Genomic DNA, 93,024 nt, shown 5'->3' with positions numbered 1-93,024 from the left:
CCAATTTCCACCACATTCGCGACACGACCGCCAACGCGGGAACGACCTTCACCATAATCACCGGGGAGGAAGGTGGCAGCTACTATCCTATCGGCCAAACCATCTCCGCCGCCATCTCCGGCCCGGCGACGGAGGCCGATTGCCCGGACCCGATGGATTGCGGCGTTCCGGGGGCAAGCGTCGAGGCAATGACCTCCACCGGATCGGTCGCGAATGTAGAGGCGCTGGCCAGCGGCAAGGCGAATTCCGGTATCGTCCAGTCCGACGTCGCAACCTGGGCAGAAACGGGCACTGGGCTATGGGAGGGGCGGCAGGCTGTCACGAACCTTCGCGCCATCGCCACGCTGCACAGCGAAAGCATCCATCTTGTCACCCGCGCCGACAGCGGCATCCGCTCTCCCGCTGATCTGAAAGGCCGCCGTGTCTCGCCGGGCGAATCCGGCTCGGGAACGGCCTTCGACGCGCAACTGGTGCTTTCCGCATGGGATGTCCCGCGGGAGGAGGTCACACTCACGCCCATGGCCGCGCGGGATGCGGCCGCCCAACTGGCGGCCGGGGAACTTGACGCCTTCTTTTTCGTGGGCGGCTTTCCCGCGCCCTTCATCTCGGCACTGGCGGAAAAAACATCCCTGGCGCTCGTCCCGCTGGAAGGATTTCCGGCGGAGGCATTGGCCGTCGATCTCGGCTTTCTGGGAGAGGGGGTGATCCCGGGTGGCACCTATGCGGGTGTCGAGGAGGATACTCCCACCCTCGCCCTCGGCGCGGTCTGGGTCACGCGGGCCGAGGAGCCGGAGGAACTGGTCTATGCCCTGACCCGCGCGCTCTGGAACGACAGGACAAGGACCGCGCTGGACAAAGGGCCACCGCAGGGCGCGGACATCTCCATCGAAACCGCGCTCGACATGCTTCAGATCCCGCTTCACCCCGGAGCGGAGCGGTATTACCGGGAAGCGGGTCTGCTGGAATAGCGGCGGCCCGCTGCCTCTGCCGCGGAGGGGGAGAGCAAGGCGCCCCGGCAAGAGAAATGCACCGTTCCGACGATACGCTCTGCGGCGATCTAACAGGAGACCTGCAAAGGCTTCCAGTTCTACACTGGAACGGAAAATCTGACGAAATCCAGCCGGAGAGCTGAACATTCCATGTCATTCCGGTACCGATTTCTCCATTTTCAGCATATGGGTACGGCGCTCCTGACCTTTTCGGCAGCCTGCCAGGTCAGTAGAGTCGCCCCCCGAGAGGCAAGTCCTGATCCGGGGTGATCAGCACCACGCCACCCGCGCCATCGGGCACGCCCAGCACCAGAACCTCCGACATGACCTTGCCGATCTGGCGGGGTGGAAAGTTGACCACGGCCATCACCCTGCGGCCCAGCAGAGATTCCGGCGTATAGTGATCGGTAATCTGCGCGGATGATCGTTTCTCGCCGATCTCTGGCCCAAGATCGACCCAGAGTTTGATGGCAGGCTTGCGCGCCTCAGGGTAAGGCTCGGCTCGGACGATCCGGCCGACGCGGATATCCACCTTTGCGAAATCATCCCAGCCGATCTCCGGCGCCCTCCCGCCGCTCATCGGGACAGCTCGCGGGAGCGGTCGGCGGCGGCTTTCACTGCTCGGCGAAGGAGCGGCGGGAACCCGGCTTCCTCATCCATGAGCACCTGAAGCGCGGCAGCGGTAGTGCCGTTCGGGCTGGTGACATTGATGCGGAGCTGGGAGGGCGTCTCGCCACTTTCGATGGCCAGCGCACCCGCGCCCGCGACAGTCACCTTGGCAAGCCGCAGGGCAAGTTCGGACGGAAGACCCTCGGCCTCCCCCGCCGCCGCGAGCGCCTCGATCAGGTGGAAGACGTAGGCGGGGCCGGAACCGGAGACGGCGGTGACCGCATCCATCTGGCCCTCATCCTGCAGCCGCACGGTTTCGCCAACGGCGGAGAGCAGGCTTTCGGCCAGCGCAAGGTGGGTTTCCGTCGCCGCGCCATTGCCAATCAGCGCGGTGATCCCCCGCCCGATGGCGGCCGGTGTATTCGGCATCGCCCGGATGATCGGCGTTGCCGCGCCCAGCACACTTTCATAGTGGCTGATGGGCGTGCCCGCCGCGACGGAGACGAACAGTGTATCCCCTCCCCCAAGCGGCTTCAGGACCGGCAGTGCCTCCGCCATCATCTGCGGCTTTACGGCAATGAGCACGATGGCCGGCGCGGGCGGCAGGTCACTCCCCAGATGGACGCCCGTCTCCCTCAGCCAGTCGGAGGGGCGCGGGTCGATGACCGTTACCCCCGCCGGCGCCAACCCGCGGTCAAGCCAGCCCTCCAGCATCGCAGAACCCATCTTGCCGCATCCAAGCAGCACGAGGCCGCGCGCCGAAAGCTCATCCATCTTCATTCCGCCGTCTCCATCAGTCAGACGGCGCCGAGACTAGGCGCGACCGTAAGCCTCGGCAATAGCGACCTGCAGGGCCTCCTTCGCGCTGCGGCCTCCCCATCCCACAAGCTGGAACGCCGGATAGTAACGCTCCGCCGCCAGCACGGACGTGGCGATCATCCTGTCGATCTGTTCGGGCCCCGCCACCTGCCCGCCAGTCAGCACGAGCCCGTAGCGCCAGACCATCAGCCGCTGCTCCGCCCAATAGGCGAAGGCGCCTGTCCAGCACTGATCGTTCACCCGGTTCAGCAGATCGTGCAGATCCGCGGAGCGGCCTTCCGGGGGGTCCATCTCGAAGGTGCAGAGCAGACGCAGCACCTCATCCTGCGGGGACCAGGCCAGTGTGACCGAATAGCTCCGCCACTGCCCCTCCACCGTCATGGCGATCTGATCCTCCGCCACACGTTCGAAATCCCAGTCGCGATATTCGGCCAGTGTTTCCACGATGTCGATCGGGTGGATTTCCGTGCTGTCGATGAAGTCCTCGGATAGCGACATGGCCCGACCTCTCTTGAAATTGGCCTTGGGGAAGAGACCCCACAAGACGCTGGGTGTCCGACAAGAAGGAGCGGGGAAGCCTGCTCTTTCTACCAGATATGGTGCGGTCAATGACCCATTCTGTAAAGCGATATTTCGGTGACAGTCGTGGATGAACCGCAAAATCCTGTGGGTAAGGCTATGGATAGGCAGAGGTGGAGGAGGGGAGGAAAAATACCCCTCGACGGGTGCCGGAATCCGGCCAGATGCGAGGAATCGCTCATCAGAGCATGAGGCCGCCATGAAGCGGGATCGGAAGCGCCTGGGGGCTGAAAAAGCCGGGCACTGGCCCGGACCCGCGCTGCAAGGCCACAAACCGGTCCGGTCAGGCGCGAAGACCTGGGGTTCCTGGGACGCAACTCGACCCGAACCGTTGGGGGGACGATGCCCCCCGCACGCGGGCGTAGTGATACCCGGCACTGCCCTACTCATAGCAGCCCGCGATGTCCCCCGCGCGCGGGCTTAGTCCCGAAATGGGCCGGTGCCCATTCCCGCTTGCGCGATGTCCCCAGCGCACGCGGGCGTAGTTCAGAGGTAGAATGTGAGCTTGCCAAGCTGAATGTCGTGGGTTCGATTTGCCCGCTCCAGTTCAACTCGAATGCGTATTGCTATCAAAGCAATATAGCCTGTTGGGAACGGTTTCCGACATGCTGCATCTTGCAGCAGAGAGGTCGGTCACGCTTTGCCAGAAAGGAACGCCCCACAAAGTGGGGGCTGCCCGATCTCTAGTGTAGCAATGCAAGGGGATGCGCTATCGACGCGGCAAACCCCGTCGCGGGATCGCCAATCTGAAGCCTATGAAGATATCCCACATCGGCCATTCATTCGGCGATGGTGATGCCCGCAGCGACGGGCAGCCGATCAGTCTTCAAACAGAAGCACCGTTACGCGCCGCAGGTGCGTGACATACGCGTTCTTCAACGGCCCTCAAGGGCCGCGCTCAGGCGTCCGGCGTCCCTGCGCTCGGGGGCAGTTCCGGCTCCGCACGTTCGACTGCCTCCGCGAAGCGGGCCTCCAGGGCGTCGAGACGAGCCTTGAGTGTGGCGTTTTCCTCACGCGCCTTCTGCGCCATGGCGCGGACAGCGTCGAATTCCTCACGCGTCACGAGATCACGATCCGCAAGGAAACGATCGACCCAGCCCTTCATGGCTGTCTCGGCCTCCGACCGCGCGCCCTGCGCCACACCCATGGCGTTGGTCATGAGCTGCGACAGATCGTCAAAAATGCGGTTACGGGTTTGCATCCGGGCCTCCTTGGCAGGTTTCCCTTATATGGACGCGCGCAGGCCATGCACAAGCCATGCGCCGACGATAGCTCGCCAACCCCGCCGATCCTGCAGCGGAGCCGCGCATGTCGCGCACGCGTCACCTTGACTTGCCGCAGACAAGCGGGAAGGAAGGCCGTCATGCAGGCTGTGCTCCCCTTCCCCGACATTTCACCGGAGATCTTCTCCGTTACCATTGGCGGTTTCAGCTTCGCGCTGCGCTGGTACGCCCTTGCCTATATCGCAGGGCTCCTGATCGGATGGCGGATGATCGTCGCGCTGGTCCGCAGGCCGGCCCTCTGGCCCCATGATACCGCACCGATGACGGCGGAGCAGGTGGAGCGGCTGCTCACCTGGATCATCTTCGGCGTGCTGCTGGGCGGCCGGCTTGGCTTCGTGCTGTTCTACCAGCCGGGCTATTATCTGGCGCATCCGGCGGAGATCCTGCGCGTGTGGGAGGGGGGCATGTCCTTCCACGGCGGGCTGATCGGCGTGACACTGGCCGCGCTGCTGTTTGCGCTGAAGGAAAAGGTGCCGCCGCTGTCGCTCGGCGATGCGCTGGCCGTTGCCACACCACCGGGGCTGATGCTCGGGCGGATTGCCAACTTCATCAATGCGGAGCTGTGGGGCCGCCCCTCCGATCTGCCTTGGGCGGTGATCTTTCCCGGTGCCGCCGCGCAGGACTGCCCCGGCTGGAGCCTGCCCTGTGCCCGCCACCCCTCGCAGCTCTATGAGGCGCTGATGGAGGGCGCGATCCTTGGCGCGCTGCTGCTGTGGCTTGCCTGGCGCAAGGGCTGGCTCAAGGCGCCGGGACGGCTGATGGGCGTCTTTGCGATGGGCTACGGCATCGCACGGTTCATCGTGGAATTCGTCCGCGTGGCGGATCATCAGTTCATCGGCCCGGGCAACCCGCTGGGCCATGCGGTGCAGTTCGGCGGCGGCTGGGGACTTTCCATGGGTCAGCTTCTGTCGCTGCCGATGATCGCTCTCGGCCTGCTGCTCATCCTCCGGGCACGCACCCGGTGACGCCGCTCGGCCGGCGGATCGCGCTCAGGATCGCCCGGACGGGGCCGATCACGCTTGCCGACTACATGGCCGAATGCCTGCTCGACCCGCAATACGGCTATTATACCACCCGCGACCCGCTGGGCCGGGGCGGCGACTTCGTGACCGCGCCGGAGATCAGCCAGATGTTCGGAGAACTGCTGGGCCTGTGGCTGGCGCAGTGCTGGCTGGATCAGGGCGCGCCCGCTCCCTTCGTATTGGCGGAGCTCGGGCCGGGGCGCGGCACGCTTATGGCCGATGCCCTTCGCGCGACCCGGGGCGTGCCGGGCCTGCACGAGGCGATGCGCATCTGCCTGATGGAGGCATCTCCCACACTCCGCGCGGCCCAGGCGGCAGCGCTGGCCGGCTACGACCCCCAATGGCACGACAGCGTGACGACGCTTCCCGAACTGCCGCTCTTCCTGCTGGCCAACGAGTTCCTGGATGCTCTCCCAATCCGCCAGTTTCACCGCCACGCCGCGGGCTGGCAGGAGGTGATGGTGACGGAAGAGGACGGCCACCTCGCCTTTGCCCTCTCCCCGCCCATCCACGTCTCTCTGCTGGCTGACCGGATTGCGGATACGCGGCCCGGCGATATCATCGAACTCTGCCCGGCGCTCCGCACGGTCGTTGGAGAGGTCGGCGCGCGGTTGTCCCGGCATGGCGGCGCAGCGCTTTTCGTTGACTACGGCGGCTGGCATTCGCGAGGGGACACCCTGCAGGCCGTGCGGAACCACGGCTTCACCGACCCGCTCGCCGACCCCGGACTGGCAGACCTGACGGCACATGTGGATTTTGAGGCCGTGGCCCGCGCCGCGTCGCCCGCCCGTGCGACCGGAATGGTTGAACAAGGCGCGTTCCTCGAACGGCTCGGGCTTGCCGCGCGTGCCCGGCAACTCGCCCAAAGGATGAGCGGAGATGCCCTCCTCATCCACGAGGCTGCAACGGAGCGCTTGACCGCGGCCAATGCGATGGGAACTGTGTTCAAAGTTCTCGCCCTCTATCCCCAGACTGCCCCCCTGCCCCCCGGATTTGCCGAATGACGCTCGCCCCGATCACCTCTCCTGCCCTCGCTCCCCTCAGACACGGTTTCTTCACCCGGAAGGGGGGCGCGTCATCCGGCATCTTCCACGGGTTGAACTGCGGTCCCGGCTCCAGCGATCTGGCGGAGGTTGTCGCGATCAACCGGGCCCGCGCCGCCAAGGCTCTGGCGCTGCCGGCGCAATCGCTGGTGACGCTGGCGCAGGTGCATTCTCCCGATGTGGTCGTGCTGGATGCGCCGCCGGAGGCGCCGATCCGCGCCGATGGCATGGTGACCCGGACGCCGGGTCTCGCTCTCGGCATCCTGACCGCGGATTGTGAGCCGGTCCTGTTTGCGGACCGGCAGGCGGGCGTGATCGGCGCGGCCCACGCAGGTTGGCGGGGTGCGCTCGAAGGCGTGCTGGAAACGGTGCTCGACCGGATGGAAACGCTGGGCGCCCGGCGGGAGGATACGGTCGCCGTCATCGGCCCGACGATCAGCCAGCGCGCCTACGAGGTCGGTCCCGAGTTCTTCTACACTTTCACGGATGAGGACCGTACCTATTCCCGCTTTTTCTCCCAGGGAAAGGGCGACAGGATGATGTTCGACCTGCCCGGCTTCGGCCTCCACCGGCTCCGCGAGGCGGGAATCGGGGCGGCGGAATGGACAGGTCATTGCACCTATTCGGACCCGGAACGGTTCTTCTCCTACCGCCGTACCGTCCATGCGGGAGAGGCAGACTACGGCCGCCTCCTCTCCGCCATCCGGCTGTAGCCGGCTGCTGGAAAGATTCAGAAGGGCCGCGCCTATGCTCCGAAAACCGTAAAGTCGGTCCCGGACCGATCCAGAATACGTGGATTCTCAGCCGGATTTCGTCGTATCGCAAGCGATTTCCGCCCGAACCAGACCCAAACCCCTTTTTCAGCAGCCTGTTAACCGCTCCGCTGAATCACACGGGGCCGCGTCTGACGCAGTTCAGGCCAACCGCTTCAGCCGCTCCTCCAGCACCTCGAAAGGTACGCCAGGTTCGTCCTTGGCGCCCCTGATGACCAAGGATGTCTTGACGCTGGCCACGTTCGGCGCCGCGGTCAGATCACCGGTCAGGAAGCGCTGAAAGCTCGTCAGATCGGGAGCCACGCACTTCAGGATGAAGTCGATCTCACCGTTCAGCATATGGCATTCGCGCACCAGCGGCCAATCCTGGCACTGACGCTCGAAGGATTGCAGGTCCTTCTCCGCCTGACTCGTCAGGCGCACCATGGCGAAGACCTGCACCTCGAAACCAAGCATCTGCCCATCCACTTCCGCATGGTAGCCGCGGATGAAGCCCTGTTCCTCAAGCGAACGCACGCGGCGCAGGCAGGGCGGCGCAGAAATGCCGACACGGCGCGCAAGTTCCACGTTCGTCATCCGCCCGTCAGCCTGCAGCTCCGCGAGAATCATTCGGTCGATCTGGTCGAGTTTCTCGCCTGCCATTGGCGGCTCCGCTCCATCTGATGCGTAAAAGGGGAGGCCGGGGCAAGATTGTTGCCCGACGCCGGTGGGGATGTATTCCCCTATCGCGGGCAGGGCAAGCCTTCCGGGTAACGATCGCGCTGCGTCACTCTCCCGCCCGCACGGCGGCTTCCGTCGCGCGCCGGGAACGCTTATATGCCCTATCCGACAAAGATGGAGATCCCCATGGCCGCCACCCGTCACATCCGTGTCCTGATCGTCGGCTCCGGTCCGGCCGGCTATACCGCCGCGATCTATGCCGCGCGGGCGATGCTGGAACCTGTGGTGATCGAGGGGCTGCAACCCGGCGGCCAGCTCACCATCACCACGGATGTGGAGAACTGGCCCGGCGATACCGCCGTGATGGGGCCGGATCTCATGCTCCGCATGGCCGATCACGCGCGCGAGATGGGCGCGGAGGTGATCCCGGACATGGTGTCGCAACTCGACCTCCGCTCCCGTCCGTTCCGCGCGGAAACCGACAGCGGGCAGACCTTCACCGCAGACTCGGTGATCCTCGCCACAGGGGCGCAGGCGAAATGGCTCGGCCTGCCGTCGGAGGAGAAGTTCAAGGGCTTCGGCGTCTCCGCCTGCGCGACCTGCGATGGCTTCTTCTACCGCGGGAAGCATGTGGTGGTGATCGGCGGCGGCAATACCGCCGTAGAAGAGGCCCTGTTCCTGACGAATTTCGCCAGCAAGGTCACCCTCGTCCATCGCCGCGATTCGCTCCGGGCGGAGCGGATCATGCAGAACCGCCTTTTCGCCAACCCGAAGGTGGAGGTGCTCTGGAACCGTGAGGTGGAAGAGATCCTCGGCACCACGGACCCGCTGGGCGTGACCGGTGTCAGGCTGCGCGACGCGGTGACGGGGGAGGAGCAGACCGTGACCTGCGACGGCTTCTTCGTGGCGATCGGCCACCACCCCGCCTCCGAACTGGTGAAGGACCAGCTCCGCCTGCATTCCGGCGGCTATGTGTGGGTGGAGCCGGGCAGCACGCAGACCTCCATCCCCGGTGTCTTCGCCGCAGGCGACCTGACGGACCACACCTATCGGCAGGCCGTGACCTCGGCCGGCATGGGCTGCATGGCCGCGCTCGATGCGGAGCGCTGGCTCGCGCAGCAGGGCGAGGCGGAGCCGGTCACCCCGGACCTCGGGCTGGGAACCATCTCCAACGACATGCCCGCCGATGTAACGCAAGCAACGGGCAGAGTCGCGCGCCCCGCTGAGTAGGGGCCAGCGCAGGACGATCGTCCAAAAACAGCGTTGCGCATTTCGGGTTTTGAGAAAGTTTTTCTCCCAGCCCGGATGGAAAAGGCGGATCATCCGCCTTTTCGTAATCGCCCTGGCCTATCCATGCTTGATCGGAGAACCAGCACGGCTCTAAAGCCCCGGCACGCCGTGATTTCCCCGCGGCGAGGAAAGCCGAGGGACAGCATGAAAGATCTCGTCGCAGACGCCTCCGTCGCGCGCACTACCTACCAGGACAATCATTCGCCGATCCGGGAGCTTTACGCCGCTCCGGAGGATGTTCCGGCGTTGAAGGCCCATGCCGCAAGCCTTCTGTCTTGGGATCTGACGCCGCGACAACTCTGCGATCTGGAGCTTCTGATGAACGGTGGCTTCGCGCCGCTGGAGGGCTTTCTGGACCGCGCCGATTACGACAGCGTGGTAGAGACGATGCGGCTGGCCGATGGCCAGCTCTGGCCGATGCCGGTAACCTTGGATGTGTCTTCGGCCTTTGCGGAGCATATCGCGCAGGGAACGGAAATCGCGCTCCGTGATGCAGAGGGCGTGATCCTCGCCATTCTCAGGGTCAACGACAAATGGTCGCCTGACAAGGTGCGTGAGGCAGAGCATGTCTTCGGCGCGAACGATCCCTCGCACCCGGCTGTCGCCTATCTGCACGATATCGCGGGCGAGGTTTATCTTGGCGGGAGGATCATCGGTCTTCAGCCCCCCGCGCACTACGATTTCGAGGCGCGACGCAAGTCGCCCAACGACCTCCGCGCCCTGTTCAGGGAGCGTGGCTGGAATCGCGTCGTGGCCTTCCAGACGCGCAATCCGCTGCATCGCGCGCATCAGGAACTGACATTCCGCGCCGCGCGGGAAGCCGGGGCGAACTTGCTGATCCATCCTGTCGTCGGCATGACCAAACCGGGCGACATCGACCATTTCACGCGCGTGCGCTGCTACGAGGCGGTGCTGGACCAGTATCCGACGGAAAGCACGGAACTCAGCCTCCTGAACCTTGCCATGCGAATGGGTGGCCCGCGGGAGGCCGTGTGGCACGGCCTGATCCGCCGCAATCACGGCTGCACCCACTTCATCGTCGGCCGCGACCACGCAGGTCCTGGCAAGAACGGCAAGGGGGAGGATTTCTACGATCCCTATGCCGCACAGGACCTGTTCCGCACCCATGCGGAGGAGATCGGCGTGACGCTCGTCGATTTTCGCCAGATGGTATATGTGGCCGAGCGCGGCCAGTACGAGCCCCGTGACGAGGTTGAGGATGGCGCGACCATCCTCAACATCTCCGGGACCGAACTTCGCCGTCGCCTGCGCGAGGGTCAGGAGATACCGGACTGGTTCTCCTTCCCCTCCGTCGTGACGGAACTGCGCCGGACCTCTCCGCCCCGCTCCAAGCAGGGCTTCGTGGTGTTCATGACCGGGCTTTCCGGCTCGGGCAAATCGACCATCGCGAACGCGCTGCTCGTTAAGCTTATGGAGATCGGCGGGCGGCAGGTGACCCTGCTGGACGGCGACCTGGTGCGCAAGCATCTATCCTCTGAACTGGGCTTCTCGCGCGAACATCGCGATATCAACATTCGCCGCATCGGGTTTGTGGCCTCGGAAATCGCAAAAAACGGGGGTATCGCCGTCTGCGCCCCGATCGCCCCCTATGCGGCAACGCGGCAGGCCGTACGTGAGATGGTCGAATCGCATGGCGCTTTTCTGGAAGTCCATGTGGCAACCAGCCTGGAGGAATGCGAGCGGCGCGACCGAAAAGGGCTATACCAGTTGGCGAGAGCGGGAAAAATTGTCGAATTCACCGGTATTTCAGACCCCTACGAAGTACCGACGTCGCCAGATCTGAGCATTCAGACCGAAGGCCGCGACGTTGCTGAATGCGCATCCCAGATTCTCGAGAAGCTGACAGCGCTGGGTCTTATACGACCTTAACCACCCAGCAGTCGCAAATGCGCGGACAAGTTCCGGACGACGCCCGCCAGCGTCGTCCGTATTGTTTTAGCCATCAGGTGTTGCCCAGCGAACCCAATCTTATGAAATGCTCAAGACATTGCGCCCATAGTCCGTTTTCCGACGTCGTAACGGGAACCTCCTCCAGATCTCGGCGTTCCCCATGAAATCCAATGGCGTGACTGGCGCGTGGAAATCGAAAAATGTCGGATCGTGTGAACGGAGCGCTATGGGGTATTCGACTGAGAGAATCTCATGACCGCCGGCAGGCAAGCGGACGGCATCGATAAGGGGTCGCGATGAGCAGCGCGATTAGTGGCAAAATGCTGAGTGGGAAGAACATACTGATAGTGGAGGACGAAGCGATACTTGCGCTCGACCTTACTTTTGCGATGGAAGACATGGGGGCGAGCGTCATCGGACCCTGTCACCGCCTGCGACGTGCACTCGAAATGCTGGGCAAAGGGCAGATCGACGGTGCTATTCTCGATGTTGACCTGGCAGGAGAGGCCGTATTTCCTCTCGCCGACGATCTGGTGCTGCGGCACATTCCAATCGTGTTTCACACCGGTCGGCACAATTCAGGTGAATTGACGCGCCGCTACAAGGGCTCTGCCGTCTGCGCGAAACCTACGCAACCTGAGAGTGTCGCCCTCACCCTCGCTGCATTGATCGACAACGAAGTGGAAATCCCGCCCGGCTTTTCGGGACATTGAGGGGAAAATAGACAAACGGCCACCGAGTGCTTCCCGGGGCCGTTGTCATTGTTAGCCCTATCTTAGTGAACGCTCACGGGGGCTAGGTTATTTTCCCGTGCCAGCGCAAAGGCGATGCGGCGATCCCGCACAAGCGCGAGACGCTCGCCGTCCTCATCGTAAAGCGCATAAAGCTGTTTTGCGCCCAGCGCCTGTTCCTGGACGATTTCCGGCAGCTCGGACACTTCGACGGGGCGGACATAGACGATGCGTTCCGCGCCGGCCTGGGAAAGTTCAAATTCCGCGTCCATGATGTCCTCCTTCAACTCTTGTTGATTTCGATGGTCCGGACAACCGACTCCGGGCGGCTCCGCGCCAGGTCCAGATGCAACAGCCCGTTTTCCAGACTAGCACCCCGCACCTCCACGCCTTCGGCAAGGACAAAACTCCTCTGGAACTGTCGGGCGGCTATTCCACGATGGAGGAAGACGCGCTCGGCCTGCTCATCGGCCTGACGGCCCCGAATGACGAGCTGGCGGTCTTCCAACGTTATAGACAGATCCTCATCCCGGAAACCCGCCACAGCGAGCGTGATCCGGTAGGCGTTCTCACCCGATTGTTCGATATTATACGGCGGATAGCCGTCATTGCCGTTTTTCGCCGTCCGCTCCACCAGCCGTTCAAGCTGATCGAAGCCCAGAAGATAAGGGTGGGCAGCAAAAGTCAGTTTCGTCATCGTGGCAAGTCCTTGAAAAGCGACGTTGCTTGGAGTCCCGGAGATCGGCGACCCTCGAAGTTGAATATGGGGCGCTCTTTCTGCTCCCGCAAGTGCTGCGGCTTTGCCTTCATGCCTCCACCCCGCTATATTCGGCCTCCCAGGCCAGTCGCACGGATGTCAGGATGAACGCGCCGCAGGAATTCGAGACGGAAGAAGCCATGCGCATCAGGCTTGAACTGCTGAAGCGCGAGCACCGCGACCTGGACGCGGCGATCCTCGCGCTGGAGGAGACGGGCCGCAGCGATCAGCTTACCCTTCGTCGCCTCAAGAAGCAAAAATTGCTGCTGAAGGACCGCATTCAGCGCTATGAAGACATGCTTACCCCCGACATCATCGCCTGAAGCCCCCAGGTGAGGTTGCCCGCCGCCATGTGATGGCTATAGTCCCGCGCTATCAAACGGGAGATCGGGATGGACTTTCAGGTCGGCATCATCATGGGCAGCCAGTCGGACTGGCCGACGATGCGCGAAGCGGCGGCGGTGCTGGATGAACTCGGCGTGACATACGAAAAGCGCATCGTTTCGGCGCACAGGACGCCCGACCGGCTCTGGGACTATGGTCGCACAGCCGCTTCGCGCGGCCTGAAGGTCATCATCGCGGGTGCAGGCGGAGCAGCGCATCTGCCGGGCATGATGGCGTCCAAGACGCGAGTGCCGGTGATCGGTGTGCCGGTGCAGACGCGGGCGCTCTCGGGCGTGGACAGTCTTTATTCCATCGTGCAGATGCCGAAAGGCTATCCGGTGGCGACCATGGCCATTGGAGCGGCGGGCGCGGCGAATGCCGGCCTGATGGCCGCAGGCATACTGGCTCTCGGCGATGCAGCACTTGCCGCCCGCCTGGACGCATGGCGAGAGGCTCTCTCCGCCTCCATTCCCGAGGAGCCGGTAGATGAGTGACGCACTTCCCCCCGGAGCCGTGATCGGCATTCTCGGCGGTGGTCAACTTGGCCGTATGCTGTCCGTCGCTGCGGCGCGACTGGGTTTGCGCTGCCATATCTACGATCCCGCGCCGAATCCCCCCGCGGGTCAGGTCGCCGAGCGTGTGACCACCGCCGCCTGGGACGACCGGCAAGCACTGATGGCCTTTGCCGCCTCTGTTGATGTAGTGACCTATGAGTTCGAGAATGTGCCAACCGCATCTCTCGACACCATCGAGGCTATCCGCCCCATCCGCCCCGGTCGTCGGGCTCTGGCTGTCAGTCAGGACCGCATTGCGGAAAAAGACTTCCTGACTTCTCTGGGTCTCGTCACCGCCCCCTATCATCGCGTCACGACGCGGGATGATCTGACGCGGGCACTGGCAGAAATCGGCAGCCCTGCGATTTTGAAGACCACCCGTCTCGGCTATGACGGCAAGGGGCAGGCCCGCATACGCAACCCTGAGGAGGCTGATCAGGCCTTTATCGTCATGGCAGGGGCAGAGGCCGTGCTGGAGGGCTTTGTCAGCTTCAGCCGTGAGGTGTCGGTCATTGCTGCGCGCGGGCTGGACGGTTCGGTCGCCGCCTACGATCCGGGCGAAAACGTCCACCGGGACGGGATACTGCACACGACCCGCGTCCCCGCCACCCTCAACTCCGCGCAGAGAAGCGACGCTGTTCTGATTGCGGCGCGTATTCTCAATGCGCTCGATTACGTCGGCGTGATGGGAGTGGAACTGTTCGTTACCGAAGCCGGGCTGTTGGTGAACGAGATCGCCCCCCGCGTCCACAACTCCGGTCACTGGACACAGAACGGTTGCGTCGTCGATCAGTTCGAGCAGCATATCCGCGCCGTCGCGGGTTGGCCGCTGGGGGATGGGCACCGAATTGCGGATGTGGAGATGGAGAACCTGATCGGCGACGATGTGCTGCGCCTCCCCGACCTTTCCCGGCAGGCCAATACCGCGCTGCATCTATACGGCAAGTCCGAGGCGCGGCCGGGCCGGAAGATGGGCCATGTGAACAGGATCATTCCGGCGGGGCGCTGAACAGCCCTCCCGGCCCGGTGGTGAGGCTACGGAGCGCCTCGCTGCCGGTCATTGCATGATCGAAGGCGCCAGTTTCAAGAAATCGTATCGTCTCGGCGATCACCAGCGGGTTGTTCATCATGAATGTATGTGTGACGTGCAACACGATGTGATCGGTCATGCCCGCCACCTTTGTACTCTCAACCGAAACCTTCCCATCGTCGGGCCCCACTATCAGCGATGAGAAGATCGGGTTCAGCGATCGGTCGCCCGCGATGATCCCCAGCGGAAAATTCACCGGTGGCAGGCGGTTCGGCAGGCTCTCCGGGTTGGTTCCAAGTTCCATACCTGCGGGACCGTTGATGTAGCGGAATAGCTCAAGGTCCGCAAATTCGTCCACGATCTCCGATCCGCCATTGGGCGGCGCCAGCATAACGACGCGCCCCAGCTGCTCGGGCCGGGACTGTGCGAACCATGCACGGAGCAGGATACCGCCCATGGAATGGGTGACAAAGTTCACCTCCGCCCCGCCGCAGGCCGCAACCGCGCTATCGACTTCGCCCAGAAGGGCTTCCACCGGCGCGTCGGTGGAAGGATAGCTGGAATTCACGACTTGGTAGCCGCGATGTTCCAGCGCCTCCTCCATCAGCAGAAAAGACGCTTCCGTCCGCGCCAGCCCATGCAACAGCACCACGCAGTCGCGGTCCCCTCTCGGGTCCGGCGCAGCGGCACAGGCGGGGGGTAGCAGACAGAAGGCGAGGAGAAGCGGGAATCGCATCCTGCGACGCTAGCAGCGCCGAAATATATTGGCGACAGCCGTCTCCAGCGGAAGGAGTCCGGCGTGCTCCCCGCGCGCAACGGACCACGCTGACACACCGGCCGCCAGCAGGCTCTCAAATGTCATGCCTCTGACGCGGGAGATCGGAGAGGAAGCTCCTCCCGCGTGATCGGAAATGTGCGGATCTCCGGCCGATTCTCCACAGATTGCGACTGATTTCCGTTCCAACGCAGACGTGAAGCCCTCTTTCAATTGCCTCACGGATCGACCGGAGATTGAAGGAACTTTGGGCCGAAACAAATCTGGCAAACGGGGAGAGCACCCTGCCTGCTGCGCGAACTTTCTTTGCATGAACCGAAGAAATTTTAACTTGCCCACTCGCATTTATTTCCCCAACACTTATATACGACCGGCATCTATGCTTTTCGAACCTGTTCCTTTCGGCTCAGCTTTCGATTTTCAGCTTTGCCGGGTCGCCGCCTCCTGCGGGCGACATCTATGATAAGGGAATATTACGATGGCCAATGGCACCGTAAAATGGTTCAACTCCACCAAAGGCTTCGGCTTCATTCAGCCCGAAGGCGGCTCCAAGGACGTGTTCGTCCACATCAGCGCGCTTGAGCGTGCGGGTCTCCGCGGTCTCAATGACGGCCAAGCCGTGACGTTCGATATCGAGCGTGACCGCAATGGTCGCGAATCGGCGACGAACCTCTCGCTGGCCTGATCGTCCAGCCTCTACCGTACAAAGGCGGGACCGGCGACATGCCGATCCCGCATCTTCATGGACTGCCTCGACATCAGGGATGCGGGCAATCCACCTTCCAGAAAGAAGTATATTTTGATCGAGATTAACTGGGGTGAACCCCTGTCTTTTGTCACGTCTCCCGACGGCGACGTGCAGAAATTCAGCACCATCGAACAGGCAAGTTACTGGCTTCGCCGCAAATGGCCGGTATCCGATGACGCGCGCCAGAAGGCTGTAGATCAGCTTGATGCCGCCATGGACTGCATGGTTTCTGTCGGAACGGCGCGTCGCGCATTCATTGCAGCAGCACGGAGCGCTGGCTTCGTGTCAGAAAACATGGTCGCCAGAGCGAGACCGCATAACGCCTGAATAATAGACGTCCGGTCGGCTACTTGACCTTGCGGGGCTTCTCCCGCCCCTTCCCAAGGGTCAGTTGCCAGACTTCGTGTTCCTCGGCCGCTTTCGGCGCCGGGCGCGGGGCGAAGTTCCTACCTTCCCCCCAATTCGCATCGTCATAGACCTCATCGAAGATCGACTTGCGGGCGACATGGCGTACGCCGGTCTTCGCGGTCTCTGACTTCGCGGTCATGAAAAGCTCCTGATTTTGCTGATTGGCGATGCTCTCGCGCGAGAACCGCCCGAAACCGGTTTCCTCGTCGAAGTTCGCTTCGTTAACTGTTCTACACTGAATACAGGTAGCATTCCGTGGCAAATTGCAATGCAACCTGCCAACGGCGCAGGCTTCGGGCAACGTCCGTCTGTACCGCAGGGCACGCGAGCTAGGAGTGGCTCACGAACTCACCGCGCGCTGAAAACCGGCGCCCCACCCGGTGGAGTGCAAGCGCCACCAGAAGCGCCTTGGAGGTGCCGATGAGTGCTTCAAGACGATCTCTGGCGTCCAAGCTGAGGCTCTCAACTGTCGCCACGAGAAAACCTCTCAAGAATTCGTTGATATTCCTCAGTTGATATTCCTCACATGCAGAATGGACTGCAAATCCGCGTCGGATTTCATGGCTGCACCTGAAAATACCTGATGCAGCACAGCGCGAACCGATGTTTTTTTGCAATCCAGACAAACGCATGGGTGCCAAGCGTTCTGACGTGATGACGCGGCCATGCGGATGCGCGGATGGAGCCACGGTGACAGCGACCGCTCATCATCATACGCCGGAGTTTCTCACTGCCGGGTCAGAAGCCCACTGTGATAGGGAAAGACCATTTACCGCGACGGCACACGTGCACGCCTTTGCAGGTCTTTATGGTAGCGGAGGAGGGATTTGAACCCCCGACACAAGGATTATGATTCCTCTGCTCTAACCAACTGAGCTACTCCGCCGAAGTGGCGCGTAGGTATTCCAGCCCCGGTGTCGCGTCAAGCCCGCCTGCCGCTTTTTTTGCAGTTCCTTGCCGTCGGCGATATCCTTCCTCAAGTTCACGACGATATGGCGGGATTTTGCCTGTCGCGGCCTTTTCACGGATCGATTCCGGGCCTACAGCGTTAGCCGCCAAAGGGTTCCGCTTTTCGAACCCTGATTTTCATTCGGAGACATCCCATGCGTCTCACGCTAATCGACGGATTTCGCGGGTATTTCCTGCTGTTCATGATGATCGCGCATGTTGCGCCCGTCGTGAATGCACCCATCGGTGTGTTGACCCATCATTCCATCGGATGGGTGGAGGACGCGCAGGGCTTTGTCTTTGTTTCCGGGCTGGTGGTGGGGCTTGTCTATGGAAAGATCCTGCTCAAGCGCGGCTATGAGACGATGACCAGCAGCATCTGGTCCCGCATCCGCAAGATATACGCCTATCAGGCCGCGCTGATCGGGGTGTTTCTTGTGGCAGCGCTGGTTTTCGCCGCCTTCTCGGATGTTCCGGCCATCCTGTCGTCTTATGCGCGGGAACCGGTGTTATTCACGCTTGTCTCCCTGCTGCTCGTTGGTGGTTCGATGCATATGGGCATCCTGCCGATGTATGTGTTCTTCATGATCGCCACGCCTTTCGTGCTCTGGGCTTTCAAGACTGGGCGCGGGCCCGTGGTGCTCATCACGTCTGTCCTGCTGTGGCTGGGCGCGCAACTCGGGCTGACGGACATTCTCCAGCCGCCGATAGAGGGCGCGCTGCGCGAGATGGGCCATCCTGTCAACATCGGCATCTATTTCGACGTTTTCGGCTGGCAGGTTCTGTTCTTTGCCGGACTTTATCCGGGCTACCTCATGGCGAACAAGACGCTGTCGCTCGAGTTCCTGAAGAAGCCCGTCTATGAGCAGGTGTTCTTCGTCGGACTGATCGGGTTCGCCGCGCTGGCTGTATTCGACATCGCAGTGCGCCAGCACTGGTTCGGGCCGGATTACAGCAACACGCTCTACTGGACATCTGACAGGGCGATGCTCGCTCCGATCTATGTGGTGGCGTTCTTCCTCGACCTGTTCCTGATCGTCTGGCTGATCTCGGCCGGGCAGGAAAGCAGCCGCCGGTGGATCAACAAGGCCTCGGTCTTTGCCAACTGGTTCTTCACGCGGCCCTTCCTGACAACGCTGGGGCGGCACTCGCTGCAGGTGTTCACCATCCATATCCTCGCCGTCTATGTGATCGAGATCTGGGCCGAGGGCCGGGATGTTTCCCCAATGACGGCGAATATCATCGTGCTGCTCTCTCCCATCCCGCTCTACATCACCGCGTGGATGCATGAGGAGATCAAGCGCAAGCGCGCTGCGGCTGCAGTGGTTTGAAATTGACCGTGCCGCCGTTGCGGCACTACAGCCGTCCCGATAAGGCCGTCCCGGAAAGGCGGCCTTATTTCATTAGGCGCGCGTGGCCGCTTCCACTGCATCGACGACGCCCGAGACGGCCGTCTCCGTCAGTGCATCATCCTCGCTCTCGGCCATCACGCGGATCAGCGGCTCCGTGCCGGACTTGCGGATGAGAAGCCTGCCGCGGCCGTTCAGCGCGCGTTCCGCCTGCGCGATCGCGTCCCGCACACTCTTGAGGGCAAGCGGCTCCTGCCCCGCCGTATAGCGGACGTTCCGCAGCAATTGGGGAACGGGTGTGAACTGGCGGGCGAGCACACTCGCCTTCTCTCCCGTATCCGCCATCGCAGCGAGAAACTGCAGCGCCGCGACCAGCCCGTCTCCGGTCGTGGTGTAGTCGGTCATCACGATATGGCCGGACTGCTCTCCACCAAGATTGAAGCCGCCCTCCCGCATCGCCTCGACCACGTAACGGTCGCCAACCGGCGTTCGCTTCAACGTGATGCTCCGGTCCGCGAGATAGCGTTCCAGTCCCAGGTTCGACATGACCGTCGCCACCAGCGTCTCATGGGCGAGCGTGCCGCGTTCCTGCATGCGCCGGGCCAGCAGCGCCATGATCTGATCGCCATCGGCAATCGCGCCCTGCTCGTCGATCAGGATCACCCGGTCGGCATCGCCGTCAAGCGCGATGCCAAGGTCCGCACCTTCGGCCACCACGCGCCGCGCCGCTGTTTCGGGATGAGTGGAGCCGCAGTTGGCGTTGATGTTGAACCCGTCGGGCGCCACCCCGATGGCGATGACTTCCGCCCCGAGCTCCCAGAGCACCTCCGGGGCGGCGCGATAGGCCGCTCCATTGGCGCAATCCACGACAATCTTCAGCCCGTTCAGCCGACCACGACCGGGAAAGGTCGTCTTGGCATATTCCACATAGCGTCCACGCCCGTCGTCGATCCGCTTGGCCCGCCCGATGTTCTGCGGTTTGGCGGGCAGGATTTCCCCCGCCACCATCGCCTCGATCTCCGCCTCTGCCTCATCGGAGAGCTTGAAACCGTCAGGGCCGAAGAACTTGATGCCATTGTCCTGATGCGGGTTGTGGCTGGCGGAAATCATGATCCCGACATCCGCCCGCATGGATCGCGTGAGGAAGCCCACCGCAGGCGTCGGCACCGGTCCGAGCAGCAGCACGTTCATGCCGGTGGACGTCAGCCCCGCCGTCAGCGCGTTTTCCAACATGTAGCCCGACAGACGTGTATCCTTGCCGATCACCACCTGATGCCGGTTCAGCCCGTCGCGTCGGAAATAGCGCCCTGCCGCCGCACCAAGACGCAACGCCATTTCGGCGGTCATCGGGTAGGTGTTGGCCTGCCCCCGTACTCCGTCCGTGCCGAAGAGCTTGCGTGTCATTCTCTCGTCTCCCAACCTCTGCCTGTCATGGCGCGCCACAACCGCAGCGCCTGAACCGTCTCGGCCACATCATGTACGCGCAGGATCTGCGCCCCCTGCCCGGCGCAGGCAAGCGCCACGGCGACCGATCCCGGCATGCGCTGGCGGGGCTCTGCCGCGCCGCCGATCGCCCCGATGAAACGCTTGCGCGAGACGCCGAGCAGCAACCCGCAGCCCAGCCCGTGAAACAGCGACAGCCCCCGCAGCAGCACCACGTTCTGCTCCGCCGTTTTGGCAAAGCCGATCCCCGGGTCCACCACGATGCGGCTGCGCGGAATACCCGCCGCCTCCGCCCGAAGGACGGATGCTTCCAGCCAGTCATAGACATCGGCCAGCACGTCGTCATAGGCGGTCAGGCCAATCATAGTCTCCGGCGTGCCGCGCGAATGCATGACACAGAGCGCGGCTCCCGTCTCCGCCACCGCAGCCGCCATGCCCGGATCGAAGTCGAGACCCGTCACATCGTTGACCAGCACCGCCCCCGCCGCGACTGCGACCCGTGCCACGACCGCTTTCCGCGTATCGATGGAAAGCGGCACCGCCATCCCGGCACGCAGGGCCGCGATCACAGGCTCGGTTCGCGCGATTTCCTCCCGCACAGGGACTTCGGGGGCGCCGGGGCGGGTCGATTCCCCACCGATGTCGATGATCTCCGCTCCGGCGGCGATCATGCTGCGGGCATGGTCCAACGCGGCCTCGGGAGCGTCGTGGCGCCCGCCGTCCGAGAAGCTGTCGGGCGTGACGTTCAGGATCCCCATGACCACCGGACGGTCGAGCGGAAGGCCCCCGACCGGCGCCCGCGGTTCTGTCAGCCGGGCCCGCATCTCAGACGGCAGATCACGCGCGGGAAGCAGGCTCCTCGGCCCGCCCCGCTCCCACATCTCCACCCGGTCGAACCAGAGCGGGCCGCCCGCCAGCGGCAGCGCCGCCTCAGGCATGGCAGGGTCGCTCATCACAATAGGACGCCAATAAGTCATGCGGTTTCTGTGGCGGAAAGCAGCCGTATAGGCAAGAGCTAGGCCGGCCGCCGCACGACCGGGACAGGTCCCGCCGGGACCGAAAGACCCTCCGGCGCGATGATCCGTTCCGCCCCGTGCCGTACCGCCAGCCACAGGCCGAGCGCACCCAGATCATCCGGGGCGGGCTGGCCTTCCCCACTCGCATCCAGAAGCATCTTGGCAGGTGCCCAGACTGTGGGCCGCCCCTGTCGAAGTGACCAGTCCATCTCCGTGCGGGAGGCCACGACGGAAAGTCGCGGCTCTGCTGCAGCGATGAGCCAGGCCGCCTGATCGAGCGCGAGAAGGTCGATCCGCCATTGCGCCGCCGGGCTGGCCACAATGGGGCGCTCTCCCGGAGGGCCTGGACAGATCACCACGGCCTCTCCGACCCCGGCCAGCAGCTCCGAGGTGCGCGCAGCTTCTCCAGCGGACACCAGCAGCACGGCAAAGGCGGGAAGGGCACTCTCGGCCCGGGCTTCCTCCCCCGCCGTCCGCATGATTTCCACCCCCAGCGCGCCCGGTCCGCGGTCGAGTTTCTGGATGCGAACAAAGGCCCGCCGCGCAAGGCGGTGCGACAGGATGCGGTCCGCCACGCCCTCAGCCAGCGTTTCGAGCAGGTTCACCCGGCCCTCAGCCAGCTCATCGCGCACGGCTTCCGTCAGCCGGTCATAGGACAGGATGTGATCCACGTCGTCGTCGCTGCCCTCCGGGCGGGCCGCGACTTCCACCACGATGTCGAAACGCAGTCTCTGCCACCTGCCCCGCTCCTCCGCGAAGGCGCCGATGTCGGCCTCCACCACGTGATCGCGCAGGCTGATCCGGTCGAGCGGGGGGTCGGACGCTGTGGCAGCCGCGCGCGCCTCCGGGTGAGCGAAGGCGAGGCGGGTTTCATCGGTCATCGGAGGCTCCTCGCGCGGCATCTGCAAGGCGCCGATCCTAAGACGATGCAGCCGAAGATGCCAGCAATGCCGTTCGCGACCTCAGTCCGCTGCCACGCGCTGCGTCGCGCCGGGCAGCCGATAGAACAGGTGATCGCCGATGAGGGTGGTCCGCGCCATCTTGCGCGACCAGCCGGGCTTCACATGGACCGTGTGAAAGAACGTCGCTCCGTAGGTGAGCTGGCGCGGAGCACCGTCCAGCATAAGCCGCGCGATCTTGCCGGCACGCTCGTAGGCCTTCCGCTCCGCGATATGGTCGGGCGTGCCGTCGCACATGAACGAGAACTGACAGCCCTGCTTCACCACGCCACAGATGGAATTTGGCCATTGCTGGTTTTCCACGCGGTTGAGGATCACCTCCGCGACGGCAAACTGTCCCTGCAGCGGCTCACCGCGAGATTCGAAATAGACGGCCTTGGCCAGACAACGCCAGTTCGCATCGCCATTTGCCTTCGGCTGTTCGTCCAGCCAGCTCGTGTCATACCGGACACGCATCTCCCCTTCCGCGGGGGCGGAGACGGCTTTTACAAGCCATGGATCGACGGGCCTTCGCACGTCAGCCGATATATGGTTCGCGTCCTGCGCGCTCGTCGCGGTTGTCGCCGCGTCGGTAAAGGCGGTCGCCGGTGATCCCAAGGCCAGAGCCAGAGCCACCGCGATACCCCGTCCTGTCCTGGTCATCCCATTCCCCGACTGGTTTTCATTCGCGCCCCGAGGGGCCGGAAAGGGAGTTAGGCGGCAATCGCGGGGGCGGTCCACTCACGTGGCAAAAATACCACACATATCGGCGGAACCCCGCCGATAGTTTTCCATAAATAATGTGAGATATTTCCGATACTAAGCGGAAACTTATAGATAATTACCTGCGCTTCCACTTCTCTAGCGCAAGATGAGCAGCGGTCAACCTCGCAACCGGAACACGAAACGGCGAACAGGAGACGTAGTCGAATCCTGCCGCGCGACAGAAGGAAATCGATTCGGGATTGCCTCCGTGCTCCCCGCAGATGGAGAGGGTGAGATCGGGATTCACCCGCTTTCCCCGTTCCGCGCCGATCAGCAGAAGCTCCCCGACACCTTCGGTGTCGAGCCGATGGAAAGGGTCTTCAGGATACACGCCCTGCTGAACGTAAGTGCTCATGAACCGGCTCGCGTCGTCACGAGACAGGCCATAGGTCATCTGTGTCAGATCATTGGTGCCGAAGCTCAGGAAGGCGCTGTGCTGCGCAAGATCGCCCGATCGCAACGCCGCACGCGGTGTTTCCACCATGACCCCGAGCCGAAAATCCAGTGGCACCCCCATGCGGGCCTGTACCAGGGCTGCGACGGCGTCGATCCGGGCCTTTACCAGTTCGACCTCCCGCCGGGCGGAGACGAGCGGGATCATGATTTCGGGCACGACCCGCTTGCCGCGACGGCCGATTTCCAGCGTCGCCTCAAAGATCGCGCGGACCTGCATGTCATAGATCTCCGGCATCGCAATACCCAGACGCACGCCACGCAGACCCAGCATCGGATTGAATTCCGTCATGGACTCCACCCGCCGCGTGACCTCCGACAGCGGGCGATCCAGCGCTTCGGCCAGTTCGCGCATCCCGTCACGGGTCTGGGGCAGGAACTCATGCAACGGCGGGTCGAACAGACGGATGCAGACGGGGTGGCCGTCCATGATCTCGAAAAGCTCGACAAAATCATCGCGCTGCATGGGAAGCAGACGGTCCAGCGCCTCGGCGCGGTCCTCGGACCGGTCGGCGAAGATCATCTCCCGCATCACGGTCAGACGGCCTTCCTCGAAGAACATGTGTTCGGTGCGGCACAGGCCGATACCCTCCGCCTCGAAGACACGGGCCATGCGGGCGTCGTCCGGCGTGTCGGCATTGGCGCGGACACCGATATCGCGCACCGCATCCGCCCAATGAAGCAGGCTGTAGAACGCATCATCCAATGCAGGCTCCAGCAAGCCGGGTGCGCCGGCCAGCGCCTCACCTCGCGTGCCGTCTATCGTGATCACATCGCCTTCGTGAAAGATGCGCCCATCTATGGCGGTAAGCGTTCGGTCCCGCGGATTGAACCGGAGAGATGATGCTCCGACGACACACGGCAGGCCAAGCCCGCGTGCGATGACAGCGGCGTGGCTGGTCATGCCGCCCCGTTCCGTCAGGATGCCTTTCGCCGCATGCATGCCGCGGACATCCTCCGGCGCGGTTTCGCGCCGGACAAGAATGCAGGCTTCCCCACGTGCCGACATGGCCTGCGCCGCCATTGCGCTGAAAACGATACGGCCCTGTGCCGCCCCCGGGCTGGCGGCGATACCCTTGACGATCACGTCACGTTCGCCCGACGGGTCAACCTGCGGGTGCAGAAGCTCCGATAGCGCGCGGGGCTGGATGCGCAGAAGCGCCTCCTCCCGTTCGATAACGCCGTCCTCCGCCAGCGCCACCGCAATAGTGACCGCCGCGCGTGAGGTACGCGCGACCTTCAGCGCATCCAAAACGTGCAGATGGCCGTTCTCGATAGTAAACTCGATCTGCATTTCCTCGCGCAGACCCTGACGGCTGACCGAGCCCAGCCGGACCAGTTCATCGAAGGGGCCTGGGCAGAGTTCCTCAAGCGAAGGACCGCGCGGATCGCGGGTGAGGTAGAGCGAGCCTTCACGCCGCGCCAGCGCCTCACGTCCCTGGCTCTGGCTGAGGTAGCGGCCGTTGATCCCCGGCTTACCCGTCGTGCTGTCAACGAACTGCATGACACCGGAGCCCGATTCCGCCCGGCCCAGACCCAGCGCCATGGCCTGCACGACAAGGCCAAGCCCCGCATCCACCGGCGCACCCTTCGCCTGCCGCAGCAGCCGCGCCGACGTGCCCTCCCACGCCCGCGACATGGAGCGGAGCACATCGGCCAGCTGCCGTTCCGCTCCCTGCGGAAAGGGTTCATCGGTCTCGTCCTCGTAGGCGCGAAGCGCGAAGCGCAGCGCCTCCGCCGTGGGCATGTCGGACTCGAACATATCGGGGTCGAGGCGCGCGACGTTGACGGCATAGGCCTGCACGAAGCGGAGATAGAGAGCATCCGCTGCCTCTCGCCCATGGGTTTCCGACAGCGCGTTGTGGCACTCCTCGCCCATACCGATGTTCAGAACGGCGGAGGGGCCACCCCACTCGGTATTCTCGGGGCTGGGCCGGACGCAGATAAGCTTCCCCGGGCCCAGCAGGTCGGTGAGCGCAGAGGCATCAAGCGGATAGCCGGCCGCCAGTGCCCGCACCGCATCGAAGGAGAGCGCCACCGTCGGCGGAACCGGCATCTGAAGACGCACAAGCCGCTGGAGGCATTTCGCCCGCCAGCCGTGGCTCTGAACGGCGATCGTCGCCGTCGGCGTGATGGAGACGAAATCCGTCACTTTCTGCACCGCAGCAACCCCCCCTTCTAAATATCTGCGCTCGCCGTTCCGACAAGTCCGGCAATCCGAAAATTGCCGCGACGCAGCGTCAGCCTTCGATACGGCCGAGATCGGCCACTCGTGTACAAATGGTGCGGATCCGGTTGAGCAGGTTCAACCGGTTTCTCCGCAGCACCTGATTCCCGGTATTGACCTGCACCGCCTCGAAGAACGCGTCGATCGGCTGACGGAGGGCGGCTGTTGCCGTCATCGCGGCGGCAAAATCCCCGGATGCCAGGGCGGGCGCGATTTCGGCCTCCGCCCTGTCCAGCGCGGCAAAGAGCGCTTTTTCCTCTGGCGCTTCGGCATATTTCACGTCGGGCCCGAAGGAATACTCCACGCCGTCCTTCTTTTCCTCCGCCGTGAGGATATTGTTGGCGCGCTTGAACCCCTGGATCAGGTTCTCGCCATCCTCCGACTTCAGGAAGGCGGCGACCGCCTCCGCCCGCTTCACCAGCAGCGTGAGGTCATCGTTGCCCGGCATTGCGAGGCAAGCGTCGATCACGTCATGGCGGATGCCCTGATCCCGCAGGTAAACCTTCAGCCGATCGTGGAAGAAGGCGAGCAGATCACCGGCCAGCACCAGCGCGCATTCCTTTTCCACCCGCTCGTCCGAAAGGTCGGGCGCACCAGAAACCTCCGGCATCGTCGCCGCCATGGCGGCGCGGCTCCGCCGGATCGGCGCCAGCAGCAACTCGAGCAGGTTCAGCCGCAGCCCGTTCGTCAGCACGAGCCTGATCACCCCCAGCGCGGCGCGGCGGAGAGCGAAGGGATCCTTCGAACCCGTTGGCTTCTCGTCGATCGCCCAGAAGCCGGTGAGCGTGTCCAGCTTGTCCGCGAGCGCCACGGTGACGGAAACCGGCTCGCTCGGCACCTCATCGGAAGGCCCGAGCGGCGAGTAATGCGCCTTGCAGGCATCGGCGACCGCATCGGGCAGCCCGGCAGCACGCGCATAGTAACCGCCCATCACCCCCTGAAGCTCCGGGAACTCACCGACCATGGCAGATTGCAGGTCCGCCTTCACGACCCGCGCAGCCTCCGCCGCCAGATCGGGAGAGGCCCCCGTCACCGGGGACAGTTCCCGCGACAGCGCCTCGATCCGGCCGATTCGGTCGGCCTGCGAACCCAGCCGGTTGTGGAAGGTCACATGGGCCAAGCCCGCGGCCATGCCCTCCAGCCCCTCCGCCTTCACGGTGCGCAGATCGTTTTCCCAGAAGAACCGCGCATCCGACAGGCGGGCGCGCAGCACCTTGCCGTTGCCTTGAAGGATGGTCGCGCCGTCATCCGTCGTCTCCCGGTTGGCGACGGTTACGAACTTCACGATCCGGCCCGCCCTGTCGCGGACGGAGAAGAACTTCTGATGCTCCTTCATGGAGGTTTGCAGCACCTCCGGCGGCAGGGTCAGGAACTCCTCTCCAATCGGGCCCATCAGCACGACCGGCCATTCAACCAGCCCCGCGACCTCTGCCAGAAGGCCTGCATCCTCGACGATCTCCAACCCCTGCGCAAAGGCCATCTGGGCAGCATCATTGCGGATATGCTCCGCCCGTTCGGCCGGGTCGAGCATTACCTTCGCGGCCTTCAGCTTGGCGGCGTAGTCCTCAAACCCCGTGACGGCGAAGCGGCCCGACGCCATGAAACGGTGGCCTTCGGTGGTGGCGCCCGCCTTGATCCCGTCCACCGCGAAGGGCACGATCTCCGCGCCCGCCTCGCTGGTGAGCAGGCAGAGGATCGAATGCAGCGGCCGCACCCAGCGGAGCGACCCCGACCCCCAGCGCATGGATTTTGGCCAAGGGAAGGTGCGGATCGTGCGCTCCACCACCTCCGCCACGATCTCCGGCGCGGGACGTCCCGGCTTTTCGACCACGGCGAAATAGACCTGTGCCTTCTTGTCGGCGCGGATCTCAAGCTGCTCCTGCGTCAGCCCCGTGGCGCGCAGGAAGCCCTCGATGGCCTGGGCGGGTGCATCCACCCGCGGGCCCTTGCGCTCCTCCCGCACGGCGCGGCTCTCGGCGGTCAGGCCGTGAACCGTCAGCGTGAGCCGCCGCGGCGTGGAAAAGGCTGCGGCCCCGGCATAGGTCAGCCCCGCCTCCACCAGCCCGTCGGTGACGAGCTTCTTCAGATCGTCGCGGGCCTTGGCCTGCATCCGCGCCGGGATTTCCTCTGAGAAGAGTTCAAGGAGCAGGTCTGGCATCGGTCTCTCGCGCGAAAGTCGGGTTGATTTGCTGCCAGGCGTAGGCCCGGCCGTCGGGATAGAGGGCAATGACGCGGTCATACCCTTCGGGATGCGCCGCGCCAAGGAAAGCCTTTGCCGCGCCGGAGGCAAGCGCCGCGCCGATGGCGGAAGCGTCGAAGCAATCGAACCAACGCGGCGCGATCAGAGGCTCTGCACCGGGATAGGGGGCGAAGCGCTCCACCTCCTGCGCCGTCAGACGGGTGCGGAAACAGGCGCGGAAGCGGATGGGAGAGGAGGAGGCGTCGATGGCGCGAAAGTCGCCGACCACCAGCGGTTCCACCTGCCCATCCCGGTCGGTCAGCGTGAGCGCAGCCTCGGCCTCCGGCACGTCGCGGTAGAAGGCATAGACCTGCAACCAGTAGATCGCGATGCCCGCAAGGAGCGCCGCGCCGATCAGTATCCCGCCGACAAGCCTGCCATTCACGCCGCTTCCCCTGCCCCACCCGCCTCTGTGGTGACAAAGGCATCGGCGCATTTCTTGGCCAGCGCGCGTACCCGCCCGATATAGGCCTGCCGCTCCGTCACGGAGATCACGCCACGGGCGTCCAGCAGGTTGAACAGGTGGCTCGCCTTGATGCACTGGTCATAGGCCGGATGCGCCATGACGATCCGGCGGCCCGCCTTGTCCAGCTCAGGGGCGGAGAGGATGCGTTCACACTCCGCCTCCGCATCCTCGAAATGCCGGAGCAGCATCGCCGTATCGGCCTGATCGAAGTTCCAGCGACTGTATTCCTGCTCTGTCTGGCGGAACACGTCGCCATAGCTGAGCGGAATGGGCGCGGCGGGGTCGTTGAAGGGCATGTCCATCACGTGGTCGATGCCCAGGACATACATGGCCAGCCGTTCCAGCCCATAGGTCAGCTCGCCCGAAACGGGCTTGCAGTCATGGCCGCCGACCTGCTGGAAATAGGTGAACTGGCTCACCTCCATCCCGTCGCACCAGACCTCCCAGCCTAGCCCCCAGGCGCCCAGCGTCGGGCTTTCCCAGTCATCCTCCACGAAGCGGATGTCATGGAGCGCCGTGTCGATACCGATCGCGTCCAGCGAGCCGAGATAAAGCGCCTGAAGATCGGGCGGCGACGGTTTGATCAGCACCTGATACTGGTAGTAGTGCTGAAGCCGGTTCGGGTTCTCGCCATAGCGCCCGTCCGTCGGGCGGCGGGAGGGCTGCACATAGGCCGCCGCCCAAGGCTTCGTTCCCAGCGCGCGAAGCGTGGTTGCCGGGTGGAACGTGCCCGCACCGACTTCCATGTCATAGGGCTGCAACACCGCGCAGCCTTTCGCGGCCCAGTAGGATTGAAGCCGCAGGATGATTTCCTGAAAGCTGCGGGGGGTGGTTGCGGGTGCCATGCTGCCTCCTGAAAGGTCGTCATCTCCATAGGCGCGGGGCGCGAGGTGGTCAACGGCAGCACCCGTTTTCGCGGATGCGAAATGGCGGCGGGCGCGCTAATGTCGCCTCCAAAGCCGGGAACACGGCAGAAGAAGGGGCAGAGATGCGGATTTTTGTGGTGGCGGCATGGGTTATCGCACTCGCTCTCGTGCTGGGCCAGCCCGCACGGGCCGAGGATGCGGTCTGGATCCAGATCGAGGCCCGCCCGGCAGAGGCGGAAGCACTGGAGCGGGCGCATCTTTGGCAACGGGAGTTTCCCGATCTGGCCGGTTTCCTGCTGCCCACCGGCTGGCACGCGCTTGCCATCGGACCGTTTTCCCGGCCGGAGGCGGAGAAGCGGCTAGCGGAGTTGCAGGGCGAAGGCCGGGTTCCGCATGACAGCTACCTGATGCGCGGTGCGGCCTATGGCGCGCGCTTCTGGCCGCAGGGCGTGCAGGCCGGGGCGCAGGCCATGCTGGCCGCCAGCCCGCCACGCCGCCCGGCAGCGCCCGCAACTCCGACCGGCCCCGACAGCACACGGCGGGCGGAGAGCCAGCTTTCCCCGGAGGAGCGCAGGGAGACGCAGACGGCGCTGGCATGGCTCGGCCTCTATGACGGTAGGATCGACGGCGCTTTCGGGCCCGGCACGCGGGCCGCCCTTTCCGCATGGCAGCGCCTGAACGGAGAGCGGGAGACAGGCTCGCCCGGCCCCGAAAGCCGTGCGGCCCTTGTGGCCCGCTACCGCGCGCAGGTGGCCCATCTCGGCATGACGGAGGTCACCGAAGGCCCCTCCGGGATCCGCGTTACCCTGCCGCTCGGGCTTGTGACGTTCCGGGGTTATGAGCCGCCCTTCGTACGCTATGCGGGCGACGACGGGGTGGAAGTGCTGCTCATCTCCGCGCCCGGCGTTCCGCTGACACGCACGTTCGAAGCGACGGAGACCCTCGCCCTTCCCGGCGGGCGCCTGAACAGCTTCGGGCCGGAGGGGTTCACTCTCAGCGCAAGAGATGGCAGCCGCGCGGCGGAAGGAGAAGCACGGGTCGAAGGCGATGCGGTCAAGGGCTGGATCGCGGTCTGGCCGCTGGACCGGGATGAGGAGATGAAGCGTATCGTCGCGGAAATACACCGCAGTTTCCAGCCCCTGCCCGGCCGCGCATTGGACCCCACGGCGGGCAGCATGGGCGAAGCGGATCGCGCGGCCCTGCTGGCCGGGGTGGACATCGGCAGGCCCACGCGCCGTGCCACCGGCTTCCGGCTCGATGTGGCAGGGCGTGTAGCGACCGTCACGGAGGCCGTGGCCGGCTGCACCCGGATCACCGCGGCGGCGGAGGCCTTGGCCCCGGCTACGATGATGGTTGAGGAACAGCGCGGCGAGCTCACCATTCTGCGGCCGGAGGGCCATATGGCACCCGGCCCTGTCGCCCCGCCTGCGGGCGCGCCGCTGAAGCCGCTGGGAAGCGGAGAGATCGTCGCGGCGGGCTATGGGGCGACGCCGGGCGGGGCGCGGGCAGCCATCCTCAAGGGGCGCTACAACGGCGAGACGGACGGGCGGGCGCGGCTGGCCCTCCGCACGACGCCCGGGGACGCGGGCGGGCCGGTGCTCGACCGGACGGGTGGCATCCTGGGAATGCTGTTGCCCACGAGCGGGCCAGGAGCAGTCGCGCGCGCCATCCCTGCCCGCGATCTTCCGCTGCAAGGCGCCCCCTCGTCGGCCATGCTCGAGCCGGAGGCGCTGGCCGCGCTGGCCCGCGCAATCACGCTCCGCATCGCCTGCTGGAACTAGCAGGCTGCTGCAAAAGGCGGGGTCTCCCGGCCTTGCGCTGAAAAGCAGAAAATCGGTCCGGCACGAGCCGGGACCTGCGGTTTCCGGGGAGATTTTCACCCCTGTGGGGAGGAACTCCGCCCCGGAGCAAACTCGGGACACTTTGCAGCACCCTGCTAGCCGCGCCAGAAGCGGGGCATCAGCAGCACGAACACCGCGATAAGCTCCAGCCGCCCGAGCAACATTCCGAAGGTCATCAGCCATTTCGCGGTGCGCGGAAAATCCGCCACCGCCCCGCTGGCCTCCACCTCCGGCCCATAGACGGTGCCGACATTGGCGATCGCCGTCCAGGCTGCCGTCATGGCGGTACGGAAATGCAGCCCACAGACCGACAGACCAAGTGTCAGCACACCAAGGCTCAGCATGAATATCGTGAAGAACAGGATCACCGAGTTCAGCACATCCGCATCCACCACGCGTCCTTCCAACCGGACGGGATGCATCGCATGGGGGGAGTTGATCCGCAGGATTTGGCTGCGGATTGCCTGAAAGAGTATCAGGAAGCGGAACACCTTGATCGAACAGCCGGTGGAGGAGGTGCACCCCCCGACCAGCCCCGCCAGAATGACGACAGTCAGCGGAAACGGCCCCCAAGTGGAGGCATCCGCCGTCGTCAGACCCGTGCCGGAGAACAGCGACACCACGTTGAAGGCACTCTCCTGCAACGTCTGAACGACAGGCGCGCCGGAGACCAGCGTGCGATACAGAAAGACCAGCATCACCGCGTAGAACAGCCAGCGGAGATAGGCCCGGACCTGCACATCCCGCCAGAGCGGCGTCGGATCCCCCCGGACGAGCTGGATGTAGCGGATGAACGGGGTGGAGGCGATGATCATGAACACGACCGCCGCCCATTGCGGCCCCGGGCCAAAGCGCGCGAAGCTGTCGTCGTAGCTGGAAAAGCCGCCCGTGGAGACGGAGGACAGAGCCATCACCGTCGCATCATAGGCCGAAAGGCCCAGCATGCGGAAGATCACGATGAAAGTGACCGTCAGCACGATGTAAAGCCGCAGAAGCGCACCCGCGATGTCGATGGCCCGCGGCAAGACCTTGCCCAGCGTGTCGAACCCTTCGGAGCGGAAGAACTGCATTCCCCCCACCCGCATCACCGGCAGGAAGATCATCGCCACGATGACAATGCCGAGACCGCCCATGCCGTTCATCATCGCCCGCCATAGGTTCGTGCCCCGCGGCAGATCATCCAGCCCGACGAAGACCGTGGTTCCGGTGGTGGTGAAGCCGGACATCGCCTCGAAATATGCATCCGTCAGAGTCGCATGGGGTGCGCCGAATATCAGCGGCAGCGCACCAAAGAACGGCAGTACGATCCATGTCCCGGCGGTGAGCAGAAAAGACTGGCGGATTGTGAGGCCCTGCCTGCTCTCTCCCCTGCAGGCAAGCGCCACGAGAGCGCCCGTCAGGACCGTGACAATCGCACCCTCCGCGAACGGTCGCCAGCGCGGTGTATGGAGCGCCACTTCCAGCGCAAGTGGCGCAAGCATCGCCAGTCCGATGACGGCGACCAGCAGACCGATGATGTATCCGACAGGTCGTACGTCCAGCATGGCCGTAGCTTCCCGGAGGCGCGCCCGCTGTCAAGACCAGTCGTCGCGGTCAGCGGTCAGCGGTCAGCGGTCAGCGGTCAGCGGTCAGCGGTCAGGCTGTGATGGACGAAAGCCGCTGTCTAGCCGGGACTGGGATGCCCGGCGGGTTTGGTGAGAAGCCGTGACTTCGATGCGGCGAAAGGGCGAGCAGAAGCCGGCGATCTGTCACGAAGGACGAAGGCCACCACCGGAAAACGGGAGCCACTGGCCCCATAGGGCGCCTCGGAAGCGGCAGGGCTGGCGCAGGCGCGCTGAGCTACTGTCCGATGCCTCACCGCGAATCCTCGGAAAGCAGCTTGCGCATGTGCGGCACGAAGCCCTAGCCGGAATGATGCAGCGTCGCCAGAAACCGCGGGTCCACGCTCCGCTGGGAGAAGGTCGGCCCCTCTGTCAGGATGGAGACGGCATCGTGGCTGTGAAGGCTCTCCTGATGGCTTGCCGCGACACGGAAATCGCCGATCCGCGCATCGTCCATCAGCCGCTCCGCGAAGGAACGCGCCGCATCCTCCACGAAGATCGGGTTGGCGGCGTTCAGCTCCGCGAAGGCCTGCTCATCCTCGCGCTTGACCATCACCTGGGTCTCGGTCGGCACCGCAACGCGGCAGAGGTCGATCAGATCCTCGAACCACAACGTCCGTCCACCCGCCAGCGCCACGGAAATCCGCGCGACCGAACGCTGCGAATGCGGGGTCGCCAGTTGCCCCCGCGCCTGACGCGCATGCTCGGATAGCTCAAGCGAGCAGGGACAGGTGGAAGAATAGACGTAGTCGAGATGCACGAACCGCTCCCGCCGCCCGTCGGTTTCGATCATCTCCAGCGCGATGTCGTAATACTGGTATCCCTCCAGCCCCGAGCGGAGCGCCTTCACCCTGGCCGGAAAGGAGAAGCGCATCATCAGCCGCGCGTCGCAGCTACCGAGATCGGCCTTGTAGTCATCCAGCACAGAGGACATCACCTCGAAGCTGAAGCTCCGCTCAGCATGCGCGTAGAAGCTTCGCATGATGCGGGACATGTTGATGCCCTTCTTGCCGGAGGCGAGGCTCACCGTACCGGTGACGGAGGTCTCAAGGCTGATCTCCCCCCCCGCGCGCAACCGGTAACGGATGGGCAGACGGAAATTGGAGATACCGACCTGCTGGATGGGCCGATGCGCCCCCACGATCAGGCTGGACGGGCCGTTCTGCAAATCGGGGAGCGTGGCGCGATAGGCCTCGTCAGCGACGAAATCCGCCGGATAGCTACGATTAAGGTCGGGATAGTTCGACACCTCACGCCCCGGCAACAGGCGCGCGATGGCCGGGTCAAGCGTCGCGACCTCCTCGGGCGTGGCGAGCACCGCCCAGCGCCGCAGCAGATCCAGCGCGGCTTTCGCCTCCTCCCGGTCAGGGGCGATGGGCGTGAGGTCGGGTTTCGTCGGCGCGTTCATCCTGTGGCTCCGGATCGTTGTCTCGGCGCGCGGGGCCCGCGCTGGCGTCTGTTCTGGCATAGGGTCTGACACGCGCATGGTGCATCGGGTGCGGGCCTTTCCCGTGTCAGCAAAATGGGGCGCGGACAGGCCGATTTCCAGCCCGGCCCGCCAGCACCCCCAAGATCGTATCAGGCCGCTTCCAGCGCCTTCATGACATCTTCGATCAAGTCCTGCGTATCCTCCAGACCGATACTCACACGCACCAGCCCCGGCCCGATACCCGCGACGGCACGCGCCTCGTCGGTCAGGCTCGAATGGGTGGTCGTCGCCGGATGCGTCACGAGGCTCTTGGAATCGCCGAGATTGTTGGTGATGGTGAAGATCTTCAGTGCGTTGAGGAAACGGAACGCCGCCTCCTTCCCGCCTTTCAGGTCGAGCGCAAGGAGCGTGCCGCCATTCGGCATCTGCCGTGCGGCGAGCGCGTGCTGTGCATGATCGGCAAGGCCGGGGTAGATCACATCGGCCAGTTTGCCGTGCCCCTGGACCGCCTCGGCGATCGCCCTGGCGGAGTCGGCGGCGGCGCGCACACGAAGGTCCAGTGTCTCGATCCCCTTGAGCATCACCCAGGCGTTGAACGGGCTCATCGCGCCGCCCGTATGCTTCAGGTAAGGCTCCACCGTCTTGCGAATGAACTCCTTCGAGCCGAGAATCATGCCGCCCAGACAGCGCCCCTGCCCGTCCACATGCTTGGTGGTGGAGTAAATGACGGCATCCGCCCCGAGCGCCACGGCCCGCGACTCGAGCGGCGTGGCAAAGACGTTGTCCACCACGACCAGCGCCCCTACGCGATGCGCGATCCGGGCGATACCGGCGATATCCATGACCTCGAGCGTCGGGTTGGAGACGGATTCGAAGAACACGGCCTTCGTTCCGGGACGCACAGCGGCCTCCCATTCTGCAAGGTTCGTGCCATCGACCAGCGTGACCTCCACCCCGTAACGGCCGAGCACGTTGTTCAGGATGTAGAGGCAGGAGCCGAAAAGCTGCCGCGCCGCCACGACATGATCCCCGGCCTTGAGCAGCGAAACCAGCGCACCGTTGACCGCTGCCATTCCCGAAGCAGTTGCGAAGGCATCCTCCGTCCCCTCCGTCGCGGCCATCCGTTCCTCAAGCATCCGCACGGTGGGGTTGCCATAGCGGGCATAGATGAACTCGTCCGGCCCGGTTTCGATAAACCGTGCCTCGGCCTGTTCGGCACTGTCGTAAACGAAGCCCTGCGTCAGGAAGATGGCCTCTGCCACCTCGCCATACTGGCTACGCCGGGTACCCGCGTGAACCAGTTTCGTCCGGCTGTTCCAGTTGTTCATTCTTCACGTCTCCACGTCTCTCGCCCGGAACGGGTGTCGGAGACCGGGAGCGGATCCGCGGATGACCTACACCTCTTTAGCGGCTTGTTTAACGTGGCCCGCAATCCGGTAACAAATCGCCACGCTCGCCCGGATAAGCCTCCCCGGCTGCGACGTCAACACCTGCCGGGCGGGCTTGCATCGGATAGAAGGCGCGCGCAAACATTACCGAATCGAAAAAGGAGCGTGAGTCATGCCGGGACCGATCCAACTCTTCTACTGGCCCACCCCCAACGGCTGGAAGATTTCCATCGCACTGGAGGAGATGGACCTTCCCTACGTGGTCAAGACGGTGAACATCGGCGCTGGCGACCAGTTCAAGCCGGCGTTCCTGGAGATCTCCCCCAACAACAAGATGCCCGCCATCATCGACGAGGACGGGCCGGACGGCAAACCGGTATCCGTGTTCGAATCCGGTGCGATTCTCCAATACCTCGCCCGCAAGACCGGCAAGTTCTACGGCACGACGGAGCGGGACAAACTGACCGTTGACGAATGGCTGTTCTGGCAGGTTGGCGGCCTCGGCCCGATGGCGGGTCAGGCGCATCACTTCCTGAAATACGCCCCCTCCATGGATCCGCCGAACGACCTGCCCTATGCCAAGGACCGCTATCGCAACGAGGTCGCGCGGCTTTACGGCGTGCTGGACCGCCAGTTGGCCAAGGCGGAATTCGTGGCGGGGGATTTCTTCTCCATCGCCGACATGGCGATCTGGCCCTGGGCCATCGGCTGGGAAGGCCAGCAGCAGACGCTGGACGACAAGCCGAACCTCGCCCGCTGGCTGGAGACCGTGGGCAAGCGACCCGCCGTCAAGGCCGGCCGCGCCATCGCTGCCGACCGGAAGACCGACATCGCGCAGGATCGCAAGGCTCAGGAAGTCCTGTTCGGCAAGCGCAACTGACCCTTTCGGAGGGCCGGAATCAGAGGGCCGAGTGTCCGAGGGCCGGGATCATTCCCCCGGCTCTTCCTTCCTTACCGCATAACGCTCGAACAGCTTGCCCTGCGTGATGAAGAAGGCAAAGACGGCGAGTGTCAGGCCGAAGGTCTTGAAGTTCACCCAGACCTCGGTGGAGAGCGTCCGCCAGATCACCTCGTTCGCGACCGCGATGAGCAGGAAGAACACAAAGACGCGGCGAGTGAGGATCATCCAACCCTCCTCCCGCATCGGTACCACCTCATCCATCAGGAACCGCAGGTAGGACTTGCCCTGCAATAGCCCCACCCCCAGCACAGCCGCGAACAGCAGATAGATGATGGTGAGCTTCATCTTGAAGAACCGCTCGTCGTTCAGCCAGACCGACAGCCCGCCAAACACGGTCACCAGCACCAGCGTCATCACCTGCATCCGGGACAGGTGTCCCGTCAGCGCCCAGAGGAGCGCCGTGCAGACGATCATCACCGGTATGAAGGCCGCCGTCATCAGGATGAAGCCGTCATAGGACGTCCCGCCAATGACGAAGCTCTGGTCCTTGATCCGCATGTAACCAACGAAGAACAGCAGCACCGGCCCAAGCTCCAGCGCGAGCTTCAGCCACGGGTTGATCTTTCTCACAGCCATCGGCACCTCCGTTCGCGCGGCAAATTGCGCGTTCGTACGACACAATGCAACGTCAATGCACCGCCCCGACCTGCACAAGCACGGCACCTGCGGCGATAAGCAGCATGAGAGCCGTGCGCGCCGGCCCAACCTTTTCGCCGAGCATCAGCCATCCGATCAGTGCGGCGAAAGCAGTCGATGTTTCCCTGAGCACCGCCGCCTGCCCCACATCGCCGATCCGGGTGGCGATCATGATGGCGCCGAAACTGAAGAACGCCGTCACCGCCCCGATCAGGCCGAGCCTGATGAGCGGGCCGGCCTCTGCGGGCCGGATGGGATACCACCTGCGCCGAATGACGAGAGGGAAACTCAGACCGTCGATCAGGAAGAACCACGCCAGAAAGGTGAAGGGGTCGGCGGTGGAGCGGATCCCGAAAGCGTCATAGGTGGTATAGAGCGCGACGAACCCGCCCGTCGCCACGGCAAATCCCAGGGCGGACATCAGCGTTTCGCGGTTCAGGACGATCGTCCGCAGGTTGTAGAAAGCAAGCCCGAAGATCGCCCCCACCAGTACCAGAACGCCTGCGAACTGAAGCGGCGCGAAGACCTCTCCGAAGAAAAGATAGGCCCCGAGCACCGCAAAGAGCGGCGCCGCGCCCCGCACCACCGGATAGACGACCGTATAAGCGCCGCGGGCATAGGTCGCCGCCTGCAGGAACTTGTAGGCGAGGTGAATGACCAGCACTCCCGCGAAGATCGGCCACATGTGCGCCTCAGGCCATGGCACGACGAAGAGCGCAAACGGCGCGGCCAGGGCTGCTGCCGCCAGGTCGATCACCGCGCGCGATTTCCACGGGTCCGCCCGCTGCCCCTTCTGCAATGCGCCGAACACCGCGTGGAGGAGCGCGGCCAGAAGCGCCAGCCCCATGGAGATCTGCTGCCCGAGCGGCGTTCCCGCGATACTGACCAACCATTCGCTCATCGCCACACCGGGAACTGCAACCTGCTCCCCCCGCTTGTAGCAACGGGAAAAGAGGGGGCGATCATGCTGGCCGTACTGAAGGAAGAACTGTCCGCGCCGTTCGAGGCGTTTCCGATGGAGGTGGCGGTTCTGCGGTTGCTGGCCGCCGTGACGCTGGGTGGCATCATCGGTTTCGAGCGGGAGATCAAGGAAAAGCCGGCCGGGCTCCGCACCCATATGATGGTCGCACTGGCCGCCTGCCTGTTCACTCTCATGGCATTCGAGATGGTGCAGGTCGAGGCCAAAGGAAGCGGCGCATCCATCCAGGCGGACCCGATCCGTGCCATCGAGGCCGTCACGGCGGGTGTGGCCTTCCTTGCCGCGGGCACGATCTTCAGCCAGCGAGGACGGGTCAACGGGCTGACAACGGGGGCGAGCATGTGGCTCGCAGGGGCGATCGGCCTTGCCTGCGGGGCAGGACGTATCCCGCTTGCCGCCCTCGCAACACTGGTGACGCTGATCGTGCTTTGGCTAGTCCGCCTCGCCTCGCGACGGATCGGAGCGGAGGAACGCGGGGACCGCGCCTGATCTTCCCTCGACCATCCCCGGTCGGCGCTTCCGCGCAGCATCGGACACCGGCCGTCTCCCACCAGTCAGCCTCTCACGGGTCAGCGGTCCGGACGGTTCCCGTATGGTGCCGGAGAATGATCATACCTCCACACCTGTAAGGGCGCGCGCGAAGTCCTCCGGGTCGAACGGGGCGAGGTCATCTATCTGCTCGCCCACGCCGATCGCATGGATCGGCAGGCCGAACTTGTCGGCCAGCGCCACGAGCACACCCCCGCGCGCCGTTCCGTCAAGCTTGGTCATCACGAGGCCGGACACGTCCGCGAGCTTCCGGAAGGTCTCCACCTGGTTCAGCGCGTTCTGCCCTGTGGTCGCATCAAGAACCAGAACGGTATTGTGGGGTGCCGAGGGATCTTTCTTGCGGATGACCCGCACGATCTTTGCAAGTTCCTCCATCAGGTCGGCTCGGTTCTGAAGCCGCCCCGCAGTGTCTATCATCAGAAGATCCGCGCCCTCGGCCTCCGCCTTGGTCATGGCGTCAAACGCGAGGCTCGCCGGGTCCGAGCCTTCAGGCGCCGTCAGCACCGGCACACCGGCACGCTCACCCCAGACCTGCAACTGCTCGACCGCCGCTGCGCGGAAGGTGTCGCCTGCGGCAATGACCACCTTCTTGCCCGCCGCCCGGAACTGCAGGGCGAGCTTTCCGATGGTGGTGGTCTTGCCGGAGCCGTTCACTCCGACGATCAGCACCACCTGCGGTTTTTTCGGATAGAGCGGCAGCGGTCGCGCCACCGGCTCCATGATCCGGGCGATCTCATCGGCCAGTGCCATGCGGATCTCGCTGGCCGACATGCGGCGGCCCATACGTCCTTCGGCGATATTGGCCGTGACGCGAAGCGCGGTTTCAACCCCCATGTCGGCCTGGATCAGCAGCTCCTCAAGGCTTTCCAGCATCGCGTCATCCACGACGCGGCGCGGCTCCTCAACCCGCGCTTCGCGGCCGAAAAGTCGCCCGACCAAGCCGGGCCGTTCTGGCGGAATGGAGGCAGGCGGCTCCGGCGGCACGTCGACCGGCAGGACCGGCGTCGCGGCAAGCGGCAGGGCGGGCGGCGGAGGGGGAGATGTCTGCGCGGCAGGCTGGTGCTCCGCCTCCGTGGCCGGGGCCTCTTCAACAAGGGCATCGATCCCCTGCTCGATCCGGCTCGACGATCGCGTGAGCCGTTCCTTGAGCTTGGTGAAGAAGGACATGGGCACTCTCCCGCGATTGCACCGGCGATTTCACTGGGCCTTTCGGCTTCCCTCTCAGCTAAAGCAGACGGGCGTCAGTTGAAAGACCTGCGCCCTCCGAAAGCCGCCCGAAGGCTGTTTCCCCTCCCGTTTCGGCGCGTGAGGGGCTAGATAACCGGTATGACCGACGCTTTCCTCCTCCGGCTCCGTGCCGCAATCGCCGCGCTGCCGGCCGGACAGCGCGTCGCGCCGGTGACGGTGGACGGCAAACGCTATTGGGTAAAGCAGCGGGAGTACTACGACAGCCTGAAGCTGAGGCTGCAAAAAGGCGATGCCGCGCGCGCCTTCGAGCGGGAGCGTCGCGCGCTCCATGATCTGGGCGGGCTCGGGCTGCCCGTACCGCCGGTGGTCGATGAAGCGGGGGATTATTTCGTCACGCCCGACAGTGGTATGCCGCTGGCGAAAATCCTTCGCGACAGGCTTCTTGCGGAGGAGGAGCGGATGGCAGCCTTTCGGTCCGCCGCCCGCGCGCTCCATGCCTTCCACGCAAATGGAATCGCGCATGGACGCCCGAACCTGCGCGACATGCTATGGAACGGGGAGCGTATCACGCTTATCGATTTCGAGCGTTATGCGCCCCGACGGAACCGCCGGATCAACATGGCGCTCGATCTGCTGATGTTCGTCTTTTCCGCCTATGTCGCGGCGGAGGGAGAGCGGCCGGAGATCGACGCCGCCATCTCGACTTACCGGGAGGAGGACAGCACCGGACTGTGGCCGCTGGCGGGACGTATCGCGCGTATGCTGGGCTTTCTGACGCCACTGACCGCGCCGCTCCGCAGGCGCAAACCCCGCTCGCGCGAGCTCTCCGCCCTGCCGCTGACGCTCCATCGTTTCAGCGCGGAGACGTGAGGAAACAGGACTGGCCAGACGCCGGTCGATCTGTCACCGTTCGAAGGTGCCCCCCACTTCGGAGGTGACCCCGACGAGGTTCCGATGCGCCTTCTGCTCTCCGCTCTCGCCCTTGGCCTTGCCGCGCTGCCCGCTCTCTCGGCCACGACGGCCGAACAGCCCATGTCGGCAGAAGCGTTCGAGCGGTATTCGACGGGCAAGACACTGACCTATGGCGCGAACGGCGCGCCCTATGGCATCGAGCGCTATCTGCCGGGGCGGCAGGTGGTCTGGGCCTTTGTCGGGCAGGAATGCCGCTATGGCCAATGGTATCCGGCGGGGGACGAAATCTGTTTCGTCTATGAGGGCGACCCGCTCCCGCAATGCTGGGTCTTCTATGCGACGCCGGGGGGCCTCCGCGCTCATTTCAGCGGCGATCCGAACGGAGAGGACCTGGTGGAAGTGAACCAGAGCAGCGAAACCATGCCCTGCCCCGGACCGAAGGTGGGAGCCTGAGTCCAGTCATCGGGCACTGGCGGTTCGAGGCTGCGTTTCGTCGTTTGGAGGAACTGTGCGCGGTGCTCGAAGCCGTCCCTCCCGCATGATGAGCCTGCCGGACCCGCACGTTTGCGCTGGCACAGGCCCGATGTCCGGTGACGGCCCGGCACTCCCTGACGCTCCGGCGAAAGGCACGGCGAACAGGACGTTTTTGCGCTACGATCGATGACAGGCCGGGCGATCCTGACCCCGTATCACTTGGCAGTGTGCCGAAAATTATTCCGAGATTGCTCACCCGGGGGGGGGAAATCGCTGTCTACGTGATTGAAGAACTCTCCGGAAACCGCAGGTTTTGGCTCCTGACTGGACCGATTACTTGATTCTCGACGCAAAACCGCGGAGATCCACGACCTTTTTCAGCAGCCTGTGAGGCGCAGAGGGTCGCGGGGCCGTTCAGAACAACCTGGCTTCCAAGCCGCGCGGCATCGGCAACGCCGCAGATCGCCGGCAGTAAAGGCACGGTTCGGACACATGCCATGACCCAGCCGGACGGGAAGATCGTCGAACTTCCCTGACGTGGCTCTCAATGAAGCGGAGCACGTGCCGCGCAGGATGACGCCTCTTACCATGGTCAATTCGCGGTTGCGGGAGCGTTCTGCTCCGCTCCGCAATCCGCGGCTCACTGGAGCGCGAAAACCCGGATGACTGCGCTCGCCCCGCGGGAGGTCACCGGTGGCCCCCTGTTGTGTTCCGCGACGTGCAGCAAGGTGCAGGGCAGTAGTTTCCAAAAAGCGTGATGTCGTCTTCGCCGCAAACAGGCTCAGTAGCCATTGATATGAGGCACTGATGTGAGTCGCTCGATCTGATTCAGGCTCCTGAGGATGCTGGATATGAGTGACCTGTATTGGCTGACGGAGGTGCAGAATGGCTCGGCTGGCGCCCTATTTTCCCAAGAGCCACGGCAGGCCGCGTGTTGAGCGGAATCATCTTCGTCGACCGCAGCAGCCTGCGCTATCGGGATGCGCCGGCGGCCTGTGGGCCGCACAAGACGCTCTAAAATCGCTGGACGCGATGGAGTGAGGCCGGCGTGTTCGTCCGCATGATGGACGGCCGGTTCGGCGCTCAGACCCTGAGCCTGAGCCTGAGCCTGAGCCTGAGAAGCTGGCCGGACAGTGGCGCGCCCCCGCTATGGCTGATTCATCTTTGCAAAAGGATATCGGTGGACGTCACAGGACTGACCATTGTCCTTCAGCCCCTACCCAAGCTGTCGCGTCCCACCTCCGACCGTGGTCGCGCAAGGCTGCGCAGGCGGTAACGCTGGCCCATACGAAGCTTCCCTTGATTCCTGACGCCGTCAGGTAAGGCCTCAACAACATCCGGACGGGCATCGGTTTCCGCCCGTATCGTCAATTCGCAGGCGAAGACGCCATCTGCACTGTCGTTATTCGGTCACGCGCCGCTTGCGGCACGCTGCGCCCTCCCCTAGCCTCCCGCGCGAAGAGGAGAACGACATGACCAGAACCCCCGGTTTCGACACGCTGCAAGTCCACGCGGGCGCGAACCCCGATCCCGCGACCGGTGCCCGCCAGGTACCGGTCTATCAGACCACCGCCTATGTGTTCCGAGATGCGGATCACGCAGCGGCGCTCTTTGGTCTTCAGGAAGTGGGCTACATCTATTCCCGCCTGACCAACCCGACGGTCAGCGCGCTTCAGGATCGGGTGGCGGCGCTTGAGGGGGGTGCGGGTGCGGTCTGCTGCGCCTCTGGACACGGAGCGCAGATCATGGCGCTGTTTCCACTGATGGCACCGGGAAAGAACGTCGTAGCATCCACCCGGCTCTACGGGGGAACGGTGACTCAGCTGACCCAGACCATCAAGCGGTTCGGCTGGTCCGCCAAGCTGGTGGATTTCGATGATCTGGACGCACTGCGTGCTGCGATCGACGAAGATACCCGCGCGATCTTCTGCGAATCGATCTCCAATCCCGGGGGCTATGTCACCGATATTCCCGCCGTGGCAAAGCTGGCGGATGAGGCGGGGCTGCCGCTCATCGTGGACAACACGCTCGCCACGCCCTGGCTCTGCCGCCCCATAGAGATGGGCGCAACATTGGTTGTGCATTCCCTGACGAAATACATGACAGGCAACGGCACGGTCACAGGCGGGGTCGTGGTGGATTCGGGCAAGTTCGACTGGTCGGCATCGGACAAGTTTCCCTCACTCTCGGCACCGGAGCCCGCATATCACGGGCTGAAGTTTCACGAGGCGCTGGGGTCGATGGCCTTCACCTTCCACAGCATCGCCGTCGGTCTGCGCGATCTCGGCATGACGATGAACCCGCAGGGCGCACATTACACGCTCATGGGAATCGAGACGCTGAGCCTGCGCATGGCAAGGCACGTGGAGAACGCGCGAAAGGTCGCCGCCTGGCTGGAGGCCGATCCCCGCGTGGAGGTCGTGACCTATGCGGGCCTGCCCTCCTCCCCTTGGTATGAGCGGGCCCAGCGGATCACGCCCCGGGGTGCGGGGGCGTTGTTCACCTTTGGCGTGAAGGGGGGCTATGAGGCCGGGGTGAAGTTGGTGGACAGCGTGAAGCTGTTCAGCCACGTGGCGAACCTTGGCGATACGCGTTCACTCATCATCCATTCGGCCTCCACCACACACCGGCAGCTCACTGATGCGCAGCGGGAGGCCGCAGGCGCCGGGCCGAACGTAGTCCGCCTGTCCATCGGGATCGAGGATGCTGACGACCTGATCGCGGATCTGGATCAGGCCCTCAGCGCCGCGGTGGGGTAACGCCCGGGCGTCCACTGCAAGCGAAAGGCCCGGACAAGCTGCCCGAGCCTTTTCCTTGTATCGCACACCCTTGCGTCGCAGGGCTTACTGCCCCAGACGGAAAACCATCGTCACATTTGCATTCACGCTGACCTCACCCTCCGCCAGGGGGACACCCGCGCCGCTGTCCGCGCTCATGCGCATCATCGGTCGCGGTTGCTGGCCGGTGAAGCTTTCGGTCAGCGACTGAACCGGGCCAAGCGTGACACCCGCCGCCTCCGCGTAAAGATGCGCCCGGGCGATGGCATCGGCGACGGCAGCCTTGCGCGCGGCATCCGCGTTGGGTTTGGGATCGGACAGTCCGAACCGCAGCCCTTGGAAGGTGTTCGCCCCGTTCTTGACGACAGTATCCAGCACGCCGCCCAGCTTGTTCAGATCCCGCACGGTCACGCTCACGTTGTTGGCGGCGACAAATCCCACGACCTTCGGCTGGCCCTGCTGCGGCTGCTCCCAGCGCGGCCCGAGCGTCAGGTCGGAGGTCTGCATATCCTTGGCGGCGATTCCGGCCGCCTTCAGCGTCTCCAGCATTTTCGCGGTCGCAGCGGTATTTTCGGCCAGCGCCGTATTCGCGCTGTCCCCCAGGGTTTCGACGCCCAGCGTCACGGTGGCCATGTCCGGGCGGGCGCTGACCTCTCCCTCTCCGTTCACGGTGATGGTCGGATAGGTCATCTGGACCTCCTGTGCGACAAGCGGCGTGGCCGCGAACGTCATGAGCATGGCGAGAGTGGTGAACCGCATGATATGCCTCCTTTTTCCTTTGCTGTGGCGGGGTGTCGCACCGCTGACAAGTGAACTCTCCGTGTTTCTACCCCTAGCGTGCGCGATTTCCCGCTATACCCCATGCTGATGCCACTGCATAATCGCAGCGGTCCGTCTTTCGTGGTAGGTGCGTTCCGATGAAGCCCAGTTTCACGCTCGAACTTGCCGCCGATGGCATCCGTCTTTTCCACCGCACGCCGCTTGGCTGGCGAACGGTCGGGGCCGTCGGTCTGGGCGATCCCGATCTCGGCCAGAAAGTCGCGGCACTCCGCAGCACCGCGCTTGGCATGGAGCCCGGTGTGCTGACGACGCGCCTTACGATCCCGAACGACCAGATACTCTATACGCGCGTCATGGCCCCCGGGCCGGATGCCGCCTCCCGTCGCCGTCAAATCCGCGCGGCGCTGGAGGGAATGACCCCCTATGCGCCGGAGGAGCTGGTTTTCGACTGGACCGGCGATGGGCGGGAGGTGCAGGTCGCCATCGTCGCGCGCGAGACGCTGGAAGAGGCGGAAGCCTTCGCCGCCGATAGTCGCTTTGCGCCGGTGGCCTTCGTGGCGATACCGCCGCAAGGCCAGTTCAATGGCGAACCGTTCTTCGGCCAGACCCATCTTGCTCCTGCGCTGCTTGGACCGGAGGAGCGGGTGGAGCGTGAAAGCGTACCGATGCGTCTTCTCGACCGGCGCCCGGTTCCGGCAGAGCCGAAACGATCTCCCGACGCCGCGCTGACGCCTTCTTCGCAGGGGGCGCCGCAAGATTCGAAGACGATGAAGGCGGATGCGCCTGGCTCTGCCGGCCTTCTGTCCGACCATGTGGAGGAGGGACGGGAAACCCGCTCCCCTCCCCCGGTGATGGTCGAGCCCCCGCCGCTCGATGCGGATGTGGCCGCTCTCGCGGCACCAGCCGCCGCCGTCCCTCCGGCCGCGTCGCGGCCCGACCTGCCCCCGACCGAGGGTGTCAGGCATGTCAGCCCGCCGCTTCAGGGCGCTGCGGTCACGTCCCCGGTGACGGATGCGAAGGATAGCTTGCGGGCACCTGTCAGCGAGCGGGCACGCATGCGGCGCGGATTGATGCTCGCACTTGGGCTTCTGGTGCTGATCCTGCTTGTCCTGCTCGGGTCCGGTCTGTTTCTGGGTGAGCAGCGAACGAGCCGGGCCGGTCAGTTCGGTCTTGTCGGTGCCGCGCACGCCGGCACCCTCGCCGATCCGCAACGTCTTGTGACCGAGACGGAAACCGAGACCCTTCGCGGGGTTCTTGCGCAACACCGTCCGTCCATGTTGGGGGTGGCTTATCCGTTGGGCCCGCGCCTCGCCCTGACGGAAGCGCCGCGCCACCGCACGGGTGCTCAGATTGACGCCACCCGCCCGAAAGCGCGCCCCGGCTCTCGCGCGATATCCGCGGCACCGGCGGCACCTCGCACCGTGGCCAGCAACGATCCTGCCCCGAAACTGTCGTCGCATCGTCCGATGCCGAAGCCCGCAGGCATTGCCGCGCGCGGCCAGGCGGCAGCCGAGGCAGAAAACCCCCCGGTCGCGCTAGCCGTTGATCGGCCCCGTTCGAGACCCAGGAATTTTGCACCCGCCATCGCGGTCGCACTCGCAGCAGCCGTGGCGGAGCCAGCCGCCCCCGCGCGCGCCGCTGTCGCGGCCCCACCTCAGCCGCAGATGACACCGCCGGTCATTGCTGCGGCAAGCCAACCGGTCGTGACCAGAAGCCCTCTGGCCGCCGCCACAGAATCTGACGATGAACCGGAACCACAGGTCGTGACACCCAGAATCCCCACCCGAGCCTCCGTTGCAAAGCAAGCCACCATCACCAAAGCGATGAACCTGCGCGATGTTAATCTGCTTGGCGTGTTCGGCACATCGTCGAACCGCCGCGCGCTCGTTCGGCTATCCAACGGACGCTTGCAGCAGGTGAAGGTGGGTGACCGCTTCGACGGGGGCCAGGTGGTGGCCATCGGGGCAAGCGAGCTTCATTACGTGAAGTCGGGGCGTGGTTTCGTGCTCGCCATGCCCAAGACCTGATCAGCTCCGCGCGAGCAAACGCCGCAGGGCCTCTGCCACAGCCGCCGGATGCGTGATGGGCGCCATATGGCCTGCGCCCGGAATCGCAACGATCTCCGCATCGGGAAGGCGCGCCGCAAGCCGATGCACGATTTCCGGCGCGAGGGGCGCGGATGCGGCCCCATGGATCAGCGTTACGGGCCGGGCCAGCCCCTCAAGCCGCCCCGTTCGGAGCAGACCCGCCGAATCCTCGGACAGCGCCGCCGATGTGGCGGGAATCACGTCGATACGATCGACGATGTAGCGCTTCATCCGTTCGGGCAAACGCTCCCATGCCATGCCCGCACCCCAGCGCGACATGAAGGCGCGGGAGGCCTCTTCCCTGTCGCCCCGGCCCCAGGCCTCTGCAAAGGCCCGGTTGTCCGCCACCGGTCCACCACCCGTCACCGCGGCGAACAGCACCGGCTCCACCAGTGCGAGGCTCCGCACAAGTTCAGGGGTCTCCAGCGCCAGACGAAGGACGAGCGTGCCGCCGAGGGAATGACCCACCAGATCGACCGGACCACCCCTGCCCGCCCCCAGCACCGCACGACGCAGCGCGTGCGTCGCGACGTCATGATAGTCGCCAAGGCCGGGGGCCCACCGCCAACTTCGCCCATGAGAGGGCAAATCCACGGCAGTCATCGCGCAGATGTCGTCCAGATCGTCAGCGACACCGCTCCACGCTCCGCCATGGGCGAGCGAGCAATGTGCCAGAACGACTGCTCTGGGACCGCTGCCCCAGCTTCGCGTGGCAAGCGGCGCTCCGCGGTCCACCATGTCGGCCACTACAACCGCCCCGACAGATGCGCATCCAGATCGGAGAGCCGGTCCTGCCCCCAGAACATCTCCTCGCCGACGATGTAGAAAGGAGCGCCGAAGACGCCACGGGATACGGCTTCCTCCAGATTTCTCGCATAGGTTTCCGCCCCCATGAGCAGGCCCCTGTCGGCCAGCGCGGCGTCAAAGCCATGACGGCAGAGTTCATCTCGGATCACGCCGTCTTCCGCGATATTTCGCTCCTCCGCCCAACAGGCGGCGCAGAATCCGTGAACGAGACCTCCCAGATCACCCCCGCCCGCGGATTGCGCCGCGATGATCGCATAGGCGGACGGCGCGGCGTTCACAGGCCAGAAGCGCGGCTGGAGATGGATGGGCAGCCCGGCCTTCGCCGCCTGCCGCCGCAATTCCTGCAACCGATAGGCCTGTCGGGCCGGATGACGTTGCGGCAACGCAAGCCCACCCGTGCGGGGAAACAGGCCGCCGAGATCGACAGGTTTGTAGGCGATGGTCGCGCCGTGGCGGGCGGCGATCTCCTCCAGGCGCAGGCCCGCGAGGTAGGTATAGGGCGAGGCCGTCGAAAAGAAGTAGTCGATCTGCGTCATGAACCGTCCCCCCGCGTGTTGGCGCGAGCGTAGCCCGGTGATAAGCGGTGTCAATATCGCGAATCCGGCCTCCCGCCGATTGTAGCAAGGATCCCGTCATGGCTGCCATGAATGAGCCGAAACTGATCTCCGGCAACGCCAACCGCTCCCTCGCCTCCTCCATCGCGCGTCGCATGTCGATGCACCGCGGCATGACCGTCGGACTCGTCGATGCGCGGGTAGAGCGGTTCAACGATCAGGAGATCTTCGTAGAAGTCTATGAGAACGTCCGTGGCGAGGACATGTTCATCATCCAGCCGACCTCCAACCCGGCGAACGACAACCTGATGGAGCTGCTCATCATCACCGATGCGCTCCGCCGCTCCTCCGCAGGACGGATCACTGCCGTGGTCCCCTATTTCGGCTATGCCCGGCAGGACCGCCGCACCAAGGCACGGACGCCGATTTCCGCCAAGCTGGTCGCCAATCTGCTGACCGAGGCCGGGATCGAGCGAATCCTCACGCTCGACCTGCATGCGGCTCAGATTCAGGGCTTTTTCGACATCCCGGTGGACAATCTCTATGCCGCGCCGGTCTTTGCTCTGGATGTGGAGCATAATTTCCGTGGCCGGATGAACGAGATCACCGTGGTTTCCCCCGATGTCGGCGGTGTGGGCCGCGCGAGGGAGCTTGCCCAGCGGATCGGCGCCAACCTCGCCATCGTGGATAAACGTCGCACCAAGCCGGGTGAGGTCGCAGAAATGACCATCATTGGTGAGGTGGAGGACCAGATCTGCCTTATCATCGACGATATCTGCGACACGGCCGGAACGCTGGTTAAGGCGGCTGACCTGCTTCTGGAGAATGGCGCGAAGGAGGTCCACGCCTATATCAGCCACGGGGTCCTGTCCGGCCCCGCTGTGGAACGGATCACCAATTCCGCCATGAAGAACCTCGTCATCACCGATTCCATCGAGCCGACGGCGGCGGTGAAAGCGGCGCACAATATTCGCATCGTGCCCACCGCGCCGATGTTCGCGCAGGCGATCCTGAACATCTGGAACGGAACATCCGTGTCCTCTCTGTTCGACACCAATACGCTGGTGCCGATATATGAGGGCATGTATCCGCGCTGACGGCACGGCCTTCGGGAGAGAGATCGGACCGCGCTTCGGCGCGGTCTTTTTCATACCGGCAAAAGGTTTTTATACCGGTGAAGGGCCTTCATGCTGGCGAAGGCTGGCGCATGAAAAAGCCGGCATCTCTGCCGGCTTTCCTGCATCTCATGAAACCGCCGCTCAGTGGCGGATCAGCTCCTTCAGCGCCTTGGTATCGGCAATCAGCTTTTCAGAATTCGCCTTTTCCTCGGGCGGTGCACTATCGGCAAGGCTTTCCGCTTCGCTCACCAGTTGGTCGATCACGCTGGAGGTGACCTCCGTGATCGGGATTGCCTTCTCCGCCAGCACGGAAACCGCGCCCGCGTTGATCTCGGCAAAGCCACCGGTAACGACGAAGCTCGCCGCGCCTTTCGGACCTTCGACCCGGACAATGCCGGGACGAAGTGTGAGGATCAGGGGGGCGTGCCCCGGCATGGCCGTAAGCTCTCCCTCCGATCCGGGGATGGTGACCGCCGTGGCGGCAACGGATGTCAGCATCCGCTCCGGCGCCACGAGGTCGAACTGCATCGTATCGGCCATATCCGCTCCCTCAGGCCGCGGCCGCAGCGAGACGCTCGGCTTTCGCCTTCACTTCTTCGATGTCGCCGACCATGTAGAAGGCCGCTTCGGGCAGGTGATCGTATTCGCCCGCGACGACCGCCTTGAAGGACGCGATGGTCTTGTCGAGCGGAACCTGCACCCCGGGCGAGCCCGTGAATACCTGCGCCACGTCGAACGGCTGCGAGAGGAAGCGCTGGATCTTCCGGGCGCGGGTCACGGTCAGCTTATCCTCTTCCGAGAGTTCGTCCATCCCGAGGATGGCGATGATGTCCTGCAGCGACTTGTAGCGCTGAAGGATGCCCTGCACGGCGCGGGCGGTGTCGTAGTGCTCCTGTCCGACCACCTGCGGATCGAGAATCCGGGAAGTCGAGTCGAGCGGGTCCACCGCCGGGTAGATGCCCAGCTCCGAGATCGCGCGGGACAGCACGGTCGTGGCGTCGAGGTGGGCAAACGACGTCGCAGGCGCCGGGTCGGTAAGGTCGTCGGCCGGCACGTAGATCGCCTGCACCGAAGTGATGGACCCGGCGCGGGTCGAGGTGATCCGCTCCTGCAGCGCACCCATGTCCGTGGCGAGAGTCGGCTGATAGCCCACGGCGGAGGGGATGCGGCCCAGCAGCGCCGACACATCCGAACCCGCTTGGGTGAAGCGGAAGATGTTGTCGACGAAGAACAGCACGTCCGAGCCCGACTGGTCACGGAATTGCTCCGCAATGGTCAGACCGGTGAGCGCCACGCGGGCACGGGCACCCGGCGGTTCGTTCATCTGGCCATAGACCAGAGCCACCTTGGAATCTTCGAGCTTGTCGATGTTGATGACGCCCGATTCGATGAACTCATGGTAGAGGTCGTTGCCCTCGCGCGTCCGCTCACCCACGCCGGCGAACACGGAATAGCCCGAGTGCACCTTGGCGATGTTGTTGATGAGCTCCTGGATGAGCACCGTCTTGCCGACGCCCGCACCGCCGAAGAGGCCGATCTTGCCGCCCTTCGCATAGGGGGCCAGCAGGTCGATGACCTTGATGCCGGTGACGAGGATCGCCGATTCCGTGGACTGATCCTCGAAGTCGGGCGCGGGCTGGTGGATGGCGCGGCGCTCGGTCGCTTCGACCGGGCCCTTCTCGTCGATCGGCTCGCCGATGACATTCAGGATGCGGCCGAGCGTGCCGTCGCCGACGGGCACCGAAATCGGTGCGCCCGTATCGTTCACCTGCTCGCCGCGGACGAGACCTTCCGTCGCATCCATCGCGATGGTGCGCACGGTGCTCTCGCCAAGGTGCTGAGCCACTTCCAGAACGAGGCGCTTGCCGTTGTTGGTCGTCTCCAGCGCGTTCAGGATCGCCGGGAGCGCGCCGTCGAACTGCACGTCCACGACAGCGCCGATGACCTGCGTGACTTTGCCTTGTGACATTGGTTACTCCGGTCGTTAGAGCGCTTCGGCGCCCGAGATGATTTCGATAAGCTCTTTGGTGATCGCAGCCTGCCGGGAGCGGTTGTACTGGATCGTGAGCTTGTTGATCATGTCCCCCGCGTTGCGGGTCGCGTTGTCCATCGCGCTCATCCGCGCACCCTGTTCAGAGGCGGCATTCTCAAGCAGCGCCGTGAAGATCTGGGTCGCGATCGAACGCGGCAGCAGATCGGTCAGGATACCTTCTTCGGACGGCTCATACTCATAGAGCGACGAGGCGGATGTCGCGGGCGTTTCCTCGAACGAGGCGGGGATGATCTGCTTCGCCGTCGGCACCTGGCTGATGACCGACTGGAAACGGTTGTAGAAGATCGTCGCCACGTCGAATTCGCCGTTCTGGAACCGCGTCATGATCTGACGCGCGATATCATGGGCGTTGACGTAGCCGAGCTTCTTCACCTCCGACATATCGACATGCCCGATGAGATACTGCCCGTAGTCGCGACGGAGCTGCTCGCGCCCCTTCTTGCCCACGGTCAGGATCTTCACCGTCTTGCCCTGCCCGATCAGCGTGTCGGCACGGAGCCGCGCCAACCTGACGATGGAGGAGTTGAAGGCACCGGCAAGGCCACGCTCCGAGGTCATGACGACCAGGAGGTGGACCTTGTCCTGCCCCGTTCCGGCGAGCAGCCGCGGCGCGCCGGGCGAGCCCGCGACCGACCCGGCGAGGCCCGCGATGACCGAGTTCATCCGCTCCGCATAGGGGCGGGCGGCTTCGGCGGCTTCCTGGGCGCGGCGCAGTTTCGCCGCCGCGACCATCTGCATGGCCTTGGTGATCTTGCGCGTCGACTTGACGCTGCTGATCCGGTTCTTGAGGTCCTTTAGGCTCGGCATCTATCCGTCCCTGCTCCCCCGCCCTTAAGCGAAGTCTTTGGCAAATTCAGTGATCGCGGCCTTGATCTTGGCTTCGAGCTCGTCCTTCACCTTGCGGTCGTTGACGGTGATGTCGTCGAGCAGCGCGCGGTGATTGGTGCGCAGATGGCCCAGCAGGCCCTTCTCGAAGGCACCGACTTTGCCAACCGGGATCGAATCGAGGAAGCCATGCGTCCCCGCATAGATCACGCAGACGATCTCCGCGTTGGTCAGCGGCGAATACTGCGGCTGCTTCATCAGCTCCGTCAGGCGGGAACCGCGGTTCAGCAGCTTCTGCGTGGAAGCATCGAGGTCGGAGCCGAACTGGGCGAAGGCAGCCATTTCCCGATACTGCGCGAGTTCCAGCTTCACCGGGCCCGCGACCGATTTCATGGCATTGGTCTGGGCGGCCGAGCCGACGCGCGACACCGAGAGGCCGGTGTTCACCGCCGGGCGGATGCCCTGGTAGAACAGTTCCGTCTCAAGGAAGATCTGACCGTCGGTGATGGAGATCACGTTGGTCGGGATATAGGCCGACACGTCGCCCGCCTGGGTTTCGATGATCGGCAGCGCCGTCAGCGAACCGGCGCCGAACGCGTCCGACATCTTCGCCGAGCGTTCCAGCAGGCGGGAGTGGAGATAGAACACGTCGCCCGGATAGGCTTCGCGTCCCGGCGGACGGCGCAGCAGCAGCGACATCTGACGGTAGGAAACGGCCTGCTTGGAAAGGTCATCATAGATGATGAGGGCGTGACGGCCGTTGTCGCGGAAGAACTCCGCCATCGCAGTCGCCGAATAGGGCGCGAGATACTGCATCGGCGCGGGATCGGAAGCGGTCGCCGCGACGACGATCGTGTATTCGATCGCACCGCTCTCCTCGAGCTTCTTCACCAGCTGCGCCACGGTCGAGCGCTTCTGCCCGATGGCAACGTAGATGCAGTAGAGCTTCTTGGATTCGTCGGAACCGGCAGCCTCGTTATAGGACTTCTGGTTCAGGATGGTGTCGAGCGCCACGGCGGTCTTGCCCGTCTGACGGTCACCGATGATGAGCTCCCGCTGACCCCGGCCGATCGGGATCATCGCGTCGATCGCCTTGAGGCCGGTGGCCATCGGCTCGTGCACGGACTTCCGCGGAATGATGCCGGGAGCCTTCACATCGGCCACGCGACGCTCTGAGAAGTTCAGCGCGCCCTTGCCGTCGATCGGATTGCCGAGACCATCGAGCACGCGGCCCAGCAGCCCCTCGCCCGCGGGAACGTCCACGATGGATTTCGTGCGTTTTACGGTGTCGCCCTCGCGGATACCGCGGTCGTCACCGAAGATCACGATACCGACGTTGTCGACTTCGAGGTTCAGCGCCATCCCCTGGATGCCGCCGGGAAACTCGACCATCTCCCCCGCCTGCACATTGTCGAGGCCATAGACACGGGCAATCCCGTCGCCAACCGACAGGACGCGGCCGATCTCCGCCACTTCGGCTTCTTGGCCGAAATTCTTGATCTGCTCTTTGAGGATCGCGGAGATCTCAGCAGCTTGGATACCCATTATCCGACCTCTTTCATTGCATTCTGGAGTGCCGAGAGCTTCGAGCGGACCGAGGTGTCGATCATCTTCGAGCCCAGCATGACGACAAGACCACCGATGAGCGTTTCATCTATGGTCGTATTGATCAGAACCTTGCGCCCTTCCGCCTTGGCGGTGAGCACGGTTTCGAGACGTTGCACCTGATCCTCAGTGAGCGGCTGGGCGGAAATCACCTCAGCGGTCACCTCGTTCTTGGCGCGCTTGATCATGTCCCGAAGCTCGGTCACGAACTCGGGCAGCACGAACAACCGCCGGTGATCCGCCATGAGACCCAACGTGCGCGACATCACATCCGTGAGACCGGCCTTGCCCGCGACGGCCATCACCGCATTCTTCTCCGCATCGCGCGAGTAGAGGGGCGAGGTAATCATGGTTCGGAAATCAACGCTTTCCTTGAGAATCGCGTCGAGAGTGCCGGCATCGGCCTCCAACGCATCAAGCGCGTTCTGCTCTTGTGCCAGTTCGAAGACGGCCGTCGCATAGCGCGCGGCGATACCGTATGAAATCGAAGCAGGTTCGGCCACGTCCACCCTTCCGATGCTGTGACCCCTCACCGGCGCAGTGCGGGAAAAGCACGCGGGTCCGGGGCCGTCCAAGGCGCACGCACGGCGCGGCCCAAATCCGGGGTTGCGTGTAGCAGACCCCTTCCGCGCTCGCAACCGTGTTGGGCCGAAGGAGATACCCACAAAAGGCTTATTTCGTGCCTTTAGCGCCAACATCTGGCAAGGTTGCCACAGCTCTGTGCAACCTGTGACTTAAGCGGGCTCTGCGCCCGCGACCGGACCGGGCTGGGTTGCCCCCTCCAGCACGCGCAGCGGCCGACGGACCATCTGCCGTAGGCCAGGACGGGTGGGAGCGTAAACCTGCTTGGATGCCTCCACGATATGCACGCCGCCCGAAAAGACGGACGAAAGCCGCCGCCCGGTTCCCTCCCAGAAGTCTGAAGTGCGCAACCAGAATCGCCGGGGAGATGGAGGCGTGTAGAGCGAGGTGACGTAGCGTTCGGGAGTGAAAGCGTGGCGCTTGAGCTGCACCTCCAGTTGCCGGAGCGAATAGGGGCGACCGAAACCGAAGGGGGTCGAATCCGTCCGGGACCACATGCCGGAGCGGTTGGGCACGACGAAGATCGCACGCCCCCCCGCCCCCAGCACCCGCCAGCATTCCTCCAGAAGCTCGGACGGATAGTCCGTCGTCTCCAGCCCGTGCAGAAGGAAGAGCTTGTCCGCGATGCCGGTGGGGAGCGGCCACTGCGTCTCCTCGCAAAGCACGGAGACATTCGCTTCCCCCCGGGGCCAGGACATCACCCCCTGCTGACCTGGCATAAGTGCGACAATCCGACGCGCCTTACCCATGTAGGGTCGCAGGAGCGGTGCCGGAAAGCCGAATCCCACCACCGTTTGGCCCTGAGCCTCCGGCCAGAGTTCCAGGAAGCTCTGCCGCAGGCTGCGCTGAGCCACCCGGCCGAGGCCGGTGCGGTAATAGAAATTACGCAGTTCTAGCGCGTCCAGGTGCATTGTTTCCGCAGTATCAGCGATTAGCTTGGCCATGACCGCAAGATAGCCGAGCCACAAGGAAACACCATGACCCTCGACATCGTCACAATCCCCTGCCTAAGCGACAATTACGCCTACCTGCTGCATGACGCCGCGACCGGAGACACCGCCGTAGTGGATGTGCCGGAAGCGGCGCCGATTCTCCGCGCCCTTGAAGAGCGGGGTTGGCAGCTGTCCACGATCCTGCTTACCCACCACCACCCCGATCACGTTCAGGGGGTCGATGAGCTTCGGGCGGCCACCAATGCGCGTGTAATCGGCGCTGCCGCCGACCGCCACCGCCTCCCCGCCCTCGACATCGCGGTGACGGAGGGCGACACGGTTCGTGTCGGTGGAGAAGAGGGCCGGGTGATCGACGTCTCCGGACATACCGTGGGACATGTCGCATTCCATTTTCCGCAGACGGGGGCGCTCTTTTCCGCGGACAGCCTCATGGCCTGCGGTTGCGGCCGGCTTTTCGAGGGAACACCCGCGATGATGTGGAAAAGCCTGACGAAGCTCATATCGCTGCCGCCGGAAACGCGCGTTTATTCCGGTCACGAATACACGACCGGCAACATCGCGTTTGCGCTAACCATTGAACCTGAGAACGGAATGCTTAGATCGCGAGAGACCGAGGTGGCGGCTCTGCGTGCGCGAATGCAACCGACCGTACCCTCGACGCTCTCGGAAGAACTCGCAACCAATCCTTTCCTGCGGCCCGGCGAGGCTGGCATCAGACGCAAGCTCGGGTTCGAGAGCGATGCAGAAGATGCGGAAGTTTTTGCCGAAATCAGGCGCAGAAAGGACGCATTCTGAGCGATTCCGGGACGACCGGTCATCCGGTCGGAACATGGGAGGAGCCTTTCCGATCACATTTGTCGCAACTGCGCGGGGATCGGGCGGAATCTCACAGAAAAAACTTGAAGCGCGGCCTCGAACACCGAACTTTAAGGATATGGGGACACGGTTGGAGCGGGGTCCGCCCCACCTCCGACCCTCAAGGACAGGAGCACGGCCCGTGCCTTCTTTTTCGACCACCCTCGAGCAAGCAATCCATGCTGCGCTGGCGCTGGCCAACGCGCGGCGCCACGAACTCGCAACGCTGGAGCACCTCTTGCTGGCGTTGATCGACGAACCCGACGCCTCCCGGGTGATGAGGGCCTGCAGTGTTGATCTTGAGGAACTCCGCCGGACGCTCACCGACTTCATCGACGACGATCTTTCTACGCTCGTGACCGATATCGAAGGCTCGGAGGCGGTGCCGACCGCGGCCTTCCAGCGTGTGATCCAGCGAGCGGCCATCCATGTCCAGTCCTCCGGGCGGACAGAAGTGACAGGGGCGAATGTTCTGGTCGCGATCTTTGCCGAACGCGAATCGAACGCGGCCTTCTTCCTGCAGGAGCAGGACATGACCCGTTACGACGCGGTCAACTTCATCGCCCATGGCGTGGCCAAGGATCCTTCCTTCGGCGAGACACGCCCCATCACCGGAACCAGCGATCATGAGGAGGAACAGAACACGTCGTCCCAATCCGGTTCCACCTCGGGGAATTCCGGGGGTGAGTCGCGCGAATCCGCGCTTGCGAAATACTGTGTTGACCTGAACGCCAAGGCGCGGAAGGGCGATGTCGATCCGCTGATCGGCCGGGAGGGGGAAGTCGAGCGCTGCATCCAGGTGCTCTGCCGACGCCGCAAGAACAACCCGCTTCTCGTCGGGGACCCCGGAGTTGGCAAGACCGCTATCGCCGAAGGACTCGCCTGGAAGATCGTCGAAGGAGAGACGCCTGACATTCTGGCTTCCGCCACGATCTTCTCGCTCGATATGGGCGCGTTGCTCGCCGGAACCCGCTACCGCGGGGATTTCGAGGAGCGGCTGAAGGCCGTGGTCAAGGAGATGGAAGATCACCCCGACGCGATCCTGTTCATCGACGAGATCCATACCGTAATCGGCGCGGGCGCCACCTCCGGCGGCGCGATGGATGCTTCCAACCTGCTGAAACCCGCGCTTCAGGGCGGGCGGCTGCGTTGCATGGGCTCTACCACATACAAGGAGTTCCGCCAGCATTTCGAGAAGGACCGGGCGCTGTCGCGGCGGTTCCAGAAGATCGACGTGAACGAGCCCTCCGTGCCCGACACGATCAAGATCCTCATGGGCCTGAAACCCTACTTCGAGGAGCATCATGACATCCGCTATACCGCGGATGCGATCAAAACGGCCGTTGAGCTCTCCGCGCGTTATATCCATGACCGCAAACTGCCCGACAAGGCGATCGACGTGATCGACGAGGCAGGTGCCGCCCAGCACCTGCTGCCCGAGTCACGCCGCCGCAAGACGATCAGCGCCAAGGAGATCGAGGCCGTCGTGGCAAAGATCGCCCGTATCCCCCCGAAAAGCGTCTCCAAGGACGATGCGGAAGTGCTGCGCGACCTGGAAAAGACCCTCAAGCGCGTGGTCTTCGGTCAGGACAAGGCGATCGAGGCACTGTCCTCCGCGATCAAGCTGGCCCGCGCGGGCCTGCGGGAGCCGGAGAAGCCTATCGGCAACTACCTGTTCGCGGGTCCGACCGGTGTCGGCAAGACGGAGGTGGCCAAACAGCTCGCCAATACACTTGGCGTCGAATTGCTGCGCTTCGACATGTCGGAATATATGGAGAAACATGCGGTTTCCCGGCTGATCGGCGCGCCTCCGGGCTATGTCGGCTTCGATCAGGGTGGCATGCTGACCGATGGCGTGGACCAGCACCCGCATTGCGTGCTGCTTCTGGACGAGATGGAGAAGGCGCACCCGGATGTCTACAACATCCTGTTGCAGGTGATGGATCACGGCAAACTCACCGACCACAATGGTCGGCAGGTGGACTTCCGCAACGTGATCCTGATCATGACCTCGAACGCCGGGGCCTCGGAGCAGGCGAAGGCGGCCATCGGCTTCAATCGCGAGCGTCGGGAAGGGGAAGATACGGCAGCCATCGAGCGGACCTTCACGCCGGAATTCCGCAACCGACTGGATGCAGTGATTTCCTTCGCACCGCTGCCGCGCGAGGTGATCCTGCAAGTCGTCGAAAAGTTCGTTCTGCAGCTCGAAGCCCAGCTGATGGATCGTGGCGTGCATATCGAACTTACGCCAGCCGCCGCCGACTGGCTGGCGGAAAAGGGTTACGACGACAAGATGGGCGCCCGCCCGCTCGGTCGGGTGATTCAGGAGCACATCAAGAAGCCGTTGGCGGAGGAGTTGCTCTTTGGTCGGCTCGCCAAGGGTGGAGTGGTCAAGATCGCGGTCAAGGACGACACCATCTCCTTGGAGATCGAGGAGCCGTCGCGCCCCCGGCTCACAGGCAACAAGCCGCCGCTTCTGACAGCGGAATAAGCCCGATCAATGAAAGGCCCCGCTGCGCAGCGGGGCCTTTTTCTTTGCTGAGTTTGGAAGGGTGCTGACAAGTCCTGAAATTTAATGCTCCGCAAATCGGAAATCGACTTCAGGACGACCAGAACCGTGTGAATTCCCGGCTGAATATCTTTGGATTGCGGACGATCACCCCTCAACGCAGACCTGAAAGCCTTTTTCATTAGGTCGTGGAGATGCCTGAATCTCCCTTGGCACGGTTCCGCAGGGCGACACCGTGCCCCAGCGGGATGCGAGTGGGAGAAATGTCATTCTGTTGCTGGCGCGCGCCTCCACACGCCGGCACCGCAAAGCGAAGCTCGCCCTCTGGCTCAACGCTCGGTGAGTTTCAACTCGATCCGGCGGTTCTGCGCCCGCGCTTCTGGTGAATTGCCGCTCGCCACAGGACGAAATTCACCAAATCCCGTCGCGGCCAGACGTTCCGGTGGAAATCCGAGATCGTTGACCATGTAGCGCACCACCGACAGCGCCCGTGCTTGGCTCAGCTCCCAGTTGTCGCGAAACTGTCCCGTCCCTGAAAGCGGCGTATCGTCGGTATGGCCGTCCACCCGGAGGATCCAGTCGATGCCCGGCGGGATTTCATGCGAGACATCCTTCAGAATCGATGCAACTCTCGCGATCTGCGAGCGTCCTTCGGGTGCCAGGGTATCCGAACCTGGCTGGAACAGAACTTCTGAGGAGAAGACGAAGCGATCCCCCACAATGCGAACACCGGCTCTCCCCTGCAGAACATCGCGCAGCTTGCCGAAGAATTCCGAGCTGTAGCGTTCCAGTCGTTCGGCTTCCGCCGCAAGCCGGGCCCGCTCCGCCGCTTCGAGTTCAGCCCGCCGCCGCTGCTCTTCAGCGACCTGTGCCAGCGCGACATTGAGCTGCCCACCGAGCGTTTCGATACGCACATCCGCCTCACGCGTCTTCTCCCCGGAGGCATCGAGCACGGCCTGCAAGGAGCCGAGTTGTGCGCGCAACGCCGCCACCTGTTCATTCAGGGCGGCAACCCGGCGGGCATCCTCAGCTCCCTGCGCCTGCTGGCCTGCGAGCGCCGAGTTGGCGGCGGCAAGCAGGCCCGCGCGCCGCTCGGCTTCGGTGAGTTCCCGGGTCGCCTCCGCCGTTGCCGCGTCGCGTGCAGCTTCCGCGGCGGCGAGCAGGGTCAGGGTTTCCTCTGCCCGTTTGCGCTGCTCCTCAAGTGCGAGCGTCATGGCCGTCAGTTCCGCATCGGCGCTCTTCAACCGCTCACGAAGCGCCGCGGCGGCCTCCGACTCCGTCAGTCGTTGGACTTCCGCCTCCGAGAGGCGCGCCGCATCCGCCTCTCCCTTTGCCCGAAGATCGGCAACAAGCGCCTCTAGCGCCTCCCGCCGGGCAGCCGCCAGCCGGGCGGCCTCCTGCCCCGCATCGACCTCCTGCCGGGCCTCGGCGAGCGCAAGGTTCAACGCTTCCTGCGCGGACAGAAGCTCCCGCTTCTCTCCCTCCACCGTTGCGAGAGAGGTCTGCGCCTGATCCCGCGCGGCGATCAAAGCGGCGACCTGCGCCTCGAAGTCGGTGATGCGGCCGGTCGCGGCATCCAGCGCCCCTTGCCGCTCCGCCAGCGTACCTTCAAGCACCTGTCCCCGGCGTTCGGAAACGTTGAGCGCGCGCGACAGCTGGGCCACTTCGCCCGTCAGCGCCTCCAGCTCCGAATCCTGGCTGCTGACCCGATCCTGCAACACGAACATCACGATCATGAAGATCGACAGCACGAACATGATGACCATGAGGAGCGAGGTCATCGCGTCCACGAAACCCGGCCAGACGTTGGTTTCAAATCGTGTGCGCCCGCGCGAGAACGCCATCACCCCCTCCGCTGGTCGGAGCCCAGACCCCGCACCGCCGATGCGAGTGCGGCAAGGTCGCTGCGGAGATCATAGAGCGTCTCCTGCCGCCCCGCGGACAATTCTTCGAGAATCTTCAGAAGCTGCACATCCATGGACCGCAGCCGCATACGGCTTTCGGCATCCAGCGCGCCGGTTTCCTCACGCTGGGCAAGGGCGCCGACCAGCCGCTCCTGCCCCTCCGTCAACCGGGTGAGCGCGCCCATCGTGCCCGCCTCCCCCTCCAGCTTGCGGGTCAGGCGATCCACGGATTCGGCCAGCAGCCCGATACGTTGGTCAAGCAGGCTCCGCCGCTGCTCCGCCTGTGCGTAAAGCTGGGTCAGTGCGTCCATCTGGTCGGACAGATGGTCGATCAGTCCCCCCACAGCCTCCTGACTTATGGACCCGTCATCGCCAGAGGCAATACCGATGCGCGTCATGGAGGAGAGCCAGTCCTCAAGCTCGCTGTAAAAGCGGTTCTGTCCGTGGCTGGCGAAGATCTCCAGAAGCCCGATGACCAGCGATCCGGACAGGCCGAGCAGCGAGGATGCGAACGCCGTCCCCATCCCACCAAGCTGCGAGTTCAGCCCCTGCATGAGCCGGCCGAACACTGCGAGGCTTTCCTCCCCCGGCTGGGGGCTGAGTGCGCCGATGGTCCGCACGACCGCGGGAACCGTGGTGGCGAGGCCGAAGAAAGTGCCGAGCAACCCCAGAAAGATCAGCAGGTTGCCAAGATAGCGAGTGATGTCCCGCATCTCCTCCATCCGCGCGCCGACCGATTCCAGAATGGAGCGCGCGGAGGTTGAAGAGAGCTGAAGCCGCCCCGCCCCCGGCGTGCGCTGCCCCAGAAGCGTGGCAAGCGGCACCAGCAGTTTCGGCGGGCGGGAGGCGACGTAGCCCGGGCGGTTGTGCGCAAATCCCTCGATCCAATTCACCGCCGCCATGAGCTGACCCACCTGCCAGAAGCAGGCCACAACCCCGACGAGGAACACGAACAGGATGGAGCCGTTCAGCCAGACATTCGCCCGGAAGACCTCCGACACCTCCCGGTGGATCATCCATGCACCCGCTGCGACCAGCAGCAGGGCGATGACCATGAACAGAACCTGCCGAACCGGCTGGGAAAAAACGGTATCAACCTCTCGGGCCGGGCGGTTCATTGCAATCCGTTCACATGACGTTCGATTTCGAGGGAGAATGACGTGCGCGACCCGCGATGCCAACAGGCAAGACGGCCGATGCCACGGGCGACCACGCCGCCGTTGCAGAATAGCCGGTCAGCGAACCTGACGCTTCTCCAGCTTGCGCGCCAGCGTCCGGCGATGCATCCCCAACCGCCGCGCGGTTTCCGAGATGTTGAATCCCGTCGCGACCAGCGTTTCGTGGATGCGTTCCCATTCCAGTGTCTTGATGGAGGAGGGCTGGGTGGACAACTCCACCCCCGGATCCCCCGTTCCCCGTACGAAGGCATCAAGGATTTCATCGGTGTTCGCGGGCTTCGTCAGATAGTGGCAGGCGCCCAGTTTGATCGCTTCGACCGCTGTCGCGATGCTGGCGAAACCGGTGAGGACGACGATCTGCATCTCCGGGTCACGGCGATGAAGGTGATCGACGCAGACAAGGCCCGAGCCGCCAGAAAGCTTGAGATCCACCACGGCGCGGGCGGGCCGATGCGCGGCGAGCACCTGCTCAAGATCCTCCATCCCGTGTGAATGGAAGACGGTCATGCCGCGCCGTTCCAGCGATTTCTTCAGGGTCGCCGCAAAATCGGGGTCATCCTCGATCAGAAGGATCGTCTCCTCCGTCCCACTCCCCGTCTGACCAGTCTCCGTCATTGTCATCCTCGTCCTCGGCGCTGAGGAGATGCAGGGGCAACCGCAACGTCACTTCCGCCCCGCCCTCCGGCCGGTTCCCGGCGGATACCGATCCGCCGAGCTTGCGTATGGCGTTCACCACGAGAAACAATCCCAGGCCACGCCCCTGCCGTCCCTTGGTGCTTTGATAGGGACGACCGAATTCGTCAAGCATCCGCGATGAAAAACCCGGACCGCGGTCCATGACACGAAGGAGCAGCATCGCCCCTTCCCGCCGCACATCGAGCCCCACCCAATCTGGCGACGCCTCCACCGCGTTGTCGAGAACGTTCATCACGATCTGCCGAAGCGTCGTATCGGATACGATGCCGACATCTTCGCCGAAATCGTTGTGACGCTCCAGCATGACGCCGGGATGCGCGGATTGCCAGTCGCGCGAGATGCGGGCAACGAAGCTGTGAACGGTGGTCAGCTCCGTCCCCTCGCCCCGCGCGGCGCCGGAGGTCATCAGGATACCGGTGATGATCGCCTTGCAGCGATCGACCGAGCTGCGCATCGTCTCGATCTCCTGCCGGAGTTCGGGATCGTCGGAGAGCTTCGGCATCCGCCGCCAGTCCCCCAGAATGACGGAGATGGAGGCAAGGGGCGTTGAGAGCTCATGCGCCGCGCCGGAGGCCAGCAAGCCCATGCGGACGATGTGGTCCTCTTCCGCCGCCTGCTGGCGAAGGCGGGCCACGCGGGCATCGCTCTGCCGCAGGTTCGCTGCCACCCGCGTCAGGAAGGCGACGACGAGTACCGCGTCCAGCGTCAGGCCGACGAACATGCCCGCGACATAAAGCTTGAAGAAGGACGGCCCGTCCGGGGGCAATACCAGCGGCCGGTGAAGCACGATCAGCAGCGCAAAGAGGCAGCTCGTCAGCGCGACAAGGAACCATCCTGCAGGGGGCCGGAGCATCATCGCTCCCAGCGCCACCTGTACCACGTAAAGCGTGACGAAGGGATTGCTGGCCCCCCCGCTCAGGGCGAGCTGCGCCGTCAGCGCCAGCACGTCGAGCGTCAGAGCCATGAACACCACGCGGCCCCGCACACGCTCCGCCCGGCGGAGCCAGAGGATGGTCGCTGCGTTCAGCAGGACGAGACAGGCCACGACCGCCGACATAGGCACGAGCGGCAGTTGTACCCGCAGGAACCAAGCGGCAAAGGAGATGGCGACGATCTGGCCCGCTACGGCGATCCAGCGAAGCTGGATCAGCAGCCACATGTTCTTGCGCGTGGTGGGCGGGCTCTCTGCCGGCGGCCTCACGCCCGCCTCCGCCTTCCGGCTTCATGCCGCAGCACGAATATCGTGCAACCCGCCGTTCCGATCGCCAGCGCGAACCACGTCAGCGCATAGCTGAGATGGTTGTCCGGGAAGCTCACCACTGTCAGGCCGCCGACCGGCAGGCCGCCGGGGTTTGGCGTGGCGTCGGCGTCGATGAAGTAGGGGGCAACCGCGCCGCTCAGGCCGCGGGCCACCGCAATGGCCGTCACGTCGCGCGAATACCAGCGGTCGCCCGCCGGATCGTTGGACCGCAGGAACCCTCCCCCCGGTTCGGTCATTCGCAAAAGGCCTGTAACCGTGGTGCTGCCCGCGACCTCTCCCTGCTTCCGGCTGGCCGCGTCCCGCCGGTCGGAGGGAACGAAGCCCCGGTTCACCATGACCGTGAAGCCTTGGTCGGTCGCAAGCGGGGTCAGCACCCAGAAGCCTCCACCCAGAGCGGTCAGCGCCTGGACAAGCGTCTCGCGACTGTGGTCGAAGGTGCCGGTGACCGTCACTCGGCGGTATTCATCCGTATCCGCGCCGATAGGCCAGGCTTCCGGCCCAGGTGCCGCGACAGGAGCGGCATGGATGCGGGCATCCACTCGCGCCACAAGGTCATGCTTCCACGCCCGCCGCTCCACCTGCCACCAGCCAAGCGCGATGAGGCACACTGTCAGCACGAGACCGATGGTGGCGATCACTACCATCCGCAATGGCGAACGGGGCGCCCTTTCGGTATCGCCCCGCCCCGGTTCCACGTCATGACCCCTGACGGTCACATCGTGCTCATGTTGTGCATCTCCGGCATCATGTTCGTGTTCAGGTGGTACATCACCCACAGCGAACCGGAGAGCGTGATGATCACCAGAATAAGGGTGAAGATCAGCGCCAGCAGCGTCCAGCCCCCCTGCGACCGGGTATTCATATGCAGGAAGTAGATCATGTGAACCACGATCTGCACCACGGCAAAGGCCATGATGACAATGCCGGTCGTCCGCGGATTGGGGATCACCTCGCCCATCACCAGCCAGAACGGGATCGCCGTCAGGATGACCGACAGGATGAAGCCGGTCATGTAGGATCCGAACGAGCCGTGATCCTCCTCCTCATCCGGGTGATCGTGGAGGTGCTGCTGGTGCGAACCCTGCGTCGCATGCGCGGTATGGAGAGGCGTGTAGTCTTTGCTCATCTCAACATCCCCATGAGGTAAACGAAGGTGAAGACCCCGATCCAGATCACGTCGAGGAAGTGCCAGAACATCGACAGGCAGGTGAGCCTGCGACGGTTCGCGGCGATCAGCCCCTTCCGGCGCACCTGCGTGACCAGCACCACCAGCCAGATCAGGCCGATGAACACGTGAAGACCGTGGGTTCCGACCAAGGCATAGAAGGATGACAGGAAGGCCGACCGCTGCGGCCCCGCACCAAGGTGGATCATGTGGTGGAACTCGTAGAGTTCGATGCACAGGAAGGCCAGCCCGAACAGTCCGGTCACGATCAGCCAGTTGATGACATGCCGGCTGTGCCCCTTCACCATGGCCAGCATCGCGAAGCCGTAGGTGATGGAGGAGAACAGCAGCATGGACGTGTTCAACGCCACCAGCGGCAGGTCAAACAGGTCGCGCGGCCCCGGCCCGCCGGCGAAGTTACCGCCGAGCACGCCGAAGCAGGCAAAGAGCACCGCGAAGATCAGGCAGTCGCTCATCAGGTAGATCCAGAAGCCGAGCATAGTGCTCGCGCCTTCAGGATGCTCATGCGGGTCGAGATCGAAGAACTCTGGCACCTCGCCCGCGATGTTTGCAGTCATGGTTGTCATGGAACTGTCTCTCCAGGCTCAGGCTCGGGCGAGCTGCCGCGTCCGGTCCGCTTCCGTCGTGCTGACGTGCGTGGCGGGAATGGTGAAGGTCTGGTCGTAGCGGAAGCTGTTGGCGATCGCGACCCAGAACACCCCGACGAGGCAGAGTGCAGCCAGCCACCAGATATACCAGATCATCGCCAGACCGAGCACGGTGCTGAGCCCCGCGATGATGATGCCCGCCCCCGTGTTGCGGGGCATCAGGATATCACGGAACCCTTCGACCGGGCGGCGGTAGCCCGCTTCTTTCATGTCCCACCACGCGTCGAGATCGCGCACGACCGGCTGGAAAGCGAAGTTGTACTCCGGCGGTGGCGAAGAGGTCGCCCACTCCAGCGTGCGCGCGTTCCAAGGGTCGCCCGAAACGTCGCGAAGCTGGTCGCGCCGCAGGATGGAGACCCCGAACTGGATGAACATCGTCAGGATGCCGAGGGCGATGAGCGCCGCACCGACTGCTGCGATCTGGAACCAGATCTGCAGCGAGGGGTCCTCGAACACCCGCATCCGCCGTGTCACCCCCATGAGGCCGAGAATATAGAGTGGCGTGAAGGCGATCCAGAAGCCCGGCACCCAGCACCAGAAGGATACCTTGCCCCAGAACGGGTCGAGCTTGAAGCCGAAGGCCTTTGGCCACCAGAAGTTCATCGCCGCGAACAGGCCGAAGAGCACGCCGCCGATGATCACGTTGTGGAAGTGCGCAACGAGGAACAGGGAGTTGTGCAGCACGAAATCCGCCGGCGGCACGGCCAGAAGCACGCCCGTCATCCCGCCGATCACGAAGGTCAGCATGAAGGCGATGGACCACATCATCGGCAGCTCGAACCGGATCCGTCCCTTGTACATGGTGAACAGCCAGTTGAAGATTTTCGCGCCCGTCGGGATGGAAATGATCATCGTGGTGATCCCGAAGAAGGAGTTCACCGACGCGCCCGACCCCATGGTGAAGAAGTGGTGAAGCCACACGAGGTAGGACAGGATCGTGATGACCACCGTCGCATAGACCATGGACGTGTAGCCGAAGAGCCGCTTGCCGGAGAAGGTCGACACCACCTCGGAGAACACGCCGAACAGCGGCAGGATCAGAATGTAGACCTCCGGGTGGCCCCAGATCCAGATCAGGTTCACATACATCATGGCGTTGCCGCCGAGATCGTTGGTGAAGAAGTTCGTCCCCACGTAACGGTCGAGGGTCAGCAGCGTCAGCACTGCCGTCAGCACCGGAAAAGCCGCCACGATCAGCACGTTGGTGCAGAGCGAGGTCCAGGTGAACACCGGCATCTTCATCATCGTCATACCAGGCGCGCGCATCTTCACGATGGTCGCGATCAGGTTGACGCCCGAGAGCAATGTTCCCACCCCCGCGACCTGAAGGCCCCAGATGTAGTAATCCACCCCGACCCACGGGCTGTAGGTAATTCCGGACAAGGGAGGATAGGCCAGCCAGCCGGTCTGCGCATATTCACCCACGAAAAGCGACACCATGGTGATGATCGCGCCGCCTGCCGTCATCCAGAACGAGAAGTTGTTCAGGAAAGGGAAAGACACGTCCCGCGCGCCGATCTGCAGCGGCACGACATAGTTCATCAGTCCCGTGACCATCGGCATGGCCACGAAGAAGATCATGATGACCCCGTGCGCGGTAAAGATCTGGTCGTAGTGGTGGGCGTTGAGATAGCCTTCCGACCCGCCGAAGGCCATGGCCTGCTGGATCCGCATCATCACCGCGTCGGCAAATCCGCGCACGAACATGACGAGGCCGAGGATCATGTACATGATCCCGATCTTCTTGTGGTCCACCGTGGTGAACCATTCCCTCCAGAGATAGCCCCACAGCTTGAAATAGGTGAGCGCGCCGAGCAGCGCGACCCCGCCTATCGCCACCGCGACAAAGGTCGCGACGACGATGGGCTCGTGCAACGGCAGGGCCTCCCAGGTGAGGCGGCCGAAGATGAATTCGGAGAGCGGCATACCAAACATCGGTCAGTCCTGTCTCAGAGTGCGGAGGGGCGGGCGGCGTCCGCCTCCGCTTGCGAAGTGGGCGCCGTGAACGGCAGGAGCGAGGGCTGCGTCAGACCGTGCCCGCGGAACGGCGTCCGGGTGCGGACCTGTTCGGGCAGTTCGGCTGCAGCCAGCGGGCCTCCGAAGGCGAGCTTGGAGTCTTCCACGGTGCAGAAGGTCTCCACAAACGAAGGCAGGCCACCGAAGACCGTCGCCTGACGGATCGGTCCGTCGGCGTCGAAGGGACGGACGTTCAGTGTTCCGGCCAGACCCGCCCCGCCTCTTGCGTCGATGGAGGCCATTTCATTCATGCACATCCGACCCGGCTCCACGCACATGTTGAGGATCAGGCGATAGAGATCGGCGTCGACCGACTGGTAATGCGTGGCGGGATTGTTCTCGCTGGGTTTGACCAGCTCGAGATAGGTCGCACGGTCAAGCGTCTGGCCGCTTTCGCGCACCTGCTGGACCCACTGATCGTAACCGGCGTCGTCAAGCCCATGGAAAGCGAATCGCATGTGGGAGAAGCCGTGACCGCTGTAGTTGGCGGAGAACCCCTCAAATTCGCCGGCATGGTTGATGACGGCGTTGAGCTGCGTCTGCATCCCGGGCATCGCGTAGATCATGCCCGACAGGGCCGGAATGTAGAAGGAGTTCATCACGGAGGTGGCGGTGATCTTGAAGCGGATCGGCCGGTCCACCGGCGCGGCGAGCTCGTTCACCGTGGCGATCCCCTCTTCGGGATAGATGAACAGCCATTTCCAGTCCATCGCCACGACCTGCACCTCCAACGGCCGGTGATCGGCGGCAAGCGGCCTGTCCTTGTCGAGCCGGTCGAGCGGTCGGTAGGGATCCAGCAGGTGCGTGCCGACCCATGTCAGCGCACCGAGGCAGATGATGATGAGCAGCGGAGCCGCCCAGATGACGAGTTCGAGCTGGGTCGAGTGATCCCAGTCTGGCTTGTACTCCGCTTTCCGGTTCGATTCGCGGTATTTCCACGCAAAGAAGATCACCAGCACCATCACCGGAATGATGATGAGCAGCATGAGCAGCGTGGAAATGACAAGCAGGTCCCGCTGCCGCATCGCAATATCGCCCGCCGGTGACAGTACCACCGGCTTGCACGCTGCGAGGAGGAGCGGAACGAGGATAAGGGGGACGAGGCGCGCTGGTTTCACGGGCTTTCCCATCATCTGGCAAGGAAACTAGGGGGCAGTCCGGCTGGGCCGGAAGATCGGGCGTTGGATTAAAGGCTCTGCCGCAGGTGTGACATTGGACAATTTGCCCAATGCCGCAGGTGCAGCCGTCGGCTCTATAGAGACGCCGCCCCGTGCCAGTGGCGCGGAGTGCGCTATCATGCACAACTTATATCAGATGCAGGAAGAGGCGAGGTCCAGCATGAGCAGCACCGCAGCCACGGGAACGCCGGAGACGACGGCGGAACGCGACGCCCGCGCCATCCACAAGGATGGCAGCCACGACGTCTCGCCCAATGAAATCGCCATCGGCGTTATAATCGGCCGGATGTCGGAATTCTTCGACTTCTTCGTCTATTCCATCGCCTCCGTGCTGGTCTTTCCGGCGGTTTTCTTTTCCTTCGCCGATCCGCTGACGGGCACGCTGCTGTCCTTTGCGGTTTTCGCGCTGGCCTTTGTCGCGCGTCCGATCGGCACGATCCTCTTCATCCAGATCGACCGTGCCTGGGGGCGAGGAGCGAAGCTCACGCTTGCGCTGTTCCTGCTCGGAACGGCAACCGTCTGCATCCCGCTGATTCCCGGCTTTGCCACCATCGGCTACTGGTCGATCCTGTTCCTCGCCGCCTTCCGCTTCCTGCAGGGGATCGCGCTCGGCGGAGCATGGGACGGACTGTCCTCGCTGCTCGCAATGAACGCGCCTCCCGGCAAGCGGGGCTGGTATGCTATGCTGCCGCAGCTTGGCGCACCACTCGGACTGATCGTGGCATCCGCGCTGTTCGCCTATCTGGTGCTCAGCCTCTCCACCGAGGACTTCCTGAGCTGGGGCTGGCGCTATCCGTTCTTCGTCGCTTTCGCGATCAACGTCGTGGCCCTGTTCGCCCGCCTGCGCATCGTGGTGACGCCGGAGTACGAGCGTCTGTTCGAAAGCCGTGACCTGCAACCCGCACCGGTCGGCAATACGCTGAGCGCGGAGGGGCCCCGGATCGTTCTTGGGATCTTCACCCCGCTCGCGAGCTTTGCGCTCTTTCACATGATGACGGTGTTCCCGCTGTCCTACGTATTCCTCTACACGGAGGAGCCGCCGGCGGACTTCCTCATCATCCAGGTCATCGCGGCCGTGGTGGGGGTCGGTGCCGTCCTCCTGTCGGGCATGCTGTCGGACAGGATCGGCCGGGGCAACCTGCTCGCGCTCGCCGCCATCGGTATTGCGGTGTTCAGCATCCTGGCGCCGGCCTTCCTTGGCGGAGCCGAGACGGGGGAGCTGATCTACATGATCGTGGGATTCGCGCTGCTCGGCCTGTCCTTCGGCCAGTCTTCCGGCGCGACGGCAGCTCGGTTCGATCCGACCTATCGCTACACCGCGTCGGCCCTGACATCCGATCTTGCCTGGCTCTTCGGCGCGGGCTTCGCGCCGCTGGTCGCACTCGCCTTGGTACATTGGTTCGGCCTGTGGTCGGCGGGCGCCTATCTGCTCTCCGGCGCGATCTGCACGCTGGTGGCGCTCCGGGCGAACCGGCAGCTCGAATTCAAGAACTGAGCATCTGGCCTTTCGAAAGCATCTGGCCTTCCGCAAAGAAGAAGGGCCGCTCCCCGGAGCGGCCCTTCTTCTTTTTTTCGCGTGAGATCACCCCTTGTGCGCCGCCTCGCCCTGCGCCCGCGTCTGCGCCAGCGTCGCACCGGCCGAGAGCGCCTCTGGATCCAGCGCGAGTTCGATCATCGCAGGCTTGCCAGAGGCCACCGCACGTTCAAAGGCAGCGGGGAAATCCTCCGTCCGCTCCACGCGCTCACCATGCCCGCCATAGGCCCGCGCCAGTGCCGCGAAATCAGGCGAGGCGAGGCGCGTCCCGCTGACCCGTCCCGGATACGTCCGCTCCTGATGCATGCGGATTGTGCCGTATTGGCCGTTGTTGGCGACGATGGTGATCGGGGTCGCGCCATGCTGCATGGCGGTGGAGAACTCGTTCAGCGTCATCTGGATGTCGCCGTCGCCCGCCACGCAGACCACCCGCCGTCCCGGATGTTCGAGCGAGGCGGAGATCGCCGCCGGAAACCCATAGCCCATACTGCCCGATGTCGGCGCCAGTTCCGTGGGGAAGCCGCGATAGCTGTAGTAGCGATGCAGGAAGGCTGCGAAGTTGCCTGCGCCATTGGTCAGGATCGCATCGTCGGGGAGCGTTTCGGCGAGCCAGCCGATCACCTTTTCCATCTTTACCGCGCCGGGGGTTTCCTTTGGCTGGATCCAGCCCTCGAAATCCGCGCGGAGCGCCTTGGTCCAGCCGGCCCGCACCGGGTTCGGGACCGCGTTCTGCCGGGCCAGGGCGGCGATCATCGCGGGCGCCGTCGCGACGATTGCGACATCCGGCCGCCAGACGTGGCCGAGTTCGTCGGGATCGGGATGGATATGCACGATCCGAGTTCCCGGCGCGGCCGGATCGAGCAGCGTGTAGCCATTGGTGGCCGTATCGCCCAGCCGCGAGCCGAGAACGATCAGCAGGTCCGCCTCGCCCAGACGCGCGCCGAGCTTCGGATTCATCCCGACGCCGAGATAGCCCGCATAATGCGAATGGCGGTTGTCGAGCCTGTCCTGCCGCCGGAAGGAAGTGGTCACCGGCAGGTTCTGCGCCTCCGCGAACCGGGCGAGATCCGCCGCCGCCTGAGCCGACCATTGCGGCCCCCCGACGACGAGCAGCGGGCGCTCCGCCCCCTCCAGCGCCGCCATCACGGCCGCCACATCCGCCTCCGCGACCGTAGTCGCGCGCGGTTCGGCAGGGGCCAGATCAGGTACATCCGCATGGCAGGCCAACACATCCTCCGGCAAAGCCAGCACCACCGGTCCGGGCCTGCCGGAGACGGCGAGCCGGAAGGCGCGGGAGACATATTCCGGGATCCGCTCCGTCTGGTCGATCTCGGAGGCCCATTTCGCCAGCGGGCCAAAGACGGCGCGGTAGTCGATTTCCTGAAATGCCTCCCGGTCACGGTCGCTGCGGGCGATCTGGCCGACAAAGAGGATGAGCGGGGTCGAATCCTGCCGGGCGACGTGAACCCCGGCGGAAGCATTTGTCGCCCCCGGCCCGCGGGTCACGAAACAGACGCCCGGCTCGCCCGTAAGCTTGGCATGGGCCTCCGCCATCATCGCCGCGCCGCCTTCGTGACGGCAGACGATATTCTCGATCCCGCTGTCGTAAAGTCCGTCGAGGACAGCCAGAAAGCTCTCTCCCGGAACGGAGAAGACGCGCGTCACCCCCCGCGCCTTCAGTTGGTCCACAAGGATCTGTCCGCCGTGCCGCATGGGTGCTCCCTTCCGTTCGGGCCGCACAGTGCGACAGCGCGGGCGGGGGGGCAAGTGTCGGAAATGTCTCCTGGCGACGGAAGGGGATAGCCGCCGATGCCGGACTCGCCCTGATCCGCATGAGGAACCTGGCGCGGAGCAAGGGGACGCAGCCCATCCGCCCCGGACCACCTTCAGGCGCGCGCGGCGGCAACATCACAGGCGGCGACATCGACCATGGGCCACCGCTATCCGCCCCGCCAGGCGCCTTACAGGTTGGCCTCGACCCGGAAGCCCGCAGGAATGCCCGCCTCCCGCCCCTCCAGCACGAGGTCCGCCATGACCTCGGCCACCTTGGGGGCGATGCCGAAGCCGATCTTGAATCCGCCATTCGCGATGAAATGGTCCGCCCGCCCCGGCCAGGGTCCGAGCATGGGGGACCGGCTCCGCGCACGCGGCCTTACCCCTGCCCAGCGATGCACCACCGGCGCGCCCTCCAGCGCCGGGCAAAGCCCGACGGCCCGCGCATGCAACTCCGCGAGCGCACCGTCCACCCGGTCGGGCACATCGAACTCCCGTTCGGAAGTGGACCCGACAGCCACCGTTCCATCGGCGTGGGGCACGATATGAACGCCTTCGGTGAACACCTGCGGGCGCTCCGCCGCCGGAAGCGCGAGGGTGAGCGCCTGCCCCTTCACCCCGCCGCCCACCTTCCGGTCCAGCGCCAGGGACAGCGCCGCCAGCCCTGTCCAGCCGGTGGCCCAGACCACCCGGCCATAGGGTGCACCCTCCCGCCGCACATCGCCCCCCCGGGCGATAATCGCATGGGCCAGCGCCTCGCAAGCTGCGGCGGGCAGGATGCGGGCGGTGAGCGTATCCTCCACCACCTCGACCACACCGGGAGGGAGCCAGTCGTCTTCGCCGGCCGAGACAGGGCGCACACGCCAGCTCGCCGCCCCCGCCCAGAGCGCTTCGGTCGTGGTCTCCCGCGTGCGGGCCAGCGTCGCGGCCTCCGTCCTCATGAGCGGCTGGATACGTCCCGTCCGCCCGTAGCCCGGATCGCGGCCGGACGCCCGTGCCACGCCCGCCCACCAGGTCTCCGCCATCAGCAGGCTGTCGAGCTGGAACTGCTTCTTGTCGTTCCACGTCTCCGGCACATGCGGTGCGAGCGCGCCCACCACGCCGCCCGAAGCTCCGGCCCCCACGCCCGAAGGGTCGATCACCCGCACCTTGGCTCCGCGTTCCAGACAGGCCCAGGCGACGGAAAGCCCGAACACGCCCGCGCCGTAAACCGTCACATCCGTCATGCCCGCTCTCCCCGCTTGTGTGTCGTGCCGCTCTGTTCTAGCCCCGGAACAGCCTTGAGGACCATGCCATGCCGCACACACCTTCCGACACGGCCGAGATCGACTGGCGCCACGGCGGCGTGCCGGTCGCCCGCCGCTTCGACGACCCGTATTTCTCGCTGGGCGACGGGCTGGCGGAGACGCGGCACGTTTTCCTTGGCGGCAATGATCTGCCCGCGCGGTTCCACGACGGTTTCCACATCGCAGAGCTGGGATTCGGCACTGGGCTGAACCTGATCGCCACCGTTCTGGCATGGCAGGCGGCGGACCTTCCCGGCAGCTTCCGCTTCACCAGTTTCGAGGCCTTCCCGATGAGCGCGGATGACATGGCCCGCGCGCTCTCCGCCTTCCCGGAAGCCGCGGGCATGGCGGAGCCACTGCTCTCGGCGTGGGCGGAGGGAGAGCGCCGATTCCTCCTTGGCCCGGCAGAGGTGGAGATCGTGGAGGGCGACGCGCGAGAGATGCTGCCGCTCTGGCCGGGGCGGGCGGATGCCTGGTTCCTCGACGGCTTCTCCCCCGCCAAGAACCCGGAACTCTGGGATGAGGCATTGATGGCTGCTGTCGCCGCCCACACGTGTCCCGGAGGCACCTTTGCCACGTATACCGCTGCCGGATATGTGCGGCGGGCCTTGCAGGCGGCAGGATTTGCGGTAGAGCGCAGAGAGGGATACGGACGCAAGCGGCATATGACCGCCGGTCGTCTGCTCACACCCTGAAGCGGACGCTGACCAGCCATGGCACAACAGAACACCCGTCTCGGCATCGTGCTGATGATCTGCACGACCTTCGTCTTTGCGGTGCAGGACGGAATTTCGCGCCATCTGGCCGGTGAATACAACGTGCTGATGGTGACGATGATCCGCTACTGGTTCTTTGCCGCTTTCTGCGTGGTGCTGGCATCCCGGATGCCGGGCGGCCTGCGCCGGGCGCTCCGACCCCACTATCCTAAACTCCAGATTCTCCGCGGCCTGCTCCTCGCTTTCGAAATCTGCGTGATGGTGCTGGCATTCACCCTGCTGGGACTGGTGGAGACGCATGCGATCTTTACCGCCTATCCGCTCATCGTCGCGGCCCTCTCCGGCCCGATTCTGGGGGAGAAGGTCGGCTGGCGCCGCTGGGCCGCGATCGCCGTGGGTTTTCTCGGGGTGCTGGTGATCCTGCGGCCCGGACATCACGTCTTTTCGGCCGTGGCGCTTGTCCCGTTCATCTCCGCCACCTCCTTTGCGATCTACGGGCTGCTGACCCGTTACGTCGGCCAGAAGGACAGCGCCGGCGTCAGCTTCTTCTGGACGGGAACGGTGGGCGCCGTGGTGATGACGGTAGTGGGCCTGCCCAACTGGCAACCGATGAGCGCTCTGGACTGGGGGTGGATGCTTCTTCTGTGCTGTGTGGGTGTGCTCTCCCACTACATGTTGATCCGCTGCTATGAGGTGGCGGAGGCGAGCGCGGTGCAGCCCTTTGCCTATTTCCAGCTTCCCTTCGTCGCTGTGATCGGCCTGACGATCTTCGGCGAGACACTGGCATTGAACGTGGTGATCGGTGCGGCCATCGTGGTCGGCGCCGGGCTGTTCACGCTCTGGCGGGAACGGCAGGTGGCCGCGCGGGCCGCCGCCGCGGCACGGGCAGAGGCCGCGATCACCTCCCCCTGAAAGTGGGCGATGGCGCGCGCGGCTCTGCCTGACCCGTGGTCCGGTTTACAGGCGTCATCACGCGGCTGTCCTCCCCGCGCTCGCACCATTCGAAATGCCTTCGAGAGATACCGCCGGCAATGCCACGCCACCTTTGCTCCGGCGACGGCGGACGGCCCCGACCCTGCCGGGAACCGCCTGGACCTGCCGGACCGGACGCCCGTTCCAGCGCAACCTGCCCGCTTTACCGAGACTTCAGATCCGCCGTGGGCCGCAGTTCCACGGTCTTTCCGGCAAGCCGCGCGCGATAGATGGGGAGTGCCTCGGCCACGCGCATCACGTAGTTCCGGGTTTCGGTGAACGGGATGCTCTCGATCCAGTCCACCACGTCCACCTCGCGCGAACGCGGGTCGCCATAGGTCGCAATCCATTCCCTGACCCGCCCGGGACCGGCGTTGTAGCCCGCCGCCAGCAACGCCACTGAACCGCCGAACTCCTCCTGCAAATGCGCGAGATAGGCTGCGCCCATCTGCGCGTTGTAGGTCCAGTCGCTGGTGAGCTTCTGCGGCGCGAAAGCCACACCCAGCTTGCGCGACATCTGCTCGGCGGTGCCGGGCATGACCTGCATGAGCCCGCGCGCGCCGGCAGAGGATACGACGCCCGCGTCGAACTCGCTTTCCCGCCGGGCGATGGATAGCGCAAGAGCGCGCTCCACCGGCAGGTCGAGCCGGGCGAGCTCCATCGTCGGGAAATAGGCGCGCGGCAGAACGATGGAGCGGGAGGCTGCCTCCTTCGCGACCAGCAGGGCGATATTTGGCTCCCCCTTCGCAAGCGCCGCCTCCCCCAGCTGCGCCAACCCCGTCGCATCGAGCGAATCGGCAAGGGCGACGTAGAACCGCTTCGCCTGATCGCGGGCCCCTGCCGCCTGCAGAAGCTCCGCCGCCTGAAACCGCGAATCGCGGGTGAAGGGAGCGCCGCGCCAGTCGGGCACCTTGGCCGTTCCTGCCAGATCGGTCTTCATGGGCTGGCCGATCCGCTCCGCCGCGAGTTGGCCATAGAAGCCGGTCTGAAACTCGGCTGCCAGCGCATAGGCCGCTCCGGCGGCCTTGCGGTCTCCTGCGGCTTCCGCCGCGCGCCCTTCCCAATAGGCTGCGCGCCCGAGACTGATGGGAGAGTTCACTGCCGTCCGCACATTGCGGAAATGGGTCATCGCCTGGCGGGGATTGTTGAGCCGCTGCAGCGCGATATAGCCGGCGAGCCATTCGAGATCGGCGTAATCTGCGCCTTTTGTCAGCCCGTGCTGCGAGGCCAGCCGGTAGGCCAGCTTGGTATCGCCCAGCCGCATCTCCCGCCGTGCAAGCAGCGCCCGCCGCTCCGCCCAGATCTCCGGCCTGCCGAGCGAAGCGGAGCTGCGGTCCAGCCCGTCGAGATACAGGGCCGCTTCCTCATAGCGGCTCTTGCGCATCCGCCAGGCGAACCGTTCCCAGGCAAGACCCGGGTCCGACTGCGCTCTGTCGGGCACCGCGTTGATGAAACCATCCACGCCCGGCAAATCGCGTCGGAGGGCGATCCGCGCGCGCGCCAGCGCCTGCCAGCTCCCGTTGACCAGTGGCAGCATCCGCTCCGCATCCGTAAATCGTTCGCGCCAGAGCATGTTGTCCAGACGCTCGACATTATGCTTGGCCAGCAGTGCAGGCCAGGCAGAGATCAGCGCCGCCTGCTCGCTGTCAGTGAGTGGCAGCTCCCGCCAGGCGCGGGTGACGACCGCCGCTGCCTTGTCCGGCTGTCCCTTGGCCTTCCAGGCCGCGCCGAGTGCCAGCGCCCCCTGCCCGGTCAGCGGGCGCTGCGCCCCGAAGAAACCGATCACCCGATCCGGGTCGGCACCCGGGGGAATGGCCACCTCCCCCCGCCGCCGCACCAGGTCGATCCCGGGCCAGTTGCCGTGCCGCGCCAGAAAGGCGGTATAAGCGCCGAAATTCCCTTCCCCCTGCCGGAGCCTCAGCCATTCGATGATGTCCGCCGCGATGGGGCCGGAGGCCCGTGCGGAAGCCTGCGCCGCGTCCCAGTCCTGTCGCCCGGCGGCGTCGAGCGCGACGGCGAGACGGTTCGCCGGACGCTGCTCCGCCGCGGCCTGGGCAAAGGGCGCGGCAAACGAGGCCAGCAGAAATGCCGCTGCAACAGCGGGGACGAGACGGGACATTTGACGGAACCTGCTTCTTGTTTTGCGCGGAGTGTAGCGATGCGAGAAGCGTCCTCCAACTCACAATAGGGCCAGTTGGCAACCGCTTCCGCGATGATTAAAAGGCGCGCGAAGGAACCGGGCCGGAAGCCCAAGGAGGTGCACGATGTTCAAGGGGTCTCTTCCAGCTCTGGTCACGCCGTTCAAGGACGGAAAGCTTGATCTCGCCACGCTCGAGAGCCTGGTCGAATGGCATATCGCGGAAGGGTCGAGCGGCCTCGTCCCCGTCGGCACCACAGGCGAAAGCCCGACACTCACGCATGAGGAGCACGGCCGCGTCATCGAGGAGGTCGTGCGCATCGCCCGTGGCCGCGTGCCGGTGATCGCGGGTGCCGGCTCCAACGCGACGGCGGAAGGGATCGACCTGATCCGCCACGCGGAAGCCTCGGGCGCCACGGCGGCGCTGGTCGTGACGCCCTACTACAACAAGCCTACGCAGGCGGGCATGGTCGCGCATTTCACGGCGATGCACGACGCCTCCTCCCTGCCGATCATCATCTACAACATCCCCGGACGCTCCGTGGTGGACATGATGCCGGAAACGATGGGCGCGCTTGCAAAGCTGCCGCGGATCGTGGGCGTGAAGGACGCGACCGGCCGGATCGAACGGGTGTCGCTCCAGCGGCAGTTCTGCGGGCCGGACTTCATCCAGCTCTCGGGCGAGGATGCGACGGCGCTCGGCTTCAACGCCCATGGAGGCGTCGGCTGCATCTCCGTCACCGCCAATGTCGCTCCTCGGCTGTGCGCGGAGTTTCAGGCGGCGACGCTCGCCGGCGATTACGCCAAGGCGCTGGAGTATCAGGACAGGCTGATGCCGCTGCATACCGCGATCTTCCTTGAGCCGGGCGTGGCAGGGGCGAAATACGGCCTGTCGCTGCTCGGGCGCTGTGCGGAGGAAGTGCGCCTGCCGCTCACCCCGCTCACCGAGGGCACCAAATCCGCGATCCGCGCCGCGATGGAGCATGCGGGGCTTCTCTGAAGCAGAGTGCGGGACGCATTTCCGCTACGCAATCGGGGGGCTGACCCCCCGATGTGCGGCAAGTGAGTGGACAGGGCCCTCCCTCTCCCCTATCTGACGGCGATCATGGCCCAGAAATCCGATCCCAACTCCAAGCTCATCGCCGAGAACCGCCGCGCGCGGTTCGACTATTTCATCGAGAGCGATCTCGAAGCCGGTATCATTCTGACGGGGTCGGAGGTGAAATCCCTCCGCCGCGGCCAGTCAAACATCGCGGAAAGCTATGCGAATGTGGAGCAGGGGGAGCTGTGGCTCATAAACTCCTACATCGCGGCCTACAAGGAAGCCGGGATCTTCGGACATGAGGAGCGGCGGCGGCGCAAGCTCCTCGTCTCCCGGCGAGAGCTGTCGCGGCTCTGGAACGCCACCGCACGGGAGGGGATGACCATTGTTCCCCTGTCGATGTATTTCAATGACCGCGGGATCGTGAAGCTGAAAATCGGTATCGCCAAGGGCAAGAAGGTCGCCGACAAGCGGGAGACCGAAGCCAAGCGCGACTGGAACCGGCAGAAGCAACGTCTTCTGCGGGACCGGGGCTGACGGAGACACCCGGGGCCAGCCGGCGTTTTGCTAACAGGCTGCTGAAAAGCCTGGATTCTCATGCCTATGTACCGGAAATCGGAAAATCGGCCCGGAAATGCCCGGACGTATATGGGTTTCTGGCTGGATTTCGTCAGATTACGAACGATTCCTGCTCCAACACCGGCCAAAAAGCCCTTTCAGCAACCTGCCCGGGCGCAACGTCCGAGCGCTGGCGAGCCTGATCCGGGCTCGTGGCGGCTCTGCAGCGCGGCCCCCTGACCACTCTTGCCTGTCCCGCCCTGCGGCGTCATAACCCGCTGCATATAGGGAGCGCGCGATGCAGGACGATCCGAAAACCCTTGTTTCCGTCGGCTGGGTCGCGGCCCGGCTGGATGATCCGGCACTGAAGCTGCTCGACGCCTCATGGTACATGCCTGCCGACAAGCGCGACCCCAAGGCCGAGTTCGAGGCAGTCCACCTTCCCGACGCCCGCTTCTTCGATATCGACGCGGTGAGCGATCCGGCCAGCCCCCTGCCGCATATGGTGCCGCCGGCAGAGGATTTCGCCGCGGCTCTGGCCGGTCTGGGCATTCGCAAGGACGATCAGGTCGTGGTCTATGACGGTGCGGGACTGTTTTCGGCAGCGCGCGTCTGGTGGCTGTTCCGGCATATGGGCTTCGACCGGATTGCCGTGATGGACGGTGGCCTGCCGAAATGGCGGGCGGAAGGGCGGCCCGTGGAAAGCGGTCCCGCGCGCGTGGGGAGCGGGAATTTTCAGCCGCACCCTGCAACCGATCTTGTTCGCAGCGCGGCCGAAGTTCTGGCAAGCGTTGAGAGCGGTACGCCCAACATCGCCGATGCACGCGCCGGCGAACGCTTCCGCGGCGAGGTGCCGGAGCCGCGCTCGGGTCTGCGCTCCGGCCATATTCCGGGAGCGCGGAATGTGCCCTTCAAGACATTGCTGAACGCAGACGGAACCATGAAGGAGGTCGAGGCGCTCCGCACGATCTTCGCGACCGCGGGCATTGACCTTGACCGCCCCGTCATCACCAGTTGCGGCTCCGGTGTGACGGCGGCGGTGCTGAGCCTCGCGCTCGAACGTATCGGCAATCAGGGTCACGCGCTTTATGATGGCTCGTGGACCGAATGGGGCGGCAGGGAAGATCTCCCCGTCGAGAAAGGATGAACCCATGTTTTCCAGTCTGAAACCGCAGCCCGCCGACAAGATCCTCCACATCACGCAGCTTTTCCGCGCCGATCCGCGTGCGGAGAAAGTGGACCTCGGCGTTGGCGTCTACAAGGACGCGACGGGCCACACCCCGGTGATGCGCGCCGTCCGCACGGCGGAGAAGCGGCTGGCGGAGACACAGCCGACCAAGGCTTATACCGCGCTGGCGGGCGACCCTGCCTATCTGCTGGCGATGGGCGAACTCGTGCTGGGTCGCGATCGCCCGCTCGACCGCATTGCGGCGGCGGCAACGCCGGGCGGCACGGGTGCGCTGCATCAGGCGATGGAGCTTGCCCGCGCGGCGACGCCGGGGGCTACGTTGTGGATCCCCGAGCCGACATGGCCCAACCATCCGGCTATCGCCCGACATCTGGGCATCGCGCATCGCGGATACCGCTACTTCGACACCACCACGGGCGAAGTGGACGAGGCGGGGCTGCTGGCCGATCTCGCAGGCGTGGCGGAAGGCGATATCGTCCTGCTGCACGGCTGCTGCCACAACCCGACGGGCGCCAATCCCACTGCCGCGCTGTGGGAGCGCATCGCCGATCTTCTGGTGGAGCGGAAGGCCGTCGCGCTGGTCGATATCGCCTATCAGGGCTTCGGTGACGGGATCGAGGAGGACGCGGCGGCGACGCGGCTTCTGATTTCCCGCCTGCCGGAAATTCTGGTGGCAGCAAGCTGCTCCAAGAACTTCGGTCTTTATCGTGACCGGGCCGGGATCGTGTTCGCAGTGACCGCGGACAAGACGGCGCGCGATCTGGCGCAGGACAATCTCGCGGCGCTGAACCGGGTAAACTACTCCTTCGCCCCGGATCACGGCGCGCGCATCGTGACGATGATCCTTGAGGATGAAACGCTCCGCTCCGACTGGGAGGCCGAGCTTCGCGACGTGCGGGAGGGGATGCTCGCCTTGCGCGAGCAACTTGCGGCAGCGCTGCGGACAGCGACGAATTCCGACCGGTTCGACTTCGTCGCCCGGCACCGCGGTATGTTCTCCCGTCTCGGGCTGACACAGGCGGAGGTGCTGCGGCTAAGGGAGGAGTTTGCCATCTACATGGTGGATGACAGCCGATTCAACGTGGCGGGACTCAACGCAGAAAGCGTTCCCCGGTTGGCAGCCGCCGTAGCGGAAGTGCTGCGCGAGACGACGGTGGCCTGATCCTTTTGCTGCTCAGGCTGTCCTGAGCAGCTTCTTTCCCCTGCGGGCATTGGCGAAATCCTCCAGCGCCTGCCCGAACGCCTCAAACAGCGGACGGGAGACGGGGTCATTCGCGGCATTCCATTCTGGGTGCCATTGGACAGACAGCGTAAAGCCTGGAGCATCCTTCACGTACAGCGCCTCCGGCGTGCCGTCCGGGGCATGGCCGTCGATGACGATACGTGCGCCGGGACGGTTAATGCCCTGTCCGTGAAGCGTGTTGGTCATCACCTCATCCGTGCCCATCAGCCGATGGAACACACCGCCTTTAGTGAACTTCACGATATGGCGGAGTGCAAACTTCTCCTCCAGCGTGCCGTCCGGGGGCATCCGGTGATTCATCCGGCCCGGGAGATCCCTGATCTCCGGGAAAAGGGAGCCGCCCATGGCGACGTTCACCTCCTGAAATCCCCGGCAGATACCAAGGAAGGGCTGCCCGCGTTCCACGCAAGCCCGCACGAGCGGCAGCGTGATGGCGTCCCGCTCCCGTTCGAAACTCCCATGAGCCTCGGTCGCCTCCTCACCGTATTCGGAAGGGTGGACGTTCGGGCGCCCGCCCGTCAGGAGAAAACCGTCGCAAGCGTCCATCAGGTCATCGACAGAAACCAGTCGCGGGTCCGCAGGCACCACCAAAGGCACGCCCTGAGACACCAACGCCACGGCCTCGCTGTTGATAACACCGCCCGCGTGGCCGCGATAACGACCCTCGATATCCAGATAATTGCCGATGATTCCCACAACCGGGCGTGACATGACTTTTCCCCGCTTTTGCGACCAATGTATGAACTCCGGTCGCAAAAAAGAAGCGGTCATCGGCTTCACGGGCGCCAAAGAACGGTCAACTGCCCGAAACATAGGCGAGAAATGCGGGATCAGTTCTGCGGTTGCGGCTGAACTGGCACTGCCGGCTGTGTTACCGTGCCTGCAGGCCCGGACTGGCCGGGTGTGCCGGTTTCGCCTGAGGTCGGCGCGCCGGGCGTTACCGCGCCCTGAGTCGCGGGCGGCGTCTGATCCGGAACCGGCTGGCCTGTCCGACCATCGATCTGCACATCGGCACCGTCGGGCCCAGGGGCCGTGGCCGTGTCCCGTGCAAGCCAGAAGAAGATGATACCGACCGCGAATATTACGACAAGCAACATGCCGATCAATGGCCCGCGGTGACGTCGGGTCTGCTTTTCGATATTCGTGTTCGGTGCGGACATGGGTTTCTCCTGCCGTGGCGTCGTGGGACGAGAGGTCCGGCGGACGGGTTGCACACCTAGCCTCCCCTGCCTAACGTTCTGCTCCCGGGGAGGTTCCCCGTGCCTGCGGAGACACAGATGAAAGACACCGCGCCGACGCCGTTCCTATTGAGCGATTACCTGCCGCCCGCATGGCTCGTCACCCATGTCGAGATGACGTTCCGCCTTTCCCCGCACGCCACGCGGGTCATCTCCCGAATCACCTTCAGACCGAATCCGGCACGGCAGGGGCATCACGACCTTCACCTCGACGGAGAGCACCTGTCGCTGATCGCCGCACGGATTGATGGAGCGTTGCTTGATGTGACGCCGGATGACGGCGGGTTGACGATTCCGGCGGCGCAGCTGCCGCGGACAGCGTTCCTGTGGGAGTCGGAAGTTGAGATCGCACCGGCTGCAAATACCGCCCTCGAAGGGCTTTACATGTCGAACGGCATGTATTGCACGCAATGCGAGGCGGAGGGTTTCCGCAAGATCACCTTCTATCCCGACCGCCCTGATGTGATGGCGACCTTCCGCGTACGGATCGAATCGGACATGCCGGTTATGCTGTCGAACGGCAACCCCGTCGCCTCCGGGCCGGGCTGGTCGGAATGGGACGATCCCTGGGCGAAGCCCTCCTACCTGTTTGCCCTCGTCGCAGGTCAGCTCGTGGCGCATCGGAGCAGCTTCACCACCCGCTCGGGGCGGGAGGTCGCGCTGGCCATATGGGTCCGGCCGGGAGATGAGAATAGGTGTGCCTAGGCGATGGATGCGCTCAAACGCTCCATGGCCTGGGACGAGCGGGTCTACGGCCGCGAGTATGATCTGGACGTGTTCAATATCGTCGCGGTCGATGACTTCAACATGGGCGCGATGGAGAACAAGGGGCTGAACATCTTCAACAGCCGCTATGTGCTGGCCAGCCCGGAAACCGCGACGGACACCGATTACGAGAATATAGAACGCATCATCGCGCACGAGTATTTCCACAACTGGACGGGCAACCGCATCACCTGCCGCGACTGGTTCCAGCTCTGCCTGAAGGAGGGTCTGACCGTCTTTCGCGACCAGCAGTTCTGCCGGGATGAGCGGTCGGAGCCGGTGAAGCGGATCGAAGAGGTGATGACCCTTCGCGCCCGCCAGTTCCGAGAGGACAACGGCCCGCTGGCGCACCCTGTACGTCCCGAAAGCTATGTGGAGATCAACAATTTCTACACTGCCACCGTCTATGAGAAAGGCGCGGAGCTGATCGGGATGCTGCGATTGCTGGTGGGGGAGGATAGCTACCGCAAGGCGCTCGACCTCTATTTCGACCGGCTGGACGGGCATGCTGCGACGATAGAGGATTGGCTTGCCGTCTTTACCGAAGCGACGGGGCGGGATCTGACACAGTTCAAGCGCTGGTATTCCGACGCGGGCACCCCCCGGCTGACGGTGAGCGAACGCCATGAGGGCGAGCGCTACACCCTGACCTTCTCTCAGCAGACGCCACCCACCCCGGGCCAGCCCGAGAAACCGCCGCGCGTCATTCCGGTGGCCTTGGGCCTGCTGAACCCGAACGGAGACGAGATATTGCCGACGACCGTGCTGGAGGTGACGGAGGCACGGCAGAGCTTCACCTTCGACAATATGCCCACGCGGCCTGTTCCCTCCCTTCTCCGGGGGTTCTCCGCCCCGGTAATTCTGGAGCGGGAAACGTCGAGCGAGGAGCGGGCCTTCCTGCTTGCACATGATACCGATCCGTTCAACCGCTGGGAGGCAGGCCGCGCGCTCGCCAAAGATGTTCTTGCCCGCATGGTGACGGAGAGCGCCACGCCCGGACCGGACTACTTCACTGCGCTTGATCGCGTGGCACGGGATGAGGCGCTTGACCCGGCATTCCGCGCGCTGGCCCTCCGCCTGCCTTCGCAGGACGACATGGCGCAGACACTCCATGACGCGGGCGTGACACCGGATCCAGACCGCATCCACACCGCCTCTCAGCGGTTGACACGCGCCGTGGCGGAGACCCTCGCCCCTACCCTGTCACGGCTTTACGAGGCGATGGACGTGCCGGGTCCTTATACGCCCGACGCGCGGACAGCGGGTTGCCGCGCGCTCCGGCTGACAGCGCTTGGTTTCCTCACCCGGCTCGACGACGGGCAGCGCGCCGCGCGGCAGTTCGCGGCAGCCGACAACATGACCGAGCAGCTTGGCGCCCTGGCCGCCCTTCTGGATATCGGTCATGGGCAGGAAGAAGCGGGCCGGTTCCAGCGGCAGTGGGCCGAGGACCGGCTGGTCATGGACAAGTGGTTCAGCCTCCAGCTCGCCCATGCCGCGCCCGCGAAAGCCGTGGAGCTCGCGCAGACTCTCGCCGCGCGTGCCGATTTCGACTGGAAGGTGCCAAATCGCTTCCGGGCGCTGGTCGGTGCGCTGTCAGGCAATCATGCCGCCTTCCATCGGGCGGATGGCGCGGGTTACCGCTTTGTGGCGGACTGGCTTTTGAAGGTGGATCCGCTGAATCCGCAACTGGCTGCGCGCATGTCCACGGCGTTCGAGACATGGCGCCGGTATGACGCGGACCGGCAGGGCCTTGCGCTTGGCGAGATGCAACGGATGATGGCGACGCGGGGGCTTTCGCGAGACATGCGCGAGATGCTCGACCGCATGACCGAATGAAAATCCGCCCTGCCGCTCAGGCCGGGCGTCCTCGACTCGCTCCATCCCAACGCCGGAGAAGCGTGTCTTCTTCGCAAGGGAAGGCTTAGAGAGGCCCGTTCGCCCGGTCAGTGGCGACACTACGTGACGCGCGGGAAAGCGGGGAGGAATCATCACTCCCTGCGAGAGCGCCGCGGCCTCTGCAGCCTCAAACCTGACAGTAAGCCTGGGTGCGGGTCCATTTGGAGATCTGGGCACGCTTCGCAGGATCGTGCATCGGACCCCAGTCCGACACCACCTCGGCGACACCAGCCCGATCGGCTTTCCGGGCCGCGATCTTCACCGCGCAGGCGAGATTGCTCGCCCCGTCATAAAGACCGCTCGCCGTCTCGTCACACCCGACGTAACGAGCCGTCGTGGGAGAAATCTGCATCAGGCCAAGGTAGCGGCCACCACCGCCCTTCGCTTCAGGATTCCACGTGCTCTCATACCGCGCAATGGAGGAGAACAGCCCGGTCCAGAAGGCGCTCCGCTCCTCAGTGGACGCGGTGCGATAACCGGGGCAGAAATCCTCCACATCATCCGGCACAGCGGAAAGCAGGACCGCCCCTTCCGCCTTCAGCGCATTAAGGGTGGATTTTGTCCATTTCGTCGCTTCCGGCCGGTGGTCCCACTGCGCGACCGGGAGTGCGGTGGGCACTTCGACGGACTGTGGCGTGGAACAAGCGGCAAGCGGCAACATCACCAGCGCCGCGATGAGGAGACTGCGAAAGGACGTGACAGGCATTGGACCGGGAGCGCTGCACCGAACCAGATCGTCCGGCGCGCGGACCCTGCGATGGAACCGGCCCTTCCCGCAACCACTTGAGATTGCTATCGGCGGTCAACCGCCGACACCCCGGCCGCGGTGGCGGATACCCGCCACCGCCCCGACAAGTTCAGGCCGCGCGCTGGTGTTTCCCCTCCCGGACCTCCTCAACGATCTTTGAAACGAACGGCTCCAGATCATCAGGGGAACGGGATGTGATGATGCCCTGATCGGTCACGACAGCCTCGTCGGACCAATGGCCGCCGGCATTCTTCATGTCTGTCATGATCGACTTGTAGGAGGTCACGTTACGCCCGCGGACTGCATCAGCCTCCACCAGCATCCATGGCCCGTGACAGATCGCGGCAACGACCTTCCCTTCCCGTACAAAGGCCTTGACCAGATCAACGGCACGCCGGTTCGTGCGCAGTTTGTCGGGATTGATGACACCGCCTGGAAGCACGAGCGCATCGTAATCGCTCTCTGTCACTTCCTCCAGCTCCCTGTCAGCCTTGATCTCATTCGTCCAGTTGCCATCTTTCCAACCGCGGATTGCCTTGCCTTCCGGGGTGACGACCTCGACTTGTGCGCCACGTTGACGCAGTTCATTCAGCGGCACTTCAAGCTCCGACTGCTCAAATCCGTCGGTGGCAAGAATGGCGATCCGGGCTTTGCTGATATCGGTCATCGGGGACTCTCCTTTCGTTGTGTCCCTCTCTAAACGGACCCCGAAACGAGAAGTTCCTGCATGGCACGGCCTCAACGGTTGCTTTTCCCCTTGCACATTTCCCCCGCCTTTCGTGTAACGCGAAGATCCCGAGACCAAGGAGGCCAAGATGCTGGACACAGTCCCCGCCCCGCCCGAACCCAAGGTGATCCATGGCGCGACCGGCGAATGGGAGCTGGTCATCGGGATGGAGATCCACGCGCAGATCGCGTCTGAGGCCAAGCTGTTTTCCGGCGCGTCCACTGGCTTCGGCGCGGAACCGAACAGCCATGTGAGCTTCATCGACGCAGCTATGCCGGGAATGCTGCCGGTGCTGAACGAATTCTGCATCCGTCAGGCGGTGCTGACCGGTCTCGGTCTCAAGGCGAAAATCAACCTGCGTTCGGCCTTCGACCGGAAGAACTACTTCTACCCGGACCTGCCGCAGGGCTATCAGATCAGCCAGCTCTATCACCCGCTTGTCGGCGAGGGCGAGGTCTGGGTGGAGATGTCCCCCGGCATCGCGCGGCGCGTGCGGATCGAGCGCATCCACGTGGAGCAGGACGCAGGCAAATCGATCCACGACATGGATCCGAACATGTCCTTCGTGGACCTGAATCGGACCGGTGTGGCGCTGATGGAGATCGTTTCCCGCCCCGATATCCGCGGACCGGAGGAGGCAGCCGCCTATGTCATGAAGCTGCGTCAGATCCTTCGGTATCTGGGCACCTGTGACGGCAACATGCAGAACGGCAACCTGCGCGCGGATGTGAACGTCTCCGTCTGCCGGCCCGGGCAATACGAGAAATATCAGGCAACGCAGGATTTCTCTCATCTCGGCACCCGCTGCGAGATCAAGAACATGAACTCCATGCGCTTCATCCAGCAGGCTATCGACTACGAGGCCCGTCGCCAGATCGCCATTCTGGAAGACGGCGGAAAGGTCGATCAGGAGACCCGGCTTTACGACCCTGACAAGGGCGAGACCCGCTCCATGCGGTCGAAGGAAGAGGCGCACGACTACCGCTACTTCCCCGACCCGGATCTTCTGCCGCTGGAGATCGAGCAGGCATGGGTTGATGACATCGCCGCCGCGATGCCGGAATTGCCCGACGCCAAGAAGGCGCGTTTCATCGCCGATTTCGGTGTGACGGACTACGACGCCAGCGTTCTCACCGCCGAGACGGAAAACGCGTTGTTTTTCGAGGCCGTCGCCGCTGGTCGGGATGGCAAGCAGGCCGCGAACTGGGTCATCAACGAGCTTTTCGGCCGGCTGAACAAGGAGGGGCTGAGTATCTCGGATAGCCCGGTTTCCGCCGTGCAGCTCGCCGGGATTCTCGACCTTCTGGCGAATGAGACCATCTCCAGCAAGATCGCCAAGGATCTGTTCGAGATCCTCTGGACCGAAGGCGGCGATCCGGCGGAGATCGTCGAATCGCGGGGAATGAAGCAGGTGACCGACACCGGCGCGATCGAAGTCGCCGTGGACGAGATAATCGCAGCCAATCCGGCGCAGGTGGAAAAGGCCAAACAGAACCCCAAACTGGCGGGCTGGTTCGTTGGACAGGTGATGAAGGCGACAGGCGGCAAGGCCAATCCTGCCGCCGTGAACGCGCTGGTGGCGCAGAAACTCGGACTCTAGGCCGAACCCGCGGGTCACGGCCCGTGGGAGCGTTGCCCGATACAGTCGGCAGGCTGCTAGAACGCCCTGAAGTTCTACGTGCCGGAAATCGGAAAATCAGCCCAAAAGTATATGAATTTCCAGCCAGATAGCGAACGATTTCCGCCCCAACACGGGCCGAAAGAGCCTTTTTCAGCAGCCTGTTAGCGGGCTGCCGAAAACATCTCGGGGTGTGTTCAAGCGGAGATCACCGCGGGAGCCGCACGCTTTGGCTCATGGCCGGGCCGACTTTCTGTCCTTCAATGGATATTCGACCTTCATCAGCCAATGGATTCGGCGCGATGCCGGACCTGATCTTAACCGACAGAGCATTCAGGCGTCTCCTCCCCGGCAAGAATTCAAGATGACACCCGCGGCGGCCAGGCTGCTGATAATTATCTCTTTGGATCATGTGCTCAAAAGGAAACGGCGGCCTATGGCCGCCGTTCCTCGCTACGTCGAGGACATTTCACCGAGGCTCCACATAACGGATCCGCTCCCCTGCCGTTACGCTCCACTCTCGGAGGTTACGCCTCCGACGCCGCCTATCGCGATAGTTCCCCACCGCGACCTCTTTACTGCTCCCGCGACGCTATCCGGGTGAGCGAAGCGGGAGCTGCGGATGGAAGTGACAACAAACATCACCTCCACCCAGATGATCCGGCGAGCCTCCCAACACGCCTGATCATCGCGTCCATGAGTTTCATTATTGCTTAAGTTGGGAGCATTTCAACATGATTCGTGTCGCCTGGGTGAACATTTTAAGAAAATTCTTTCTTCGCCAGATGTTGAGAGTCGCGGCCGGCCCACGACGGCTCTTTGCAGCTTGAAACTCGCGCATGGCGGACACATCTGCTAGCCTACGCGGCCTAGGCGCGCCTCGTCGCGCGTGATTCACGAACGAGGAACGTATGTCACGGTACGAGTACAGGGCGCTTCCCGCCCCCTCCCGCCCTGCAAAGATCAAAGGGGTCAAACGGCCCGATGAAAAGCTGGCCGTTACCGTTTCCGACGTCATGAATAGGATGGCGGCGGATGGATGGGAATATCTGCGAGCCGACACTCTGCCCCTTGAAGAACCCCGCGGCCTCCTGTCCCGCGCGCGGAGTTCCTTTCAGACCCTGCTGGTTTTCCGCAGGCTCCGAGAGGAGGCTCCGGCGATGCCTCAGGAGATTTCTCCGGCCGCGCGGCCCGACGTCCGCATGGTTCAGCGCCTCTGGGGCCGCGAAAAGCCCGAGTCGCAGACTCCCTCCCTGCCTCTGGCAGAGCAGCAGAAGCCCACGCTGGTCACCAGCGCGCCCGAAGGGTCCACGCCGCGCATCGTTGCCGATCGCCCTACGGAGCCGCGGCAGCCATAGTTTTCAGGCGGAGAGCGTCAGGCGGAGGGCATGGATCCGGGCGATGAGGTCCGGTCCAAGTGCGGAATGAACGGCCCGATGCCGCTCAACACGTGAGAGCGGGCCGAGGTCTTCGGCTTCCATCGTTACGGCAAAATGCGTTTCTCCGCCCTCCCGCCAGCCGGAATGGCCGCGGTGGCTTTCGCTTTCATCCTCCACCGAAAGGCGTCGGGGGCGGAAAGCCGCCTCAAGCCGGGTCTGGATTTCGTCAGTAAGCGCCATTTTTGATGTCAACCCCTTCAATCGCGCTGCAAAAACTCTAAACTCGTCGGCCCGAGTCGAAAAGGTACCCCCATGTCAAACCGCCCCCCTTTTGAGTTCGACATTCGTGTTTCGACGGACAAGAAGCGCCGCACCCGTGGTCGGCGGGGGATGTCCGGCGCATTCGAAACCTCACAACGGGGCTGCGACCACCCGGGTTGCACAGAAGCCGGACAATACCGTGCCCCGAAATCACCCGACCACCTCGACGAGTATCTCTGGTTCTGCAAGGAGCATGTCAGGGAATACAACCTGAAGTGGAATTTCTTCTCCTCCACCACGGAGGAGGAGTTTCAGCGCATGATGGACAGCGATCGGGTGTGGGGCCGGGAGACCAAGCCTTTTGCGCAGCGCACCGAGGAAGCGAAGGCGTGGGCGCGGCTTGGCATCGACGACCCGTTTGAGGTTCTTGGCGAGAAAGCCACGCAATCCAAATCGCCTACTTCAGGCATCACGCGGAAGCTGCCGCCGACGGAGCGGAAGGCTCTGGAGATCCTCGAGGCCAAGGACCATTGGAGCCGTCTGGAAATCCGCAAGCAATACAAGAGTCTCGTCAAGGACCTGCACCCGGACATGAACGGTGGCAACCGCTCCGACGAGGACCGGTTGCAGGAGGTCGTCTGGGCCTGGGACCAGATCAAGGATAGCCGCCACTTCCGAGACTGAGTTTCAGGCCTGCGGAGGCTGCCCGTTGGAGGCGTGCATCCCGCCATCGACGGGGATGATGACGCCGTTCACGAATCGCGCATCATCGGAGGCGAGAAAGGCGATGACAGCGGCGACATCCTCCGGCTCCCCGACCCGTCCCAGCGGGATCCGCTCAAGGAATTTCTGAACCAGCGCTTCATCGCCCATCATCTCTTCAGTCATACCGGTGCGGGTGAGCGCGGGGGCCACGCCGTTGACACGGATGCCCGAATCCCGCGCGTCCAGCGCCAGCGCACGGGTCATGTTGCTCACCCCGCCCTTTGCCGCGTTGTAGGCGAACATGCCCCAATCGCCGCCGAGACCGGAAACGGAGGAGGTATTGACCACCGCCCCCCGCACCTTCTCCAGTTGCGGCCAGACCGCACGGCTCATCAGGAAAACACCAGTCAGATCGATATCGATGACCTTGCGCCAATCCTCGAGGCTCATTTCATCTATGCGGCCGTTCATGCCGATCCCCGCATTGTTGCAAAGGACATCGATCCTTCCGAAACGCGCCACCGCCGCATCCGCGATGGAAATGACATCCGGCTCGCGGCTGATATCCCCGGAAAATGTAAGGGTTCGCGCCTGGTCCAAGTCCTTCGCCGCCCCCGCCAACGCCTCCTCGTCGCGGGCAACCAGAACCACGTTGGCGCCCTCTTCAGAAAAGCGCCGTGCAGTGGCGAGCCCGATACCGGAACTTGCGCCCGTCACGATAACCGTCTTGCCGTCGAAGCGTGCCATGGGTGATCTCTCCGTTTCAACCCGGGCCACCAAAAGCCCGTCAGTCGGGAAACGGCTGTCACGGGAAGCTGTTCCGTGTCGGGGGCGCACTTGTTCTCGCCGCATGGTCCGTTATGCTCCCCCGGGTCTGGGGCAATGAGCCTCGCAAGCGCAGGGCAGAACGATGGACGTGAATGCGAAACCCACCGAGGAAATCTCGGTCCGCGAAGTCTTCGGGATCGACAGCGACATGGTGGTGAAGGGTTTCGCCGAAGCCACCGACCGCGTGCCGACGCTCGACCCTACCTACAAGTTCGACCCTGATACGACGCTCGCGATCCTTGCGGGTTTTCAGTACAACCGCCGCGTAATGATCCAAGGCTATCACGGCACGGGCAAGTCGACACATATCGAACAAGTCTCCGCGCGCCTCAACTGGCCTTGCGTGCGGGTCAATCTCGACAGCCACATCAGCCGGATCGACCTGATCGGCAAGGACGCGATCAAGTTGGTCGACGGAAAGCAGGTGACGGTGTTTCAGGAGGGAATACTCCCCTGGGCGCTCCGCAACCCGACCGCAATCGTGTTCGACGAATATGACGCGGGACGCGCGGATGTGATGTTCGTGATCCAGCGGGTGCTTGAAACCGACGGCAAGCTCACGTTGCTCGACCAGAACGAGGTCATCACACCGCACCCTTATTTCCGCATCTTCTCCACCGCGAACACAGTGGGTCTGGGCGATACGACCGGCCTCTATCATGGCACCCAGCAGATCAACCAGGGCCAGATGGACCGCTGGAGCCTCGTCGCCACGCTGAACTACCTGTCGCACGATGCGGAGGTGGCGATCGTGCTGGCCAAGAACCCGACATACAACACGGAAAAAGGCCGCAAGATCATCAGCCAGATGGTGACCGTGGCGGACATGACGCGGACGGCCTTCATGAACGGCGATCTGTCCACGGTGATGTCCCCGCGCTCCGTCATCGCCTGGGCGGAGAATGCGCGGATTTTCCGCTCCGTCGGATATGCCTTCCGGCTCACCTTCCTTAACAAATGTGATGAGTTGGAGCGCCAGACGGTGGCGGAGTTCTACCAGCGCTGCTTCGATGAGGAGCTGCCCGAAAGCGCGGTGTCGATGAGCCTCGCCTGAGGCGCGACGACGGAACGACATAAGGCCCCGGCTCAGTCCGGGGCCTTATGTTTTGGGCATTCGGGAAAGCTATTCGTCCAGCAGGACCGCGGCATCCACCACCCGGGCGAAATCTGCCTTGAGATGCGCCATTGTCACATCGAAGATCATGCGCGCCGACAGACCGGCGGCGGGCAGGCCGAAGCCGATCACAGCATCCCGCGCGACCGTCATGTTGAAACCCAGGTCCGCTCCCGCCCTGACGGTCGAATTGACGCAAAACCCGGCCACGGCGCCGGTCACGACAAGGTCCGAGATCCCTTTCCCCTGCAGGTAGGGCGCGAGATCTGTCGAGGCAAAGCCCGAGGATGTGGTCTTCAGAAAAACCGGCTCGCTCTTCTGCGCATCGTCGCAGGGCATGGGCGCGTGGCCCGGGGCACCTTGATGGAAGGGCGAGGTAGGATCAGCATCGCGGTGGCGGACATGGACAACCGGCCAGCCCTTCTGGCGAAAGGCGTCGGACAGGGCGACGATCCGAAGCGGCGCATCGGGATTGACGTGATCCGCACCGGAGTCGATCCGGTGCTGCATCTCCATCTGCATGTCGATGATGATCAGGGCCTTCATGGGAGCACCATTCGTGATGCGGCCAGTCTAGCCGCGAAAGTGGCGCATCCACCAGTGCCGAAAGGGTCGCCCCGCCGCGATCCGCGACGGGGTGACCATGCCGTCAGGCGGACCGCGTGCGGATTCCAATGAAGTCGGCCAGGGA

86 protein-coding genes, 1 tRNA gene, 2 pseudogenes and 1 riboswitch are annotated in these 93,024 nt (G+C 64.3%); of the genes and pseudogenes, 36 read left to right on the top strand and 53 right to left on the bottom strand.

What is annotated here, in order from left to right:
- A partial coding sequence (locus CG51_RS11135) for a TAXI family TRAP transporter solute-binding subunit (protein WP_051930438.1) occupies nt 1-968 on the top strand: 968 nt, incomplete at its 5' end.
- Between the two features lie 247 nt (nt 969-1,215).
- Here CG51_RS11135 and CG51_RS11130 read toward each other — a convergent pair.
- The 4 genes from CG51_RS11130 to CG51_RS11115 form a co-directional block, all read right to left on the bottom strand.
- Complete coding sequence (locus CG51_RS11130; RefSeq protein WP_035744964.1) at nt 1,216-1,569, bottom strand: tRNA-binding protein; 354 nt, start codon at nt 1,567-1,569, stop codon at nt 1,216-1,218.
- Nucleotides 1,566-2,378, bottom strand: a complete 813-nt coding sequence (gene proC / locus CG51_RS11125) for a pyrroline-5-carboxylate reductase (protein ID WP_035744961.1) — start codon at nt 2,376-2,378, stop codon at nt 1,566-1,568. Before proC ends, CG51_RS11130 begins: the two co-directional genes overlap by 4 nt.
- 33 nt (nt 2,379-2,411) lie before the next feature.
- Complete coding sequence (locus CG51_RS11120) at nt 2,412-2,915, bottom strand: type III secretion system chaperone family protein (protein ID WP_035744959.1); 504 nt, start codon at nt 2,913-2,915, stop codon at nt 2,412-2,414.
- A 979-nt stretch (nt 2,916-3,894) separates the two neighbouring features.
- Nucleotides 3,895-4,197: an accessory factor UbiK family protein gene (locus CG51_RS11115; protein WP_051930436.1), complete on the bottom strand. Its 303-nt coding sequence runs from the start codon at nt 4,195-4,197 to the stop codon at nt 3,895-3,897.
- Nucleotides 4,198-4,359: 162 nt separating this feature from the next.
- On the opposite strand from CG51_RS11115, the gene lgt reads away from it, so the two are divergent.
- From lgt to pgeF, 3 genes are read left to right on the top strand one after another with little or no spacing between them, the layout of a single operon-like run.
- Nucleotides 4,360-5,244, top strand: a complete 885-nt coding sequence (gene lgt / locus CG51_RS11110) for a prolipoprotein diacylglyceryl transferase (protein ID WP_035744957.1) — start codon at nt 4,360-4,362, stop codon at nt 5,242-5,244.
- Nucleotides 5,241-6,305, top strand: coding sequence for a class I SAM-dependent methyltransferase (locus tag CG51_RS11105; protein WP_035744955.1), 1,065 nt, complete (start codon nt 5,241-5,243; stop codon nt 6,303-6,305). The genes lgt and CG51_RS11105 overlap by 4 nt, the downstream gene beginning before the upstream one ends.
- The gene (pgeF, locus tag CG51_RS11100; RefSeq protein WP_035744953.1) at nt 6,302-7,057 is read left to right on the top strand and encodes a peptidoglycan editing factor PgeF; all 756 of its coding nucleotides are present in this window, start codon (nt 6,302-6,304) and stop codon (nt 7,055-7,057) included. Before CG51_RS11105 ends, pgeF begins: the two co-directional genes overlap by 4 nt.
- A gap of 201 nt (nt 7,058-7,258) precedes the next feature.
- Here pgeF and CG51_RS11095 read toward each other — a convergent pair whose 3' ends face one another.
- Complete coding sequence (locus CG51_RS11095) at nt 7,259-7,759, bottom strand: Lrp/AsnC family transcriptional regulator (protein ID WP_035744952.1); 501 nt, start codon at nt 7,757-7,759, stop codon at nt 7,259-7,261.
- Nucleotides 7,760-7,963: 204 nt separating this feature from the next.
- On the opposite strand from CG51_RS11095, the gene trxB reads away from it, so the two are divergent.
- The 3 genes from trxB to CG51_RS11080 all read left to right on the top strand — a co-directional run bounded on the left by trxB (nt 7,964) and on the right by CG51_RS11080 (nt 11,691).
- Complete coding sequence (gene trxB / locus CG51_RS11090) at nt 7,964-9,007, top strand: thioredoxin-disulfide reductase (RefSeq protein ID WP_084695148.1); 1,044 nt, start codon at nt 7,964-7,966, stop codon at nt 9,005-9,007.
- Nucleotides 9,008-9,211: 204 nt separating this feature from the next.
- Nucleotides 9,212-10,957, top strand: coding sequence for a bifunctional sulfate adenylyltransferase/adenylylsulfate kinase (locus CG51_RS11085; RefSeq protein WP_051930434.1), 1,746 nt, complete (start codon nt 9,212-9,214; stop codon nt 10,955-10,957).
- Between the two features lie 317 nt (nt 10,958-11,274).
- Complete coding sequence (locus CG51_RS11080; protein ID WP_051930432.1) at nt 11,275-11,691, top strand: response regulator; 417 nt, start codon at nt 11,275-11,277, stop codon at nt 11,689-11,691.
- 62 nt (nt 11,692-11,753) lie between these two features.
- On the opposite strand, the gene CG51_RS11075 is transcribed toward CG51_RS11080, so the two are convergent.
- Entirely contained in the window at nt 11,754-11,981 is a 228-nt protein-coding gene (locus CG51_RS11075) for a DUF1150 family protein (protein WP_035744949.1), read from the bottom strand.
- An 11-nt stretch (nt 11,982-11,992) separates the two neighbouring features.
- Nucleotides 11,993-12,406 (bottom strand): Hsp20 family protein, encoded by a 414-nt coding sequence (locus CG51_RS11070; RefSeq protein WP_035744946.1) that lies wholly within the window; start codon nt 12,404-12,406, stop codon nt 11,993-11,995.
- Between the two features lie 164 nt (nt 12,407-12,570).
- On the opposite strand from CG51_RS11070, the gene CG51_RS11065 reads away from it, so the two are divergent.
- From CG51_RS11065 to CG51_RS11055, 3 genes are all read left to right on the top strand, one after another.
- Nucleotides 12,571-12,789, top strand: coding sequence for a YdcH family protein (locus tag CG51_RS11065; protein ID WP_035744944.1), 219 nt, complete (start codon nt 12,571-12,573; stop codon nt 12,787-12,789).
- A 69-nt stretch (nt 12,790-12,858) separates the two neighbouring features.
- Complete coding sequence (purE, locus tag CG51_RS11060) at nt 12,859-13,344, top strand: 5-(carboxyamino)imidazole ribonucleotide mutase (RefSeq protein WP_035744942.1); 486 nt, start codon at nt 12,859-12,861, stop codon at nt 13,342-13,344.
- Nucleotides 13,337-14,413: a 5-(carboxyamino)imidazole ribonucleotide synthase gene (locus tag CG51_RS11055; RefSeq protein WP_035744940.1), complete on the top strand. Its 1,077-nt coding sequence runs from the start codon at nt 13,337-13,339 to the stop codon at nt 14,411-14,413. Before purE ends, CG51_RS11055 begins: the two co-directional genes overlap by 8 nt.
- On the opposite strand, the gene CG51_RS11050 is transcribed toward CG51_RS11055, so the two are convergent.
- A complete protein-coding gene (locus CG51_RS11050; protein ID WP_051930430.1) occupies nt 14,394-15,170 on the bottom strand; it encodes a lipase family protein in 777 nt (258 codons plus the stop codon). The two genes, CG51_RS11055 and CG51_RS11050, sit on opposite strands and share 20 nt — an antisense overlap.
- 517 nt (nt 15,171-15,687) lie before the next feature.
- Between CG51_RS11050 and CG51_RS11045 the strand changes: the two genes are divergently transcribed.
- Complete coding sequence (locus CG51_RS11045; RefSeq protein ID WP_035713291.1) at nt 15,688-15,894, top strand: cold-shock protein; 207 nt, start codon at nt 15,688-15,690, stop codon at nt 15,892-15,894.
- A 57-nt stretch (nt 15,895-15,951) separates the two neighbouring features.
- The gene (locus CG51_RS11040; protein WP_088233531.1) at nt 15,952-16,284 is read left to right on the top strand and encodes a DUF982 domain-containing protein; all 333 of its coding nucleotides are present in this window, start codon (nt 15,952-15,954) and stop codon (nt 16,282-16,284) included.
- A 19-nt stretch (nt 16,285-16,303) separates the two neighbouring features.
- On the opposite strand, the gene CG51_RS11035 is transcribed toward CG51_RS11040, so the two are convergent.
- The 3 genes from CG51_RS11035 to CG51_RS11030 all read right to left on the bottom strand — a co-directional run bounded on the left by CG51_RS11035 (nt 16,304) and on the right by CG51_RS11030 (nt 17,251).
- Nucleotides 16,304-16,504, bottom strand: a complete 201-nt coding sequence (locus CG51_RS11035; protein WP_035744939.1) for a hypothetical protein — start codon at nt 16,502-16,504, stop codon at nt 16,304-16,306.
- A 190-nt stretch (nt 16,505-16,694) separates the two neighbouring features.
- The gene (locus CG51_RS20940; RefSeq protein ID WP_269845369.1) at nt 16,695-16,817 is read right to left on the bottom strand and encodes a hypothetical protein; all 123 of its coding nucleotides are present in this window, start codon (nt 16,815-16,817) and stop codon (nt 16,695-16,697) included.
- 357 nt (nt 16,818-17,174) lie between these two features.
- Nucleotides 17,175-17,251: transfer RNA gene (locus CG51_RS11030), tRNA-Met, on the bottom strand.
- 217 nt (nt 17,252-17,468) lie between these two features.
- On the opposite strand from CG51_RS11030, the gene opgC reads away from it, so the two are divergent.
- The gene (opgC, locus tag CG51_RS11025) at nt 17,469-18,644 is read left to right on the top strand and encodes an OpgC domain-containing protein (protein ID WP_035744937.1); all 1,176 of its coding nucleotides are present in this window, start codon (nt 17,469-17,471) and stop codon (nt 18,642-18,644) included.
- Between the two features lie 72 nt (nt 18,645-18,716).
- Here the strand turns inward: opgC and glmM are convergent, their stop codons facing one another.
- The 8 genes from glmM to CG51_RS10985 form a co-directional block, all read right to left on the bottom strand.
- Entirely contained in the window at nt 18,717-20,066 is a 1,350-nt protein-coding gene (gene glmM, locus CG51_RS11020) for a phosphoglucosamine mutase (RefSeq protein ID WP_035744935.1), read from the bottom strand.
- A complete protein-coding gene (gene folP, locus CG51_RS11015) occupies nt 20,063-21,082 on the bottom strand; it encodes a dihydropteroate synthase (RefSeq protein WP_035744933.1) in 1,020 nt (339 codons plus the stop codon). Before folP ends, glmM begins: the two co-directional genes overlap by 4 nt.
- A 38-nt stretch (nt 21,083-21,120) precedes the next feature.
- The gene (locus CG51_RS11010) at nt 21,121-22,002 is read right to left on the bottom strand and encodes a dihydroneopterin aldolase (RefSeq protein WP_035744932.1); all 882 of its coding nucleotides are present in this window, start codon (nt 22,000-22,002) and stop codon (nt 21,121-21,123) included.
- An 81-nt stretch (nt 22,003-22,083) separates the two neighbouring features.
- Nucleotides 22,084-22,722, bottom strand: coding sequence for a cell wall hydrolase (locus CG51_RS11005; RefSeq protein ID WP_084695146.1), 639 nt, complete (start codon nt 22,720-22,722; stop codon nt 22,084-22,086).
- A gap of 178 nt (nt 22,723-22,900) precedes the next feature.
- Nucleotides 22,901-25,438: a putative PEP-binding protein gene (locus CG51_RS11000; protein WP_035744931.1), complete on the bottom strand. Its 2,538-nt coding sequence runs from the start codon at nt 25,436-25,438 to the stop codon at nt 22,901-22,903.
- Nucleotides 25,439-25,517: 79 nt separating this feature from the next.
- Nucleotides 25,518-27,662: a glycine--tRNA ligase subunit beta gene (gene glyS, locus CG51_RS10995; protein WP_035744930.1), complete on the bottom strand. Its 2,145-nt coding sequence runs from the start codon at nt 27,660-27,662 to the stop codon at nt 25,518-25,520.
- Nucleotides 27,643-28,128, bottom strand: a complete 486-nt coding sequence (locus CG51_RS10990) for a DUF6446 family protein (protein WP_035744929.1) — start codon at nt 28,126-28,128, stop codon at nt 27,643-27,645. The genes glyS and CG51_RS10990 overlap by 20 nt, the downstream gene beginning before the upstream one ends.
- A complete protein-coding gene (locus tag CG51_RS10985) occupies nt 28,125-29,054 on the bottom strand; it encodes a glycine--tRNA ligase subunit alpha (RefSeq protein WP_035744928.1) in 930 nt (309 codons plus the stop codon). Before CG51_RS10985 ends, CG51_RS10990 begins: the two co-directional genes overlap by 4 nt.
- A gap of 143 nt (nt 29,055-29,197) precedes the next feature.
- On the opposite strand from CG51_RS10985, the gene CG51_RS10980 reads away from it, so the two are divergent.
- Entirely contained in the window at nt 29,198-30,856 is a 1,659-nt protein-coding gene (locus CG51_RS10980) for a peptidoglycan-binding protein (RefSeq protein ID WP_035744927.1), read from the top strand.
- 155 nt (nt 30,857-31,011) lie between these two features.
- Here CG51_RS10980 and CG51_RS10975 read toward each other — a convergent pair whose 3' ends face one another.
- The 3 genes from CG51_RS10975 to metZ all read right to left on the bottom strand — a co-directional run bounded on the left by CG51_RS10975 (nt 31,012) and on the right by metZ (nt 35,274).
- Entirely contained in the window at nt 31,012-32,460 is a 1,449-nt protein-coding gene (locus tag CG51_RS10975) for a TrkH family potassium uptake protein (RefSeq protein WP_035744926.1), read from the bottom strand.
- Between the two features lie 358 nt (nt 32,461-32,818).
- Nucleotides 32,819-33,925, bottom strand: coding sequence for a GTP cyclohydrolase FolE2 (folE2, locus tag CG51_RS10970; protein ID WP_035744924.1), 1,107 nt, complete (start codon nt 33,923-33,925; stop codon nt 32,819-32,821).
- Between the two features lie 170 nt (nt 33,926-34,095).
- Nucleotides 34,096-35,274, bottom strand: a complete 1,179-nt coding sequence (metZ, locus tag CG51_RS10965) for an O-succinylhomoserine sulfhydrylase (protein ID WP_035744923.1) — start codon at nt 35,272-35,274, stop codon at nt 34,096-34,098.
- A gap of 55 nt (nt 35,275-35,329) precedes the next feature.
- Nucleotides 35,330-35,407, bottom strand: a riboswitch (SAM riboswitch).
- Nucleotides 35,408-35,506: 99 nt separating this feature from the next.
- Here metZ and CG51_RS10960 point away from each other — a divergent pair.
- The gene (locus CG51_RS10960) at nt 35,507-36,214 is read left to right on the top strand and encodes a glutathione S-transferase N-terminal domain-containing protein (protein WP_035744922.1); all 708 of its coding nucleotides are present in this window, start codon (nt 35,507-35,509) and stop codon (nt 36,212-36,214) included.
- Between the two features lie 48 nt (nt 36,215-36,262).
- On the opposite strand, the gene CG51_RS10955 is transcribed toward CG51_RS10960, so the two are convergent.
- On the bottom strand, nt 36,263-36,871 hold the full coding sequence (locus CG51_RS10955) for an inner membrane-spanning protein YciB (RefSeq protein ID WP_035744921.1): 609 nt from the start codon (nt 36,869-36,871) through the stop codon (nt 36,263-36,265).
- Between the two features lie 52 nt (nt 36,872-36,923).
- Nucleotides 36,924-37,832 carry an EamA family transporter gene (locus CG51_RS10950; RefSeq protein WP_035744919.1) on the bottom strand — a complete coding sequence of 303 codons (909 nt, stop codon included), beginning with the start codon at nt 37,830-37,832 and terminating at the stop codon, nt 36,924-36,926.
- A 63-nt stretch (nt 37,833-37,895) separates the two neighbouring features.
- Between CG51_RS10950 and CG51_RS10945 the strand changes: the two genes are divergently transcribed.
- Complete coding sequence (locus tag CG51_RS10945; RefSeq protein ID WP_035744918.1) at nt 37,896-38,399, top strand: MgtC/SapB family protein; 504 nt, start codon at nt 37,896-37,898, stop codon at nt 38,397-38,399.
- Between the two features lie 120 nt (nt 38,400-38,519).
- On the opposite strand, the gene ftsY is transcribed toward CG51_RS10945, so the two are convergent.
- Nucleotides 38,520-39,626 (bottom strand): signal recognition particle-docking protein FtsY, encoded by a 1,107-nt coding sequence (ftsY, locus tag CG51_RS10940; RefSeq protein WP_035744917.1) that lies wholly within the window; start codon nt 39,624-39,626, stop codon nt 38,520-38,522.
- Between the two features lie 159 nt (nt 39,627-39,785).
- Between ftsY and CG51_RS10935 the strand changes: the two genes are divergently transcribed.
- From CG51_RS10935 to CG51_RS10925, 4 genes and pseudogenes are all read left to right on the top strand, one after another.
- Nucleotides 39,786-40,517, top strand: a complete 732-nt coding sequence (locus tag CG51_RS10935; RefSeq protein WP_035744914.1) for a lipopolysaccharide kinase InaA family protein — start codon at nt 39,786-39,788, stop codon at nt 40,515-40,517.
- Between the two features lie 84 nt (nt 40,518-40,601).
- A complete protein-coding gene (locus tag CG51_RS10930) occupies nt 40,602-41,012 on the top strand; it encodes a hypothetical protein (protein ID WP_035744912.1) in 411 nt (136 codons plus the stop codon).
- An 872-nt stretch (nt 41,013-41,884) separates the two neighbouring features.
- A pseudogene (locus CG51_RS19535) lies at nt 41,885-42,048 on the top strand (IS5/IS1182 family transposase); the annotation flags it as partial.
- A 457-nt stretch (nt 42,049-42,505) separates the two neighbouring features.
- Nucleotides 42,506-43,792 carry an O-acetylhomoserine aminocarboxypropyltransferase/cysteine synthase family protein gene (locus tag CG51_RS10925; protein ID WP_035744910.1) on the top strand — a complete coding sequence of 429 codons (1,287 nt, stop codon included), beginning with the start codon at nt 42,506-42,508 and terminating at the stop codon, nt 43,790-43,792.
- 84 nt (nt 43,793-43,876) lie between these two features.
- On the opposite strand, the gene CG51_RS10920 is transcribed toward CG51_RS10925, so the two are convergent.
- On the bottom strand, nt 43,877-44,569 hold the full coding sequence (locus CG51_RS10920; protein WP_035744909.1) for an SIMPL domain-containing protein: 693 nt from the start codon (nt 44,567-44,569) through the stop codon (nt 43,877-43,879).
- 158 nt (nt 44,570-44,727) lie between these two features.
- On the opposite strand from CG51_RS10920, the gene CG51_RS10915 reads away from it, so the two are divergent.
- Nucleotides 44,728-46,617 carry a hypothetical protein gene (locus CG51_RS10915; RefSeq protein WP_035744907.1) on the top strand — a complete coding sequence of 630 codons (1,890 nt, stop codon included), beginning with the start codon at nt 44,728-44,730 and terminating at the stop codon, nt 46,615-46,617.
- On the opposite strand, the gene CG51_RS10910 is transcribed toward CG51_RS10915, so the two are convergent.
- A complete protein-coding gene (locus CG51_RS10910; protein ID WP_035744982.1) occupies nt 46,618-47,415 on the bottom strand; it encodes an alpha/beta fold hydrolase in 798 nt (265 codons plus the stop codon).
- A gap of 8 nt (nt 47,416-47,423) precedes the next feature.
- Nucleotides 47,424-48,020, bottom strand: coding sequence for a 2-hydroxychromene-2-carboxylate isomerase (locus CG51_RS10905; RefSeq protein ID WP_035744905.1), 597 nt, complete (start codon nt 48,018-48,020; stop codon nt 47,424-47,426).
- Nucleotides 48,021-48,118: 98 nt separating this feature from the next.
- Between CG51_RS10905 and CG51_RS10900 the strand changes: the two genes are divergently transcribed.
- Entirely contained in the window at nt 48,119-49,135 is a 1,017-nt protein-coding gene (locus tag CG51_RS10900; RefSeq protein WP_035744902.1) for a ribose-phosphate pyrophosphokinase, read from the top strand.
- A gap of 162 nt (nt 49,136-49,297) precedes the next feature.
- Here CG51_RS10900 and CG51_RS10895 read toward each other — a convergent pair whose 3' ends face one another.
- From CG51_RS10895 to CG51_RS10870, 6 genes are all read right to left on the bottom strand, one after another.
- Entirely contained in the window at nt 49,298-49,696 is a 399-nt protein-coding gene (locus CG51_RS10895; protein WP_035744899.1) for a F0F1 ATP synthase subunit epsilon, read from the bottom strand.
- Between the two features lie 10 nt (nt 49,697-49,706).
- Nucleotides 49,707-51,125, bottom strand: coding sequence for a F0F1 ATP synthase subunit beta (gene atpD / locus CG51_RS10890; protein WP_035744896.1), 1,419 nt, complete (start codon nt 51,123-51,125; stop codon nt 49,707-49,709).
- A 15-nt stretch (nt 51,126-51,140) separates the two neighbouring features.
- The gene (locus CG51_RS10885) at nt 51,141-52,016 is read right to left on the bottom strand and encodes a F0F1 ATP synthase subunit gamma (RefSeq protein WP_035744893.1); all 876 of its coding nucleotides are present in this window, start codon (nt 52,014-52,016) and stop codon (nt 51,141-51,143) included.
- Nucleotides 52,017-52,040: 24 nt separating this feature from the next.
- The gene (gene atpA / locus CG51_RS10880) at nt 52,041-53,579 is read right to left on the bottom strand and encodes a F0F1 ATP synthase subunit alpha (protein ID WP_035744890.1); all 1,539 of its coding nucleotides are present in this window, start codon (nt 53,577-53,579) and stop codon (nt 52,041-52,043) included.
- Complete coding sequence (locus CG51_RS10875; RefSeq protein ID WP_035744887.1) at nt 53,579-54,142, bottom strand: F0F1 ATP synthase subunit delta; 564 nt, start codon at nt 54,140-54,142, stop codon at nt 53,579-53,581. The genes atpA and CG51_RS10875 overlap by 1 nt, the downstream gene beginning before the upstream one ends.
- A 231-nt stretch (nt 54,143-54,373) precedes the next feature.
- Nucleotides 54,374-55,132 carry a methyltransferase domain-containing protein gene (locus CG51_RS10870; protein WP_035744885.1) on the bottom strand — a complete coding sequence of 253 codons (759 nt, stop codon included), beginning with the start codon at nt 55,130-55,132 and terminating at the stop codon, nt 54,374-54,376.
- A gap of 66 nt (nt 55,133-55,198) precedes the next feature.
- Between CG51_RS10870 and gloB the strand changes: the two genes are divergently transcribed.
- Nucleotides 55,199-55,969 (top strand): hydroxyacylglutathione hydrolase, encoded by a 771-nt coding sequence (gene gloB / locus CG51_RS10865; RefSeq protein WP_035744883.1) that lies wholly within the window; start codon nt 55,199-55,201, stop codon nt 55,967-55,969.
- Nucleotides 55,970-56,171: 202 nt separating this feature from the next.
- Nucleotides 56,172-58,520 carry an ATP-dependent Clp protease ATP-binding subunit ClpA gene (gene clpA, locus CG51_RS10860; protein ID WP_035744880.1) on the top strand — a complete coding sequence of 783 codons (2,349 nt, stop codon included), beginning with the start codon at nt 56,172-56,174 and terminating at the stop codon, nt 58,518-58,520.
- 347 nt (nt 58,521-58,867) lie between these two features.
- Here clpA and CG51_RS10855 read toward each other — a convergent pair whose 3' ends face one another.
- From CG51_RS10855 to cyoA, 9 genes are all read right to left on the bottom strand, one after another.
- A complete protein-coding gene (locus tag CG51_RS10855; protein ID WP_035744878.1) occupies nt 58,868-60,382 on the bottom strand; it encodes a peptidoglycan -binding protein in 1,515 nt (504 codons plus the stop codon).
- Nucleotides 60,382-61,497 carry a biopolymer transporter ExbB gene (locus tag CG51_RS10850; protein ID WP_233141254.1) on the bottom strand — a complete coding sequence of 372 codons (1,116 nt, stop codon included), beginning with the start codon at nt 61,495-61,497 and terminating at the stop codon, nt 60,382-60,384. The genes CG51_RS10855 and CG51_RS10850 overlap by 1 nt, the downstream gene beginning before the upstream one ends.
- Nucleotides 61,498-61,677: 180 nt before the next feature.
- Entirely contained in the window at nt 61,678-62,235 is a 558-nt protein-coding gene (locus CG51_RS10845; protein ID WP_035744874.1) for a response regulator transcription factor, read from the bottom strand.
- Nucleotides 62,174-63,517, bottom strand: coding sequence for an ATP-binding protein (locus tag CG51_RS10840; RefSeq protein ID WP_198947667.1), 1,344 nt, complete (start codon nt 63,515-63,517; stop codon nt 62,174-62,176). The genes CG51_RS10845 and CG51_RS10840 overlap by 62 nt, the downstream gene beginning before the upstream one ends.
- A complete protein-coding gene (locus CG51_RS10835) occupies nt 63,514-64,293 on the bottom strand; it encodes an SURF1 family protein (protein WP_233141255.1) in 780 nt (259 codons plus the stop codon). Before CG51_RS10835 ends, CG51_RS10840 begins: the two co-directional genes overlap by 4 nt.
- Nucleotides 64,290-64,703, bottom strand: a complete 414-nt coding sequence (gene cyoD / locus CG51_RS10830) for a cytochrome o ubiquinol oxidase subunit IV (protein ID WP_035744872.1) — start codon at nt 64,701-64,703, stop codon at nt 64,290-64,292. Before cyoD ends, CG51_RS10835 begins: the two co-directional genes overlap by 4 nt.
- Nucleotides 64,700-65,329: a cytochrome o ubiquinol oxidase subunit III gene (gene cyoC / locus CG51_RS10825; RefSeq protein ID WP_035744870.1), complete on the bottom strand. Its 630-nt coding sequence runs from the start codon at nt 65,327-65,329 to the stop codon at nt 64,700-64,702. Before cyoC ends, cyoD begins: the two co-directional genes overlap by 4 nt.
- Nucleotides 65,330-65,347: 18 nt before the next feature.
- Nucleotides 65,348-67,345 carry a cytochrome o ubiquinol oxidase subunit I gene (cyoB, locus tag CG51_RS10820; RefSeq protein WP_088233526.1) on the bottom strand — a complete coding sequence of 666 codons (1,998 nt, stop codon included), beginning with the start codon at nt 67,343-67,345 and terminating at the stop codon, nt 65,348-65,350.
- Nucleotides 67,346-67,359: 14 nt separating this feature from the next.
- Nucleotides 67,360-68,544, bottom strand: a complete 1,185-nt coding sequence (gene cyoA, locus CG51_RS10815) for a ubiquinol oxidase subunit II (protein ID WP_233141256.1) — start codon at nt 68,542-68,544, stop codon at nt 67,360-67,362.
- 220 nt (nt 68,545-68,764) lie between these two features.
- On the opposite strand from cyoA, the gene CG51_RS10810 reads away from it, so the two are divergent.
- Nucleotides 68,765-70,099 (top strand): MFS transporter, encoded by a 1,335-nt coding sequence (locus CG51_RS10810; protein WP_035744868.1) that lies wholly within the window; start codon nt 68,765-68,767, stop codon nt 70,097-70,099.
- 87 nt (nt 70,100-70,186) lie between these two features.
- Here the strand turns inward: CG51_RS10810 and CG51_RS10805 are convergent, their stop codons facing one another.
- Nucleotides 70,187-71,851 carry a thiamine pyrophosphate-binding protein gene (locus CG51_RS10805; protein WP_035744865.1) on the bottom strand — a complete coding sequence of 555 codons (1,665 nt, stop codon included), beginning with the start codon at nt 71,849-71,851 and terminating at the stop codon, nt 70,187-70,189.
- A 248-nt stretch (nt 71,852-72,099) separates the two neighbouring features.
- Nucleotides 72,100-73,137: an NAD(P)/FAD-dependent oxidoreductase gene (locus tag CG51_RS10800; protein ID WP_035744862.1), complete on the bottom strand. Its 1,038-nt coding sequence runs from the start codon at nt 73,135-73,137 to the stop codon at nt 72,100-72,102.
- A 68-nt stretch (nt 73,138-73,205) separates the two neighbouring features.
- Between CG51_RS10800 and mnmC2 the strand changes: the two genes are divergently transcribed.
- Nucleotides 73,206-73,892 (top strand): tRNA (5-methylaminomethyl-2-thiouridine)(34)-methyltransferase MnmC2, encoded by a 687-nt coding sequence (gene mnmC2 / locus CG51_RS10795; RefSeq protein ID WP_035744859.1) that lies wholly within the window; start codon nt 73,206-73,208, stop codon nt 73,890-73,892.
- Between the two features lie 18 nt (nt 73,893-73,910).
- A complete protein-coding gene (locus CG51_RS10790) occupies nt 73,911-74,825 on the top strand; it encodes a DMT family transporter (protein WP_051930423.1) in 915 nt (304 codons plus the stop codon).
- Between the two features lie 223 nt (nt 74,826-75,048).
- On the opposite strand, the gene CG51_RS10785 is transcribed toward CG51_RS10790, so the two are convergent.
- Complete coding sequence (locus CG51_RS10785) at nt 75,049-77,004, bottom strand: lytic transglycosylase domain-containing protein (RefSeq protein ID WP_084695144.1); 1,956 nt, start codon at nt 77,002-77,004, stop codon at nt 75,049-75,051.
- Between the two features lie 145 nt (nt 77,005-77,149).
- On the opposite strand from CG51_RS10785, the gene dapA reads away from it, so the two are divergent.
- The 4 genes from dapA (at nt 77,150) to CG51_RS10765 (ending at nt 80,973) form a co-directional block, all read left to right on the top strand.
- On the top strand, nt 77,150-78,022 hold the full coding sequence (gene dapA, locus CG51_RS10780; protein WP_035744857.1) for a 4-hydroxy-tetrahydrodipicolinate synthase: 873 nt from the start codon (nt 77,150-77,152) through the stop codon (nt 78,020-78,022).
- Between the two features lie 105 nt (nt 78,023-78,127).
- On the top strand, nt 78,128-78,601 hold the full coding sequence (gene smpB / locus CG51_RS10775; protein WP_035744969.1) for an SsrA-binding protein SmpB: 474 nt from the start codon (nt 78,128-78,130) through the stop codon (nt 78,599-78,601).
- A gap of 319 nt (nt 78,602-78,920) precedes the next feature.
- Entirely contained in the window at nt 78,921-79,769 is an 849-nt protein-coding gene (sseA, locus tag CG51_RS10770) for a 3-mercaptopyruvate sulfurtransferase (RefSeq protein WP_035744854.1), read from the top strand.
- 4 nt (nt 79,770-79,773) lie between these two features.
- Nucleotides 79,774-80,973, top strand: a complete 1,200-nt coding sequence (locus tag CG51_RS10765) for an amino acid aminotransferase (protein ID WP_035744851.1) — start codon at nt 79,774-79,776, stop codon at nt 80,971-80,973.
- 12 nt (nt 80,974-80,985) lie between these two features.
- On the opposite strand, the gene CG51_RS10760 is transcribed toward CG51_RS10765, so the two are convergent.
- On the bottom strand, nt 80,986-81,765 hold the full coding sequence (locus tag CG51_RS10760; RefSeq protein ID WP_035744849.1) for a gamma-glutamyl-gamma-aminobutyrate hydrolase family protein: 780 nt from the start codon (nt 81,763-81,765) through the stop codon (nt 80,986-80,988).
- Nucleotides 81,766-81,884: 119 nt separating this feature from the next.
- Entirely contained in the window at nt 81,885-82,214 is a 330-nt protein-coding gene (locus CG51_RS10755) for a hypothetical protein (RefSeq protein WP_035744847.1), read from the bottom strand.
- A 117-nt stretch (nt 82,215-82,331) separates the two neighbouring features.
- Between CG51_RS10755 and pepN the strand changes: the two are divergent.
- Nucleotides 82,332-84,893, top strand: a pseudogene (pepN, locus tag CG51_RS10750) (aminopeptidase N).
- A gap of 187 nt (nt 84,894-85,080) precedes the next feature.
- Here the strand turns inward: pepN and CG51_RS10745 are convergent.
- Both CG51_RS10745 and CG51_RS10740 read right to left on the bottom strand, forming a co-directional pair.
- Nucleotides 85,081-85,659, bottom strand: coding sequence for a lytic transglycosylase domain-containing protein (locus CG51_RS10745; RefSeq protein ID WP_035744844.1), 579 nt, complete (start codon nt 85,657-85,659; stop codon nt 85,081-85,083).
- A gap of 151 nt (nt 85,660-85,810) precedes the next feature.
- Entirely contained in the window at nt 85,811-86,368 is a 558-nt protein-coding gene (locus tag CG51_RS10740) for a type 1 glutamine amidotransferase domain-containing protein (protein ID WP_035744841.1), read from the bottom strand.
- A 148-nt stretch (nt 86,369-86,516) separates the two neighbouring features.
- Here CG51_RS10740 and gatB point away from each other — a divergent pair, with 148 nt between their 5' ends.
- Together gatB and CG51_RS19165 are read left to right on the top strand one after the other, a co-directional pair.
- Nucleotides 86,517-88,028, top strand: coding sequence for an Asp-tRNA(Asn)/Glu-tRNA(Gln) amidotransferase subunit GatB (gene gatB, locus CG51_RS10735; protein ID WP_035744838.1), 1,512 nt, complete (start codon nt 86,517-86,519; stop codon nt 88,026-88,028).
- Between the two features lie 929 nt (nt 88,029-88,957).
- Entirely contained in the window at nt 88,958-89,404 is a 447-nt protein-coding gene (locus tag CG51_RS19165; protein WP_051930421.1) for a DUF4177 domain-containing protein, read from the top strand.
- A gap of 3 nt (nt 89,405-89,407) precedes the next feature.
- On the opposite strand, the gene CG51_RS10725 is transcribed toward CG51_RS19165, so the two are convergent.
- Nucleotides 89,408-89,665 carry a BolA family protein gene (locus CG51_RS10725; RefSeq protein ID WP_035744836.1) on the bottom strand — a complete coding sequence of 86 codons (258 nt, stop codon included), beginning with the start codon at nt 89,663-89,665 and terminating at the stop codon, nt 89,408-89,410.
- Between the two features lie 72 nt (nt 89,666-89,737).
- Between CG51_RS10725 and CG51_RS10720 the strand changes: the two genes are divergently transcribed.
- A complete protein-coding gene (locus CG51_RS10720; protein WP_035744833.1) occupies nt 89,738-90,370 on the top strand; it encodes a J domain-containing protein in 633 nt (210 codons plus the stop codon).
- 3 nt (nt 90,371-90,373) lie between these two features.
- On the opposite strand, the gene budC is transcribed toward CG51_RS10720, so the two are convergent.
- Nucleotides 90,374-91,138, bottom strand: coding sequence for a meso-2,3-butanediol dehydrogenase (gene budC / locus CG51_RS10715; RefSeq protein ID WP_035744830.1), 765 nt, complete (start codon nt 91,136-91,138; stop codon nt 90,374-90,376).
- 163 nt (nt 91,139-91,301) lie between these two features.
- On the opposite strand from budC, the gene cobS reads away from it, so the two are divergent.
- On the top strand, nt 91,302-92,273 hold the full coding sequence (gene cobS, locus CG51_RS10710; RefSeq protein ID WP_035744827.1) for a cobaltochelatase subunit CobS: 972 nt from the start codon (nt 91,302-91,304) through the stop codon (nt 92,271-92,273).
- Between the two features lie 69 nt (nt 92,274-92,342).
- On the opposite strand, the gene CG51_RS10705 is transcribed toward cobS, so the two are convergent.
- A complete protein-coding gene (locus CG51_RS10705; RefSeq protein WP_035744824.1) occupies nt 92,343-92,879 on the bottom strand; it encodes an isochorismatase family protein in 537 nt (178 codons plus the stop codon).
- Nucleotides 92,880-93,024: the final 145 nt, after the last annotated feature.

The organism is Haematobacter missouriensis (assembly GCF_000740775.1).
GTDB classification, from domain to species: Bacteria; Pseudomonadota; Alphaproteobacteria; order Rhodobacterales; family Rhodobacteraceae; genus Haematobacter; species Haematobacter missouriensis.
Note: the sequence above shows the minus strand (reverse complement) of the source record. Positions and strands in the feature narration are given on the sequence as shown.

Coding starts and splice junctions, on each gene's coding strand:
- CG51_RS10790 (WP_051930423.1), top strand. CDS start 73,911: ATGGCACAACAGAACACCCGTCTCGGCATCGTGCTGATGATCTGCACG.
- CG51_RS10705 (WP_035744824.1), bottom strand. CDS start 92,879: ATGAAGGCCCTGATCATCATCGACATGCAGATGGAGATGCAGCACCGG.
- CG51_RS10950 (WP_035744919.1), bottom strand. CDS start 37,832: ATGAGCGAATGGTTGGTCAGTATCGCGGGAACGCCGCTCGGGCAGCAG.
- glyS (WP_035744930.1), bottom strand. CDS start 27,662: ATGCCAGACCTGCTCCTTGAACTCTTCTCAGAGGAAATCCCGGCGCGG.
- CG51_RS10935 (WP_035744914.1), top strand. CDS start 39,786: ATGACCGACGCTTTCCTCCTCCGGCTCCGTGCCGCAATCGCCGCGCTG.
- CG51_RS10975 (WP_035744926.1), bottom strand. CDS start 32,460: ATGCTGGACGTACGACCTGTCGGATACATCATCGGTCTGCTGGTCGCC.
- budC (WP_035744830.1), bottom strand. CDS start 91,138: ATGGCACGCTTCGACGGCAAGACGGTTATCGTGACGGGCGCAAGTTCC.
- atpD (WP_035744896.1), bottom strand. CDS start 51,125: ATGTCACAAGGCAAAGTCACGCAGGTCATCGGCGCTGTCGTGGACGTG.
- CG51_RS10720 (WP_035744833.1), top strand. CDS start 89,738: ATGTCAAACCGCCCCCCTTTTGAGTTCGACATTCGTGTTTCGACGGAC.
- gloB (WP_035744883.1), top strand. CDS start 55,199: ATGACCCTCGACATCGTCACAATCCCCTGCCTAAGCGACAATTACGCC.
- folE2 (WP_035744924.1), bottom strand. CDS start 33,925: ATGAACGCGCCGACGAAACCCGACCTCACGCCCATCGCCCCTGACCGG.
- CG51_RS10955 (WP_035744921.1), bottom strand. CDS start 36,871: ATGGCTGTGAGAAAGATCAACCCGTGGCTGAAGCTCGCGCTGGAGCTT.
- CG51_RS10905 (WP_035744905.1), bottom strand. CDS start 48,020: ATGACGCAGATCGACTACTTCTTTTCGACGGCCTCGCCCTATACCTAC.
- CG51_RS10760 (WP_035744849.1), bottom strand. CDS start 81,765: ATGTCACGCCCGGTTGTGGGAATCATCGGCAATTATCTGGATATCGAG.
- CG51_RS10960 (WP_035744922.1), top strand. CDS start 35,507: ATGCCGGGACCGATCCAACTCTTCTACTGGCCCACCCCCAACGGCTGG.
- smpB (WP_035744969.1), top strand. CDS start 78,128: ATGGCCCAGAAATCCGATCCCAACTCCAAGCTCATCGCCGAGAACCGC.
- gatB (WP_035744838.1), top strand. CDS start 86,517: ATGCTGGACACAGTCCCCGCCCCGCCCGAACCCAAGGTGATCCATGGC.
- CG51_RS10745 (WP_035744844.1), bottom strand. CDS start 85,659: ATGCCTGTCACGTCCTTTCGCAGTCTCCTCATCGCGGCGCTGGTGATG.
- CG51_RS11055 (WP_035744940.1), top strand. CDS start 13,337: ATGAGTGACGCACTTCCCCCCGGAGCCGTGATCGGCATTCTCGGCGGT.
- metZ (WP_035744923.1), bottom strand. CDS start 35,274: ATGAACAACTGGAACAGCCGGACGAAACTGGTTCACGCGGGTACCCGG.
- CG51_RS10845 (WP_035744874.1), bottom strand. CDS start 62,235: ATGACGGAGACTGGTCAGACGGGGAGTGGGACGGAGGAGACGATCCTT.
- CG51_RS11075 (WP_035744949.1), bottom strand. CDS start 11,981: ATGGACGCGGAATTTGAACTTTCCCAGGCCGGCGCGGAACGCATCGTC.
- CG51_RS11050 (WP_051930430.1), bottom strand. CDS start 15,170: ATGCGATTCCCGCTTCTCCTCGCCTTCTGTCTGCTACCCCCCGCCTGT.
- lgt (WP_035744957.1), top strand. CDS start 4,360: ATGCAGGCTGTGCTCCCCTTCCCCGACATTTCACCGGAGATCTTCTCC.
- CG51_RS11085 (WP_051930434.1), top strand. CDS start 9,212: ATGAAAGATCTCGTCGCAGACGCCTCCGTCGCGCGCACTACCTACCAG.
- CG51_RS11040 (WP_088233531.1), top strand. CDS start 15,952: ATGGACTGCCTCGACATCAGGGATGCGGGCAATCCACCTTCCAGAAAG.
- CG51_RS11010 (WP_035744932.1), bottom strand. CDS start 22,002: ATGACCGATGAAACCCGCCTCGCCTTCGCTCACCCGGAGGCGCGCGCG.
- CG51_RS11065 (WP_035744944.1), top strand. CDS start 12,571: ATGAACGCGCCGCAGGAATTCGAGACGGAAGAAGCCATGCGCATCAGG.
- proC (WP_035744961.1), bottom strand. CDS start 2,378: ATGAAGATGGATGAGCTTTCGGCGCGCGGCCTCGTGCTGCTTGGATGC.
- CG51_RS10925 (WP_035744910.1), top strand. CDS start 42,506: ATGACCAGAACCCCCGGTTTCGACACGCTGCAAGTCCACGCGGGCGCG.
- CG51_RS11080 (WP_051930432.1), top strand. CDS start 11,275: ATGAGCAGCGCGATTAGTGGCAAAATGCTGAGTGGGAAGAACATACTG.
- ftsY (WP_035744917.1), bottom strand. CDS start 39,626: ATGTCCTTCTTCACCAAGCTCAAGGAACGGCTCACGCGATCGTCGAGC.
- CG51_RS10785 (WP_084695144.1), bottom strand. CDS start 77,004: ATGTCCCGTCTCGTCCCCGCTGTTGCAGCGGCATTTCTGCTGGCCTCG.
- CG51_RS10870 (WP_035744885.1), bottom strand. CDS start 55,132: ATGCACCTGGACGCGCTAGAACTGCGTAATTTCTATTACCGCACCGGC.
- atpA (WP_035744890.1), bottom strand. CDS start 53,579: ATGGGTATCCAAGCTGCTGAGATCTCCGCGATCCTCAAAGAGCAGATC.
- CG51_RS11130 (WP_035744964.1), bottom strand. CDS start 1,569: ATGAGCGGCGGGAGGGCGCCGGAGATCGGCTGGGATGATTTCGCAAAG.
- CG51_RS11095 (WP_035744952.1), bottom strand. CDS start 7,759: ATGGCAGGCGAGAAACTCGACCAGATCGACCGAATGATTCTCGCGGAG.
- CG51_RS10980 (WP_035744927.1), top strand. CDS start 29,198: ATGCGGATTTTTGTGGTGGCGGCATGGGTTATCGCACTCGCTCTCGTG.
- CG51_RS19165 (WP_051930421.1), top strand. CDS start 88,958: ATGTCACGGTACGAGTACAGGGCGCTTCCCGCCCCCTCCCGCCCTGCA.
- CG51_RS10805 (WP_035744865.1), bottom strand. CDS start 71,851: ATGCGGCACGGCGGACAGATCCTTGTGGACCAACTGAAGGCGCGGGGG.
- CG51_RS10930 (WP_035744912.1), top strand. CDS start 40,602: ATGCGCCTTCTGCTCTCCGCTCTCGCCCTTGGCCTTGCCGCGCTGCCC.
- CG51_RS10920 (WP_035744909.1), bottom strand. CDS start 44,569: ATGCGGTTCACCACTCTCGCCATGCTCATGACGTTCGCGGCCACGCCG.
- CG51_RS10985 (WP_035744928.1), bottom strand. CDS start 29,054: ATGGCACCCGCAACCACCCCCCGCAGCTTTCAGGAAATCATCCTGCGG.
- opgC (WP_035744937.1), top strand. CDS start 17,469: ATGCGTCTCACGCTAATCGACGGATTTCGCGGGTATTTCCTGCTGTTC.
- CG51_RS11045 (WP_035713291.1), top strand. CDS start 15,688: ATGGCCAATGGCACCGTAAAATGGTTCAACTCCACCAAAGGCTTCGGC.
- CG51_RS11070 (WP_035744946.1), bottom strand. CDS start 12,406: ATGACGAAACTGACTTTTGCTGCCCACCCTTATCTTCTGGGCTTCGAT.
- CG51_RS10910 (WP_035744982.1), bottom strand. CDS start 47,415: ATGGTGGACCGCGGAGCGCCGCTTGCCACGCGAAGCTGGGGCAGCGGT.
- cyoC (WP_035744870.1), bottom strand. CDS start 65,329: ATGACAACCATGACTGCAAACATCGCGGGCGAGGTGCCAGAGTTCTTC.
- CG51_RS10895 (WP_035744899.1), bottom strand. CDS start 49,696: ATGGCCGATACGATGCAGTTCGACCTCGTGGCGCCGGAGCGGATGCTG.
- cyoB (WP_088233526.1), bottom strand. CDS start 67,345: ATGTTTGGTATGCCGCTCTCCGAATTCATCTTCGGCCGCCTCACCTGG.
- CG51_RS10725 (WP_035744836.1), bottom strand. CDS start 89,665: ATGGCGCTTACTGACGAAATCCAGACCCGGCTTGAGGCGGCTTTCCGC.
- trxB (WP_084695148.1), top strand. CDS start 7,964: ATGGCCGCCACCCGTCACATCCGTGTCCTGATCGTCGGCTCCGGTCCG.
- dapA (WP_035744857.1), top strand. CDS start 77,150: ATGTTCAAGGGGTCTCTTCCAGCTCTGGTCACGCCGTTCAAGGACGGA.
- CG51_RS11035 (WP_035744939.1), bottom strand. CDS start 16,504: ATGACCGCGAAGTCAGAGACCGCGAAGACCGGCGTACGCCATGTCGCC.
- CG51_RS10810 (WP_035744868.1), top strand. CDS start 68,765: ATGAGCAGCACCGCAGCCACGGGAACGCCGGAGACGACGGCGGAACGC.
- mnmC2 (WP_035744859.1), top strand. CDS start 73,206: ATGCCGCACACACCTTCCGACACGGCCGAGATCGACTGGCGCCACGGC.
- CG51_RS10850 (WP_233141254.1), bottom strand. CDS start 61,497: ATGGTCATCGCCCTGCTGCTGGTCGCAGCGGGTGCATGGATGATCCAC.
- cyoD (WP_035744872.1), bottom strand. CDS start 64,703: ATGAGCAAAGACTACACGCCTCTCCATACCGCGCATGCGACGCAGGGT.
- glmM (WP_035744935.1), bottom strand. CDS start 20,066: ATGACACGCAAGCTCTTCGGCACGGACGGAGTACGGGGGCAGGCCAAC.
- CG51_RS10945 (WP_035744918.1), top strand. CDS start 37,896: ATGCTGGCCGTACTGAAGGAAGAACTGTCCGCGCCGTTCGAGGCGTTT.
- CG51_RS11120 (WP_035744959.1), bottom strand. CDS start 2,915: ATGTCGCTATCCGAGGACTTCATCGACAGCACGGAAATCCACCCGATC.
- CG51_RS10800 (WP_035744862.1), bottom strand. CDS start 73,137: ATGACGGATGTGACGGTTTACGGCGCGGGCGTGTTCGGGCTTTCCGTC.
- CG51_RS11115 (WP_051930436.1), bottom strand. CDS start 4,197: ATGCAAACCCGTAACCGCATTTTTGACGATCTGTCGCAGCTCATGACC.
- CG51_RS10740 (WP_035744841.1), bottom strand. CDS start 86,368: ATGACCGATATCAGCAAAGCCCGGATCGCCATTCTTGCCACCGACGGA.
- CG51_RS10855 (WP_035744878.1), bottom strand. CDS start 60,382: ATGGCGTTCTCGCGCGGGCGCACACGATTTGAAACCAACGTCTGGCCG.
- cobS (WP_035744827.1), top strand. CDS start 91,302: ATGGACGTGAATGCGAAACCCACCGAGGAAATCTCGGTCCGCGAAGTC.
- CG51_RS10765 (WP_035744851.1), top strand. CDS start 79,774: ATGTTTTCCAGTCTGAAACCGCAGCCCGCCGACAAGATCCTCCACATC.
- pgeF (WP_035744953.1), top strand. CDS start 6,302: ATGACGCTCGCCCCGATCACCTCTCCTGCCCTCGCTCCCCTCAGACAC.
- purE (WP_035744942.1), top strand. CDS start 12,859: ATGGACTTTCAGGTCGGCATCATCATGGGCAGCCAGTCGGACTGGCCG.
- sseA (WP_035744854.1), top strand. CDS start 78,921: ATGCAGGACGATCCGAAAACCCTTGTTTCCGTCGGCTGGGTCGCGGCC.
- folP (WP_035744933.1), bottom strand. CDS start 21,082: ATGACTTATTGGCGTCCTATTGTGATGAGCGACCCTGCCATGCCTGAG.
- CG51_RS10915 (WP_035744907.1), top strand. CDS start 44,728: ATGAAGCCCAGTTTCACGCTCGAACTTGCCGCCGATGGCATCCGTCTT.
- CG51_RS10755 (WP_035744847.1), bottom strand. CDS start 82,214: ATGTCCGCACCGAACACGAATATCGAAAAGCAGACCCGACGTCACCGC.
- CG51_RS10900 (WP_035744902.1), top strand. CDS start 48,119: ATGGCTGCCATGAATGAGCCGAAACTGATCTCCGGCAACGCCAACCGC.
- CG51_RS10885 (WP_035744893.1), bottom strand. CDS start 52,016: ATGCCGAGCCTAAAGGACCTCAAGAACCGGATCAGCAGCGTCAAGTCG.
- CG51_RS11005 (WP_084695146.1), bottom strand. CDS start 22,722: ATGACCAGGACAGGACGGGGTATCGCGGTGGCTCTGGCTCTGGCCTTG.